Annotated in this window: 105 protein-coding genes (2 of these 105 cut by a window edge); 57 read left to right on the top strand and 48 right to left on the bottom strand. The window is 68.4% G+C overall.

The features are described 5' to 3' along the window. A protein-coding gene (locus ACQPYM_RS24970) for an ABC transporter ATP-binding protein (RefSeq protein WP_433004412.1) crosses the window boundary here: on the top strand, nt 1-730 show its end. The gene continues 998 nt to the left of window position 1, outside the view; the window shows 730 of its 1,728 coding nt (coding positions 999-1,728); its start codon lies off the left edge, out of view; it ends in the stop codon at nt 728-730. Here the strand turns inward: ACQPYM_RS24970 and ACQPYM_RS24965 are convergent. Next, the gene (locus ACQPYM_RS24965) at nt 687-2,051 is read right to left on the bottom strand and encodes an ABC transporter ATP-binding protein (RefSeq protein WP_433004409.1); all 1,365 of its coding nucleotides are present in this window, start codon (nt 2,049-2,051) and stop codon (nt 687-689) included. The genes ACQPYM_RS24970 and ACQPYM_RS24965 overlap by 44 nt on opposite strands. Nucleotides 2,052-2,247: 196 nt before the next feature. Here ACQPYM_RS24965 and ACQPYM_RS24960 point away from each other — a divergent pair, with 196 nt between their 5' ends. Next, nucleotides 2,248-2,670, top strand: coding sequence for a hypothetical protein (locus ACQPYM_RS24960; RefSeq protein WP_433004406.1), 423 nt, complete (start codon nt 2,248-2,250; stop codon nt 2,668-2,670). A 167-nt stretch (nt 2,671-2,837) separates the two neighbouring features. Further along, a complete protein-coding gene (locus ACQPYM_RS24955; protein ID WP_433004404.1) occupies nt 2,838-4,907 on the top strand; it encodes a HelD family protein in 2,070 nt (689 codons plus the stop codon). Here the strand turns inward: ACQPYM_RS24955 and ACQPYM_RS24950 are convergent, their stop codons facing one another. Further along, nucleotides 4,908-5,960, bottom strand: a complete 1,053-nt coding sequence (locus ACQPYM_RS24950) for a hypothetical protein (RefSeq protein WP_433004401.1) — start codon at nt 5,958-5,960, stop codon at nt 4,908-4,910. 63 nt (nt 5,961-6,023) lie between these two features. Between ACQPYM_RS24950 and ACQPYM_RS24945 the strand changes: the two genes are divergently transcribed. Continuing rightward, complete coding sequence (locus ACQPYM_RS24945) at nt 6,024-6,596, top strand: GNAT family N-acetyltransferase (protein ID WP_433004398.1); 573 nt, start codon at nt 6,024-6,026, stop codon at nt 6,594-6,596. 69 nt (nt 6,597-6,665) lie between these two features. Here the strand turns inward: ACQPYM_RS24945 and ACQPYM_RS24940 are convergent, their stop codons facing one another. Then, entirely contained in the window at nt 6,666-8,885 is a 2,220-nt protein-coding gene (locus ACQPYM_RS24940) for an NADP-dependent isocitrate dehydrogenase (RefSeq protein ID WP_433004395.1), read from the bottom strand. 664 nt (nt 8,886-9,549) lie between these two features. Here ACQPYM_RS24940 and ACQPYM_RS24935 point away from each other — a divergent pair. Genes ACQPYM_RS24935 through ACQPYM_RS24915 form a run of 5 tightly spaced genes read left to right on the top strand, consistent with a single transcriptional unit; the run spans nt 9,550 to nt 17,269 of the window. Beyond that, entirely contained in the window at nt 9,550-11,814 is a 2,265-nt protein-coding gene (locus ACQPYM_RS24935) for a chitobiase/beta-hexosaminidase C-terminal domain-containing protein (RefSeq protein ID WP_433023377.1), read from the top strand. 45 nt (nt 11,815-11,859) lie between these two features. Then, on the top strand, nt 11,860-12,828 hold the full coding sequence (locus ACQPYM_RS24930; RefSeq protein WP_433004392.1) for a TIGR03885 family FMN-dependent LLM class oxidoreductase: 969 nt from the start codon (nt 11,860-11,862) through the stop codon (nt 12,826-12,828). Next, nucleotides 12,825-14,498, top strand: a complete 1,674-nt coding sequence (locus tag ACQPYM_RS24925; RefSeq protein WP_433004389.1) for an alpha-amylase family protein — start codon at nt 12,825-12,827, stop codon at nt 14,496-14,498. The genes ACQPYM_RS24930 and ACQPYM_RS24925 overlap by 4 nt, the downstream gene beginning before the upstream one ends. A 60-nt stretch (nt 14,499-14,558) precedes the next feature. Further along, nucleotides 14,559-14,882 (top strand): plasmid stabilization protein, encoded by a 324-nt coding sequence (locus ACQPYM_RS24920; protein ID WP_433004386.1) that lies wholly within the window; start codon nt 14,559-14,561, stop codon nt 14,880-14,882. Further along, the gene (locus tag ACQPYM_RS24915) at nt 14,882-17,269 is read left to right on the top strand and encodes a phosphoketolase family protein (protein ID WP_433004383.1); all 2,388 of its coding nucleotides are present in this window, start codon (nt 14,882-14,884) and stop codon (nt 17,267-17,269) included. The genes ACQPYM_RS24920 and ACQPYM_RS24915 overlap by 1 nt, the downstream gene beginning before the upstream one ends. Here ACQPYM_RS24915 and ACQPYM_RS24910 read toward each other — a convergent pair. Next, nucleotides 17,266-18,246 (bottom strand): iron-containing redox enzyme family protein, encoded by a 981-nt coding sequence (locus ACQPYM_RS24910; protein ID WP_433004380.1) that lies wholly within the window; start codon nt 18,244-18,246, stop codon nt 17,266-17,268. The genes ACQPYM_RS24915 and ACQPYM_RS24910 overlap by 4 nt on opposite strands. A gap of 89 nt (nt 18,247-18,335) precedes the next feature. Here ACQPYM_RS24910 and ACQPYM_RS24905 point away from each other — a divergent pair, with 89 nt between their 5' ends. Both ACQPYM_RS24905 and ACQPYM_RS24900 read left to right on the top strand, forming a co-directional pair. After that, complete coding sequence (locus tag ACQPYM_RS24905; RefSeq protein ID WP_433004377.1) at nt 18,336-18,560, top strand: CDGSH iron-sulfur domain-containing protein; 225 nt, start codon at nt 18,336-18,338, stop codon at nt 18,558-18,560. Next, on the top strand, nt 18,557-19,171 hold the full coding sequence (locus ACQPYM_RS24900) for a UdgX family uracil-DNA binding protein (protein WP_433004374.1): 615 nt from the start codon (nt 18,557-18,559) through the stop codon (nt 19,169-19,171). The genes ACQPYM_RS24905 and ACQPYM_RS24900 overlap by 4 nt, the downstream gene beginning before the upstream one ends. Here ACQPYM_RS24900 and ACQPYM_RS24895 read toward each other — a convergent pair. Together ACQPYM_RS24895 and ACQPYM_RS24890 are read right to left on the bottom strand one after the other, a co-directional pair. Beyond that, nucleotides 19,160-20,125 (bottom strand): TIGR03557 family F420-dependent LLM class oxidoreductase, encoded by a 966-nt coding sequence (locus tag ACQPYM_RS24895; RefSeq protein WP_433004371.1) that lies wholly within the window; start codon nt 20,123-20,125, stop codon nt 19,160-19,162. The genes ACQPYM_RS24900 and ACQPYM_RS24895 overlap by 12 nt on opposite strands. A gap of 64 nt (nt 20,126-20,189) precedes the next feature. Then, nucleotides 20,190-21,311 carry a MalY/PatB family protein gene (locus tag ACQPYM_RS24890; protein ID WP_433004368.1) on the bottom strand — a complete coding sequence of 374 codons (1,122 nt, stop codon included), beginning with the start codon at nt 21,309-21,311 and terminating at the stop codon, nt 20,190-20,192. Nucleotides 21,312-21,428: 117 nt separating this feature from the next. Between ACQPYM_RS24890 and ACQPYM_RS24885 the strand changes: the two genes are divergently transcribed. Beyond that, the gene (locus ACQPYM_RS24885) at nt 21,429-21,614 is read left to right on the top strand and encodes a hypothetical protein (protein ID WP_433004365.1); all 186 of its coding nucleotides are present in this window, start codon (nt 21,429-21,431) and stop codon (nt 21,612-21,614) included. Between the two features lie 17 nt (nt 21,615-21,631). Continuing rightward, complete coding sequence (locus ACQPYM_RS24880; protein WP_433004362.1) at nt 21,632-22,588, top strand: TIGR03557 family F420-dependent LLM class oxidoreductase; 957 nt, start codon at nt 21,632-21,634, stop codon at nt 22,586-22,588. A 2-nt stretch (nt 22,589-22,590) separates the two neighbouring features. Here ACQPYM_RS24880 and ACQPYM_RS24875 read toward each other — a convergent pair whose 3' ends face one another. Next, nucleotides 22,591-23,340 carry a GAF and ANTAR domain-containing protein gene (locus ACQPYM_RS24875; protein ID WP_433004359.1) on the bottom strand — a complete coding sequence of 250 codons (750 nt, stop codon included), beginning with the start codon at nt 23,338-23,340 and terminating at the stop codon, nt 22,591-22,593. A 97-nt stretch (nt 23,341-23,437) separates the two neighbouring features. Here ACQPYM_RS24875 and ACQPYM_RS24870 point away from each other — a divergent pair, with 97 nt between their 5' ends. After that, on the top strand, nt 23,438-24,133 hold the full coding sequence (locus ACQPYM_RS24870) for an ANTAR domain-containing protein (protein ID WP_433004356.1): 696 nt from the start codon (nt 23,438-23,440) through the stop codon (nt 24,131-24,133). Further along, entirely contained in the window at nt 24,133-24,861 is a 729-nt protein-coding gene (locus ACQPYM_RS24865) for an ANTAR domain-containing protein (RefSeq protein WP_433004353.1), read from the top strand. Before ACQPYM_RS24870 ends, ACQPYM_RS24865 begins: the two co-directional genes overlap by 1 nt. A gap of 5 nt (nt 24,862-24,866) precedes the next feature. Here the strand turns inward: ACQPYM_RS24865 and ACQPYM_RS24860 are convergent, their stop codons facing one another. Continuing rightward, nucleotides 24,867-25,427: a CGNR zinc finger domain-containing protein gene (locus ACQPYM_RS24860; protein WP_433004350.1), complete on the bottom strand. Its 561-nt coding sequence runs from the start codon at nt 25,425-25,427 to the stop codon at nt 24,867-24,869. A gap of 66 nt (nt 25,428-25,493) precedes the next feature. Here ACQPYM_RS24860 and ACQPYM_RS24855 point away from each other — a divergent pair, with 66 nt between their 5' ends. The 7 genes from ACQPYM_RS24855 (at nt 25,494) to ACQPYM_RS24825 (ending at nt 29,888) form a co-directional block, all read left to right on the top strand. Further along, nucleotides 25,494-26,951, top strand: a complete 1,458-nt coding sequence (locus ACQPYM_RS24855; RefSeq protein ID WP_433004347.1) for an MFS transporter — start codon at nt 25,494-25,496, stop codon at nt 26,949-26,951. Next, a complete protein-coding gene (locus ACQPYM_RS24850; protein WP_433004344.1) occupies nt 26,905-27,102 on the top strand; it encodes a hypothetical protein in 198 nt (65 codons plus the stop codon). The genes ACQPYM_RS24855 and ACQPYM_RS24850 overlap by 47 nt, the downstream gene beginning before the upstream one ends. A gap of 5 nt (nt 27,103-27,107) precedes the next feature. Then, nucleotides 27,108-27,506: an ester cyclase gene (locus ACQPYM_RS24845; protein WP_433004341.1), complete on the top strand. Its 399-nt coding sequence runs from the start codon at nt 27,108-27,110 to the stop codon at nt 27,504-27,506. A 14-nt stretch (nt 27,507-27,520) separates the two neighbouring features. Continuing rightward, on the top strand, nt 27,521-27,901 hold the full coding sequence (locus ACQPYM_RS24840; RefSeq protein WP_433004339.1) for a VOC family protein: 381 nt from the start codon (nt 27,521-27,523) through the stop codon (nt 27,899-27,901). A 102-nt stretch (nt 27,902-28,003) separates the two neighbouring features. After that, nucleotides 28,004-28,471, top strand: coding sequence for an SRPBCC family protein (locus ACQPYM_RS24835; RefSeq protein WP_433004336.1), 468 nt, complete (start codon nt 28,004-28,006; stop codon nt 28,469-28,471). Continuing rightward, the gene (locus ACQPYM_RS24830) at nt 28,468-29,310 is read left to right on the top strand and encodes an SDR family NAD(P)-dependent oxidoreductase (protein ID WP_433004333.1); all 843 of its coding nucleotides are present in this window, start codon (nt 28,468-28,470) and stop codon (nt 29,308-29,310) included. Before ACQPYM_RS24835 ends, ACQPYM_RS24830 begins: the two co-directional genes overlap by 4 nt. Before the next feature lie 113 nt (nt 29,311-29,423). Beyond that, nucleotides 29,424-29,888: a hypothetical protein gene (locus tag ACQPYM_RS24825; RefSeq protein WP_433004330.1), complete on the top strand. Its 465-nt coding sequence runs from the start codon at nt 29,424-29,426 to the stop codon at nt 29,886-29,888. 29 nt (nt 29,889-29,917) lie between these two features. Here ACQPYM_RS24825 and ACQPYM_RS24820 read toward each other — a convergent pair whose 3' ends face one another. The 4 genes from ACQPYM_RS24820 to ACQPYM_RS24805 are packed head-to-tail and all read right to left on the bottom strand — an operon-like array spanning nt 29,918 to nt 31,991. Beyond that, complete coding sequence (locus tag ACQPYM_RS24820; RefSeq protein ID WP_433004327.1) at nt 29,918-30,784, bottom strand: alpha/beta fold hydrolase; 867 nt, start codon at nt 30,782-30,784, stop codon at nt 29,918-29,920. Nucleotides 30,785-30,794: 10 nt separating this feature from the next. Then, the gene (locus ACQPYM_RS24815; RefSeq protein WP_433004325.1) at nt 30,795-31,148 is read right to left on the bottom strand and encodes a hypothetical protein; all 354 of its coding nucleotides are present in this window, start codon (nt 31,146-31,148) and stop codon (nt 30,795-30,797) included. 28 nt (nt 31,149-31,176) lie between these two features. Then, a complete protein-coding gene (locus tag ACQPYM_RS24810; protein ID WP_433004322.1) occupies nt 31,177-31,428 on the bottom strand; it encodes a hypothetical protein in 252 nt (83 codons plus the stop codon). A 5-nt stretch (nt 31,429-31,433) separates the two neighbouring features. Further along, on the bottom strand, nt 31,434-31,991 hold the full coding sequence (locus ACQPYM_RS24805) for a hemerythrin domain-containing protein (protein ID WP_433004319.1): 558 nt from the start codon (nt 31,989-31,991) through the stop codon (nt 31,434-31,436). Between the two features lie 295 nt (nt 31,992-32,286). Here ACQPYM_RS24805 and ACQPYM_RS24800 point away from each other — a divergent pair, with 295 nt between their 5' ends. From ACQPYM_RS24800 to ACQPYM_RS24790, 3 genes are all read left to right on the top strand, one after another. Beyond that, nucleotides 32,287-33,168, top strand: a complete 882-nt coding sequence (locus ACQPYM_RS24800; RefSeq protein ID WP_433004316.1) for a serine/threonine-protein kinase — start codon at nt 32,287-32,289, stop codon at nt 33,166-33,168. A gap of 108 nt (nt 33,169-33,276) precedes the next feature. Then, complete coding sequence (locus ACQPYM_RS24795) at nt 33,277-33,762, top strand: SRPBCC family protein (protein WP_433004313.1); 486 nt, start codon at nt 33,277-33,279, stop codon at nt 33,760-33,762. Between the two features lie 119 nt (nt 33,763-33,881). Beyond that, on the top strand, nt 33,882-34,565 hold the full coding sequence (locus ACQPYM_RS24790) for a GAF and ANTAR domain-containing protein (protein ID WP_433004310.1): 684 nt from the start codon (nt 33,882-33,884) through the stop codon (nt 34,563-34,565). 7 nt (nt 34,566-34,572) lie between these two features. On the opposite strand, the gene ACQPYM_RS24785 is transcribed toward ACQPYM_RS24790, so the two are convergent. The 4 genes from ACQPYM_RS24785 to ACQPYM_RS24770 form a co-directional block, all read right to left on the bottom strand. Beyond that, on the bottom strand, nt 34,573-36,579 hold the full coding sequence (locus ACQPYM_RS24785; RefSeq protein ID WP_433004307.1) for a beta-galactosidase: 2,007 nt from the start codon (nt 36,577-36,579) through the stop codon (nt 34,573-34,575). A 98-nt stretch (nt 36,580-36,677) separates the two neighbouring features. Beyond that, entirely contained in the window at nt 36,678-37,829 is a 1,152-nt protein-coding gene (xylA, locus tag ACQPYM_RS24780; RefSeq protein WP_433004304.1) for a xylose isomerase, read from the bottom strand. After that, on the bottom strand, nt 37,826-40,693 hold the full coding sequence (locus ACQPYM_RS24775; RefSeq protein ID WP_433004301.1) for a glycoside hydrolase family 3 C-terminal domain-containing protein: 2,868 nt from the start codon (nt 40,691-40,693) through the stop codon (nt 37,826-37,828). Before ACQPYM_RS24775 ends, xylA begins: the two co-directional genes overlap by 4 nt. 200 nt (nt 40,694-40,893) lie before the next feature. After that, nucleotides 40,894-42,093, bottom strand: a complete 1,200-nt coding sequence (locus ACQPYM_RS24770) for an ROK family protein (protein WP_433004298.1) — start codon at nt 42,091-42,093, stop codon at nt 40,894-40,896. A gap of 154 nt (nt 42,094-42,247) precedes the next feature. Here ACQPYM_RS24770 and ACQPYM_RS24765 point away from each other — a divergent pair, with 154 nt between their 5' ends. Genes ACQPYM_RS24765 through ACQPYM_RS24750 form a run of 4 tightly spaced genes read left to right on the top strand, consistent with a single transcriptional unit; the run spans nt 42,248 to nt 48,091 of the window. Beyond that, complete coding sequence (locus ACQPYM_RS24765) at nt 42,248-43,915, top strand: extracellular solute-binding protein (protein WP_433004295.1); 1,668 nt, start codon at nt 42,248-42,250, stop codon at nt 43,913-43,915. Continuing rightward, complete coding sequence (locus ACQPYM_RS24760) at nt 43,899-44,873, top strand: ABC transporter permease (protein ID WP_433004292.1); 975 nt, start codon at nt 43,899-43,901, stop codon at nt 44,871-44,873. The genes ACQPYM_RS24765 and ACQPYM_RS24760 overlap by 17 nt, the downstream gene beginning before the upstream one ends. Further along, complete coding sequence (locus ACQPYM_RS24755; protein ID WP_433004289.1) at nt 44,870-45,859, top strand: carbohydrate ABC transporter permease; 990 nt, start codon at nt 44,870-44,872, stop codon at nt 45,857-45,859. The genes ACQPYM_RS24760 and ACQPYM_RS24755 overlap by 4 nt, the downstream gene beginning before the upstream one ends. 24 nt (nt 45,860-45,883) lie before the next feature. After that, the gene (locus tag ACQPYM_RS24750; protein WP_433004286.1) at nt 45,884-48,091 is read left to right on the top strand and encodes a WD40/YVTN/BNR-like repeat-containing protein; all 2,208 of its coding nucleotides are present in this window, start codon (nt 45,884-45,886) and stop codon (nt 48,089-48,091) included. On the opposite strand, the gene ACQPYM_RS24745 is transcribed toward ACQPYM_RS24750, so the two are convergent. Then, a complete protein-coding gene (locus tag ACQPYM_RS24745) occupies nt 48,073-49,113 on the bottom strand; it encodes a LacI family DNA-binding transcriptional regulator (protein ID WP_433004285.1) in 1,041 nt (346 codons plus the stop codon). The two genes, ACQPYM_RS24750 and ACQPYM_RS24745, sit on opposite strands and share 19 nt — an antisense overlap. Nucleotides 49,114-49,451: 338 nt before the next feature. On the opposite strand from ACQPYM_RS24745, the gene ACQPYM_RS24740 reads away from it, so the two are divergent. The 5 genes from ACQPYM_RS24740 to ACQPYM_RS24720 are packed head-to-tail and all read left to right on the top strand — an operon-like array spanning nt 49,452 to nt 54,937. Continuing rightward, nucleotides 49,452-51,197: an ABC transporter substrate-binding protein gene (locus ACQPYM_RS24740; protein WP_433004283.1), complete on the top strand. Its 1,746-nt coding sequence runs from the start codon at nt 49,452-49,454 to the stop codon at nt 51,195-51,197. A gap of 13 nt (nt 51,198-51,210) precedes the next feature. Then, on the top strand, nt 51,211-52,200 hold the full coding sequence (locus ACQPYM_RS24735; protein WP_433004280.1) for an ABC transporter permease: 990 nt from the start codon (nt 51,211-51,213) through the stop codon (nt 52,198-52,200). Nucleotides 52,201-52,215: 15 nt separating this feature from the next. Further along, nucleotides 52,216-53,160, top strand: coding sequence for an ABC transporter permease (locus ACQPYM_RS24730; protein WP_433004277.1), 945 nt, complete (start codon nt 52,216-52,218; stop codon nt 53,158-53,160). Further along, nucleotides 53,157-54,131 carry an ABC transporter ATP-binding protein gene (locus ACQPYM_RS24725; protein WP_433004270.1) on the top strand — a complete coding sequence of 325 codons (975 nt, stop codon included), beginning with the start codon at nt 53,157-53,159 and terminating at the stop codon, nt 54,129-54,131. Before ACQPYM_RS24730 ends, ACQPYM_RS24725 begins: the two co-directional genes overlap by 4 nt. Continuing rightward, a complete protein-coding gene (locus ACQPYM_RS24720; RefSeq protein WP_433004267.1) occupies nt 54,128-54,937 on the top strand; it encodes an ABC transporter ATP-binding protein in 810 nt (269 codons plus the stop codon). The genes ACQPYM_RS24725 and ACQPYM_RS24720 overlap by 4 nt, the downstream gene beginning before the upstream one ends. Here ACQPYM_RS24720 and ACQPYM_RS24715 read toward each other — a convergent pair. The 14 genes from ACQPYM_RS24715 to ACQPYM_RS24650 form a co-directional block, all read right to left on the bottom strand. Further along, a complete protein-coding gene (locus tag ACQPYM_RS24715; RefSeq protein WP_433004265.1) occupies nt 54,924-55,937 on the bottom strand; it encodes a LacI family DNA-binding transcriptional regulator in 1,014 nt (337 codons plus the stop codon). The genes ACQPYM_RS24720 and ACQPYM_RS24715 overlap by 14 nt on opposite strands. 258 nt (nt 55,938-56,195) lie before the next feature. Further along, the gene (locus ACQPYM_RS24710) at nt 56,196-56,888 is read right to left on the bottom strand and encodes a glycoside hydrolase family 12 protein (RefSeq protein ID WP_433004262.1); all 693 of its coding nucleotides are present in this window, start codon (nt 56,886-56,888) and stop codon (nt 56,196-56,198) included. A 156-nt stretch (nt 56,889-57,044) separates the two neighbouring features. Beyond that, complete coding sequence (locus ACQPYM_RS24705) at nt 57,045-58,985, bottom strand: beta-galactosidase (protein ID WP_433004259.1); 1,941 nt, start codon at nt 58,983-58,985, stop codon at nt 57,045-57,047. Next, nucleotides 58,978-61,209 (bottom strand): alpha-xylosidase, encoded by a 2,232-nt coding sequence (gene yicI, locus ACQPYM_RS24700; RefSeq protein WP_433004256.1) that lies wholly within the window; start codon nt 61,207-61,209, stop codon nt 58,978-58,980. Before yicI ends, ACQPYM_RS24705 begins: the two co-directional genes overlap by 8 nt. Nucleotides 61,210-61,220: 11 nt before the next feature. Next, nucleotides 61,221-62,099: a carbohydrate ABC transporter permease gene (locus tag ACQPYM_RS24695; protein ID WP_433004253.1), complete on the bottom strand. Its 879-nt coding sequence runs from the start codon at nt 62,097-62,099 to the stop codon at nt 61,221-61,223. After that, nucleotides 62,096-62,971: a carbohydrate ABC transporter permease gene (locus ACQPYM_RS24690; protein ID WP_433004250.1), complete on the bottom strand. Its 876-nt coding sequence runs from the start codon at nt 62,969-62,971 to the stop codon at nt 62,096-62,098. Before ACQPYM_RS24690 ends, ACQPYM_RS24695 begins: the two co-directional genes overlap by 4 nt. Then, nucleotides 62,968-64,290 (bottom strand): ABC transporter substrate-binding protein, encoded by a 1,323-nt coding sequence (locus ACQPYM_RS24685; protein WP_433004247.1) that lies wholly within the window; start codon nt 64,288-64,290, stop codon nt 62,968-62,970. Before ACQPYM_RS24685 ends, ACQPYM_RS24690 begins: the two co-directional genes overlap by 4 nt. A 90-nt stretch (nt 64,291-64,380) precedes the next feature. After that, the gene (locus ACQPYM_RS24680) at nt 64,381-65,391 is read right to left on the bottom strand and encodes a LacI family DNA-binding transcriptional regulator (RefSeq protein ID WP_433023375.1); all 1,011 of its coding nucleotides are present in this window, start codon (nt 65,389-65,391) and stop codon (nt 64,381-64,383) included. 255 nt (nt 65,392-65,646) lie between these two features. Continuing rightward, a complete protein-coding gene (locus tag ACQPYM_RS24675; RefSeq protein ID WP_433004244.1) occupies nt 65,647-66,456 on the bottom strand; it encodes an HAD-IIB family hydrolase in 810 nt (269 codons plus the stop codon). After that, nucleotides 66,453-67,301, bottom strand: a complete 849-nt coding sequence (locus ACQPYM_RS24670) for an inositol monophosphatase family protein (protein ID WP_433004241.1) — start codon at nt 67,299-67,301, stop codon at nt 66,453-66,455. Before ACQPYM_RS24670 ends, ACQPYM_RS24675 begins: the two co-directional genes overlap by 4 nt. Nucleotides 67,302-67,323: 22 nt before the next feature. Continuing rightward, the gene (locus ACQPYM_RS24665) at nt 67,324-68,085 is read right to left on the bottom strand and encodes an HAD family hydrolase (RefSeq protein ID WP_433004238.1); all 762 of its coding nucleotides are present in this window, start codon (nt 68,083-68,085) and stop codon (nt 67,324-67,326) included. After that, nucleotides 68,073-69,218: an ABC transporter ATP-binding protein gene (locus ACQPYM_RS24660; RefSeq protein ID WP_433004235.1), complete on the bottom strand. Its 1,146-nt coding sequence runs from the start codon at nt 69,216-69,218 to the stop codon at nt 68,073-68,075. Before ACQPYM_RS24660 ends, ACQPYM_RS24665 begins: the two co-directional genes overlap by 13 nt. 3 nt (nt 69,219-69,221) lie before the next feature. Continuing rightward, nucleotides 69,222-71,069 (bottom strand): ABC transporter permease, encoded by a 1,848-nt coding sequence (locus ACQPYM_RS24655; protein WP_433004232.1) that lies wholly within the window; start codon nt 71,067-71,069, stop codon nt 69,222-69,224. 42 nt (nt 71,070-71,111) lie between these two features. Then, on the bottom strand, nt 71,112-72,299 hold the full coding sequence (locus ACQPYM_RS24650; RefSeq protein WP_433004229.1) for an ABC transporter substrate-binding protein: 1,188 nt from the start codon (nt 72,297-72,299) through the stop codon (nt 71,112-71,114). A gap of 163 nt (nt 72,300-72,462) precedes the next feature. Here ACQPYM_RS24650 and ACQPYM_RS24645 point away from each other — a divergent pair, with 163 nt between their 5' ends. The 3 genes from ACQPYM_RS24645 to ACQPYM_RS24635 all read left to right on the top strand — a co-directional run bounded on the left by ACQPYM_RS24645 (nt 72,463) and on the right by ACQPYM_RS24635 (nt 75,500). Further along, entirely contained in the window at nt 72,463-73,776 is a 1,314-nt protein-coding gene (locus tag ACQPYM_RS24645; RefSeq protein WP_433004226.1) for a phytase, read from the top strand. 141 nt (nt 73,777-73,917) lie between these two features. Next, nucleotides 73,918-74,868 (top strand): anion permease, encoded by a 951-nt coding sequence (locus tag ACQPYM_RS24640; protein ID WP_433004223.1) that lies wholly within the window; start codon nt 73,918-73,920, stop codon nt 74,866-74,868. Then, entirely contained in the window at nt 74,865-75,500 is a 636-nt protein-coding gene (locus ACQPYM_RS24635; protein WP_433004220.1) for a DUF47 domain-containing protein, read from the top strand. Before ACQPYM_RS24640 ends, ACQPYM_RS24635 begins: the two co-directional genes overlap by 4 nt. 5 nt (nt 75,501-75,505) lie before the next feature. On the opposite strand, the gene ACQPYM_RS24630 is transcribed toward ACQPYM_RS24635, so the two are convergent. Further along, nucleotides 75,506-76,246 carry a GntR family transcriptional regulator gene (locus ACQPYM_RS24630; protein WP_433004217.1) on the bottom strand — a complete coding sequence of 247 codons (741 nt, stop codon included), beginning with the start codon at nt 76,244-76,246 and terminating at the stop codon, nt 75,506-75,508. Between the two features lie 179 nt (nt 76,247-76,425). Between ACQPYM_RS24630 and ACQPYM_RS24625 the strand changes: the two genes are divergently transcribed. From ACQPYM_RS24625 to ACQPYM_RS24615, 3 genes are read left to right on the top strand one after another with little or no spacing between them, the layout of a single operon-like run. Next, nucleotides 76,426-76,908, top strand: a complete 483-nt coding sequence (locus tag ACQPYM_RS24625) for a CinA family protein (RefSeq protein ID WP_433004214.1) — start codon at nt 76,426-76,428, stop codon at nt 76,906-76,908. Nucleotides 76,909-76,936: 28 nt separating this feature from the next. Then, a complete protein-coding gene (locus ACQPYM_RS24620) occupies nt 76,937-78,202 on the top strand; it encodes a cytochrome P450 (RefSeq protein WP_433004211.1) in 1,266 nt (421 codons plus the stop codon). After that, nucleotides 78,199-79,476 carry a neutral zinc metallopeptidase gene (locus tag ACQPYM_RS24615; protein ID WP_433004208.1) on the top strand — a complete coding sequence of 426 codons (1,278 nt, stop codon included), beginning with the start codon at nt 78,199-78,201 and terminating at the stop codon, nt 79,474-79,476. The genes ACQPYM_RS24620 and ACQPYM_RS24615 overlap by 4 nt, the downstream gene beginning before the upstream one ends. A 57-nt stretch (nt 79,477-79,533) precedes the next feature. Here ACQPYM_RS24615 and ACQPYM_RS24610 read toward each other — a convergent pair whose 3' ends face one another. Next, entirely contained in the window at nt 79,534-79,734 is a 201-nt protein-coding gene (locus ACQPYM_RS24610) for a hypothetical protein (protein ID WP_433004205.1), read from the bottom strand. A 157-nt stretch (nt 79,735-79,891) separates the two neighbouring features. Between ACQPYM_RS24610 and ACQPYM_RS24605 the strand changes: the two genes are divergently transcribed. Next, entirely contained in the window at nt 79,892-80,275 is a 384-nt protein-coding gene (locus tag ACQPYM_RS24605) for a DUF6766 family protein (protein ID WP_433004202.1), read from the top strand. A gap of 27 nt (nt 80,276-80,302) precedes the next feature. Further along, nucleotides 80,303-81,037 (top strand): endonuclease/exonuclease/phosphatase family protein, encoded by a 735-nt coding sequence (locus ACQPYM_RS24600; protein ID WP_433004199.1) that lies wholly within the window; start codon nt 80,303-80,305, stop codon nt 81,035-81,037. A 53-nt stretch (nt 81,038-81,090) separates the two neighbouring features. Here ACQPYM_RS24600 and ACQPYM_RS24595 read toward each other — a convergent pair whose 3' ends face one another. Then, a complete protein-coding gene (locus ACQPYM_RS24595) occupies nt 81,091-81,321 on the bottom strand; it encodes a hypothetical protein (RefSeq protein WP_433004196.1) in 231 nt (76 codons plus the stop codon). A 79-nt stretch (nt 81,322-81,400) separates the two neighbouring features. Between ACQPYM_RS24595 and pta the strand changes: the two genes are divergently transcribed. Both pta and ACQPYM_RS24585 read left to right on the top strand, forming a co-directional pair. Continuing rightward, complete coding sequence (pta, locus tag ACQPYM_RS24590) at nt 81,401-83,482, top strand: phosphate acetyltransferase (protein WP_433004193.1); 2,082 nt, start codon at nt 81,401-81,403, stop codon at nt 83,480-83,482. Then, nucleotides 83,479-84,669, top strand: a complete 1,191-nt coding sequence (locus tag ACQPYM_RS24585; RefSeq protein WP_433004190.1) for an acetate/propionate family kinase — start codon at nt 83,479-83,481, stop codon at nt 84,667-84,669. Before pta ends, ACQPYM_RS24585 begins: the two co-directional genes overlap by 4 nt. A 13-nt stretch (nt 84,670-84,682) precedes the next feature. On the opposite strand, the gene ACQPYM_RS24580 is transcribed toward ACQPYM_RS24585, so the two are convergent. Then, nucleotides 84,683-85,918 carry an RNA polymerase sigma factor gene (locus ACQPYM_RS24580; protein ID WP_433004187.1) on the bottom strand — a complete coding sequence of 412 codons (1,236 nt, stop codon included), beginning with the start codon at nt 85,916-85,918 and terminating at the stop codon, nt 84,683-84,685. 182 nt (nt 85,919-86,100) lie between these two features. On the opposite strand from ACQPYM_RS24580, the gene ACQPYM_RS24575 reads away from it, so the two are divergent. Together ACQPYM_RS24575 and ACQPYM_RS24570 are read left to right on the top strand one after the other, a co-directional pair. Further along, nucleotides 86,101-86,346 (top strand): hypothetical protein, encoded by a 246-nt coding sequence (locus ACQPYM_RS24575; protein ID WP_433004184.1) that lies wholly within the window; start codon nt 86,101-86,103, stop codon nt 86,344-86,346. 115 nt (nt 86,347-86,461) lie between these two features. Beyond that, nucleotides 86,462-87,046: a metalloregulator ArsR/SmtB family transcription factor gene (locus ACQPYM_RS24570; RefSeq protein WP_433004181.1), complete on the top strand. Its 585-nt coding sequence runs from the start codon at nt 86,462-86,464 to the stop codon at nt 87,044-87,046. Between the two features lie 76 nt (nt 87,047-87,122). On the opposite strand, the gene ACQPYM_RS24565 is transcribed toward ACQPYM_RS24570, so the two are convergent. Beyond that, nucleotides 87,123-87,989 (bottom strand): alpha/beta fold hydrolase, encoded by an 867-nt coding sequence (locus tag ACQPYM_RS24565; protein ID WP_433004178.1) that lies wholly within the window; start codon nt 87,987-87,989, stop codon nt 87,123-87,125. 19 nt (nt 87,990-88,008) lie between these two features. Continuing rightward, nucleotides 88,009-89,328 carry an MDR family MFS transporter gene (locus ACQPYM_RS24560; RefSeq protein WP_433004175.1) on the bottom strand — a complete coding sequence of 440 codons (1,320 nt, stop codon included), beginning with the start codon at nt 89,326-89,328 and terminating at the stop codon, nt 88,009-88,011. An 83-nt stretch (nt 89,329-89,411) separates the two neighbouring features. Here ACQPYM_RS24560 and ACQPYM_RS24555 point away from each other — a divergent pair, with 83 nt between their 5' ends. Continuing rightward, nucleotides 89,412-90,314, top strand: coding sequence for a LysR family transcriptional regulator (locus ACQPYM_RS24555; RefSeq protein WP_433004172.1), 903 nt, complete (start codon nt 89,412-89,414; stop codon nt 90,312-90,314). A 9-nt stretch (nt 90,315-90,323) separates the two neighbouring features. Here the strand turns inward: ACQPYM_RS24555 and ACQPYM_RS24550 are convergent, their stop codons facing one another. The 3 genes from ACQPYM_RS24550 to ACQPYM_RS24540 form a co-directional block, all read right to left on the bottom strand. Then, on the bottom strand, nt 90,324-91,295 hold the full coding sequence (locus ACQPYM_RS24550; protein WP_433004169.1) for a threonine ammonia-lyase: 972 nt from the start codon (nt 91,293-91,295) through the stop codon (nt 90,324-90,326). Between the two features lie 50 nt (nt 91,296-91,345). Further along, nucleotides 91,346-92,077, bottom strand: coding sequence for a lipoate--protein ligase family protein (locus tag ACQPYM_RS24545; RefSeq protein WP_433004166.1), 732 nt, complete (start codon nt 92,075-92,077; stop codon nt 91,346-91,348). Nucleotides 92,078-92,200: 123 nt separating this feature from the next. Then, a complete protein-coding gene (locus ACQPYM_RS24540) occupies nt 92,201-93,235 on the bottom strand; it encodes a hypothetical protein (RefSeq protein WP_433004163.1) in 1,035 nt (344 codons plus the stop codon). A gap of 135 nt (nt 93,236-93,370) precedes the next feature. On the opposite strand from ACQPYM_RS24540, the gene ACQPYM_RS24535 reads away from it, so the two are divergent. Both ACQPYM_RS24535 and ACQPYM_RS24530 read left to right on the top strand, forming a co-directional pair. Further along, nucleotides 93,371-93,940: a hypothetical protein gene (locus ACQPYM_RS24535; protein WP_433004161.1), complete on the top strand. Its 570-nt coding sequence runs from the start codon at nt 93,371-93,373 to the stop codon at nt 93,938-93,940. Nucleotides 93,941-93,960: 20 nt separating this feature from the next. After that, a complete protein-coding gene (locus ACQPYM_RS24530; protein ID WP_433004158.1) occupies nt 93,961-94,326 on the top strand; it encodes a hypothetical protein in 366 nt (121 codons plus the stop codon). Here ACQPYM_RS24530 and ACQPYM_RS24525 read toward each other — a convergent pair. From ACQPYM_RS24525 to ACQPYM_RS24515, 3 genes are all read right to left on the bottom strand, one after another. Next, nucleotides 94,298-94,945 (bottom strand): HemK2/MTQ2 family protein methyltransferase, encoded by a 648-nt coding sequence (locus tag ACQPYM_RS24525; RefSeq protein ID WP_433004155.1) that lies wholly within the window; start codon nt 94,943-94,945, stop codon nt 94,298-94,300. The genes ACQPYM_RS24530 and ACQPYM_RS24525 overlap by 29 nt on opposite strands. Next, the gene (locus ACQPYM_RS24520; RefSeq protein WP_433004152.1) at nt 94,942-96,108 is read right to left on the bottom strand and encodes a carboxylate-amine ligase; all 1,167 of its coding nucleotides are present in this window, start codon (nt 96,106-96,108) and stop codon (nt 94,942-94,944) included. Before ACQPYM_RS24520 ends, ACQPYM_RS24525 begins: the two co-directional genes overlap by 4 nt. 75 nt (nt 96,109-96,183) lie before the next feature. After that, nucleotides 96,184-97,383, bottom strand: a complete 1,200-nt coding sequence (locus ACQPYM_RS24515) for a hypothetical protein (protein ID WP_433004150.1) — start codon at nt 97,381-97,383, stop codon at nt 96,184-96,186. 60 nt (nt 97,384-97,443) lie between these two features. On the opposite strand from ACQPYM_RS24515, the gene ACQPYM_RS24510 reads away from it, so the two are divergent. From ACQPYM_RS24510 to ACQPYM_RS24495, 4 genes are all read left to right on the top strand, one after another. After that, nucleotides 97,444-98,391, top strand: coding sequence for an ArsR/SmtB family transcription factor (locus ACQPYM_RS24510; protein ID WP_433004148.1), 948 nt, complete (start codon nt 97,444-97,446; stop codon nt 98,389-98,391). Nucleotides 98,392-98,532: 141 nt separating this feature from the next. Beyond that, a complete protein-coding gene (locus tag ACQPYM_RS24505) occupies nt 98,533-100,101 on the top strand; it encodes an ABC transporter transmembrane domain-containing protein (RefSeq protein WP_433004145.1) in 1,569 nt (522 codons plus the stop codon). Then, a complete protein-coding gene (locus tag ACQPYM_RS24500) occupies nt 100,101-101,840 on the top strand; it encodes an ABC transporter ATP-binding protein (RefSeq protein WP_433004141.1) in 1,740 nt (579 codons plus the stop codon). Before ACQPYM_RS24505 ends, ACQPYM_RS24500 begins: the two co-directional genes overlap by 1 nt. Nucleotides 101,841-101,883: 43 nt before the next feature. After that, nucleotides 101,884-102,369, top strand: a complete 486-nt coding sequence (locus tag ACQPYM_RS24495) for a DinB family protein (RefSeq protein ID WP_433004138.1) — start codon at nt 101,884-101,886, stop codon at nt 102,367-102,369. 2 nt (nt 102,370-102,371) lie between these two features. Here the strand turns inward: ACQPYM_RS24495 and ACQPYM_RS24490 are convergent, their stop codons facing one another. The 4 genes from ACQPYM_RS24490 to ACQPYM_RS24475 all read right to left on the bottom strand — a co-directional run bounded on the left by ACQPYM_RS24490 (nt 102,372) and on the right by ACQPYM_RS24475 (nt 106,396). Next, complete coding sequence (locus ACQPYM_RS24490) at nt 102,372-103,583, bottom strand: RNA polymerase sigma factor (protein ID WP_433004135.1); 1,212 nt, start codon at nt 103,581-103,583, stop codon at nt 102,372-102,374. Continuing rightward, a complete protein-coding gene (locus tag ACQPYM_RS24485; RefSeq protein ID WP_433004132.1) occupies nt 103,580-103,921 on the bottom strand; it encodes a YciI family protein in 342 nt (113 codons plus the stop codon). The genes ACQPYM_RS24490 and ACQPYM_RS24485 overlap by 4 nt, the downstream gene beginning before the upstream one ends. A 106-nt stretch (nt 103,922-104,027) precedes the next feature. Beyond that, complete coding sequence (locus ACQPYM_RS24480; RefSeq protein WP_433004129.1) at nt 104,028-105,008, bottom strand: serine hydrolase domain-containing protein; 981 nt, start codon at nt 105,006-105,008, stop codon at nt 104,028-104,030. Nucleotides 105,009-105,061: 53 nt separating this feature from the next. After that, nucleotides 105,062-106,396 carry a hypothetical protein gene (locus tag ACQPYM_RS24475; RefSeq protein WP_433004126.1) on the bottom strand — a complete coding sequence of 445 codons (1,335 nt, stop codon included), beginning with the start codon at nt 106,394-106,396 and terminating at the stop codon, nt 105,062-105,064. 266 nt (nt 106,397-106,662) lie between these two features. Here ACQPYM_RS24475 and ACQPYM_RS24470 point away from each other — a divergent pair, with 266 nt between their 5' ends. Continuing rightward, nucleotides 106,663-106,890 carry a hypothetical protein gene (locus ACQPYM_RS24470; RefSeq protein WP_360281145.1) on the top strand — a complete coding sequence of 76 codons (228 nt, stop codon included), beginning with the start codon at nt 106,663-106,665 and terminating at the stop codon, nt 106,888-106,890. Nucleotides 106,891-107,003: 113 nt separating this feature from the next. Here ACQPYM_RS24470 and ACQPYM_RS24465 read toward each other — a convergent pair whose 3' ends face one another. After that, a complete protein-coding gene (locus ACQPYM_RS24465; RefSeq protein WP_433004123.1) occupies nt 107,004-108,128 on the bottom strand; it encodes an FAD-dependent monooxygenase in 1,125 nt (374 codons plus the stop codon). Nucleotides 108,129-108,223: 95 nt separating this feature from the next. On the opposite strand from ACQPYM_RS24465, the gene ACQPYM_RS24460 reads away from it, so the two are divergent. From ACQPYM_RS24460 to ACQPYM_RS24450, 3 genes are all read left to right on the top strand, one after another. Beyond that, nucleotides 108,224-109,462 (top strand): MFS transporter, encoded by a 1,239-nt coding sequence (locus tag ACQPYM_RS24460; protein ID WP_433004120.1) that lies wholly within the window; start codon nt 108,224-108,226, stop codon nt 109,460-109,462. A 146-nt stretch (nt 109,463-109,608) separates the two neighbouring features. Beyond that, the gene (locus ACQPYM_RS24455) at nt 109,609-110,916 is read left to right on the top strand and encodes a diguanylate cyclase (protein WP_433004117.1); all 1,308 of its coding nucleotides are present in this window, start codon (nt 109,609-109,611) and stop codon (nt 110,914-110,916) included. A 111-nt stretch (nt 110,917-111,027) separates the two neighbouring features. Next, a protein-coding gene (locus ACQPYM_RS24450; RefSeq protein ID WP_433004114.1) for a protein kinase domain-containing protein crosses the window boundary here: on the top strand, nt 111,028-112,366 show its 5' portion. The gene runs 134 nt beyond the window's last position; only the first 1,339 of its 1,473 coding nucleotides appear in the window; it begins with the start codon at nt 111,028-111,030; its stop codon lies beyond the right edge, outside the window.

Genomic DNA, 112,366 nt, shown 5'->3' with positions numbered 1-112,366 from the left:
CAGGTTCCGGCATGGCGACCGCGTTGTGATCGACGGCCTGACGTTGTCCGTACCGGCCGGCCAGCGGCTGGCGGTGGTCGGGCCGTCAGGTGCGGGTAAGAGCACGTTGCTGCAGCTGCTCGCGCGGTTCTACGACGTGGACGCCGGCGCAGTACGGGTCGGTGGGGTGGATGTGCGGTCGATCAGCACCGAGGCGTTGATGGCGCGGTTCGCCATTGTCTTCCAGGATGTCTATCTCTTTGACGGGACGCTTGAAGAGAACGTGCGCCTTGGTCGTGTCGATGCCACCGATGCCGAAGTACGGGAAGCGGCTGCGGCTGCTCAGCTGGATGAGGTGATCGCCCGGCTTCCCGAGGGGTGGGCAACGCCGGTAGGGGAGGGCGGCACGAGGCTGTCCGGCGGCGAGCGTCAGCGCGTCTCGATCGCCCGCGCATTGTTGAAGGATGCGCCGATCGTGCTGCTCGACGAGGTGACGTCGGCGCTGGACCCGGTGAACGAGGCGGCTGTCCACGAAGGGATCGAACGGCTGATGGCAGGCCGCACGGTCGTGATGGTCGCGCACCGGCTGCGCACCGTTCACCGCGCCGATCAGGTCGTCTTTCTCGACCGGGGCCGGATCGTGGAGCAGGGCACGCATGACACGCTCGTCGCCCAGGGCGGCCGCTATGCGACGTACTGGCAGCTGTCTACCGTCGGGTCCCGCTCCGCTCGGCCGGCTGTGAGCGGGTGACACGGTCTACCCGGTGGCCGGACTCGTCGAAGATGTGCAGCCGGGACGGGTCGACCGCGAGGTGAACCTTGCCGCCTGGCTCGAGGCCGGTGCCGGCGCCGATCTCGAGCACCAGGTCGGCTCGGCGGTGCGTCGGGGTCGAAGGCGCCTCGGCGTCGGGTGGCAAGCCGGCCAAGCCGAGGCGGGCCTTGGCCTTCGTGCTGATCGACGAAAGACGAGTGGTCAGGCCGGACGCGTGCGGTGCCGCGTGGCGGGTGCGGGTGGTGCCGTCGAGAGAGATGCGGCGGCGCGCCGTCTGCGACACCGTCTGCAGGCCGACCAGGTCGGGGTTGACCATCTCGATACCGCACTCGACGAAGGCGACCCACTGGTGACCGTGGAACTCGATCGCCCGCAGCCGGCCGGACAACTGGCCCGGGCCGCCGCTGTCGGCGGCCAGGGCGAACGCGTCGGACCGCGCGCCGACGATCACCTTCGCCCCGTCGTGGCTGCTGAGGATCAGCGACCGGCGGTCGATCGGCGGCAACTGGATGGCCTGCGCGCCGAAGTCCAGACTGACCCGGTGGTGGGCGGTCACCCGGACGGTCGCCGACATCAGGTTGATCCGCGGCGTCCCGAGGAAGCCGGCGGCGAAGGCGGTGGCCGGGTCGTTGAAGACCTGGTCCGGCGTCCCGACGTCCTCGATCCGGCCGTCGCGCATCACGGTGATCCGGTCGGCGAGGGTGAGCGCCTCGACCTGGTCGTGGGTCACGTAGACCGTGGTCACCTTGAGATCGCGGGCCATCGCGCCGATCTCCTGGCGCAGCTCGGTCCGCATCGTCGCGTCGAGGTTCGACAGTGGCTCGTCCATCAGGAAGATCTTCGGCCGGCGGACGATCGCGCGGCCGATCGCGACGCGCTGACGCTGTCCGCCCGAAAGAGTTCTCGGCAACCGGTCCAGGGCCGCGTCGATCCTGAGGATCCGGGCCAGCCCGGCGGCCTTCTCACTCGCCGCGGCCGGGTCCTCGCCCGCCATCCGCAACGGGAACATGATGTTCTCCCGCGCGGTCCGGTTCGGGTAGAGCGCGCCGTTCTGGAAGACCAGCGCGACCCCGCGATCCTTGGGTGCCAGGCCGGTGGCCAGCGTGCGGCCGAACCACAGCTCGCCCCCGGTGACCTCCTCCAGGCCGGCGATCATCCGCAGCAGCGTGGTCTTCCCGCAGCCGGAAGGTCCCAGCAGCACCATGAACTCGCCGTCGGCGACGTCCAGTGATACGCCGTCGACGGCAAGGTATTTCCCGTCGTACACCTTCGAGACAGCATCCAGCCGAATCCCCGCCATCACCACCTCCTAAAGGCCGCAAGACCCTGAGTACACAGGTCATCGCCCACCTTGTCCAGGCATGGTCCATTTCCAGAATTACCGGTATTTGTCCGGACGTTGCGGAGCGGACCAGTGCGACCGCAGTGCGTGATTGTTGGACGGAGCAATGACCGCCAGCCCTTCTGGAATTGCAGAGTCGTTCTAGAGTTGGCGAGTGGACAGCGCAGCGAGTTGGCGGGAGCAGCGGCGGGAAGCGGCGGCAGCGCAGGGCGCCGCGCTGGAGCGGCGCAAGGCGGAAGAGACCGCCAAGGCGCGGGTATTACTGGACGCGTTCATCCAGGAAATGCGCGCCCGGGGGATCGCACCGCAACAGTTGCGGGCTCCGGTGGTGGGCTCCGGGACGACGTATCGCACTTCAATTACCGGCTGGTATTTGCGCCGTAATCGATCCCTCGGGGTTGATGCCGAGGGCAACTTCTATGTGCTGGGCACGCCGGCGAGTCTGAAGGCGCGGCTGTTCGGAGTACAGGTGCTGCCGTCCGATCCGCCGTTGGTGGTCGGGCTGGGGGCGCGGGACGGGGAATCGCTGCCGCTGGAGCAACTGCTGCGGATGCGGCTGGAGGAAGCCGACGGGTGAAAATCCGGTTGCGGGCCGGCCGCGGGCGCTGCTAGCGTCCCCGGTCTGTCTTTTCGGGTGGCTTCGCAGCACTGCGTGAAGGATCGAATCGAACCGGGCTCCGGGGCGGGATCTTTGAGATCGCCGCCGGTCCACCGTTCGTTCACTCTCCACGAGTCGAGGCTCAGATGGTCGAATCCGTACTGCTCCCTGCCGGTTCTGGTTCCGGTTCCGATTCCGGTGAGCTCGAGGCCGAGCAGGCCTTTCTCACCGAGGCCCGCGCCGCGCTGGCCCGGATGCATCTGGAGGTGGAGGAGCGCGACGTCCCGCTGATCGGCGGCGAGGACAACGACGAGCGCTTCACCAACGAGGCGAACGAACGCGCCAAGCGGCAGCGGACCCTGGCGCTGCGGGACCTGCCCGACGTGCCGCTGTTCTTCGGGCGGCTCGACTACGAGGCCGGCACCATCGAGGAGATCGACCGGATCTACATCGGCCGCCGGCACGTGCACGACGGCAGCGGCTCACCACTCGTCATCGACTGGCGGGCGCCGGTGTCCGTGCCGTTCTACCGGGCCACCCGCAGCGATCGGCAGCGCGTGCTGCTGCGCCGCCGCTACGGATTCTCCGATGTCGCCGAGCTGACGGGTTTCGAGGACGAGCCGCTGATCGGCGCGGGGGAGACCGACCAGGCCGACGCGTTCCTGCGCGCCGAGATCGAGCGGCCGCGCACCGGACCGATGCGCGACATCGTGGCCACCATCCAGCCGGAGCAGGACGACCTGGTCCGCGCGCCGCTGCATCCGAGCGTCTGCGTGCAGGGCGCGCCCGGTACCGGTAAGACGGCCGTCGGGCTGCACCGCGTGGCGTACCTGCTGTACACCGAACGGGAGCGGCTGAGTCGCGGCGGCGTCGTGATCGTCGGACCGAACCGTTCCTTCCTGTCCTACATCCGCAAGGTCCTGCCGGCGCTCGGCGAGGTCGACGTACGGCAGATCACCATCGAGGAACTGATCAGCCAGCCCGCGACGGCAGTGGATGAGCCGACGGCCGCGCGGCTCAAGAGTGACGCCCGGATGGCAGCTGTACTGCGACGCGCGCTGTGGTCGCACGTCGTCGCGCCGACTGAGGGAATCCTTTACAGCAAGGGCTCCCAGCGATTCCGGGTGCACGACTACCAGGTCGCGGACATCGTCGCGGCTCTGCGTGAGTCGACCCGGTACGCCCCCGGCCGCGACGCGCTCGCGCAGCGGATCGCCCACGCAGTACTGGTGCTGATGGAGCAGCGTGGGGAGTCGCCGGACGATCGGGTGCAGAACGCGGTCGCTCGGTCGAAGCCGGTGAAGGCGCTGCTCGATGCGGTGTGGCCACGGGTGACGCCTGAGCAGGTGCTGCACCGGTTGCTGTCCGATGCGGAGTTCCTGGCCCAGGCTGCGGGTGACTTTAGCGAGGAGGAACGCGCCGCGCTGCTGTGGCGTAAACCGGCCCGTTCCTGGAAGTCGGCGAAGTGGTCGGCCGCGGACATCCTGCTGCTCGACGAACTCACCGATCTGATCGAACGCAGCTCCGGTTCGCTCGGCCATCTCGTCCTGGACGAGGCGCAGGATCTCTCGGCCATGCAGTTGCGCGCGCTGGGTCGTCGCTGCCGGACCGGCTCGGTGACGGTGCTCGGCGACCTCGCCCAGGCGACCAGCCCGTGGGCGGCCGGTCCCTGGGAGCGGGTGCTGGGTCACCTCGACAAGACCGACGCGCTGGTGGTCGAGCTCGACCGGGGCTTCCGGGTCCCCGACCAGATCATCAACTTCGCGGCGAGACTGCTGCCCCGGATCGCGCCCACGCTCGGCGTACCGCGAGGCGTCCGGACCGTCGCGGACGCGCTGAGCATCGTCGAGACTTCTGAGGCGAGCTTCACGGACGCGTTGGTCAGCGCCTGCCAGAGCGCCCTCACCGGTCAGGGCTCGGTCGCACTCATTGCCGCCGACAACCAAATCACCCAGCTGTACGACGCCCTCACCGCCGCCGGTCTGCAACCGGCTCTGCTCGGGACGACCGAGGACGAGATGGACACGACCCGGCTGGTCTGCGTCCCGGCCACCCTGGCCAAGGGACTCGAGTTCGACTCGGTCATCGTGGCCGAGCCGACGCAGATCGCCACCGCCGAACCCCAAGGCCTGCAACGCCTGTACGTCGTACTGACCCGGGCCGTCAGCTCACTGCAGGTCATCCACGCTGAGCCGCTGCCGGCGCTCTTGAGTTAGCTACTTGCGCGGTTTCGGTCCGCTCGATCGGAGACTCCCGAGTCGGGACAAGGCGTCGAACCAGAAGCGCGCCCCGGGGACCGTGGCCAGCACCATCATCGCCCAGCCGGCCAGGACGAGCAGGAGGGTCTGGATGTCCTGGCCCGCTCCGTCGTCCGGGTCGGCGAGGCCGCGCTGCTCGAGCCAACTGCAGTTCGCATCGGGCAGTGAGCAGGCCGAGACTGCGCCCCAGCCGATGGGAAGGCCGGACGCGCGAACCTTCTGGATCTCCTCCCGCAGATCGGACAGGCAGTCGCCCGCGTCCTTGTCGGAGCAGTTGGCCGAGCTCGCGGCCTGGCTGACGACCGTTTCCCGGAGGGCCTCGTCGGTGTAGAGCGAGCGGGTGATGCCGATCGCGTTGACGTTGAAAAGGACCACCAGGACGGCGGCGACCCCGAGCGAGATCCAGCGGACATGGCGCTTGTACCAGCCGGACACGCGGTCCATCTGGTCGTCGTACCACTCCTCCACACCCTGCCGGAACTTCGCGAGGTCACCCTCGGCTTCAGCCAGCAGACCGAGGAGCGGCTTCTTCAACGGGTTGCTGTCCGGCCAGCCGACGATCGCCGCCTTGACCTGATCGAAGGTGGTGTCGCCGGAGCTCGTGGGCACGAGAAGGTCGAGCAGTGCGCGGGCGAAGGACCGGCTAGGCAGGTAGGAGGGCAGCTGCCTCCGGGCCGGTCCGCTCAGCTTGGCGTTACCCGCATGCGCAGGCAGTGTTCCCTTGTCAGCCATCCGAGCGACGATCGGCTGCGCCATCAACTGGCTGACGATCGGATCGGCCGTCTCGCCAGGTTGGGGCGAAGGGCCCAGCGACGTACGGCGTACCAGGTCACGCAGCCCCAGCCGGAACTCGCCACCACCATCGACCAGCGACCGGATCCCGCGCAGCAGGTACTCACCCCGCAACCCCATGAACCGCGCGGCGGTCTCCGTGCACACCGACACCACAGCAGAAAGCGCCGCGAACACCAGCACCAGCCCGACAACCGTCTGAATTACCAAGCTGTCCATGGGGTCCATCGTCGTCGACCGAGGGCTCTTCGGCCTAACACCTCGGTGTGGCATCGTGGGGTGGTGAGTATTGAGGTTCGGCCGGCGGCGGTTTTCGAGGATGTGCGGGCTGTGTTGGGGCCGAAGTCGCCTGACGCCAACGTCTGCTGGTGTCTGAGCTACCGGATTCCGTCGAAGCTGAACAACGCGCTGCGCGGGCCGGAGCGCGCGGAGTACGTCGCTGGGCTGTGTGGTCAGGAGCCCGCGCCGGGGGTGCTCGCCTATGACGGTGATGAGCCGGTGGGGTGGGCGGCGGTGGCGCCGCGGGCGGAGACTACGTTCGCGCGGAACCGGAAGATCCCGCACGTCGACGAGTTGCCGGTGTGGTCGCTGTGGTGCGTTCGGGTCCGGCCCGGGCACCGGAAGTCCGGTCTGTCGCATGTGTTGATCGAAGGTGCGGTGGAGTTTGCCCGCTCCCACGGGGCGCCGGTGGTGGAGGCCTATCCGCTCGACAACGGCGACGCCAAGGTGGATCTGACGATGGCGTACGCGGGGATCAGGAAGAACTTCGAGCGCGCGGGGTTCGTCAAGGTCGCCGACACCAGTTCGGTGCTGGCCGGCCATCCCCGGGTCCTGATGCGCCTCGACCTGCGCTGAACCACGACCTGCTGCTGAAACCACAAACGGCGCCCGGTCTCCCGGGCGCCGTTCAGGGAAGGTGCTGCGTCAGCTCAGGGTCGCCAGGGCGTCGTTCCAGGTCTTGGAGGGACGCATGACGGCCGCGGCCTTGGCGGAGTCCGGGTGGTAGTAGCCGCCGAGATCGACCGGGCTGCCCTGGACGGCCAGCAGCTCGGAGACGATGGTCTGCTCGTTCGTGGCCAGCGTCTCGGCCAGTTCGGTGAAGGCCTTGGCCAGCTCGGCGTCGTCGGTCTGCTTGGCCAGCTCCTGCGCCCAGTACAGGGACAGGTAGAAGTGGCTGCCGCGGTTGTCGATGCCGCCGACGCGACGGGTCGGCGACTTGTCCTCGTTGAGGAACGTCGCGGTCGCACGGTCCAGGGTGTCCGCGAGCACCTGAGCGCGCGCGTTGCCGGTGGTCTGCGCCAGGTGCTCGAAGCTCGCGGCCAGGGCGAAGAACTCGCCGAGGCTGTCCCAGCGCAGGTAGTTCTCCTTCACCAGCTGCTGGACGTGCTTCGGCGCCGAACCGCCCGCGCCGGTCTCGAACAGACCGCCACCGGCCATCAGCGGGACGACCGACAGCATCTTCGCGCTGGTGCCCAGCTCGAGGATCGGGAACAGGTCGGTCAGGTAGTCACGCAGCACGTTGCCGGTGACCGAGATGGTGTTCTCACCGCGGCGGATCCGGTCCAGCGAGTACTTGATCGCCTCCACCGGCGCCAGGATCTTCAGGTCCAGGCCCTCGGTGTCGTGCTCGGTCAGGTACTGCGTGACCTTCGCGATCAGCTTCGCGTCGTGCGCCCGCGTCTCGTCCAGCCAGAACACCGCCGGGTCACCGGTGGCCCGGGCCCGGGTGACGGCCAGCTTGACCCAGTCGCGGATCGGCGCGTCCTTGGTCTGGCAGGCCCGGAAGATGTCGCCGGCGGCAACTTCCTGCTCCAGTACGACGTTGCCGTCGGCATCGACCAGCCGGACCGTGCCGGCCGCGGGCAGCTCGAACGTCTTGTCGTGGCTGCCGTACTCCTCGGCCTTCTGCGCCATCAAGCCGACGTTCGGGACCGAGCCCATCGTGGCCGGGTCGAAGGCGCCGTTCGCGCGGCAGTCGTCGAGGACGACCTGGTAGATCCCGGCGTAGCTGCTGTCCGGCAGCACCGCCAGCGTGTCCTTCTCGGCGCCGTCCGGGCCCCACATGTGGCCCGAGGTACGGATCATCGCCGGCATCGAAGCGTCCACGATCACGTCGGACGGCACGTGCAGGTTGCTGATGCCCTTGTCGGAGTCCACCATCGCCAGCGCCGGACCGTCGGCCAGCTCGGTGTCGAAGGAGGCCTTGATCGCGTCACCGTCCGGCAACGCGGCCAGCCCGGCGAAGATCCCGCCGAGACCGTCGTTCGGGCTGAGACCGGCCTCGGCCAGCGTCTCGCCGTACTGGGCGAAGGTCTTCGGGAAGAACGCGCGCACCACGTGCCCGAACACGATCGGGTCGGACACCTTCATCATGGTGGCCTTCAGGTGCACCGAGAACAGCACGTCCTCGGCCTTCGCCCGGGCCAGCTGGGCGGTCAGGAACTCGCGCAGCGCGGCGACGTGCATGACGGAGGAGTCGACCACCTCACCGGCCAGCACGGGAATCGACTCCCGCAGTACGGTCGTCTCGCCGTCGGCTGAGGTGAACTCGATCCGCAGCGTGTTGTCGGCGTCCAGCACGACCGACTTCTCGGTCGAGCGGAAGTCGTCGTGGCCCATCGTCGCGACGTTGGTCTTCGAGTCGGCGGACCAGGCGCCCATCCGGTGCGGGTGCGTCCTGGCGTAGTTCTTCACCGAGGCGGGCGCGCGGCGGTCGGAGTTGCCCTCGCGCAGTACCGGGTTCACCGCCGAACCCTTGGTGCTGTCGTAGCGGGCGCGGATGTCGCGCTCCTCGTCGGTCTTCGGCTCGTCCGGGTACTCCGGCAGCGCGTAACCCTGGCTCTGCAGCTCCGCGATCGCGGCCTTGAGCTGCGGGATCGAGGCGGACACGTTCGGCAGCTTGATGATGTTCGCCGCCGGCGTCTTGGCCAGCTCACCGAGCTCGGCGAGATCGTCGGAGATCCGCTGGTCCTCGGTCAGGTGGTCGCCGAAGACGGCGATGATCCGCCCGGCCAGCGAGATGTCCCGGGTCTCGACGCCCACCCCGGCCTGCGCGGCGTACGCCTGGATCACCGGCAGCAACGAGTACGTCGCCAGCGCCGGGGCCTCGTCCGTGTGGGTGTAGATGATGGTCGACTCAGTCACTCGCGTCTGTCCTCTGCTCCGTCGTTGTCTCTCCCGGGCCACCCCATGGAGGCAACCCCACCTTAGTAGGCCACCCGCCCCCACCCCGCGCAGAGTGGCAATGCTCACGACTCGTGACGCTGAGCGTAACCTCGCCGCGTAGGTACGTACTGCGGGTTGGCTGGCACCTTCAGTTGCTGCGGCTTCGCTTCGCGGGAGGGGTGGACGAATTCGGCTGGCGCCTGGGGAGCGACCGGCGAATCCGACGACCGATTGCCCGGAGACCACCCGACAGCAGGGTGCAGGGTGCAGGGTGCGAAATGGAGCGCGATCGAGGCGGCGGTTGTGCCGAGTGACAGGAGGTAGTTGCCGTAGATCAGTGCACCTGAGCGTGTGGGGCGGCATCGTGTACGGCGTCCCGCGGTGCACTACCTGTCGTTCGGGACAAACACGGCTTGCGGGTGGAAGCGGTGGGCGGCAGGAGGCCGGGTCGTGCCGGCTGCGGCTTGTGACGCTTCGGGTCAGCTTGCGGAGAGATGGGGGTGAGCTCTTCCGTGGGTGGGGGATTCGGTCTATGTTCACGGGACGTGAGAGCGCTCTCACTCATTCCTCTACCGCCCCGGAGGTTCCTGTGTTCGCTAGTTTGCAAAGACGGCGTTGGCGTGTGGTTGGTGCTGCGGTGGTGATGGCTCTGGTCTCGACGCTCCTGGTGGGTGGCGTGGCCAAGGCGGCTGATGACTACAGCCAGGGGGTTGTGTCGGTGAATGCGACGCAGGCTCAGATTTCGTTTACGCCGGTTACTGCGGCGGTTTACGTGGATGTGCATTACATCGTTGCTGGGCAAGGGCAGCAGAACTTCAGGATGGAGCTGAGCGCCGGCACCTGGCGTAAGACGGTCGGTGGGCTGGTTCAAGGCAGCGTTGTCGACTACTGGTTCACGTACGAGAAGGGTGGGCCGCAGTACGACACTCCGCATTTCAGTTACACGCATGGCGACACCACCGCGCCGGCTGTTGCAACACCGGCCTTCTCACCTCAAGGCGGCAGTTACCCGACCGCGCAGACCGTGACGATCTCGACCGCTACCGCTGGGGCGACGATTCGGTACACCGTTGACGGGTCTACGCCGACCAGCGCCTCGAACCTCTACAGCGGCCCGATCAGCGTGGCTTCGAGCCGGACGGTCAAGGCGGTCGAGTTCAAGGCTGGGCTGGCGGATTCCGTGCTGGCGAGTGCGGCGTACACGATCGGTGGTACGCCGACCAGTTGCCCGACGCAGCCCGATGTGCCGAACTTCGGGCCGAACACGCGGATCTTCGACCCGAGTATGCCGGCCGCGACCATTCAGGCGCGGCTCGATGCCGACTTCAACGCGCAGAAGGACACCATCGCGCACCAGATGGGGACCGGGCGGATCGCGCACCTGTTCAAGCCGGGCAGTTACAGCGTGCACGACGACGTCGGCTACTACACCTCCGTCGCCGGGCTCGGCCAGAACCCCGGTGACGTGGTCATCAACGGCGCCATCACGGTCGACGCGTTCAACGAGTCCGACAAGGGCGTGGCACTGCAGAACTTCTGGCGGTCCGCCGAGAACATGGCCGTGAACCCGATCGGCGGCTCCAACCGCTGGGCGGTCGCGCAGGCGGCGCCGTTCCGCCGGATGGACATTCGCGGCAACCTGCAGCTCTACCCGGCCAGCTACGGCTTCGCCAGCGGTGGCTACATCGCCGACTCGAAGGTGTCCGGCCAGACCGCCTCCATCTCGCAGCAGCAGTGGTACACCCGGGACAGCAACCTCGGCAGCTGGGCCGGTGGCGTCTGGAACATGGTCTTCTCCGGTACGCCGGGCGCTCCGCCGACCACGTTCCCGAATCCGCCCGAGACCACCCTCGCCACCACCCCGGTCTCCCGGGACGTGCCCTACCTGTACCTCGACAGCGCCGGCAAGTACCGGGTCTTCACCCCGTCGCTGCGCACCAACGCGTCCGGCGCGAGCTGGGCAAATGGCTCGACCCCGGGGACCTCGATCCCGATGAGCCAGTTCTACGTGGTGAAGGCGGGCGACACCGCGTCGACCATCAACACCGCACTCGCGTCGGGCTGCCACCTGTTCTTCACCCCCGGCATCTACCACCTCAACCAGACGCTCAGCGTGACCAAGCCCAACACCGTCGTCCTCGGCATCGGCTACCCGACGCTGATCCCGGACAACGGCGTCAACGCGATGCAGATCGCCGATGTGGACGGCGTCCGCGTCAAGGGCCTGCTGTTCGACGCCGGTACGACGAAGTCCGCGGCGCTGCTGACCGTGGGCCCGTCGGGTTCAACCGCGAACCACGCGGCGAACCCGATCACGTTGCAGGACGTCTTCTTCCGGATCGGTGGCTCGATCGCCGGTCACGCCACGACGAGTCTCGTGGTCAACAGCCACCACACGATCATCGACCACATCTGGGCCTGGCGCGCCGACCACGGCAACGCCGGCACCTGGGGCTGGACGCAGGCCACCGGCGACACCGGGGTGATCGTCAACGGGAACGACGTGCTGGCCACCGGTCTGTTCGTCGAGCACTACCAGAAGACCCAGGTGATCTGGAACGGTCAGCGCGGCAAGACGATCTTCTTCCAGAACGAGATGCCGTACGACGTACCGAACCAGGCGAGCTGGAACCGCCCGAGCGGCCGCAACGGGTACGCCGCGTACAAGGTGGCTGATCAGGTCACCTCGCACGAGGCGTGGGGCCTGGGCAGCTACAACTTCTTCAACGTCAACCCGTCCGTGAACGCCTACAACGCATTCGAGGCGCCGAACAACCCAAACGTGCGGTTCCACAGCCTCTGCACGGTCTCACTCAACTACCAGGGCACGATCACCCACGTCATCAACGACACAGGTGCCGTCACCCCGCCCGGGACGGTCCCGGTGAACGTGGTGAGCTACCCATGACCTGAAGCACCGCATAGTCGAGCGGTCGGTGGGCACGGTGGGGAGATGACTGTTTACGGTTTTCACGCCTCACATGAGCAGGTGCCGCCCACCGACCTGCTCGCCGCCGTGGTCCGGGCCGAGCAGGCCGGGTTCACGGCGGCGATGTGCTCGGACCACTTCAGCCCCTGGAGCGAACGGCAGGGCGAGTCCGCCTTCGCCTGGTCCTGGCTCGGCGCCGCCCTGCAGGCGACCGGCCTGTCCTTCGGGGTGGTGAACGCGCCGGGCCAGCGGTACCACCCGGCCGTCATCGCGCAGGCGATCGGCACCCTGGGTTCGATGTACCCCGGCCGGTTCTGGGCGGCGCTCGGCTCGGGTGAGGCGAGCAACGAGCACATCACCGGTGCCGTCTGGCCGCGCAAGGAGCTCCGTCAGCAGCGGCTGGAGGAATGCGCCGACGTGATCCGGAGACTCCTCCGTGGCGAGGAGGTGAGCCACGACGGTCTGGTGACCGTCGACCGGGCCCGGCTCTGGACGCTCCCGAACGAGCCGCCCGCTCTGATCGGCGCCGCGGTCTCGACAGCGACCGCCGAGCGGTGTGCCCACTGGGCGGACGGCCTGATCACGGTGGCCGCCGCTCCCGAGCACCTGCGCGAGATGATCTCGACGTACAAGGACAACGGCGGCAAGGGCAAGGTCTGCCTGCAGGTCCACCTGAGCTACCACCCGGACGAGGACGAAGCCCTCCGGATCGCGCACGAGCAGTGGCGGACCAACGTGTTCTCCCCGCCGCTGAGCTGGGACGTCGACTCGGCCGAGGTGCTCGACCTGGCCGCCGAGCACGTCCGTCCCGAGGCGATGCACGACGCCGTCCGGATCTCGTCCGACCCCGCCCGGCACGCCGAGTGGCTCAACGCGTACGCCGAACTCGGCTTCGACGCGATCTACCTGCATCACGTCGGCCGCGAGCAGTCCGAGTTCATCGATGTGTTCGGAGAGAAAGTCCTGCCCCAGCTGGAGGTGACCCGCCCGTGAGACTGACCGAGACCGCGGACGTCTGGTGGAAGAACGCCGTCGTCTACTGCCTGGACATCGAGACCTTCTTCGACACCGACGGCGACGGCCGCGGAGACATCCGCGGCCTGTCCCAGCGGATCGACCACCTGGCCGAGCTGGGCGTGACGTGTATCTGGCTGATGCCGTTCTATCCGACGCCCGATCGCGACGACGGGTACGACATCACCGACTTCTACGGGGTCGACAAGCGACTCGGCACCCACGGCGACCTGGTCGAGCTGATCACGCTCGCGAAGGACCGCGGCATGCGGGTGATCGCGGACCTGGTGGTGAACCACACCTCCGACCAGCACCCGTGGTTCCAGAGCGCGCGGGCGTCGCGCAGTTCGAAGTACCGGGACTGGTACGTCTGGCGGGACGAGCCGCCGGCGGACGCCAGTGAGGGCATCGTCTTCCCGGACCAGGAGGACAGCCTGTGGCAGTACGACGAGCAGGCCGGCCAGTACTACCTGCACCAGTTCTACAAGCACCAGCCCGACCTGGACATCGCCAACCCGGAGGTGCGCGACGAGATCATCCGGATCATCGGGTTCTGGTTGCAGCTCGGGCTGTCCGGTTTCCGGGTGGACGCGGTGCCGTTCCTGCTGGAGACGAAGGGTTCGCAGAAGGCGCAGAACCTGCCCATGCCGCACGACTATCTGCGCGACCTGCGGGCGTTCCTCAGCCGGCGCAGCGGCCAGGCGGTGCTGCTGGGCGAGGTCAACCTGCCGTACGAGCAGACTCGCGAGTTCTTCGGTGACGAGGACGGCGACGAGCTGACGATGTGCTTCGACTTCATCGGGATGCAGAAGCTGTACCTGTCGCTGGCCCGATCGGACCCGGCGGAGCTGGTCAAGGCGCTGCGGGAGCGGCCCGTGCCGCCGGAGGAGGGCCAGTGGGGCCTGCTCGTCCGCAACCACGACGAGCTGACCCTCGACAAGCTGACCGAGGACGAGAAGCAGGAGGTCTTCGCCGCCTTCGGGCCCGACAAGGACATGCAGCTCTACGGCCGCGGTCTGCGCCGCCGGCTGCCGACGATGCTCGGTGGCGACATGGCGCGGATCAAGATGGTCTACAGCCTGCTGTTCTCCCTGCCCGGTACGCCGGTCCTGTTCTACGGCGAGGAGATCGGGATGGGGGAGAACCTCAAGGCGGAGGGGCGGAACGCGGTCCGCAGCCCGATGCAGTGGACCAGCGACGTCAACGGCGGCTTCTCGACCGCCGACCCCGATCAGCTGGCCGGTCTGGTGGTCGAAGGCGACCTGTCGCCCGAGCACGTCAACGTCGCGGCCCAGCGACGTGACCCGGACTCGCTGCTGAACTGGATCACCCTCCTGATCCGGCGCTACCGGGAGTCTCCGGAGCTGTCGTGGGGCGAGTGCACCGTCCTGCAGGTCGACGCCCCGTCGGTCTTCGCGCATCGGTCGGAGTGCGAGGGCGGCGCCGTGATCGCCGTGCACAACTTCGCCGACACGCCGGTCAAGCTCACCCTTCCCATCGCTGGTGCCGGGCCCGGCGTCCGCGTCGCTGACCTGCTCAGCGGGGAGATCAGCGACATCGAAGCCGACGGCAGCCTGCAGCACTCACTGGCCGGCTACGGCTCCTGCTGGCTGCGCGTACTGCGCCCGTACGACCGCTACATCATCTGACCAGTCCTGATTGACGCTCATCCAGAGGGGTACCGGCCGCTAGAGCGAAAGGAGACAGCCATGCCCGCTGGATCGAACAAGAAGCGCGAACGGCAGTACGAGCACATCAAGGACGGCCTGAAGAAGCGCGGCCGCAGCGAGGACAAAGCCGAGGAGATCGCGGCACGCACCGTGAACAAGGAGCGGGCACGGGCCGGCGAGTCGAAGCAGAAGAGCAAGTCCTCCACCAACGACATGTCGTCGAGCCGCCGCGGCGGCCTGCGCTCGCACCAGGGTTCGCAGGGCCGGACCAAGGACCAGCTCTACAACGAGGCCAAGCAGAAGAACATCAAGGGCCGGTCGAAGATGAGCAAGGCGGAGCTCGAGAAGGCAGTCGGTCGCTAGTGTCGGAGCCGAGCTGGCAAGTCATCGACACGAGCCCGCTGAGCGAAGAGGAAGTCCACGGCCTCGACGCGTACTGGCGGGCAGCCAACTACCTCTCCGTCGGGCAGATCTATCTGCTGGCCAACCCGTTGCTCGAGGAGCCGCTGCGGCCTGAGCACATCAAGCCGCGGCTGCTCGGGCACTGGGGTACGACGCCCGGGCTGAACCTGGTCTACACGCACCTCAACCGGGTGATCCGGCAGCGCCAGCGCGAGTTCATGTATGTGATCGGGCCGGGCCACGGTGGTCCGGCCATCGTCGCGAACACCTGGCTCGAGGGCAGCTGGACGGCGACGTACCCGAACACCGGGCAGGACGTCGCGGGCCTGACCAGACTGTTCAAGCAGTTCTCCTTTCCCGGTGGCATTCCCAGCCACGTGGCGCCCGAAGTACCGGGGTCGATCAACGAGGGCGGTGAGCTCGGCTATTCGCTCAGCCACGCTTACGGCGCCGCGTTCGACAACCCGCGGCTCGTGGTCGCCTGCGTGGTCGGCGACGGTGAGGCGGAAACGGGGCCGCTGGCAACGTCGTGGCACTCCAACAAGTTCATCGACCCGCGGCGCGACGGTGCGGTGCTGCCGATTCTGCATCTGAACGGCTACAAGATCGCCAACCCGTCCTTGCTCGCCCGAATCGGCGACGAGGAGCTCACGGCCCTGCTGCGCGGCTACGGACACGAGCCCTACCTGGTCGAAGGCTCGGATCCGGCCGTCGTCCACCAGGCCCTGGCCGCCACGATGGACCGATGCCTGGACCGCATCGACGAAATCCAACTGGAGGCCCGTACTACGGCCGAAGGCACCCCGCGAGCCGCTTGGCCGATGATCGTCCTCCGGACGCCCAAGGGCTGGACCGGGCCGAAACTGGTCGACGGCGAACCCGTCGAGGACACCTGGCGGTCGCATCAGGTCCCGCTGTCCGGCGTACGGACGAACGAGGAACACCTTCGCCAGCTCGAGGAGTGGATGCGGAGCTACCGGCCGGAAGAACTGTTCGAGCCGTCCGGCCGGCCGGTCACCGGCGTACTGGAGCTGGCTCCGCCTGCGGAGTTGCGGATGGGGTCGAGCCCGCACGCCAACGGTGGCCTGCTCACTCGCGATCTGGAGCTGCCGCCGGTCGCGGAGTACGCAGTACCGGTGAAGGCGCCCGGGGCTGAGGACGGCGAGCCGACCAAGGTGCTGGGGAGCTATCTGCGTGATGTCTTCACGGCCAACGAGACACACCGGAACTTCCGGATGGTCGGGCCGGACGAGACCGAGTCGAACCGGTTGTCGGCGGTCTACGACGTGACGGCCAAGGCCTGGAACGCCGGCCGGTTGCCGACCGACGTTCATCTGGCGCAGGACGGGCGCGTGCTGGAGATGCTCAGCGAGCACACCTGTCAGGGCTGGTTGGAGGGGTACCTGCTCACCGGGCGGCACGGCCTGTTCTCGTCGTACGAGGCCTTCGTGCACATCGTCGACTCGATGGTGAACCAGCACGCCAAGTGGCTGAAGACGGTGAACCGGCTGGACTGGCGGCGGCCGGTCCCGTCGCTGAACTACCTGCTGACCTCGCACGTCTGGCGGCAGGACCACAACGGGTTCTCGCACCAGGATCCCGGTTTCATCGACCACGTGGTGAACAAGAAGGCCGAGGTCGTCCGGGTCTATCTGCCGCCGGACGCGAACACCTTGCTGTCCACGATGGACCACTGCCTGCGGACCCGGAACTACGTCAATGTCGTTGTCGCCGGCAAGCAACCGCAGCCGAACTGGCTGGACTGGGACGAGGCGGCCCTGCACTGCGCCCGCGGGATCGGCGTCTGGGACTTCGCCAGCAACGACAACGGCGAACCGGACGTCGTGATGGCCTGCGCCGGCGACGTCCCGACGCTGGAGACGATGGGCGCCGTCGACCTGTTGCGCGAACACCTGCCCCAGTTGAAGATCCGCGTCGTCAACGTGGTCGACCTGATGCGGCTGCAGGACGCCACCGAGCACCCGCACGGCCTGAGCGATCCGGACTACGACGCGCTCTTCCCACCCGGTACGCCGGTGATGTTCGCGTACCACGGTTACCCGTGGCTGATCCATCGGCTCACCTACCGGCGCAACAACCATGCCGATCTGCATGTGCGCGGCTACATCGAGGAAGGCACGACGACCACACCGTTCGACATGGTCGTGCTGAACAACCTCGATCGGTTCCACCTGGCGATGGACGTGATCGACCGGGTGCCGTCGTTGCGCAGCCGGGCGAGCTCGCAACGGCAGTGGTTCGCCGATCAGCGGACCCGCCATCGCGCCCACGTCACCACCTACGGGGAGGACCTGCCCGAGGTCCGCGACTGGCGCTGGAGCCGCTAACCGGCCTCACTCCGAGGCCGGGAGCCCGCCTCCCAGCTGTCCAGCAGTTGCTGGGCGAACAGGTTGTCCAGGCCCAGACAGCAGGCAGCTCCGAACAGGATGTCGGCGGTGGCCTCGGGGTGCTCCTGGGCATAGGAGTCGCACAGGTCGTGAGCCGCGATCTGCTCGTGAACCGCGTCCGCCTCGACATGCTCGGTGAAGTAGCGCGCCGCGGCCGGGTCGGCGCCGAGACGGGTCGCGCCGGCGGCGTACCGGCGGTTGGGCAGGGTTGAGGTCATCTCCAGGGCAGCCAGGTGGCCGAGCAGGGAGCCGGTCCAGCGTCGGTGCATGGCGAAGAGGGACATGACGTTGGAGATCGCCAGCGTGACGGCCGGTACTTCGGCGACGTACCGGCCGTAGGTGTCGTCGAGGCCCAGCCAGCGCATCGTCGTACGGAAGAGCTCGGCATGCATCCGCTCCGGCCGGCCGCCGCCGTACTCGTCGGCCTGGATCTCCACCAGCGCAGCCTTGGTCGCGCCGTCCAGCCGGGGGATGCCGAAGCTGTGCGGGTCGGCCTCCTTGAGCTGGTAGACCGAGCGGTTCAGCACGAACTCGCGGAACTTCTCCAGATCGGCATGACGATGCAGGTACGCCGCCAGGGGCGGCCCGTCGTCGGCCTCGATCAGCTCCCGCAACAACCGCGAGGGCCTGCCGCTGACGACAGCCGGGCGATAGGTGGCGGTCAGCCACTCGGTCCAGGGACGCTCGAGTTCAGCGCGGAAGGCCAGGACGTCGAGGTCCCACTCCGCCGACTCGTCGACATCGTCGAATCCGCGGTAGTGCAGCTCGTAACAGCACCACAGGGCGAGTTGCAGGTCCTCGTCGGCCCACGGCGGGGTGTCCTGGGTCTCGACCGCGGGCGGCGGAACGGTCCGGCCGCCCCGCAGGTGGTTCGTCAACCAGTGGGTGAGCGGCCCGCGGGATGGGGGTAGGTGCATGTGGTTCCTCCTTCGACCAGCCGCAGGTACCCGCCAAATCGATGCCACAAGCACTTTTCGCACAAGATCGGCAGGGGTACCGGTCCGGCATGAGTGATTCGCCTGGAGAAGACGTCGCCGTCATCCGTGCCTATGAGGACGGGCCGCTGCTGGTCCGGGGCTCGTTCGAGCTGCGCGACGAGACCGGCGCGGTGATCGACCCCGGCCGGGCGACGATCGCGTTGTGTCGCTGTGGCAAGTCCGGATTGAAGCCGCTGTGTGACGGCAGCCACGCGCTCACGAAGAAGCGGCCGCCCCGGGAGGGAGCGGCATGAAGTTCGTCGGAGCGCAGGAATGGGTGCCGTCCAGGGGCGGACTGCCCAGCCTCGAGACCGCCCTGCCCGCCTGCCGCGGCTGCGATCTGTGGGAGGAAGCCGAGCAGGTCGTACCGGGGGACGGGCCGGCGAAAGCGCGGATGATGCTGGTCGGGGAGCAGCCGGGTGATGTCGAGGACAAGGAAGGCCGGGTGTTCGTGGGGCCGGCCGGACGGCTGCTCGACAAGGCGCTGGCCGAGGCCGGCATCGCGCGTGACGATGTCTATGTCACCAACGCGGTGAAGCACTTCCGGTTCGAGCGGCGAGGGAAGCGACGGATCCACAAGACCCCGGCGGTCAGTCACATCATTGCCTGCGGCCCCTGGTTGACCCGCGAGCTGCAGATTGTGAAGCCCAGCCTGGTGGTCGTGCTCGGCTCGGTCGCCGCGCGGTCCTTGCTGGGCACCACATTCCGGGTGACCCAGCATCGCGGCGAGCCCGTTGAGCTGCCGGACGGGACTGCCGCCGTGGCGACAGTCCATCCGTCGTCGGTCGTGCGCTCCGAGGAGTACCGCCGCGACTTCGGCCTCTTCGTCGACGACCTCCGCGCCGCCGCCGCGCTACTTGAGTGACCGGCGCAGTTCGGGCAGTACCTCGTCGCGGTAGAGCGACATCATGTCCACCGAGTGCGGGCCCATGTTCGCCACGTAGATCTCGTCGAAGCCGGCCTCGACGTACGGCTTGAACGCCTCCAGATGGTCGTCGGCCTTCGGTCCCGCGGCCACCGACTTGGCGGTCTGCTCCTTGGTGACCAACTGGCTCGCCTGCTCGAAGTGCCGGGGTGACGGCAGCACCTGGGCGAGCTCACCCGGCAGCCCGGAGTTGCCCCAGATCCGGTGCGCCTGCTCGACGCCCTCCTCCACGGTCGGCGCGTAGCTCACCTTGAAGCCCACCTGGGCCGGCTTGTCCCCGCCACCGTGCTCACGGAACCGCTGCAGCAGCTCCTCGTCCGGCGAGGTCGTGATGTAACCGTCGGCGATCCGGGCCGCGACATCGGTCGCCTCCGGGCCGAATCCGGACATGTAGATGGGCAACGGCGAGTCGGGCCGGGTGTAGATCCGGGCGGTGTCGACCGTGTAGTGCTTGCCGCGATGGTTCACGAAACCGTCCTCGGTCCACAACCGGCGCATGATCTCCACGGCCTCCTCGAGCATCTCCAGCCGGACGTCGACCGTCGGCCAGACGTCGCCGAGAACATGCTCGTTGAGCGCCTCACCGGTGCCGATCCCCAGCGTGAAGCGGCCGTTCAGCAGTACTGCGCTGGTCGCCGCCGCCTGGGCGATGACGGCCGGGTGGATCCGCACCGTCGGGCACGTCACCGCCGTCGTCACCGGCAGCTCGCAGACCTGCGCGATCGCCCCGATGGTCGACCACACGAACGCGCTCTGTCCCTGCTCGTCGTTCCAGGGGTGGAAGTGGTCGCTGATCCACAGACTGTCGAAGCCGGACTCCTCGGCCAGCCGGGCCTGCTCGATCAGCTGTGCCGGGGTGTACTCCTCGCTGGACAGGAAGTAGCCGATCTTCACTGTGCCTCCAAGTCTCGTCGGTATCGCCCCGGTGCCCAACCCCCGAGGCGATACACGCGCTGTCTCAGCTGACGGCGGAGGCCATCCGGTGCAGCATTTCGGTGAGGAGCTCCTCGCTGGTACCGAAGTTCAGCCGGGTGAAGGTGTTTGCCGCCGGGTCGTAGTTGCGGCCTGGACTGAGGGCGACGCGAGCTCGCTCCAGGAAGAACTCCGCCGGGTCCTGGCCGAGGCTCGCTCCGGCGCAGTCGAGCCAGGCGACGTACGTGGCCTGCGGGGGAGTCCACGTGATGCCCTCGGGGAGATTCGCGGCGATGACGGCGCGGTTCCGGTCGAGTTGGCGCAGTACGTCGTCCAGCCACTCGTCACCGGCCGAGAAGGCGGCCTCGGAGGCGACGAGTCCGAGCAGGCCGACCTGGTCGTTGGTGATCGGGAGCCGCCGGAGGACGTCCTGGGCGCGGTCGGACGCGGTCACCAGCAGCGCGGCCTTGAGCCCGGCCAGGTTGAAGGCCTTTGATGCCGAGGTCAACGAAATCCCGCACGACCGGGCCGCATCGGACACTTCGAGCCAGGGCACGTGTTTCGCACCCGGCAGCACGAGGGGCGCATGGATCTCGTCGGCCAGCACCCACGCGCCGTACTGCGCACAGAGGTCCGCGATCCGCGTCAGTTCGTCGTACGGGAGGGTGCGGCCGGTCGGGTTGTGCGGGTTGGCCAGGATCAGGATGTCGAGTCCGTCCCGCAGGTGTGCGGTGAGGCGGTCGAGGTCGAAGGAACCGTCGGTGAGCAGTGGCATGGGGACCAGCGAGAAGCCCGCCGCCGGCAGTTGCTCGAAGAACGGGGGATAGCCGGCGGTCGCGAAACCGATCGACCCGCCAGGCGCGATCACCCGGCACAGCTCGATCAGGCCGACCATCACGTCCGGCACGAGCGTCACTCGGTCGGGATCGACCTTCCAGTCCAGCCTGCGCTGGGCGAAACCGGCGAACGCAGTACCGAGGGAGGACGGCAGGGAGGAGACGTAACCGAGGTCGCTGCGAGACACCGCGTCGTGCAGGGCCGCCGCGATCGGCTCGGCCAGCTCGAAGTCCATCTCCGCCACGGTCGCGGCGATCACGCCCTCGCCGTGGCCGTACCACTTCTCGCTCCGTCGTCGCTGCAGCTCGTCCAGGGCCGGCACCGTTGGCATGTCGCTCCTCTCGGGGATCAGGCACCGGGCCATTACCCAGAAAGCGGCCAGTTGATTGCCGCAGCGCCCATCGGGTACCGGATCGCTGTCCAGAATCATCCGTCAGGAGGTACTGCGATGAGCACCAGCCCGATCAACCCTGTGCCGCCGGAAGGCGGCGGGGACCCCGACAATCCGGACCCCGACAGCAGGCACCCTGACATCGGCATCCGGCCGGACGACGACAGCCCGCTGACCGAACCGGTCCCCGACGACCCCGACACCCCCGACGAGGACCCGAACGACCAGCTGCCGCGCTGGTGACGACGGAAAGGTTCTGAATGCGGCTCGGCTACAAGTTGATCGCGGAGGCGTACTCGCCGACCGAGATCGTCGACCAGGCCGTCCGGGCCGAACAAGCCGGCTTCGACTTCGTCGAGGTCAGCGACCACTTCCACCCCTGGGTGCCGGAGCACGAGCACTCCGGGTTCGCCTTCTCGATGCTCGCCGCGGCGGCCGCCCGGACGTCGCGGATCGAGCTCGCGACCGGGGTGACGTGCCCGTTCATCCGTTACCACCCGGCGATCGTCGCCCAGGCTGCCGCCACCACGGCGCTCCTGGCCGGCGGTCGGTTCATGCTCGGCCTCGGGGCCGGTGAACGGCTCAACGAACACGTCGTCGGCCAGGGTTGGCCGGCCGTTGCCCAGCGCCACGAAATGCTGCGCGAGGCGATCGAGATCATCCGGTTGCTGTGGAGTGGCGGCTACCAGTCGTACGAGGGCAAGCACCTGCGGCTGGAGGATGCCCGCGTCTTCGACCTGCCGGACCCGTTGCCACGCATCGCCGTCGCGGCCGGTGGACCGGCGGCCGCGCGCCTGGCCGGAGAGGTCGGTGACGCACTCTTCACCACCGAACCACGCGCCGACCTCGTCACGGAGTACCGGAAAGCAGGCGGTCAAGGTCCCCGGTACGCCGAAGTGCCACTGGCGTGGGCACCCTCGGCCGAAGAAGCCGCGGAGTCCGCGCGGCGGCTGTTCCGGTTCGGCGTCACCGGATGGAAGGTGCAGGCCGAGCTGCCCAACCCGGTGAACTTCGACGCTGCCACCAAGCTCGTAACGGCCGACCACCTGGCCGAGCAGTTCGGTTGTGGACCGGACGTCGAGCGCCATGTCGAGGTGGCCAAGCAGTTCGTGGACGCTGACTACGACAACCTGGCGCTGATCAACGCTGGGCCGGACCCCGACGGCTTCTTCGACTTCTTCGAGAAGGAACTCGGACCGGCGCTGCGCCAAATCTGACCCTACCCAGACGGCAGGCGGCGGGTGTCGATCAGTTGCTGGGCGACGTCGCGCAACTTGGTGTTCGTGTCCTGGGAGTAGCGTTTCAGGATCGCGAACGCGCGATCGCCGTCGATGGCGAACCGCTCCATCAGGATGCCCATCGCCTGCCCGACCAGCTTCCGGGCGTCGACCGCCTGCGCCATCGACGCTTCGTGCCGGGCGGTGGCCACCGCGACCGAGGCGTGCCGGGCGAGGATGTACGCGATCGCCTCGTCGTCGGCGCCGAACGCGTCCGGATTCGGGCTGTAGAGCCCGAGCACGCCGACCGTCCGGGTCCGCTGACTGCCCGCCACCAGCGGTACGTCGAGGACGCTGCGAACGCCCAGTGCCGCGACCTTGGCCGCCCACTCAGGCCATCGCTCCTCGGTAGAGGTGTCGCGGATCTGCACCGAGGCCCGGTCGCGCAGCGCGGTGACGAGTGGTCCGGTCTCACTGGCCAGCTGCATCTCGAAGACCTCGGCGACCACCGGGTCGGTCACGGCGGCGATCTCGGGCCGCGCGCCACGGGAGTTGAGGGCGATCCCGGCGTACGAGCAGTTCAGGGCCTGCAGGGCGAACTGCGCGACCGCCTCCACGGTCTCGACGACGCCGTCGGCGTCGTGCAGTTCGACTGCCAGCCGCGCGAACGCGTCAGCCGTCTCCTGGGTGTTGGCCGGCTCGGGCCGTCCCAAGGGTGCGTCCGGGGCGCCCGCGTGGTCGGAGTGATCCATGGTGGACATCATGCCAATACCGGCCGAAGTTAATCCGGGCGCGTACTGTGAGAGTCGTAATGGCGAGGCGGTTGCCCGCCACGAGGCGGAGAAGGTCATGACAGACCATGCGGTGATCCTGGCCCGGCTGGCGCGGCTGGCCGCGGCGAACGCGCGGGACCGTCATCTGGCCGAGCGGCTGTGCGAGGCCTGCCGGCTCATCCTGAGCGTCGACGCCGCCTCGATCACGGTCAGCAACGACACCTCGAGCCGGATCACGCTGGCCGCGACGAACGAGATCGCGGCCCGGCTGGAGGATCTGCAGGACGTGCTCGGCGAAGGGCCGTGTCACGACGCGTTCCGGACCGGCCAGGCGGTGGCCACCAGACTGGACGAGGAGGCCGTCCGGCGCTGGCCCGAGTTCACCCGCGCGGCCCGCGCCTCGGTCGAGTCGCTCCAGATCCGCTGCTTCGCGATGCGGCCCGGCGAGGAGGTGTTCGGCACCCTGAGCCTGTACCTCGCGGGCAGTTCGCGGGTCGCCGAGTCGGAGGAGACGGCCCAGTTCCTGGCCGACGCGATCGGCGCCGCGTTGCTGCGCGATCCGTCGATCGAGGCAGGCCTGACCGAGAGCGGGGCCTGGTCCTCGCGGGCGGCGATCCACCAGGCGACCGGGATGGTCATCGCGCAGTTGCGGCTCGGCCCGGAGGACGCGCTGGCGATCCTGCGGGCGCACGCCTACGCGCACGACACCACGCTGGCCGAGATCGCCGACCTGGTAGTCACTCGTCGGCTCGACTTCTCGCAGGGAGACTGATGTCCACACACGACGACTCCGCCGCCCGCCGTACGGCCGGCGCGCTGCACGAACTGGCGCTGGCCAGCGCGGGCCTGCTCGGTACGGGGGACGTCATCGGCATGACCACCTCGCTGCTGGCCGGTTGCGCCCGCGCGACCGGAGCATCGGCGGCCGGTCTGGTGGTCGTCAGGCCGGACGACGGGCGACTCGAGCTGCTTGCTTCGACCAGCCACCGCGCCCACGAACTGGAGCTCTACCAGCTCCAGGTCGACGAAGGTCCGTGTGTCGACGCCGTGCGGACGGGTGCGGCGGTGACCGCCGCCGGCAGCGACGAGATCGCGGACCGCTGGCCGTCGGTGACCGAGGCGATGCGGCAGGCCGGTTTCGACGCCGTGCACGCGGCGCCGATGCTGTGGCGAGGTGAGGCGCTCGGCGCGCTGAACCTCTTCTTCCCCGACCAGGAGTCCTCCGGCGAGATCGGGGAGATCGCCCAGACCTTCGCCGACATGGTGACGATCGCCATCGTCCACTCCGGCCGGCTGACGGCCCTGGATCTGGCGGAGCGGTTCCGCGCGGCCCTGGACCAGCGGATCGTGATCGAACGCGCCAAGGGTGTGCTCGCGTACGTCGAGGACGTGCCGCTCGACGAAGCCTTCGAGCTGCTGCTCGCGCTGGCCGGTGACAGCGGCGAACCCCTCGGCGAGGTCGCCGCCCGCGTCATCGACAACGCCGTCGCCACGGACTGACCGCTCTAGTGGGCGCCGCCGCTGTGGTGCCGGGCCACGCGGGCCCGGTTGCCGCAGGGCGGGCCGCACCATGCCTGGTTCGTCCGGCGCCGGAAGAAGAGCCCACCACAGCCAGGCGCGTCACAGAGGGCGAGGTCCGTCCGTTGAGCGGCCAGTACGTCGCGTACTTCGCCGGCCAGTTTCGCCAGCAGCAGCGTGAAGGGTGCCGGTGAACCGACAGGCCGGGCGACGGGTGAGCCGGTCGCCTCGTCCAGCACCACTACCTCCGGGCAACTGAGCAGTGCCTCGTTGAGAGTCCGTACATCGCCGGCTTGCCGCTTGCCATGACCCGCGGCGGCTCGCAACAGCCGGAGGGACGCGTCGCGAAGGTGCAGGAACGCCTGGACGTCGTCGTCGGTGACAGTCGACGGGCGAGGGGCCGGAAGCGCCGCCGCGTCCAGCCAGGAGTTCAGAGCGTCGGGCGATGTCACCAGTTCGTGCTCGGTCCAGCCGCGCCGCAGGACGGTGTTCGCGAAGTCGAGCGCGGGGTTGCCGTCCAGCCACTCCCAGGTCAGCTCGATGCCCATACTCGCCAGCTTAAGGCAACACGCTAACGGTTTGAAGGTGTGAAAGCATTACTTTAGCGTCGGAGGATGGACAACTCTCGTGGCCGGCTGGTGGCTCTGTGCACAGTTCAGTTCGTCGACGTGATGGGCGTGACGGTGGTCGTGTCCGCCCTGCCGCGGATGCTGGCCGAGCTGGACGGGTCCGCGGCTCAGGCGGGTCTGCTGGTGCCCGTCTACGCGGTCGGCTTCAGCAGTCTGCTGCTCCTGGCCGCCCGGCTCGGTGATCGCTACGGACATCGCCGCCTGCTGATTGTGGGGCTGGTGGTCTTCGCTGCCGGGTCCGTAGTCGCTGCTGTCGCTCCGACGATGGCAGTACTGGTGGCTGGGCGGGCGATCCAGGGCGCAGCCGCGGCGATGTCGGTACCGAACGCGCTGGTATTGCTGACAAGAGCTACCGAGACCCAGACCGCCCGCGATCGTGCTCTCGGCGCTTGGAATGCCTGCGGCGGTCTGGCCGGTGCGGCCGGGTTGCTGGTCGGTGGCCTGACCACCTCGGCTGTGAGTTGGCGGGCGATCTTCTGGGGGAATCTGGTGGTCACCGCAGGCCTCATCGCAGTGCTGCTGCGAGTGATCGAGCGGGACCGGTCGCCGCGGCAGCCGTCGCCTGGCTTCGACCCGCGCTCGGTGCTGCTGCAGGTGGTAGCGGTCGCGGCGGTTGTTGCCGCTGCCAATGCCGCCGCGAAGCCCTGGCCTGTCCCGTTCGCGCTCGGGCTGGCCGGCGTACTGGCGGTGATCCTGCTAGTGGTTCGCGAGCGCAGTACGACGTCACCGCTGGTGCCGCCGAGTCTGTGGCGGCGGACCTTCGTGGCTGGGCTGGCGGGGTCGTTCGGCATCACGGCCACGACCAGCGCGCTCGTGGTCGTCGGCACCCTCTACCTGCAGGAGACCAAGGGCTTCAGCCCAGCAGCGGCCGGCTTGATGATCCTGCCGTTCAGCGTGGCCGTTGTCCTCGCGGCAGCGCTGGCAGGACGGCTGCTGCCTCGTGTGGGTGCCCGGCTCATGCTGACTGTCGGGCTGCTGCTGATCCTCGCGGGCGCGGCTGCCATGGTGTTCTGGTCCGCCACCACGACACTGCTGATCGGGCTCGCTCTGGCCGGGTTGGGCAACGGGATGGGAGCCGTAGCGGCGTACGGGCTCGGTACTGCGGTGCCGGCCGACCAGCAAGGCAGCGCGGCGGGACTGCTCAACACAGCGGCCCAGCTCGGTACCGCGACGATGGTCGCGATCACCATCGCGGTGGCCGGCCGGGAGTACGGGCTGGACTACACGGCCGGCTGGCTGACTGTCGCCGGTACTGCGCTGATCGTGATGGCCGGCGTCGGCTGGGGGACCCGGCCCCGGCTTCGACAGGCCCGACTTCCGAAGGCGGCTTTTCGAATCCGCGCGGGCGGGAACCGGGGGAACGAGGACACGATGAGGAGATGTGAGATCGATGGTCATGGCCCAGTCCATCCGCAACGCGAGCGAACCGTGGACGGAGGATGACCTCGCCGAACTCGCGGAGCTGGCGGTCGGCAACATCCCGCCGTGCGTGATCGGCCTGCGACTCGGACGACCTGAGGCAGCTGTCCGCGCGAAGGCGGCCGAGGCCGGCATCACGCTGCAGCCCGACTACCGGCCGCCGTACGGGACCTGAGCCGGATGTCCGAGCGCGCCGAGCGGATCGACTTCTACCGCCGGTACATCGACTGCTGCAACCAGCATCGGTTCGAGGAACTCGGAGAGTTCGTCGCGGAGGACGTCCGGGGTGGCGATGGCAAGGAAGGGCTGGAAAGCTACATCGCGGGCTGCCAGGCGGTGGTCGACGCGTTTCCGGACTACCACTGGGATCTGCAGCAGGTGCTGGTCGACGGCGACTGGCTCGCCGCTCGCCTGGTCGACACCGGCACCCACTCCGGGACCTTCCGCGGTGTGCCCGCGACCGGAAGGGTGATCACGGTCCAGGAGCTGGCGATCTACCGGCTGGAGAATGGACGCATCGCCGAGGGCTGGGGAGACCTCGGCTCCGCAGTACGAGACCTCCTCACCAACGGCGAGTAGACAGGTTTTGGGGAATGCACAGGAGCCGGGTCAGTACGTTCTTGATCGATGTGCCGAAGGATCGCGCCGGGGAGTCCGAGGCGTTCTGGGCGGAGGCGCTGGGGGTGAGCACCGAGCCGGAGCCGGGGGAGCCGCAGTACGTCGTACTGAAGGACGCACTGCCCGGGTTCGTGACGGCGATCCAGGCGGTGGACGACGAGCCGCGGTATCACCTCGACATCGAGACCGACGACGTCCCCGCCGAGGTCGCGCGCCTGGTCGGTCTCGGCGCCGTGGAGGTGTCCAGCTGGCAAGGCTGCCACACGTTGCGCGCGCCTGGCGGCCACCTGCTCTGCGTCATCCCGCTCCACAGCAGCCGCGACGAGTTCGAGGCCGCCGCCAGGACGTGGGCCTGACACGCACAAGTTCGGGTTTCGCGGGCCGCAGGCGGGTACAGGGGTGCCGACAGTCCAGCAGCGACTCGCCTCCCCGGTCGGGAGGCGCGAGAGGAGCAAGCGATGAGCGACACCATCGAGTCGGTCGACGTCGAGGCGCCGATCACCGCCGTCTACAACCAGTGGACCCAGTTCGAGACCTTCCCGCAGTTCATGGAAGGGGTCGAGGAGGTCAGGCAGCTCGACCCGACGCACACGCACTGGAAGACCAACATCGCCGGGGTGAAGCGGGAGTTCGACGCCACCATCACCGAGCAGCACCCCGAAGAGCGAGTGGCCTGGAAGTCGGACACGGAGCCGCGGCACGCCGGTGTGGTCACCTTCCACCGGCTGGACGACACCAAGACGCGGGTGACCGCTCAGATGGACTTCGAGCCGGAGGGTCTGGCCGAGCAGGTCGGGGACAAGGCCGGTGTGGTCAGCCGCCGGGTCAAGGGCGACCTCAAGCGCTTCAAGGAGTTCATCGAAGAGCGCGGTACGTCGACCGGCGCCTGGCGTGGTGACGTCGAGCGTCCGGACGCAAGCCGATGACCGCTGTCCTGCTCACCGGCGCCGGCAGTGGCATCGGGGCCGCCACGGCCCTGCGGCTGGACCGGGCCGGGATCCGCGTGTTCGCCGCGGTCCATGACGCGGCGGACGGCGAGATCCTGGCCCGCGGCGCCTCGCCCGCTCTGTCGGTGCACACCGTGGACGTGACGGATCGCGCTTCGGTCGAGGCGCTGGCCGAGGCGGTGTCGTCGCAGCTCGGCGCGGAGCCGTTGACCGCCGTGGTCAACGTGGCGGGGGAGGGGATCGCGGGACCACTCGAGCTGCTGCCGATCGAGAGCCTCCGGCATCAGCTGGAGGTCAACGTGGTCGGGCCGGTCTCGGTCACCCAGTGTGTGTTGCCGCTGCTCCGGCGTGGCCGGGGCGGCCGGGTCGTCTTCGTCGGCTCGATGGGTGGGCTGGTCGCGGTGCAGTTCGCCGGCGCGTACCACGCCTCGAAGTACGCGATCGAGGCGATCGGTGACGCGTGGCGCCAGGAGTTGGCCCCGGACGGGATCTTTGTGTCGATCGTCGAGCCGGGTCCGGTCGCGACGCCGTTGTGGGCGAAGGCCGTCGAGACGCTGGACCGGTTGCCGGCCAGCAAGCGGTACGCCGAACGGATCGATGCCGTCCGGGAGACGCTGCGGAAGGCCTCGAAGAACAGCCCGAACGCGGACAAGACCGCGGCGGCGATCCAGCACGCGGTCGTCGCCGAGAAGCCCCGGACCCGTTATCCGGTCGGGGTGGCGGCGATGGTCGTCCCGAAGGTGCGCCGGCTGGTGCCCGACCGGCTGTTCGACAAGGCAGCGCAGCAGGCGACGACGAAGGGCGCCAAGGACGAGTGACCGCGGAACCGGGGCCCCGGCCGTCGTCCGGGTCTCAGCATCGGCGCAGCGTGGTGCAGGGTTGCCGGCACCTGGCATGGTGGAGCTCTTGGGACCGACGTCGGAGGGGGCGGGTGAACGAGATCGACAACGAGACCTCCGAACCACGGAAAGCGAGCGAAGCCGTCGAGCACCGCGACACGAGCGAGCCGACGGCTGCGCAATCGCGTGGCGGAGACGAGGCGACGACCGGGGAGCGGCCTGGCCGCAGGGTGCCTGCGTTGCCGCCGGGGGAGATTGTGCTGTCCACCGCGGGGGAGACCGTGACGGTGACCGTTGCGGGGACCATCGACGTGCGGTTGGTGGTCGCTCTGCGCAAGGTGTTGCTGGAGGCCGGCAATCTGGCGCCGGCCACCCTGCGTCTGCATCTGCTCATCTCGGTGGACGGCGCCGAACTGGTCGCGCGAATCGTCCGCGAGACCCAGGCCCGGCTACTCTCCGCCCGCCCGCGCTTCCTGGTCGCCACACCTGACCCGGCCGTGCTCAGACTCCTCCGCGGCGCCCGGATCAGCGCCGAACTCCAGCCCGCCCCGGGCTGAGAGCCGGCTGAACCGAATCAGGGACGGCTTCAGAGGAACGCGCGGAGGCTGCGGACGAGGTCGGCCGGGTTGCGCTCGGCGACGTGGTGGGTCGAGTCGATCCCGTGCCCGGTCACCGACGGCGCCCACGGATGCCAGACCTCGCACGGATCGCCGTACAGCTGCTCGATGTCGTCTTTGGTCGACCACAGCACCAGCGTCGGGCAAGTGATCTGCCGCCCCGCCGCGCGGTCCTCTTCATCGGCCCGCCGGTCCGGCCCGAGCCCGGCGCGATAGTCCTCGAGCATCGCGTGCACGGTGGCCGGGTCGCGGATCGCGGCCAGGAAGTCGGCGTGGTTCTCGGGGCCGAGCTGCTCGGGTGAGTTCTCGGTCCAGGCGCGGTACCAGGTCTCCGGATCCGCGCAGATGATCCGCTCGGCCGGGTTCTCGTCCTGGGCGAAGAAGAACCAGTGCCACCACTCGGTCGCGAACCGGGTGTCGCACCGTTCGAGGTGCTCGACGATCGGGATGCCGTCCAGGACCACGAGCTTGCTGACCCGGTCCGGGTGCTCCATCGCGGTCCGGTAGGCGACCAGCGAGCCGCGGTCGTGCCCGGCGACCGCGAACTCGTCGTGGCCGAGCGCCGTCATCAGCTGGGCGATGTCGGCCGCCATCGCGTGCTTCGAGTACGGCGTGTGCTCCTCGTCCGTCACCGGTTTGCTCGACTGGCCGTAGCCGCGGAGATCCGGGCAGACGACCGTGAACGTGTCCGCCAACGCGGGTGCCACCTGGTACCAGGTGGTGTGGGTCCGCGGATGGCCGTGCAGGAGAACCAGTGGCGGTCCCGAGCCGCCGTGCCGCACGCGCAGTACTGCGTCTCCGGCCTCGATCCGGTCGAGCTCGAAACCTTCGAACATCAGCCGGCGGTCAGGCGTGCTCGCCGTCGAGGAGCTCGTGGAGTTCCGCGACGGCCTTGGCGATGTCGTCATAGTCGTTCTGGGCGGCCCGGGACTCGGCGCTGATCACCCCGCAGCGGTGCACCTTGCGGAAGTCGCCGTACGGGAACTTGTAGTGGCCCTTGGTCTCTTCACCCATCTCGGTGTCGATGCCGAGATACCACCGGCTGTATTCCTTCCAGCCGTGCTGGTCCAGGTAGGAGTTCTCGTCGTCCGCGCTCGGTGCGTGCTCGCTCCAGTCGTCCCGGTCGTCCATCACCACCTTCTTCTTCCGCGCGAGGCTCTTCGCGTGGTCGAAAGCGGTCCGGTTCAACTTCACGGTCATCGTGCTCGAACTCCTCGCGGTCTGGGGGTCAGGGCCGCTCGTCCGGCCGGTCCTCCCGGCCGGAGCGAGCCTCGGCACCGGTCGTTCCGGTGTCCGCCTCGTCACCGGCGACCCGGCCGACGAACTCGTCGTTCGCACCGGTACCGGTGGTGGCCGGCGTGTCGCCGGCCGGGTCACCGCCTTCGGCCCTCGTCATCGCGGTGGACGTGTCCGCCGGCGCGTCCGACTCGTTCAGCCGGTGCGACATCCGCCAGCGCCGAAGGCGTTCCACAATGGACATGGCGACTACTTTCCGGCCTTCTCCTGGAGCTTCTGCTGCAGCTCGTCCTTGCTGAGCGAGGAGGTGCCGGACAGGTCGGCGTTGCGGGCCTGCTGGAGCAGCTCCTGGCGGGTGATGTCCTCGGGCTGGTCGCCGAGGTGCTGCTTGCGGCTGGCCGCGAACGCCTCGCCGAGCTGCTGCCGGCGTTCCTCGCTCAGGTTGGCGCGCATCCCCGGCAGGACCTTGGTCTCCTCCTCCTCGACGTGGTGGCTGACCGCGTCGATGAGGTTCTGCAGCACCTTCTCGAACTGCGCCGAGGTGGGGTCGGTGGCGGCGAGCTTCGCGAGCAGTTGGTCGGCCTCGACGTGTTCCTCCTGGCTGTGCGCGACCTCGTCCGCCTCGTCGGCCTCGGAAGCGGCGACCGGGTACACCTCGGACTCCTCGGCGCGGCTGTGCGCCGACAACAAGGTGGTCAGCACCGGCACCAGGCCTTCGCGCTTCTCGGGGTTGTCCTTCAGCTCGTCGAACAGCCGCTCGACCTCCCGGTGGTCCTGCATGATCAGATCGACGACATCGGCAGCCATGCCACTATCCCTTTCTCTCCGGTTCGCCCTTGTCCAGGGCGGTTTCGCGCGGCCGGTACCCGGCCCGAAACGGAGATCCGCTCACACTGGTGGCGCGGGGGAAGACCCGGCCCATGGTCCTCGCCGCACTTCGCCGACGCGCGCCACCAGGGAGCAAGCCGAACCACCTGTTCCCAGGTTTAAACCTGCTGAAACCATTGCGATTCGCCTACGTCCGGATGACAGCTTCGTCCGTGTTGTTGCCCAGCCCCCAACACGGGTACCTGAAGAACACTGAGCCGTCAGGAGGTGCGCCATGCGGGTAGCGGACCGGTACCAACTCGAGGCTGTCATCGGGCAGGGCGGGATGGGCGAAGTCTGGCGCGCCACCGACGAGGTGCTCACCCGGCGGGTCGCGGTCAAACTGCTCAAGCACGGCAGTACGGACCCCGAAGCCGCCGAACGGTTCCATCGCGAGGCGCAGGCGGCCGCGGTGGTGAACAATCCTCATGTCGTCGACGTGCACGACTTCGGGCCGCACGAGCAGAGCTTCTACCTGGTGATGGAACTGGTCGTCGGCCAGACCCTGGCGGCGACGCTCCAGCAGGACGGCCCGATGACGCCGCGGGCGGCCGCGCTGGTCATCGCGCAAGCGGCGGAAGGCCTGTCGGCGGCGCACCGCGAAGGCGTGATCCACCGCGACATCAAGCCCAGCAACCTGCTGGTGGCCGGCGACGGCACGCTCAAGATCGCCGACTTCGGCATCGCCTGCTTCGTGAGCGACCGCTCCAGCGACGACACCCCGGACGGATGTGTCCTCGGCACCAGCTTCTACGTGGCCCCCGAGGTGGCCCGGGCCGAACCGGTCGGGCCCGCATCCGACATCTACTCCCTCGGCTGCGTCCTGTACCAGTTGCTGACCGGCGACCCACCCTTCGTCGCCGACACCCCCACCGGCGTACTACGCCAGCACCTGGTCGCCGTTCCGGTCCGGCCGGCCTGCGTGGACAGCGGCTTCCGGCACTACCTCATGCGGATGCTCGCCAAGAGCCCAGCCGACCGGCCCGACGCGGAAGAGGTCGCCGCCTGGTGCCGAGACACCTACGAGACCACCCCCGAGACCCACATCGACGAGGCTCCTCACCCTCTCGATCCCACCCAACTCGCGGTGACCGAAGCCCTGGCCGGCCAGCCTTAGCGCCGACGGTCCCTACCGGACTCCTGAGCCAGGGCCGAACGCGCGGTTTCTCCGCCGCGGACCGGGGGCACCGAGAGCAGAAGAAGCCGCAGAGTCCAGGGAGTTCGCATGGCTGATCACGAAGCGTCGACGACGGTGGATGTTGCCCCGAACATCCTCTTCGACTACCTCGCGGACATCGAGCATCTCCCCGAGTACCTGCCCCGGCTGACCGACGTCCACCGGACCGGCCCGCGACCCGACGAAGCGCAAGGGATGGAAGCAAGGCAGCCCGGCGAGCCGGTGCACGAGGAGGTCGAGGTGACTGCCGTCGTACCGACCGGTGGCTCGGGAGAGCAGGAGCAGCACAGCTCGGCGACGATCGATGTCATCGAGGAGAACCGCAAGCTCCGCTGGGCAGCGCCGGGCGAATCCGAGTACCACGGCGAGCTGGACGTCGACTTCGTCTCGGACGGGACGTCGAAGCTCACCGTCCGGCTGCACACCGGCCACGATGCCGACCCGGCCGTCGACGAAGAACTGCGCCACTCCCTCGAAGGCATCAAGACCACCCTCGAGCAACGCCCCAACACCGGCGACACCCCACAGGCCTGATGGCGACAACGTTGTCGCAATTGCCGGCCAACCGATGCTCTCCGGAGCCAGGATGCGGGCGCATACTGGCTGTACCTGGTCGGACCCCGCCGGCCCCGGTGGAGGGCCGAGCAGTGGACGTGCAGGAGCTGATCGAGGTGGTCAGCGAGGTCGCGTCCGCGCTGCAACTGCCGATGGATCTCGAACCGACGCTGGAGCGAATCACCCACGCCGCCGTTGACGCGCTGCCCGGGATCGACCATGCCAGCATCTCGGTGACCACCCGGGGCGGCCGGATCGAGACGCTGGCCCCGACCGACGAGATCGCGATCCGGGCCGACGAACTGCAGTACGAGTTGCGGGAAGGACCTTGTTACCAGGCCGCGCTCAGCGAGCCGGTGGTGCAGGTCGACGACCTGTCCTGTGATCCGCGCTGGCCGGACTACGGACCGAAGGCGGCCGCCTCGTTCGGGCTGAGGTCGCAGCTGGCGTTCCAGTTCTGCGCCGAACCGCACGCCCGCGGGGCGCTGAACCTGTACGCGAACAAGCCCCACGAGATCACGCCCGACACCCGGATGCTGGGTGCGCTGTTCGCCCGGCTGGCCGCGGTCGCGCTGGGCTGGGGCCGGCAGGACGAGTCCCTCACCCACGCCCTGGTCACCCGCGAGCGGATCGGCCAGGCGGTGGGCATCGTGATGGAACGCTACAAGCTGGACCCGGACCGGGCGTTCGCGTTCCTGGTCCGGGTCTCGCAGACGGGCAACATCAAGCTGCACGACGTCGCCACCGGCCTGATTGCCGAGGCCGCCGCCAAAGCCGAGTAGCCGCCTGCTAAACCGCAGGTCCGTTCAGCCGCACGAGGCGCACGCCGCCCGCTTCTACCTTGAGCGATTCGCCCTGCTCGCCGGAGAGCAGGTCCGTGCCGCCGGCCGCCAGATCGGCCGGCTTCGTGCCGTGGTTGATCGCGATCAAATAGTCGGCGCCCGCACCGTGCCGTCGTACCAGCTCCAGATCCTCCGGCCCGTCGCCGCGCTTCAACCCCGCATCGGCATAGGCGCCGTCCAGTACTACGGACAGTTGGTCGGCATCCAGTCGCGTGGAGACGTACCAAGCCGACCCGTCACCCAACTGGTTGCGGGTGATCGCGGGTTTCCCGGCGGCAGGCCCGTCCTCGAACGCGGCCACCACCTCCGCGCCCGCGAGCGCGATGTCGTCGGTCCACACGTCCCCGACGATGCCGTCCAGCGTCAGCGCGACCTTCTCGCCGGCGCGCAGCGGCAGGAACTCCTCGACGGTCAGCCCGAGCACGTCGCGCAGCGGCGCGACGAACCCACCGGCATGGACGGCGTCGTGTTCGTCGACGATCGCCGAGAAGTAGGAGACGACGAGCGTCCCGCCGCCCTCCACGAACCGCCGCAGATTGTCGGCGGCTTTTTGCGTGAGGAGATAGGAGGCCGGGGCAACGACCAGCTTGTACGCCGACAGGTCCGCCTCGGGATGGGCGAAGTCGACCGTCAGCTGATCACGCCAGAGCCGGTCGTAGTACGCGTTGATCCGCTCCCGGTGCGACAGGTCCTCACTCGGCCGCCACTCGAGATCCTGAGCCCAGAACGACTCCCAGTCCCACAGGATCGCCACCTCGGCCCGTACTTCGGAGCCGAGAACCTCGTCGAGGCCGCGCAGCCCCTGCCCGAGCGAGCGGACCTCCGACCAGACCCGGCTGGAAGTCCCGGCGTGCGGCAGCATCGCCGAGTGGAACTTCTCCGCGCCCGACCGGGACGCCCGCCATTGGAAGAACATCACCGCATCCGCGCCCCGGCCGAGGTGGCTGAAGGAGTTGCGGGCCAGTTCACCCGATCGCTTGGCCACGTTGCGGGGCTGCCAGTTGACGCCGGAGGTCGAGTGCTCCATCAGCATCCAGGGCTTGCCCTGGGCAATGGATCGGGTCAGGTCCGCGGACAGCGCCAGGCCGACCTGGTTGCGCGGGTCCTCGGCGATCAGATAGTGGTCGTTGGCAACGATATCGACCTCGTCGACCCACTTCCACAGGTCGACCGACGGGCAGGTGCCGGCCATGAAGTTCGTGGTGATCGGGACGTTCGGGCACTCGGCCCGGATCGCGTCCCGCTCGGCGACGAAGCACTGCAGCAAGGCGTCCGAGCTGTAGCGAGCGAAGTCCAGCCGCTGTGCAGGGTTCACGACACTGGCCGAGACCGCCGGAACCGAGACGTGCTCCCACTCGTGGTAGCGCTGCCCCCAGAAGGCCGTGCCCCAGGCACTGTTCAGCTCATCAAGCGATTCATACCGCTCCCGCAGCCAGCCGCGAAACGCCGCAGCGCTGGCGGGGGAGTAGCACTCGGCCACGGGCGCGCCGTACTCGTTGTGCACATGCCAGACGGCCAGCGCCGGGTGACTGCCGTAGCGCTTCGCCAGCACCCGCGCGATCGACGTACTGGCTTCCCGGTACGCCGCTGAGCTCGGGCTGGCCATGCCGCGCGAGCCGAAGCCCAGCGTGGCGCCGTCCCGCGATACGACCCGGGCCTCGGGGTGCTCGTGGAAGAACCAGGCCGGCGGGGACGCGGTCGGCGTACCGAGGCTGATTCGGATCCCCGCGGAGTGCAGCAGCTCGAACAGGCGGTCCATCCAGCCGAAGTCGTACTCGCCCCGGCGCGGCTCGATCAGCGCCCAGGAGAAGATCCCGATACTCACCAGGTTCACCCCGGCCTGACGCATCAGCTCGATGTCCTCGGCCCAGGTCTCCTCCGGCCACTGCTCGGGGTTGTAGTCACCGCCGTAGCTGATCGCGGACACCCCGGGAAGCCACCCTGTCGAACCCACACTTGCTCCCTTGCTCTGTGCACGATCCCAACTCGTGCGGCAAGTGTAGGTCAGCCGCGAGGCTGTGAACGTGCACAACCTCGCGGGTCAGCTGACCGCTATCGGACACCCAGCAGGTGCTCCATCGCCAACTGGTCGAGCCGCTCGAACCCGAGCCCACGCTGCGCCAGAGCATCCGCGTCGTACGTCGCCTTGCGCAGCTCCTCCAGCGTTTCGCCTTCACCCAGGGTCGGCTGGGCAAGCTCGGCCACCCGGGCCTCGGCCACTGCTTCGGCGACCTCGGGGTCGGCGCGGAACGCCTGGACCTTCTCGCGAAGGATCAGGTAGTTGCGCATACAAGCCCGCGCGGTCTCCCAGACACCCTCGACGTCTTCGGTGCGCGGCGGCTTGTAGTCGAAGTGCACGTACCCGTCATAACCAGGATTGCCCTGCAGCACATCGACGGTCCAGAACGCCTCCCGAAGGTTCCCCGCGCCGAAGCGCAGGTCCTGGTCGAACCGAGGCCCGTGCTGACCGTTCAGGTCGATGTGGAACAGCTTGCCGTGCCAGATCGCCTGCGCGATCCCGTGCGCATAGTTCAGTCCTGCCATCTGCTCATGCCCGATCTCGGGGTTGATCCCGACCAGCTCGGGGTGCTCGAGATCGTTGATGAACGCGATCGCGTGCCCGATCGTCGGCAACAAGATGTCACCGCGCGGCTCGTTCGGCTTCGGCTCCAACGCGAACCGGATGTCATAGCCCTGCTCACGCACATAGTTGCAGAGCAGGTCCATCGACTCCTTGTACCGATCGAGTGCGGCGTGCACGTCCTTCGAGCCACCCGACTCAGCACCCTCGCGGCCACCCCACAACACATACGTCTTCGCGCCCAGCTCGGCGGCGAGATCGACATTGCGCAGGATCTTGGCCAGCGCGTACCGACGTACGTCGCGGTCGTTGGCCGTCAAGCCACCGTCCTTGAAGACCGGGTGGCTGAACAGGTTCGTGGTGGCCATCTCGACCACCATGTCGTGGTCGGCGAGCGCCTTGGAGAAACGGGTCAGCGTCTGCTGGCGGGTCGCGTCATCAGGCACCAGGTCATCGTCGTGGAACGACACCGCCGCCGCACCCAACTCGGCCAGCTTCTCCACCGTGTGCACCGGATCGAGCGGCGCGCGAACCGCAGTACCGAAAACGTCGACACCTTCCCACCCCACGGTCCACAGCCCGAAGGAGAACTTGTCACTCTTGGCCGGCGTATAGGACGTCATTCAGGCAACTCCAGGTCTGAGGAGATCGGATCGAAGGTGAGGGCTTCCAGGCCGAGACCGCCGGCCGAGAAGACCACGTACAAGGTGCCCGAGGCCCGCGGAGCCTTGAGCTCGGAGCGAACGTCGAGCCAGCTGTGCCGCGCTCCGGTCGGTACTACGTCGAAGCGGGTGAGCAACTCGCCGTGCAGCGGATCGTCGAGCCGCAACTCGATGGAGCCGGCCGCGGCGCCGTCGTTCGAAACCCGGGCCGTGCAGGCGAACTGCCCGGCTTCGAGCTCGACATCGTCGAAGGCAAGCCAGGCACCGGGGTCGAGAGAGCGAGCGGCTTCGCCCTGGTCGGCGGTCACCGGCATCAGGGTGATCGCGCAGTACTGGTCGAAGTTGATGGCCCGCAGGGGAGTGCTGGCGAGTTGGCGGGCGGGGATCCGTTCGCCTGTCACGTCGACGGTCGCCGTCAGGCGCGCATCGGTGCAGGAGCGGCCGATCAGGATGCTGTGCCGCGCGGTTTCGACGCACGGGCGATCCCGGGTGACGTCCCAGAAGGCCAGGTCGGCCGCGGCCAGGGTCAGCTCGACCTGCTTGCTCTCGCCCGGTTCCAGCGAGAGTCGCTGGAAGCCGCGCAGCTGCCGGAGCGGCTGCTTCACTCGCGACCGCTGCTGATGCGTGTAGAGCTGCACGATCTCCTGGCCCGCGCGGCTGCCTGTGTTGGTGACGGTGCAACTGATGTGCAGCTCACCGTCGGCCGGCATCGATGTGGCGCTCAGGCTGAGGTCGGAGTAGGTGAAGTTCGTGTAGCTGAGGCCGTGGCCAAACGGATACAGGGGAGTGCCGCGGTAGTAGAGGTAGGTCGCGTCGGTAGCGACGATGTCGTAGTCGAGGAGATCGGGCAGATCCGCAGCCGAGCGGTACCAGGTCTGCGGCAGCCGCCCGGCAGGATCGCAGTCGCCGAACAGGACGTCCGCCAGCGCGTGTCCGTACTCCTGGCCGCCGTGAGCGGACCACAGCAGTGCCGGGAGGTTCTGGTGTTCCCAGCAGACCGAGAAGGGGTAGCTGCTGCTCATCACGAGCACGGTGCGGGAGTTGGCGCCGTGGACCGCGCGAACGAGCCGCTCCTGCGCCGCCGGCAGGTCGAGCTCGGCACGGTCCTCGGTCTCCCGGCCGTTGACGAGCGGATGGTTGCCGACTACAACGATCGCGACGTCGGCGCGGGCCGCTGCCGCCGCGCTGCTGGCGGCTCCGTCGACGACGGTCTCCACGTCGAAGGGTGCTGCCTGGGCACGATCAGCCAGCATCACGGCACCGTCCACCACTTGGAGGAAGAGCCCGGTGCTGAGCTGCCGGATCAGGGTGGTTCCCTCGGGCGTCCGGATCAGCTGGAAGGTCTGCTTGACCTCCCAGCCGTTCGGACCGGGCTGGTCGGCGACGAGCGTGCCGTCGTCCATGACAGTCAGGTGACGGCCGTTGGTCACCGAACGCAGGGCCCAGGCGTCGCCGCCCCAGTCGAAGAGGTCGAACCAGGCGTCCTCGTCGGCCCCGTCCGCCGAGGCATGCAGCTGACCATCAACGCCGACGGTCAGCCGCACACCGGTTCCGGCCACCCGCACAGCGATGCGATCCACACCTTCGCAGTACTCCACCCGCTCCGCGCCGAGCCGCTCGACGATGCCGTCGAGCGCGGTCACGCGGTAGGGCAGCGTCCCGGAGTACCAGTCCTCGAACAAGGTGTTCGCGAGCGGTCCGATCACGGCGACCAGGCCGGTCGACCCGGCATCCAGCGGCAGCACCTGGCACTCGTTCTTCAGCAGTACTACGGACTGCCGGGCGGCCTCGAGGGCGAGCTCGCGATGCGCGGGGCAGTTCACCAGATCGGGAGGAAGGGAGCGGTAGGGGTCGACTTCCGCCGGATCGAGTTCGCCCAGCCGGCAGCGGATCGCGATCGCCCGCCGCGCGGCCGTGTCGATGTCGGCCTCGGTGAGCAGACCTTGCTCGAGCGCCGCTTCGAGATGACGGGTCGACGGACCGGCGTCAGCGTCGTCCTGGGTGAAGCTGTCGACCCCGGCCAGCACCGCGGCGGCGTACGAGGACGGGCCGTCCGGGTAGTAGCGCTGCGGCTCCACCAGGTTCGCCGGGGCGCCCGCGTCGCTGACCACCAGGATCTCGTCCGTCGTCCAGCCGCGCACCACCTCGTTGATGAGTGGGCTGAGGTGCGCCGGGCGGCCGTTCACCAGGTTGTACGACGGCATCATCGCGACCGCGGCACCGGCCTGGAAGGGCGCGCGGAACGCGGGCAGCTCGTACTCGTGCAGGACCCGCGGCGGCATGTTGCTCGACGTCTCGCAGCGGTCGGTCTCGTTGTTGTAGGCGAGGAAGTGCTTGAGGGTCGGCGCGGTCTTCAGATAGCCCGCCTGGTCGCCGATCAGGCCGCGGCCGTAGGCGATGGCGATCACGCCGGTCAGCCACGGGTCCTCGGAGTAACCCTCCTCGTTCCGGCCCCAGCGCGGGTCGCGGAGCGGGTTGACCACCGGCGCCCAGACGTTCAGGCCGGCGCCGGCCGGATCCTTCTGGTGGAACACCCGGACCTCGTCGCTGACCGCGTCGCCGACGGCCTGGACCAGCTCGGGATTCCACGTCGTGGCCAGACCGACTGCCTGCGGGAAGACCGTGGCGGGCCCGAGCCAAGCGAGGCCGTGCAGTGCCTCGGTGCCGGTCCGGAAGGAGGCGAGTCCGAGCCGCGGAACCGCTGCCTGGTGCTGGTGCAGGAGACCGAGCTTCTCCGGCAAGGTGAGCCGGGCCAGCAGGTCGTCGATCCGTTCGTCGAGGACGCGGGCCGGATCGCGGAACGGGGGAGTGGCGGGGGTGTTCATCGAATCGGACTCCGCTGCTGGCTCGGGGAGGAGGCTCGAAGCGCTTCGACCAAAGACCGGGAAAGGGGCCGGACGATCATCAATCGAAGCGCTTCGACGACAGGGGCAGAAAAAACCGTCTCGGCTCATGACGACCGTGTTACGACGGAGTGACTCAGAGGTTCGCATCCTCTGTGCGACTGGTCAAGACCTGACCGCGATCACCGGGCGGAGGGCAGCCGCCCGGCGTCGAGCCGATCGAGGGAGCGGGCGACCGCTCCGATCGGGGTCCCGTCGTGACCGAAGGTGGAGGCCAGGATGGCGCAACCGCCCGCATCCGGGGCCAGCGCGCGCTCGCGCAGCTCGTTCTGGGCCGAGGGGATCAGCCACTCGGCGAGCAGCGCGTACGAGCCGCCCAGCAGGACCGCGCTCGGGTTCAGCACGTTCGCCAGCACCGAGATGCCCTGCCCGAGGTGGAAGCCGACGTCGGTGAGGATCTTGATCACCTCGGTGTCGTTCGCCTGGGCACGGCGGATCACCTGCTCCAGCCGGACCTGTGGATCGGGGTCACCGGGGCCGTCCGGGTCGACCCTGGCCAGGATCGCCGGAATACCGGCCAGCGCCTCGAGACAGCCACGCCGGCCACACCCGCACAGCGGCCCGTCCGGCACGACCTGGAGATGGCCGACCTCGCCGACGTACCCGAGGTTGCCGCGGAGCAGGCGTCCGTCGCAGATGATCCCGGCGCCGATGCCGGAGTCGCCGCTGAGGTGGATGAGGTTGGAACTGCCGGCGTGCGGCCCGTAGCGATGCTCGGCCAGGACGCCGAGGTTGGCGTCGTTGTCGACCATCACGGGGAGATCAGGCCGGCCGAGCGCCTGGATCAGGTCGGCGCGCAGGGGAACGTCACGCCACCCGAGACCGGCGGCCAGCACGACCGCGCCTTCCCGGTTCACCAGACCGGGCACACCCACGGTCAGCCCGAGAGCCTGCCGGCCTGAGGATTCGACGGTCGCCAGCGCGCGCCGGGCCAACGCGGCCAGGGCGGCAACCGTCTTGGCCGGACTGGCGTCGGCGCCTGGACCCGCCCGGTGCCAGCGCAGCAGTTGACCACCGGCTGAGTCGTAGGCGAAGGCGCTCAAACCGCGGGCGCTGACCTCCAGCCCGATCGCGGCGTACGCCGAGCCGTCCAGGACCAGCAAGGTGGCCGGCCGGCCGACATGGTTCTGGGTCTGCTGCGTCTCGCGGACCAGCTGCCGATCGATCAGATCGGCGACGATGCTCGTGACAGTGGCCTTGTTCAAGCCGGTCCCGGCCGCGATCGCGGCGCGCGAGCAGGGCGCCTCGCGCCGGAGGTAGCCCAGCACGGCAGCCAGGTTGGTGGCGCGGACGTCGGTATGGTCCGCGGTCTGTGTGATCAAGGTCCGTCCTGTCGACTCGTTCGCCGTCGCGATGTGGCTGCTTCAGTTCTACACCTTGTGGAGCAATCCGGCGTGAGCTAATTTGTTTGGCTACTAGCCCAACTAATACTACCCCGGAACGGGCCTCCGTTCCCAGTGCGAGAGGGATCTCATCGTGACCGGACCAGTGGGCGGCTCCACCAGCCGCCGGACCTTCATCTCTTTGCTCGGTGCCGGCGCGGCGGTGACGGCCGGCGGCGCGACGCTCGCCGGTTGCTCCGACGGGAAGGGAAAGGCCTCGACCGGGGGTCAGGCCGAGACCGTGGACAAGCTGGCCGGCCTGCTGCCGAAGTACATCGGCTACGACTCGGTCAAGCCCGACCTGCCGGGTGAGAACGGCGCCTCGCCCGCGTTCACGAAGTACCCCGCGGAACTGAAGCGCGCCGTCCCGGACACGGCGGTGAAGAGCGGCAAAGAGGTGTCCGCGATGACTCCGCTGTGGAGCCCGCCGCCGCCCGGGCTGGGTCACAACTCGTACTTCGACGTCAACAACGAGCGGATCGGCGCGCCGGTCCGGTTCAACATCCTGAGCGGCAACGACTACGGCGACAAGCTCGGCCCGCTGCTGGCGGCCGGCAACGTGCCGGAGCTGCTCTGCGTGCCGGGCTGGAACATCAGCGGCCTGACCCGCTTCGCGCAGGCGGTGGACAAGCTGTTCGAGGACCTGACGCCGTTCCTTGCTGGTGACAAGGCCGCCGCGTACCCGATGCTCGCGAACCTGCCGACCAAGGCCTGGGCCTACGGGGTGTGGAACTCCCAGCTGAAGGCGGTTCCGTTCCCCTCCGACGGCTTCCCCTGGGCGCTGTTCTACCGCAAGGACATCTTCGACCAGGTCGGCGCCGCGGCGCCGAAGACGGCCGACGAGTTGCTGGCCCTCGGCAAGCAACTCACCGACGCGAAGGCGAACCGCTGGGCCTTCGGCGGCATCTCCGACGAGGTCATCCGGATGTTCGGGGCGCCGGCGGACTGGCGCAAGGACTCCACCGGCAAGCTGGTGAACAAGATCGAGACCCCGGAGTTCGAGGAAGCGGTCGCCTTCGTCCGCAAGGTGTTCCAGGCCGGCTACGTTCACCCGGAGGTGGTCGGCAACTCGGGCGCCGACCAGAACCCGCTCTTCGAGGGCGGCAAGATCGTGGTCCGGCAGAACGGGCTCGGCGGCTGGCAGGAGGCCCTGCAGCGCCAGGCGCAGATCAACCCCACGTTCAACCCGCAGCCGATCATGCCCTTCGCCCATGACGGCGGTACGCCGATCACCTGGGGTGGCGACCCGGCCGGCATCTTCACCTTCGTGAAGAAGGGTCTGGGTGAGGAGCGGGTGAAGGAGCTGCTCGGCGTCCTGAACTACACCGCCGCGCCGTTCGGGACCGAGGAGTACCAGCTGTACAACTACGGGGCCGAGGGCAAGCACTACACCCGCCAGCCGTCCGGTGCGCCGAAGCTCACCCCGCTGGGCCAGAAGGAGGTGTCCCAGACCTACATCTTCCTCGGTGGACGGCCGACGGCCATCACCCAGAGCGAGTACCCCGGTTATGTGGAGTCGATGAGCGCCTGGCAGAACGCGGCCGCCAAGGTCCGGGAGAAGAGCCTGTTCGAGGGCATCCGGGTCGAGCAGCCGGCCAAGATGGCGGCGCTGGCGCAGCCGTTCGACGACAAGCTGCAGGACATCTTCCGCGGCCGGCGGCCGGTCAGCGAGCTCAAGGTGGCCGTGAAGGAGTGGCAGACCAACGGCGGCAACGAGGGCCGGGACTTCTACGCCAAGGTTCTCAGTGACAACGGTCGGTAACGCGGTCCGCCCGAAGTCCGGCCGGGTGCGGAAGAAGAAGCCGGGCGGGGCGGGCTGGCGGCACCGGTGGCGGCGGGACTGGCCGCTGCTGCTGATGACGCTGCCGGTGATCGTGCTGCTCGGCCTGTTCCACTACCTGCCGACGCTGGGCAACGTGATCGCGTTCCAGGACTACTCCCCGTACGTCGGGATCCGCGGCAGCGAGTTCGTCGGCCTGGCCAACTTCCAGCGGATGTTCTCCGAGCCGGCCTTCTGGTCGGCGTTGTGGAACACGCTCGGGATCACCGCCTTCCAGCTGGTGTTCTACTTCCCGATCCCGATCTTCCTGGCCCTGCTGCTCAACAGCGTTCTCTCGGTCCGGCTGCGCACGCTGGTGCAGGGCGTCGTCTACCTGCCGCACTTCTTCTCCTGGGTGCTGGTCGTCTCGCTGTTCCAGCAGATGATCGGTGGGGCCGGCCTGCTGGCCCAGACCCTGCGGTCGCACGGTTTCGCGGCCGTCGACCTGATGACGAACCCGGACAGCTTCATCGTGCTGGTGACGGCGCAGGCGATCTGGAAGGACGCCGGCTGGGGAATGATCGTGTTCCTCGCCGCACTGAGCACGATCAATCCGGCCCTGTACGAGGCAGCGGCCGCCGACGGCGCCAACCGCTGGCGCAGGATGTGGCACATCACCCTGCCGGGGCTTCGCCCGGTGATCGTGCTGCTGCTCATCCTGCGCCTCGGTGACGCGCTGACCGTCGGGTTCGAGCAGTTCATCCTGCAACGCAGTGCGGTCGGCGGCGGTGCTGCCGAAGTACTGGACACCTACGTGTACTACCAGGGCCTGCTGGTCGGCGACTTCGGCTACGGCGCCGCCGCCGGCCTGTTCAAAGGGGTGGTGGGACTCGTGCTGGTCCTGCTGGCCAACCGATTCGCTCACCTCATCGGCGAGCAGGGGGTGTATTCGCGCTCATGACCACACAACAAGCGCCTGTCCGCCAGAAACCGCAGGCACCCGTGCCGGCCCGGCGCCGCCCCGCGCCGCGGCGGTCCGAGGAGGAGGCCGGCCGCCCGGTCTGGGAGGAGGAGCCGTCCTTCCTGGGCAGGCTGAGCAAGCCGGTCGTCCTGGGCCTGGTCGTCCTCATCGTGTCCTTCCCCCTGTACGTCGTTGTGGTGACCAGCCTGTCGAGCACCGAGGCGGTGACGAGAGCGGGTGGCCTGGTGGTCGTACCGCGCGAGCTCACGATCGCCGCCTATGTGCAGTTGCTGTCCGGTGGGGTCGTCACCCGCGCCCTGGTGATCAGCACCGTGATCACGATCGTCGGGACGTTCCTCAGTCTCGCCATCACCGTGCTCGCGGCGTACGGGCTGTCCCGGCCCGGGTCGTTGTTCCATCGGCCGCTGCTGTTCGTCGTCCTGCTGACCTTCCTCTTCGGCCCGGGCATCATCCCGAGCTACCTGCTGGTCAACTCGCTGGGGATGATCGACAGTTACAGTTCGCTGATCCTGCCCACCGCGGTCTCCGCCTTCAACCTGATCGTGATGCGCTCGTTCTTCATGGGCATCCCGAGTGAACTGATCGACAGCGCCCGGATCGACGGCGCCGGTGAGTTCTCGGTGCTGGTCCGGATCGTGATGCCGCTGTCCAAGGCGGTGGTGGCAGTGGTCGGCCTGTTCTACGCGGTCGGCTACTGGAATGCCTTCTTCAACGCCTTGCTGTACATCAACGACAACAACAAGTGGCCCCTCCAGCTGGTTCTGCGGACCTACATCGTGGAGTCCGCGCCGTTGCCGGGCGGAGCCGGCGGCATCTCCAGCGTCGGGATGGGCCTGGATCCCGCGCCGAGCCTGGCGATCAAGATGGCGATCGTCGTGATCGCGATCGTGCCGGTGCTCGTGCTCTACCCGTTCATCCAGAAGCACTTCACCAAGGGCGTCATCATCGGCGCGGTCAAGGGCTGAACCGTCCCGTTCTGAGGAGTAGCTGTGTCCCTTCCGCGTAGGCATTTCCTTGCCCTGGGCACCGGAGCGGTGGTTGCCGCCGGCACCATGACGGCTCCGGCGGCCGCCACCGGGCAGGCCGTCGACCAGTTGGCTGCCGGCCGTTATCGGTGGCGCAATGTCGAGATCGTCGGTGGCGGCTTTGTCACCGGCATCATTCATCACCCGAAGAAGCGTGGCCTGGTCTATGTCCGTACGGACATCGGCGGCGCCGCGCGGCTGGACCTCCGGACCCAGCGCTGGGTTCAGTTGCTGGAGTGGGTCGGCTGGGACGAGTGGAACTGGACGGGCGTGGAGAGCCTTGCGCTCGATCCCTGCGATCCCGCCCGGCTCTACCTCGCCGTCGGCACCTACACCAACGATTGGTCGCCGATCAACGGCGCGATCCTGCGCTCGACCGACCAGGGCCGGACGTTCCGCCGGACCGACCTGCCCTTCAAGCTCGGTGGCAACGAGCCGGGGCGGTCGATGGGGGAGCGGCTGGTCGTCGACCCACTCGACGGCCGGGTGCTGTTCTTCGGCACCCGCAACCAAGGGCTGTGGCGCAGTACCGACCGGGGCGAGAGCTGGAGCCGGGTGGACAGCTTCCCGTCGGTCGGGATGGCGGGGATCGGGATCGGGTTCGTCTTCTTCGATCCGCGTGGCGGGCGCAAGGGGCGTCCGACCCAGACCATCTATGCGGGCGTGACCGACTCGGCGAGCCCGTTGTTCCGCAGTACCGATGGTGGCCGGACCTGGGCCGCCGTGCCGGGGCAGCCGACCGGGTTGTTGCCGCACCACGGCGAACTCGGTGCCGACGGCAGCATCTACCTGACCTACGGCGACCGGCCCGGACCGTACGAGATGTACGACGGCGCCGTCCACAAGGTCGACACGGCCACCGGGGTGTGGACCGACATCACTCCTCTGCGCCCGAACACCGGCGGCGAGGCCGGTTTCGGGTACGCCGGTCTGGCCACCGATCCGCGCAAGCCCGGCACGGTGATGGTCTCCACGATGAGCCGGTGGGGACCGGTCGACGACATCTTCCGGTCTGTCGACGGTGGCCGGACCTGGCACTCGATCGCGCAACGGGCCGAGATCGACGTCTCGGGTGCGCCGTACCTCAACTTCCACACCGAGGGGCCCAAGCTGGGCTGGATGATCGGCGACATCTCGATCGATCCGTTCAACTCCGACAAGGTCATGTACGTGACCGGGGCAACGATCTTCGGCACGGACGACGCGACGGAAGCCGAAGCCGGCCGGAGTACGCACTGGTCGGTCCGGGCCCAAGGGCTGGAAGAGACGGCCGTGATGGACCTGATCAGTCCGCCGTGGGGTCCGCCGCTGATCAGCGCACTGGGTGACATCGGCGTCTACCGGCACGACCGGCTGGACGTCGTACCGCCGGACGGGCAGGCGGCCAACCCGGTCTCGGGCACGTCGCCGAGCCTGGACTACGCGGCCAAGGCCGAAGGGTTCGTCGTACGGGTCGCTTATGGCGGATCCAAGGAACGCGGTGCCTACTCGACGGATGCGGGTGTGAGTTGGCAGCCGTTCGCGGGCGAGCCGGCCGGATCGACGCAGCCGGGCAGGATCGTGGCCGGCACCGACGGGCGGACCGTCGTGTGGGTGCCAGGCGACGTACTGCCGCACTACTCACGCGATCGCGGTACTACGTGGACGCTGGTGACCGGGCTGCCCCAGCAGGTCGCAGTAGTCGGTGACAGGGTTGACCCGAAGGTCTTCTACGCGTTCGACCAGGCCACCGGGACGGCGTACACCAGCACGAACGGCGGAGCGGATTTCTTGCCTTCGGCAACAGGATTGCCGACGGGGTACGGCAAGGTGGAGACCGTGCTCGATCGGGCCGGGCACTGCTGGCTCGCGGCCGGAGCCGGCGGACTCTTCCGGTCGACCGATGGTGGCGTGAGCTACCAGCAGGTGACCACGATCGAGGAGGCGTTCACGGTCGGGTTCGGCAAGGCAGCTCGCGGCCGGACCGAGATGGCGGTCTACAGCTCGGGCAAGGTCGCCGGGGTCCGGGGCATCTACCGGTCCGTCGACAGTGGCCGGAGCTGGGTCAGGATCAACGACGCCTTGCACCAGTTCGCGTCCACCGGCGATGCGATCGCCGGTGATCCGCGGGTGTTCGGCCGGGTCTACATCTCCACCAACGGGCTCGGAATCCCCTACGGCGAGCCAGTCTGAGTCTGGGCAGCCGAGTGAGGTGGGCCGGAGCTCTCGCGGATCTGGAGCTCCGGCGTGGAGTAGAGGTGGGCCGTCGGCTCGGCGCCTTCCAGGAGGGCGAAGAGCCGCTCGGCCACCCGTTCGCCGTACCCGACGATGTCGTGGCTCATCGCCGTCAGGCGGGGCTGCGTGATCCGGCACAATGCCGAGTCGTCCCAGGCGAGCAGGGTGACGTCGTCGGGTGAGCGCAGCCCGAGGCCGTTGACGGCCGAGAGGCCGGCCACCGCCATCAGGTCGTTGTCGTACACGATGGCGGTCGGCCGGTCGCCGGCGGTGAGCACGCGTCGCGTGGCCGCGGCCCCTTCGTCGCCGGAGAAGTCGGTGTGCACGATCTCGGCGGCCAGGCCGAGTCGTTCGGTGTCCCGCAGGAAGGCCTGGTCGCGGATCCAGACATGGCCGTGCTCGGGTGGGCCGGCCACCCGCGCGATCCTGGTGTGCCCGAGTGAGGCCAGGTGGTCGACGGCGACGGACATCGCCGCCGTGCTGTTGGTCCAGACACAGGCCAGCCCGTCGGCCAGACTCGGGTCGCCGACCACGATGGCGGGCATTTCGAGGGCCCGCAGCAACGGGATCCGCGGGTCGTCCACCCGCAGGTCGACCAGGATGACGCCGTCGACGCGCTTTTCCGCGGCCCATTTGCGGTAGGTCGCCAATTCGTCGTCGACGGTGGGGACGACCTTCAGCGCCAGCGCGTACGAGCGCCGGCTCAGCACCGTCTCGAGCCCGCCGATGAATCCCATGTAGAAGGGTTCCTCGCTGAGCGTCCGGGCCGAGCGCGCCAGTACCAGGCCGAAGGTCTCCGACCGGGCGACCGACAGCATCCGGGCGGCCCGGTTGGGCACCCAGTGCAGCTCCTCCGCGACCTTCAGGACCCTGGCCCGGGTGGCCTCCGAGACGCCGGGCTGCCCGTTCAGCGCGTACGAGACGGCGCCTTTGGAGACGCCGGCCCGCTGGGCGATCTCCTTGATGGTGACTCGGCCCACGAGGGCCCCCTTCCCAACCGGTTGAATTCTGCACGGAATTCTCCGGGCGTCGTGGTCTTTACAGTACTGAACCGGTCCAGTACCGTCCACTCACACGTACTGAACCGGTCCAGTTAGTCGGTCGGAATTACCGACGTGGCAGGCGCAGCGGACGCATCTTCCGCGCTGCTCGGATTTCCGCCTTCGGCCCCCCGCCAGATGTTTGCCGATCGAAGGATTGCGAAATGTACCTGCACAATGTGCTGCGGAGATCCCGGACCCTAGTGCCCTGCGTCCGAAGTTCTTTGGCGCTTGCGGCGCCCAGGCACGCACCTCGCGGCAGCGGAGAAACGGCAACGATGGAAAAGCATCGAGGCCGCTCCTCCGCCACCGCGATGCACGCACCTGGACACCGCAATCACTCAAACAACTTCGGACGCAGGGCACTTGCCCTGCTGACCGCTGTGGTGGCCGGTGCCGGCACCCTGGCCGCCTGCGGTGACGGCGGCGGCGCGGCGAAGCCGCAGGGAGGCGCCGGCGAGAGCCGGGTGACCGTCTTCAACGGCGCGACCGGTGACGCCGCCGAGAACTTCAACCCCTTCTCGCCGACGGCGCTGCAGCCGTCCCGCGGGATCATCTACGAGACGCTCTTCTACTACAACCTGATGTCCTCGGCCGAGCCCAAGCCGATGCTCGCGACCGCCTACAAGTGGAACGCGACCGGTACCGAGCTGACCGTCACCACCCGGGAGGGGGTGAAGTGGTCGGACGGTACGCCGTTCAGCGCGGCGGATGTCGCCTTCACCTTCAACCTGATCGCGAAGACGCCGAGTATCAACACGAACGGCCTGGCCGCAACAGCCAAGGCCACCGGCCCGAACACCGTGGTCCTCACCTTCCAGCAGACGAGTTTCGTCTCCGGGCCGAACGTGCTGGGCAACACCGCGATCGTCCCCGAACACCTGTGGAAGTCCAAGGACCCGGCCACCGACATCAACCGCAACCCGGTCGGCACCGGTCCGTACACCGTCGCGAGCTTCACTCCGCAGAGCTTCGAGATGAAGCGGAACGCCACCTACTGGCAGCAGGGTAAGCCGCAGATCGAGAAGGTCCGGTTCATCACCCTCGCCTCGGCCGATGCCGCGAGTGGCGCGCTGCTGAAGGGCGACGTGGACTGGATGAGTTCCTTCCTGCCCGGGATCGACCAGCTGCTGAAGGGCAAGAAGGAGCTGTCCTGGGTGAACACCCCCGCCCTGACCACCAGCCTGTTCGCCTGCTCGAACGCCGCGCTCGGCTGCAAGGGCCCGCAGACCGACGTCGCCGTCCGGCAGGCGATCTACCACGCCCTCGACCGCGAACAGCTGAACAAGCTTGCCTTCAGCAACGTTGCGGGGGTGGCCTCGCCGACCCTGCTGGTGCCGGACCGCGACGAGAAGTGGATGTCGCCGAAGGTCGACAAGGTGGTCCCGCAGCAGCCCGACACGGCCAAGTCCGAGTCCATCCTGACCGCGGCCGGCTGGGCGAAGGGTGCCGACGGCATCTACGCCAAGAACGGCCAGCGGCTGACCATGACGATTCAGGTGGTGTCCGGCTGGAGCGACTACATCTCCGCGATCGACGCGATGACCCAGCAGCTGCGCAAGGCCGGGATGGAGATCAAGTCCACCCAGATCTCGTCCAACGAGTGGAACAACCGCGAGTCCAAGGGCACCTACCAGCTGTCGCTGAACTCGCTCGGTCTCGGCCCGTCCACCGACCCGTACTTCACCTATGAGGGCAAGTACTGGTCCAGGAACACCGCCGAGGTCGGCAAGTCCGCCAGCGCCAACCAGGCCCGGTACGCGAACCCCGCCGTCGACGCGGCCATCCTGGCCGCCTCCAAGACCAACGACGAGGCGGCCAAGAAGAAGCAGTACGAGGTGATCCAGGAGCACATCGCCCGGGACCTGCCCTACATCCCGGTCGTGCTCAACTCCACCCTCACCGAGTTCAACAACTCCCGCGTCACCGGCTGGCCGACCAAGGACAACATGTATGCGTTCCCGGCCACCTGGAAGGCGTGGGACAACGGGATCGTGCTGCAGAACCTGACGCCGGTCAAGTAGATCGGGCGAGTGGATGCAGTACTACCTCCGCAAGGCCGGCTTCTACCTGGTCGCGTTGTGGGCAGCGCTCACCCTGAACTTCGCGCTGCCCAGGATGATGCCCGGCAATCCGGTCGACCTGATGATCGCCAAACTCGCCGCGAAGGGGCCGGTCTCCGCCGAGACCCGGCGCAGCCTCGAACTGCTGCTGGGCACGAATTCCGACCAGCCCCTCGTCACGCAGTACCTCGACTATCTGCGCAACCTCTCGCACGGTGACTTCGGCATCTCCGTGACGTACTTCCCGCAGACCGTCTCGACCACGATCGGGCAGACCCTGCCGTGGACGATCGCGCTGATGGGGATCGCGACCGTCATCTCCTTCGCGGTCGGCATCCTGCTCGGTCAGTTAGCCGGCTGGAAGCGCGGTTCGTGGCTGGACAACCTGATCCCGGTGACCACCATGTTCCAGGCGGTGCCGTACTTCTGGCTCGCACTGGTGCTGCTGTACCTGTTGTCCAGCGTCACCGAGGTGTTCCCGGCCAGCGGCGGCTACGACGTCTACAACGTGACCCCGGGATTCAACCTGCCGTTCCTGCGCAGTGCCGCGTACTACGGGACGTTGCCGGCCCTCACCATCGTCATCTCGTCCATCGCCGGCTGGATGCTCGGCATGCGCAACATGATGGTCTCGACCCTGTCGGAGGACTACATCGTCACCGCCGAGGCCAAGGGGCTCAAACCCCGCCGGATCATGACCACGTACGCCGCCCGGAACGCGGTGCTCCCGTCGCTGGCCGGGTTCGCCACCACGCTCGGCTTCGTGGTGTCCGGCTCGATCATCACCGAGCAGGTGTTCTCGTACCCCGGCATCGGCATGACGCTGATGTCGGCGGTCCAGAACAACGACTACGCGCTGATGCAGGGCGTCTTCCTGGTGATCACGCTCTCGGTGCTCGGCGCCAACCTGCTCGTCGACCTGCTGTACGCCCTCATCGACCCGCGCACCCGTGCGCGGGCCTGACCGGAAGGAGTCCGGATGACCACACTCACGGATCCCGTGGTGGCGGTCCGGCCCGCGACCACCCGCCGCCGACGACGCCGGCCGGGCCCCAAGCTGCTGGTGGGCCTGATCCTGTGCGGAAGCATCGCGTTGTTCGGGATCATCGGCCCGTTCCTGGTCGGTGATCCGCACCGGGTCGACAACGTCGGTCTGCAGCCGCCCGGCAACGGGCACCTGCTCGGCACCACCCAGACCGGCCAGGACGTCTTCGCCCAACTGGCCCACGCGACCCGCGGTTCGCTGGTGATCGGGCTGGTGGTCGGACTGCTGGCCGTGGCCCTGGCGGCCGGCTTCGGCATCCTGGGCGCCTACATCGGTGGCTGGGTGGACGAAGGGTTCTCGCTGTTCAGCAACGTGATGCTCGTCCTGCCTGGTCTGCCACTGATGATCGTCATCTCCAGCTACGTCGAGAACAAGGGGATCTGGCTGGTGGCGGGAGTACTGGCGCTGACGAGCTGGGCCGGCGGCGCGCGCGTACTGCGGGCGGTGACCCTCAGCCTGCGCAGCCGGGACTACATCTCGGCCTCGCGGGTCGCGGGGGAGAAGACCTGGCGGATCCTGCTCGTCGAGTTGCTGCCGAACCTGATCCCGTTGCTGGCGGCAATGTTCATCTTCGCGGTCATCGGCGCGATCCTGGGCGAAGCCGGGCTGGCCTTCATCGGGCTGGGCGCCGGTGGCTCCTGGACCTGGGGAACGATGCTGTTCTGGGCCGGCAACGGCTTGGCGCTCCGGCTGGGCGCCCTGTGGTGGTTCGTTCCGCCGGGCCTGATGATCACCCTGTTCGGGGCGGGATTGGCGATGATCAACTTCGCGATCGACGAGCTGGTCAATCCGAAACTGCGCGACCAGACCCGGGCGGTCCGGCGGCGCTGGGCGGCGTCGAAGGACCAGATCGCGACCACCGAGGAGGCGGCCCGATGAGCGCCGGCGCCGTTGCCGAAGGCCCCGTCGCGGAGAACCCGGTGGCCAACGGGCCGGGTGCCAAGGGCCCTGTCTCTGTGGGCACCGTGCTGACGCTGGAGGACTTCAGCGTCGACTACCTCGGCGAGACGGTCGTGCACGCCGTCCGGCACGTCGACCTCACCCTCGGCCGGGGAGAGATCCTCGGCCTGGCGGGGGAGAGCGGCTGCGGCAAGAGCACGCTCGCCTACGGCATCACCCGGCTGCTCAAGCCGCCGGCCGTCATCACCTCGGGCCGTGCCCTGTTCCACTCTCGGGAGGGGTACGACGTCGACCTGCGCGCCCTGCACGGCGAGGACCTGCGAGCCTTCCGCTGGGACAAGATCTCGATGGTGTTCCAGGGCGCGATGAACTCGCTGAACCCGGTCATCTCGATCCGGGCACAACTGGAGGACATCTTCACCACCCATCGGCCGGAGCTGAGCCGGGCCGAGCGGCGGCAGCGCTGCGGGGACCTGCTGGAACGGGTCGGCGTCGACCGCGACCGGCTGCGGTCCTATCCGCACGAGCTGTCCGGTGGCATGCGGCAGCGGGTGATGATCGCGATGGCGATGGCGCTCGAACCGCAGGTGATGATCATGGACGAGCCGACCACCGCGCTCGACGTGGTGGTCCAGCGCGAGATCCTGCTGGAACTCACCCGGTTGCGGGACGAGCTCGGCTTCGCAGTCGTCTTCATCACCCACGACCTGCCGCTGCTGTTGGAGATCAGCGACCGGATCGCGGTGATGCGGGCCGGCGAGATCGTGGAGCTCGGGCCGGCCGCGCAGGTCTACAGCAATCCCCAGCACTCCTACACCGAACAGCTGCTCGCGTCCTTCCCGAGCCTGACCGGGCAGCGCGGCGACTTCATCCGGGCCGGGCTGGACGAGCGGTTGCTGGACCTGGACGCCGTCCAGGTCACCGATGTCGACGGGGGAGCGAGCCGATGAGCACACTCGAGGTCAAGGGATTGGTCAAGAACTACCGGTTGCGAGACGGCTGGCGCGGCCGGCAACTCACGGCTGTGAACGAGGTCAGCTTCTCGCTGGAGCCCAGCCGGACGGTCGCGCTCGTCGGTCAGAGCGGTAGCGGCAAGTCCACGGTGGCTAAGTTGCTGCTGCAACTGGAACGACCGAGCGCCGGACAGATCCTGCTCGACGGCGAGCCGATCGAGCGTCGCGGCCGCGGCCTGGCGCAGTACCGGCGGACTGTGCAGATGGTCTTCCAGGATCCGTTCGCGTCGCTCAACCCGCATCACACGATCGCCCACCACCTGGCCCGACCGTTGCGGTTGCACGGGCACGGCAAGACCGCGGCCGAGCTCGAGGAGGGCGTCCACCGGTTGCTCGAGCGGGTCCGGCTCACGCCGGCCGACGTGGTCGCGCAGCGGCGGCCGCACGAGCTGTCTGGTGGCCAACGGCAACGAGTGGCGATCGCCCGGGCGCTGGCCCCCGGCCCCGGCATCCTGATCGCCGACGAGCCGGTGTCGATGCTGGACGTCTCGATCCGGCTCGGTGTGCTGAACCTGCTGGCCGAGTTGCAGCGCGAGGAGAACCTCGGGGTTCTGTACATCACCCACGACCTGGCCACCGCCCGGCATTTCTCCGACGAGATCCTGGTGATGTACCGCGGCGAGATCGTCGAGCGCGGCCCGTCGGACCAGGTCATCCTCGACCCCCAGCACGACTACACCAAGCTGCTGCTGGCGGCGGCGCCCAACCCGGAGCTCAGACTGGCGAAACTCAGCTCTGGTTAGGCGCCTGGCAGGTGCTCGCGCGGGGCGTCAGCTCCGGTGGCAGCAACGTGATCGCCGGCACCTGCCCGCCTTCGAGCTTGGTGATCAGCGACTCCACCGCCTGATGGCCGATCTCCTCGGCCGGGATCGCGACCGACGAGAGCTGGGGCACGTGGCGTTCGGCGACGTCGTCGGCGCAGATGGCCATCAGCGACATGTCCTCCGGCACCCGGCGGCCGAGCCGGCGCAGTACGTCGAGGAGCGGGCCGATGATCGGCTCGTTCTGGACCACCAGGCCGGTGATGCCGGGATGCTCCCGGAGCAGTTCCTCGACGGTTTCGAGGACGGCGTCGAAGCTGTGCTCGCAGGGGGTCTCGACGCCGACGATGCCGCGGCGTTCGGCGGCGGCGGAGAAGCCGGCCAGGGTGCGTTGGGCGAAGGAGGTCTGCCGCTCGTAGACGGCCGACGGCGTACCGAGCAGAGCGATGCAGCGGTGGCCGAGGTCGGCGAGGTGGTCCACGCAGCGCTCGCCGGCCCCGACGAAGTCCAGGTCGATACAGGTCAGTTCGTCGGTATCGGCCGGCACGCCGATCAGGATCGAGGGCATCGAGAGTTCGCGCAGGACCGGGACGCGTTCGTCGTGCAGCTCGACGTCCATCACCACCAGCGCGTCGACCAGCGAGCTCTGCGCGACCCGTTCGAGCCCGTCGCGGCCCTCGTCGGCGGTGAGCAGCAGGACGTCGTGGTCGAACCGCCGGGCGGTGGTGACGACGGCCGTCGCGAACTGCATGATCACCGGGACGTGCATCCCGGTGCGCAACGGGATCACCAGGGCGAGCACGTTCGATCGCTGGCTGGCCAGGGCTCGCGCGCTGGCATTGGGCCGGTAGCCGAGAACGCGTACGCTTTCCTGCACCCGGTCCCGCGTGTCCGGGGAGATGGACCGCTTGCCGCTGAGGACGTAGGACACCGTGCTGGCCGCCACGCCCGCATGGCGGGCCACATCGGCGATGGTCACCATCGGTGTCTCCTCACTGGGTCGAAGCGCTTCGACCGGTAGGTCAGAGAACAGCGTCGAGTGAGCGGCCCCGCCTGTCAAGGGCCCACACCCAGCGGGTGTGGCCGCGGCGGGGCGGGCCGGCCGCCCCGCCGCGGTTCGCAGGGGTCGAATTCCCCGATCCGCGGTGAATTGAGGGGTAATTCATCCGGTGCCGAAGAATGCTTTCCCTGGTGCGGCTGTGGGGTTCACCAGGATCCACAGCCGCACGTGGGGGAGGAGTCAGGAAGAGGTGACCGAATAGCTGTTGCTGGTGAAGTTCATCCCGCCGTTCGAGGAGGTGATCTCGAAGCCGAACTGGACCTCGTTCATGGTGGCGTCACCGATCCAGCCGCGGGACCGGATCCAGTTCATCACGGCCTTGATGTCGACCGTGCCGGAGTTGGTGTTCGAGGTCCGGAGGAACGAGAACACCTGGTTGGAGCCGTTGCTGCCCTTGTAGACGTTCCAGCTGTGCCCGCCGACGGTAGCGCTGGCCTGCCAGGAGCCGATCGGTCCGACCGCGCCCTGCTTGTTCATCCACAGCATGATCTCGTAGGCGTGGCCGTCGGCCCAGATGTCGTAGGCGGTGGCGTACGAGCCACTGCCGGGCCGGTTGACGTTGAAGCTGCTCCTCAGCGTCCCGAGGGCACTGATCCGCTTGCCGATGTACTTGGCCGAGTGCGGGTAGGACTTCACGCCACCGGTGTTCGGGTGGTTGGCCCAGACTCCCCAGTTGCTGTAGGAGTTGGCCCAGACGGTCTGCGGGCCGGCTCCGCCGCCCCAGATGTTGTTCCGGACGGTGTAGCCACCGTTGGACCAGGTTCCCCACTTGTCCGACGACGACCAGGTGGCGGCGTTCGCCGGTAGCACCAGCGCGACGCTGCTCACCAGCGCGGTCATCACGGCGGTGACCAGTTTCCAGGATCTCGACATGCTTCTTTCTCCCTTTGAGGCGGTACCACGGGGCGGCGGCGGGCGGTTGCCCGCCGGTGGCAGGGGAAATCTGCGGAGCTTTTGTCGAAGCGCTTCGAAAACTCTTGGGAGAACTATTACAGGCGCTTTAATATTGAGTCAACGGTTGACTGTCCGTTACCGGACGCTTTCCCGCAGGACCACCCAGCCGCCCGGCGCGACGCTGACCTTGTCAGCGGTCTCGCCGCGGACCAGGTCCAGCCCGCCGTACGGAAGGCTCACCTCGTCGGTCGTGTGGTTCAGGACGAACCGGTACTGCGAATCGCCCGCCGTCCGGGTGATCACCTCGACACCGCGCGGCAGTCCGGAGGGTTCGACCCCCGCGGCCCGGACGACCTGTTCGACCAGCGACTCGTACGCCGGGTCGCGGAGCCAGGTGGACAGGTACCAGGCGTTCCGGTAGCGGGTGATCGCCGGTAGCCCGTCGAGAGTCCCACCCTGGTACCGCGCGACGGCCTCGGCCCCATCGAGCCGGACCCGTTCGCTCCATCCCTCGCCGACCGCGCCGTTGTTCAACTCGATCGTTCCGCCCACCGGGAGAAACTCCTCCACCCGGATCCCGAGCAGCTCGCGGAACGCGCCCGGATAGCCGCCCAGCCGGATCTGCGCGTTCGCATCGGCGATCCCGCTCAGCGAGGTGACGAGCAACTGGCCGCCACCCTCGGCGTACCGGTTGACGGCCTCGGCCGCCTCGTCGCTGACCAGGTACAGGGACGGGACGATCACGACCTTGTACGCCGACAGGTCGGAGGTCGGATGCGCGAAGTCGGTGCCGACGCCGAGGTTCCACAGCTGCCGGTGGGCGGCCCGAACCGCTGCCAGGTAGTCGATCTCGGACGACGGCAGGCCGGGTCCGTCGGTGGCCCACCAGGACTCGGCGTCCCACAGGATCGCCACCTCGGCGTCGACCTTGGCCGCATCCGCCTCGGCCAGCTTCGGCAGCAGCTCGCCGAACTCGACGATCTCCTCGAACGCCCTGCTGTCCGCACCGGCGTGCGGAACCATTCCGCTGTGGAAGCGCTCGGCGCCACCGCGGGAGGCCCGCCACTGGAAGAACAGCGCGCCACTGGATCCGCGGGCCACGTGAGAAAGGCTGTTGCGGGTCATCCGCCCAGGTTCCTTGGCCTGGACCCGCCCGTGGTCGTGGAGCCCACTCGCCGCCTGCTCCATCAGCAGCCACCGGCCCTTGCCCCAGGCTCGTGCCAGGTCCGCACCGAAGGCAGTCTGCTGTTCTGCCTCGATCCCGGCGCTGTCCGGATAGTGGTCGATGGCAACCAAGTCGACCTCATCCGACCAGCGCCAGTGATCGACCGGAACCCAGCCCCCGAAGACGAAGTTCGTCGTGATCGGGATGCCCGGGCTCAGCTCCCGCAGTACGTCGCGTTGCTCCCGGAACGCGTCGAGCAGCTCGTCCGAGAGGAAGCGCCGGAAGTCCAGCGTTTGCGAGGGATTCGGCAGGTACTGCGTCCGGCGCGGCGGGAACACCTGCTCCCACGCGGAGTACCCCTGACTCCAGAAGGCGGTCAGCCAGGCCGTGTTCAGTGCGGCCAGATCGCCGTACTTGCGCTGCAGCCAGGTCCGGAAGGAACCAGCGACATGGTCGCAGTAGCAGGTCGACCCGTACTCGTTGTGCACATGCCACATCGCCAGCGCCGGGTGGTCGCCGTAGCGCTCACCCAGCGTCCTCGCGATCCCGAGAGCCGCCTCCCGGTACGCTGGTGCGCACACGCAGTACGTGTCCCGACTCCCATGCAGCAGCCGTACGCCGTCCGCCGTGACGGGCAGTGCGTCGGGGTGAGCCAGACTGAACCACGGTGGTGGCGAAGCCGTCGGCGTCGCCAGGTTGACCCGGATCCCGTTGCCGTGCAGGAGATCCAGTACCTGGTCGAGCCAATCGAACTCGTACCGACCGGGCTCGGGCTCGAGGCTCGACCAGGAGAACACTCCGACCGTCGCCAGGTTGACCCCGGCGCGCCGCATCAAGGCCATGTCCTCGGCCCAGACCTCGGGTGACCACTGCTCCGGGTTGTAGTCGCCGCCGTAGTACAGCTCAGGCATCGGGCACCACCGAGACCGTGTACTGACCGCAAGTGCCTTCCACCACACGTGATTCGGCCTGGCCGCCGGAGTAGGTCAGCTCGATGACGGCGGCCGTCTCCCCGTTCGGCCCGGGGAGACGGACGCGGGCCGTTGCACCCTCGGCCGGCGCGTACCAGCGCAGGTCGACACCGTCGGTCCAGTCGTACTCCGGCCGGTCGTTCACCGCGCCGAACGGGATGACCGCGCCCTGCCGGGCCAGCAAGGGCAGCCCGTCGAAACCGTAGCTGCGGGTGATCCAGCGACTGCCGGCGACCTGCTCGCCGGTGAGCACGTGCGTCCAGGTCCCTTCGGGCAGGTAGTACCGGACCTCGCCGTCCTTGCTCATCACCGGCGCGACCAGCAGGTCCGGGCCGAGCATGTACTGACGGTCCAGGTACGCGACGCCCGGATCGTTCGGGAACTCCAGGATCATCGGCCGCATCATCGGCGTACCGTCGGTGTGCGCTTCCTCGGCCACGACAGCCAGGTAGGGCATCAACGACATCTTGAGCTGGGTGAAGCTGCGCAGTACGTCGACAGCCTCCTCGTCGAAGGCCCACGGCACCCGGTAGGAGCCCGATCCGTGCAGCCTGGAGTGCGACGACAGCAGGCCGAACGGGACCCAGCGCTTGAAGACCGCGGCGTCAGGAGTTCCCTCGAAGCCGCCGATGTCGTGGCTCCAGTAACCGAAGCCGGACGACGCCAGCGACAGCCCGCCCCGCAGCGACTCGGCCATCGCCTCGAAGGTCGACTCGCAGTCGCCACCCCAGTGCACGGGGAACTGCTGGCCGCCGACCGTCGCGGACCGCGCGAACAGTACTGCGTCGCCGTCGCCGCGGTTCTCCCGCAGCAGGTCGAAGACGGCCTTGTTGTAGAGGTGCGGGTAGTAGTTGTGCATGCGTTGCGGGTCGGACCCGTCGAACCAGACCACGTCCTCGGTCGGGATCCGCTCGCCGAAGTCGGTCTTGAAGCAGTCCACGCCCAGGTCGAGCAGCGCCTGCAGCTTGGCCCGGAACCAGGCCGTCGCGTCGGGGTTGGTGAAGTCGACGATCGCCATCCCGGCCTGCCACAGGTCCCATTGCCAGACCGAGCCGTCGGTCCGCTTCAGCAGGTAGCCGAGTTCGCGGCCCTCCTCGAACAGCGCGGACCGCTGGGCGATGTAGGGGTTGATCCACAGACTGATCCGCAGGCCGCGCTCCTTCAGCCGGCTCAGCATCCCGGCCGGGTCCGGGAACGCCTCCGGGTCCCAGAGGAAGTCGCACCAGTGGAACTGCCGCATCCAGAAGCAGTCGAAGTGGAAGACGCTGAGCGGCAGGTTGCGGCTGGCCATCCCGTCGACGAAGCCGGTCACGGTCGGTTCGTTGTAGTCGGTGGTGAACGACGTGGACAGCCACAGCCCCATCGACCAGGCCGGCACCCGGGCGGGCCGGCCGGTGAGGGCGGTGTACCGGCGCAGCACGTCCTTCGGCGTCGGGCCGCTGATGACGTAGTACGAGAGCTCCTGTCCCTCCACGCTGAACTGGTTGCGGGAGACAACTTCGGAGCCGACCTCGAACGAGACCTTCGACGGGGTGTCCACCAGTACGCCGTAGCCGGCGCTGGTCAGGTAGAACGGGACGTTCTTGTAGGCCTGCTCGCTGGAGGTGCCGCCGTCGGCGTTCCAGATGTCGACCACCTGGCCGTTCTTCACCAGCGGACCGAACCGCTCACCGAGACCGTAGACGGTCTCACCGACGCCGAGGGCGAGCTGTTCGTGCACGTACTGCCGGCCGTCGGTGTCGGTGATCAGGCCGATACTGCGGGCGGAGGAGTCGGTCAGCACCCGCCCGTCCCGCTCGAAGCGCAGATCCCACGGCCCGTCGAGCTTGACCACCGCGGTGAGGTCGCCACTGGTCAGCCGGGCCGTCTCGTCGTCGATCTCGACCTTCACCGGATGGTCGTCCTCGCCGGTCAGCGCGAACGCCGGCCGCGGTGGCACCCCACCGCTGTGGTGCTGGATCCGGACGCCGATCACGCCCGCCGCCGGTGAGGTCAACGTGACCGTGAACAGCGGTTGGTTGAGGGTGTCGCCGCGACCGACGATCAGCTTGGCCGGCGCGAACACGACCAGCGAGCGCTCGGTGCTCTCGACGCTCTCGACCGCGGCCGGGCGCAACCGGGTCAGGCCCGGACGCAACTGCCAGTAGCCGTCTGTGAACTTCATCGACTGCCTCTCTACTTGACCGCGCCGACGGTGACGCCGCGAGTCAAGGTGCGCTGGAAGATCAGGAAGAACACGACCGTCGGGAGCAGGCTGATCAGCGCCCCGGCGTTCGTGGTGGTGGCGTCCATCAGCCGGTCGCCCTGCAACGAGGCGAGGGCGAGCGGCACGGTCTGGGTGCTGTTGTCGATCAGCATCACCAGCGGGATGAAGAACTCGTTCCAGGTCCAGATGAAGAAGAAGATCAGCAGCACCGACAGGGTCGGCCGGACCGTCGGTACGACCACCCGCCACAGCGTCGTCCAGCGGCTCGCGCCGTCCAGCGCCGCCGCCTCGAGCAGCGCCTTCGGGAAGGTGCCGAGCACGGAGGCGAGCAGGTACGTCCCGAACGCGCTCTGGATGACGGTGAAGATGATGATCACGCTGAGCCTGCTGTTGTAGAGGCCGAGCTCCTTCGCCATCGAGTACAGCGGGTAGACCAGGGCTTCCTGCGGGATCATGTTGGCCATCAGGAACAGCGCGACGAGCCACATCCGGCCGCGGACCCGGCCGATGCCGAGCGCGTACGCGTTCAGCAGCGACAGGACGACGCCGAGCACCGCGACGGACCCGGAGATGATGATCGAGTTGAGCAGCTTGCCCTCGAAGCGGACCTGCTGCCAGTAGGTCTTCAGCCCGTCCAGCTGGAACGACTCGGGCCACGCCAGCGGCCCGTTGCTCGAGTAGTCGGTGGGGGACTTGAACGCGTTCATCAGCATGATCGCGAACGGCACCAGGACCAGCAGCGCGGTCACGCCGACGAGTAGCAGGACGATCCAGCGCGCCGCGCCTTGCTTGTAGCGGTCTGGATCCCTGCGGGTCACCCGGCTCCGCGTGAGGGTCAGTGTGGTCATGATTCCGACCTGCCTTGCACCTTGAGGAAGCCGATGCTGACGACAACGATGACGAGCGTCAGCGCGGTCGCCACGGCCGCGCCGTACCCGACCTGGAGCTTGTTGAAGAACGCGTTGTAGGCGAAGTACGACGGCACGGTGGTGGCGTTGTTCGGGCCGCCGCGGGTGAGGGCCCAGATCGGCCCGAACACCTTCAGCGCGGCGATCGTGCAGGTCAGCGTGACCACGAACGTCTCCGGCCGGATCTGCGGCAGGGTGATCGCCTGGAACCGGCGGAACCAGCCGGCGCCGTCGATCTCCGCGGCCTCGTACAGGTCGGGATCGACCCGCTGCAGGGCGGCCATGAAGATGACGACCGGGTAGCCGATCTGGACCCAGATCATCACCAGCATCACCATCGGCAGCGCGGTCGACGGATCACCGAGCCAGTCGTGCTCGCCGAACCCGATCGCCGTGCCGATCGCGTTGACCGCGCCGTCCGGCCGCAACAGCCAGCCCCACAGGATGCCGGCCACGACGACCGGCAGCACCTGCGGCAGGTAGAAGGTGGCCCGCAGGAAGGAGGCGGTCTTCGGCCCGAACCGGCGGCCGATGACGTCGAACAACGTTGCCGACAGCACCAGCCCGATCAGGGTCGGCACCACCACCATCGCGATCACCATCGCCGCCGTGTTGCGGAACGACGTCCAGAAGACGTCGTCCTGCAGCAGCCGGGTGTAGTTGTCCAGGCCGATCCAGCGCGGTTCCCCGATGCCCGACCACTTGGTCAGCGACAGGTAGAGGTTGGTGCCGAACGGGATCGCGATGACGGCGGTGAAGGCGACGGCTCCGGGCAGCAGGTACCACCAGTAGCCTGCCTTGCCCCGGGTCATCCGTTCTTGATTTCTTGGACACCCTGGTCGTAGGCCTTGCCGAGGTCGGCGAGCACCTGGTCAGGGCTCTTCGAGCCGTTGATCAGCGACTGACCGCCGGCCACCAGGACGTCGTAGTACCCGGGCACCGGCCAGTCGGGGTAGAAGGCCAGGCCGTCGTCCTTGGTGATCGCGTCGAAGTTGGCGATCAGTTCCTTGTTCTTCGGGTCCGTCACCTTGGTCAGATCGGCCTTGACCGGGACGCCGCCGTTGTTGGCCATGATGGTCTGGATCTCGGGCCGCATGGTGATGTCGATGAAGTCGTAGGCGAGCTTCTTGTTCTTCGACTGCTCCGGAACGACCCACAGGTTGCCGGACGAGCCCGCATTCAGCTTGTTGCCGGGGAACAGGAAGGTGCCCCACTCGAACTTCTTGATCTCGGTGGCGAACCGGCCGTACCACCACGAGCCGCTGACGATCATCGGCGTCTTGCCGGCGATGAACGCGGTGCCCATGTCCTCGGCCTTCAGGCTGGCCGACTGCTTGGAGATGTAGCCCTTGTCGACCCACTGGCGGAAGGTGTCCGCGCCGTACTTGAGCGGGTCCGCCTTGAAGTCGACGGCGCCCTTGTAGAGCTGGTAGTTGTCGACGAAGGTCCGGTCGGCCTTCGACAGCGCGAGCTGGTAGTAGAGCTGACCGGCCGGGTACTCCGCGCCGGCCATGCCCAGCGGGGTGACCTTCTTGGCCACGAAGGTGTCCATCGCGGCGGTCATCTCGTCCAGCGTCTTCGGCACGGCCACGCCGTACTGCTTGAAGAGGGCCTTGTTGTAGTAGACCGTCACGTACTCGCCGTAGTTCGGGATCCCGAACCACTTACCGGAGCCCATCACGCCCTTCTCGTCGTACCGGGCGGTGGTCTGCAGGCTCGGGCTGAGGGCCTTGTCCCAGCCGCGGCTTGCGGCCTCGTCGCTCAGGTCGGTGAGCAGGCCCTTGGAGCTGAGCAGGCCGGCGGTGGCGTTGCCCTTGTTGTACTCCATCAGGTCCGGCGCCTGGTCGGAGGCGAGGATCATCGACGCGTTCTGCTGGATCTGCTCGAACGCCTTGCGCTCGAACTGCACGGTGACGCCGGGGTGCTCGGTCTTGAACACCTCGATGGCCTTGTCCCAGGCCTTGCCCATCGCCCCGTTGGCGCTTTCGTAGTGCCACAGCTTCAGCGTGCCGGTCCCGGTGTCGCCACCGGCCTCAGTATCGCTGCCCTCGCCGCCGCTGCAGCCGGCCAGCACGAGGGCGAGCGATGCGATCGCCGCCCCCGCTGAGATCATGGTGCGGGGAATCCGCATGGGTGTGCTCCTTCGAACGGGTGGATGTCCAGTGGGTTCTCGTCCGCCGCCGCGCTGCAACGCGGCGGCGGACCCTGTTTTCGGGCGGGTTTACTTCGTGCGGGCTCTGGCGCTGGTGCCGCGGACTTCCAGCAGGCAGGGCAACAACTCCTGGTACGTCGTACTGACGCTCTCGCCGAGCCGGCCGAGCAGGACCCGGGTGGCGGCGGCACCGAGGGCGGCACCCGGCGAGGTCATCGCGGTGAGCGGGGGACTGGCCAGGTCGGCGACGATCTCCGACGTCACCATCGACACCACCGAGACGTCCCGGGGGACGTCGCGACCGGTCTCGCGCAGCTCGGTGAGGATGCCCAGCGCCGCGTTCTCGTTCATCACCAGGACGCCGGTCAGCTCCGGGCACAGCTCCTGCGCCTGCCGGATCGCCAGCCGGCCTCCGCTGGCCGTGTCCTCGCTGGGCACCATTACGCCGGTGATCCCGTGCCGCTCGAGTGCGCTGGCGAAGGCCTCGGCGGTGCGTTGCGCCGGGCCGTAACCGCTGGCCAGGCTGGCTTCGGAGTGGTTGACGTAGGCGATCGCCCGGTGGCCGAGCCCGACCAGATGGGCGACCGCGCCGTCGACCGTCTGCTCGAAGTCGATGTCCACACAGGCCAGTCCGGTGGTGTCCTCGGTCCGGCCGATCAGGACGAACGGCGACTCCAGCCGGCGGAGCAGCTCGACCCGGCGATCGGTCAGTTTGACCTCCATCACCAGGAAGCCGTCCAGGAGGCGCTGGGTCGCGAGGGTCTGTAGTTCGTCGGCGTCGCCGGTGCCGACCGGGCACAGCATCAGGTGGTAGCCGGCTTCTCTGGCGGCTTCGGTCGCGCCGGTGACGAAAGCGGTCTCGGTGGCGCCCAGTCCGCGGCCGCTGAGCGGGAGCAGCAGGCCGACGATGTTGCTCCGCCGGCTGGCCAGCCCGCGCGCCATCGCGTTCGGCTGGTAGTCGAGCTCGGCCATCGCCGCGAGCACCCGGTCCCGGGTCGCCTCGGAGATGGGCCGGGCCCCGGTGAGCACGTACGAGACGGTGCTGACCGACACCCCGGCGCGCCGGGCGACGTCCGTCATGGTCGCCACGCCCACCTCCTGTCGAAACGCTTCGACGAAGCGTTTCGACAAAAGCTAGGGCACCGGACGAAGACCGTCAAGAGTCGAAATTCCCGGACCGCCACGCACACACCACCCACCTCCTCCGTCACCATTTCGGCGGTCAACCCCCGGGCTTGTGGGTTGCCACCCGGTAACCAGGGGTGGCAACCCACCATTTCGGCGGTGGACCGCCGAAATGGCTGGGACTTGGGGCGCTCGGGCGCGGGGTGCGGGTCAGCGGTGGGGGAGGAGGAGGTGGTGGTTGATGAGGTCGGCTACGGCGGCGTCGGTGCAGTTGGCGACCACCAGGTCGGCGATGCGGAGGAGGTCGGGGTGGGCGTCGGCGACCGCGGCGCCGAGGCCGGCGGTCTGGATCAGTTCTAGGTCGTTCGGGTTGTCGCCGATCGAGGCGACCTGGTCGAGGTGGACGCCTTCGAGGCCGGCGAGAGTCCGCAGCGCGCTGCCCTTGTCGGCGTTCGCCGGCAGGACCTCGAGATAGGTCTTCTCCGACCTGACCAGCCGGACGTCACCGGTGACGGCGGTGATCAGGTCGGCGACTTCCACGAGATCACCGGGGGAGTCGGCGATCAGCATCAGCTTGGTCGGTGAGCCGGCTGGGCTCGACGTCTTCAACTCGATCTGGTCGCGGCCGGCGTACTCGGTCAGGGCCGGTGCCGGCTTGACGACGTACGCGTCGAGGTCCTGGAAGGCGACGGCACCCACGGTCGCCGGGAGCAGCGGCAAACTGCGGTCGCGGATCACCGGCCAGGCGTCGCCCAGGGTCAGGTCGAGCAGTCGGTTGCCGGTGGCAAGGTTCGTGATGCGCGCGCCGTTGTAGAGGATGAGCGGAGTGTCGAGGCCGAGTTGCGCGTGGTACCGCGCGGCGGAGTGCTCGTTCCGCCCGGTGGCGATGACCACCGTTCCGCCGGCCGCCCGGTAGCGTTCGATCGCCTCGACATTGCGCACCGGGATCTCGAGATCGCGATCCACCAAGGTGCCGTCGAGATCGGTGACCAGCCACGAATACGTCAGTCGCGTGCTCACCCGTCCGCCTGACCGGCTCGATAGGTGGTGACGAACTGCCGGAGCACCGTGGGATCGAGATCGGCAGTGTGCGCGGCGTACCGGGGCTGGTCCCACCCGGTGCCGCCGAACCCGACATACTCTCCACCGGCCCGCGTGACGATGAGTTGCGCCGCGCAGATGTCCCAGGCGCTCACCGAGGTGCCCATGGCCGCATCGGCCCAGCCCGCGGCGACATGGCAAAGACTGAGAGCGGCACTGCCGGTACGGCGGACTGTTCCGTACCCGGCGACGAGTTCGCCGTACAACCCGAGCCCTTCGGTGCCGTCCTCGGCAACCGCCCGGGCGTTGGGATAGCTGGTGATGAGCAATGCCCGGGCCTCGGCGGAGACACCGCGGGAGTTCAGCGGCTCACCGTTGAGCCAGGCGCCGGTGAGGTCGGCAGTGAAGAGGTGTCCGGCGATCGGGTCGAGGATCGCGCCGGCCACGATCTCGTCGTCGACGACCACCCCGATCGAGATACAGAAGAAGGCCAGGCCGTGCGCGAAGTTCGCCGTACCGTCGATCGGGTCGACGTACCAGGTGACCCCGCCGCTGCCGGTCCGGACACCGTCCTCCTCGCCGACGACACTGCTGCCGGGGACCTCGCCGGTGAGGAACTCCGCGATCGTCTTCTCCGCCTGCCGGTCGTACTCCGTCACCGGGTCGTGCTGGTCGCGTTTGTAGTCGATGTCCATCAAGCCGCGGAAGGCTCGGGCGAGGCCGGGCGCGACGAGCTGGACGGCCTCGGTGGCGACCGACCGGAGCCGTTGGGAGGCTGCGCGATCCGGTCCGGGACGTGCGGCAGTGCCTGGTGTGGCGGTCATGAGTCTCCCTTGTGGGGTTCGGTCAGAGGGTGGCGAGCAGCAGGGACCGGAGTTCGCCGGCACCCGGCACGACCGCGTCGGGGACGGCGCGGACGACGTACGGGCGGTCGTAGGTCCCCGGCGCCTCCATCAGGATCACGCTGCCGGCGCCGGCGCGGCGGCCGCAGACGACGTCCCGGTCGAAGTTGTCGCCGACGTACCAGGTCTGTTCGACCGGTACGCCGAGAGCGCGGGTGGCGAGCAGGATCAGCTCCGGGTTCGGCTTCCGCAGGCCGACCTCGTCGCTGTAGACCTGCAGAGCGAGGTGCTTCACCAGCCCGGTGCGATCGAGGTAGTCGCGGTGGACGGCACCACTCAGTGCGTTGCTCACCACCGCGACCGGAATACCGGCATCCGCGGCGGTGTCGAGCAGTTCGGGGATGCCGTCACGATGGGCGCGGTCCTGGCGTACTTCGCCCAGTCGCTTGCACAGTGCGGTCGCGTGCGCGATCACCCAGGCCCGCGGTGCGGCCGGCCAGTCGGCGGCGACGAAGTCGGCCCAGTATTCGCGATGGGTCAGCTCGCGCGGAGCGGCCGGCCGAGACATCGCGTTCTTCCACGCCGAGTCCGCAGCCGCACCCGCCTCGAGGTCGCTGCGGATCTCGTCGACGCTCAGCTCGTAGGTCCGCAGCTGTTCGTGCAGCTCGGCGGCGAGCTCGCTCGACCAGTCCGCTCGTCTGGTGGTCGAGACCAGCACGCCACCGAAGTCGAGCAGCAGGGCCGCGGGTCGGGTCAGCTGATCCATTGAGCGGCCTCGTTCCGTACCGATTCCCGGTCCGTGCCCAGTTCGAGACGGTTGCCCTCGGCATCGAACAGGTGGATCGCCGTCCGCTTCACCGCACAGCGCAGTACGTCGCCGGTGGTGGCGGCCACCTCGTCGGTGGAGACCAGGTAGAGGTCGGTCGAGCCGACGGTGACCGAGACGGTCCAGGCGGCTCCGGTCGGGAGGACCGCGCGGACTCGCGCCTCGAACACCCACTCCTTCTCGCTGCCGAGGTGACCGGGCTCGACCACCCGGACAGCCTCGGGGCGAACGCCGATCGTGGTGACGGCGTCGAGCGCGCGGGTCTGGGTCAGCATCAGATACCGGCGGGCCAGGCCGCCCAGTGAGCCGTCGTCGGCGTCGCACGGCGCGAGGTTCATCGGCGGGCTGCCGACGAAGGCGGCGACGAAGGTGTTCGCGGGCCGGTGATAGACGTCCATCGGTGGGGCGAGCTGCTGGAGTACGCCGTCCTTCATCACCGCGACCTGGGTCGCCATCGTCATCGCCTCGAGCTGGTCGTGGGTGACGAAGACGATCGTGTGCCCGGTCTCCTCGTGCAGTTTCTTGAGCTCGGCCCGCATCTCCAGCCTGAGGGTGGCGTCGAGGTTCGACAACGGCTCGTCGAGCAGCAGCACCGACGGATTGACCGCGAGCATCCGGGCCAGCGAGACCCGCTGCTGCTGACCGCCGGACAGCTGGGAGGGGTAGCGTTCGGCGGCCTGGCTGATCTGCATCATCTCGAGCGCGGCGTCGACCCTGGTTCTGCGCTCGGCGGCCGGCACCTTCTGGACCCGGAGCCCGAACTCGACGTTGCGGCGGATGGTCAGGTGCGGCCAGAGCGCGTAGTTCTGGAACACCAGTCCCATCCCGCGCCGCTCGGTCGGTACGAAGGTGCCCTGGGCAACCGAATCCAGGACCCGGTCGCCGACCGTGATGGAGCCCTCGGTCGGGTGCTCCAGCCCGGCGATCATCCGCAGTGTGGTGGTCTTGCCGCAGCCCGACGGGCCGAGCAGGCAGGTGAAGGAGCCGTCCGGAATGGTGAGGTCGAGGTTGTCGACGGCCAGCGGCCCGACGCCGTACGACTTGCTCACTGCTTGCAGGGTGATGGTGGGCACGGGCTAGCCTCCGAGTCCGGACGCGAGACTCGTCCGCGTCAGTCGTTGGGTGAGATAGGTGGCCAGGAAGGCGACCAGCGCGATCACCAGCACGACCGCGTTGGCCATCTGGTCGTAGGCGAAGTCGATCAGGTTGATGGACAGCGTGGTGAGCAGCTGGGTCCCGGTGGTGGTCAGCATGATCACGATGCTCAGCTCCTTGATGCCGGAGATGAACGGCAGCACGATGCCGGTGACGAGCGAGCCGCGCTGGATCGGGACGACCACGGTCCGGACCCGGGTGAGCCAGCCGGCGCCGGTGATCTGCGCGGCCTCCTCGGGTTCCCGGCCGAGCTGGGTCATCGCGCTGATCCCGGACCTGGACGCGTAGGGCAGATGGGTCACGGCCATCACGATCACCAGGAGCGTGACCGATCCGTACAGGGCCGGGATCGGACCCCGTTGGACGGCGAACAGCGACAGGTAGGCGGCAGCGAACGCGATGCCCGGCACCAGGTAGGGGAGGAAGCTCACCTGCCGCAGCATGGACGCGATCCGCGAGCCGTCGGAGCGGACCACGACGTACCCGATCAGCAGCCCGACCAGGCCGCAGATCAGCGAGGCCAGGCCGACGATGCGCAAGCTGTTCCAGGCCGCGTCGAGTAGTTCCGTGCCGCGCAGCAGACCGTGCGGGAAGCCGGGCGCGTCCGGCAGATCCTCGGCCAGCCAGTACTTCAGCGTGAAGTTGTCGGCCTTGAAGACGCCGGGCGTCACCGTCACCGTGGACAGTGCCAGGGTGAGGACCGGAACCACGACGCTGAAGAAGAAGATGCTCAGGGCAACAGTGAAGGCCGCCCAGCGCCAGCGTCCCAGCTCGATGAGCCGGTCCATCGCACCCTTGCCGCCGACGGTGACGAAGCGGCGCTGTTCGCGGAGCAGCCGCGCGTCGGCCACGACGACGGCAACACCGATCACGACGATGACGGTCGCGATGACCGCGGTGATGCCCGGCTCGTGGTTGCGCACCGAGGCGAACAGCGAGGTCGAGAGCAGGGTGAAGTCGACCGGCAGGCCGAGGATGTACGGCGTACCGAAGGTGCCGAGGATGCGCCCGAACACCAGCAGGGTGGACGACGACAGTGAGGGCAACATCAAGGGGAGGGTGATGCGGCCGAGCACGGTTCGGCGGCCGGCGCCGAGGATGCGCGCCGAGTCCTCCAGTTGCGAGTCGAGCCGCCGCAACGCGTTGCCGAACAGGAGGAGGACGAACGGGAAGTAGTGCAGGCCCAGACAGATGATGATCGGTACGGCACCGTACGCCAGCCAGTCCGGCGTACTGATCCCGCGGGCTTCCAGGATGCCGACCTGGCCGCCGGAGCGCTCGTTCTTGAACAAGGCGAGCCACGCCAGCGCGAAGGTCCAGGACGGCAGCATGTAAGGGACGACCAGGGCGGTCGCCAGCCACTTGCGGCCGGCGATGTTCGTCCGGGTGAGGAGGAAGGCGCTGATTCCACCCAGCAGCAGCGCCAGCACGGTCACGCCGACCGCGACGATCAGCGTGTTCACCAGGGGATGCCAGAACACGATCGAGCTGACCTGCGACCGGAACACCCGCCACAGGTAGTAGCCGCTGAGCTCGCCCGCGCTCTGACCCGTTTTGGGTTCGTCGCCGAACTGGACCCGGAACGCATCGGACAGTACTGCGACCAGCGGGGCGATCACCAGGTAGAGCAGGATGAGCGTGAGCACGATGCCGATCAGCAAGGTCGGCTCGTGCAGCGCGACGCTCAGGCGGTAGCGCCAGCGCCGGTTGCGGCGGGGAGCGGGTTCAGGTGGTGGAGCGGTCGGGGGCCGGGTTTCGGTGATGGCCATGCGCGAAGTCCTCCGGGATCAGGCAGCAGCGGGCTGGGCGGTTCAGCGGTGGTTGAGACGCCAGTGGTCCTGCATCGACTGCGCTTCGCGGAAGTCCGAGAGCAGCTTGCTGGAGTCGAACTTCATCAACTGCTTGCTCCAGTCGGTCAGCCCGGGCGGGTTGTTGCTGCTCGGCGGAACCGCGGTGTTGCCGGAGATCCCGCCCGAACCCATCTCGGGGGTGATGCCCTCGGCCGTGAGGACGAAGTGCATGAGGAGCTTCGCCGCGTTGGGGTGCTTGCTGCCGGTCGCGATCGCGCCGAACTTCGGGTACTGGTAACCGACGTACGGCTTCAGGGTGTCGCAGACCTTCATCTTGTAGCCCTTGCCGGCCACGTCGCGGAACTTCGCGATCGACACCAGACCGATCCGGGGCTCGGTCTGGTTGGGCGCGGCGACCGCTGCCGAGACGTCGTCGTCGGCCGAGGTCAGGATCGGCTTGTTCTTCGCGAGCTGCTTGACCCACTCCCGGGCCGCCGAGGACTCCGTCGTGGTCAGGTCCTGCCCACTGTTCGCCTGGTATGCCGCCCGCAGGTCCGCGTCGTAGGTCGAACCCATCTGGTTGAACCACTCGACGATGTTGGGTTTGCCGAGCGGGTCCTGCAGGGTGACCTTGCCCTTCCACTCCGCCGAGGTCAGGTCCCACAGGTTGTCGACCGGGCAGCCCTTCGGGAACACGGTCGGGTTGTAGATCCAGACGTTCGCCTTGGACAGCACCAGCAGCGGATTGCGGTTCTCCGCGGGGATCTGGTCGGCCAGGTCGGCCGGGATCCACGTGTACACGGTCTTCTGCGGCAGCAGCTGGCCGACCAGCGTCGGGCCGTTCTCGTACAGGGTGAGGTCGATCGTCACGTTCTTGGCCTGCGCCTCCCGCGTCATCTTCTCCAGCGTGTCGCTGACGTCCGACTTCACCCCGGTGGTCTTGATCCCGTACTTCGCCTGGAAGGCCTCGGCCACCTTCTTGATGTCACCCGTGCTGTCGTAGACGGTGACGGTGCCTTCGGCCTTCGCCGCCGCGGTCAGGGCGGCCAGGTTGAAGTCCTTGTCGATCACGGGCTCGCCGGCCGCGTTCTCGGTACTGGTGCCGCCCGGTCCGTTCGCGCCGGTGGTGGACGTCGACGGAGCGCAACCGACGGCTGCCAGGGTGGCGAGAACCCCGGTCGCGAGCAGGCAGTGGGTACGGCTGGTCATGAGCTACCTCCTGGATCTGACCGGGCGGAAGGCCACGGCGTGCTGAAAGGCTCACGCGATTATGTCAATATGTCAAGACATAAGGATCAACCATTGTAAGTAAGGACATAGTGGTATACGTTCCAGCACCATTCAGCTGTACCGCCCGACTCTGGAGGTAACGGTGCTCATCCCCCGACGCTCTCTCCGACTACCGGTGGCGCTCGGCGCCGGTCTGGCCCTGCTCGCCACCCCGGCGATCGGACTCCCGGCCGGTGCCACGACGACGATCGCCTCGATCGAAGCCGTCACCGAGACACCGGCGCAGTTCGACGACGACGCCGGTGGCAACGCCGACGCCGACGACCCGGCGATCTGGCGGAACAACGCCAACCCGGCCAAGAGCCTGGTCATCACGACCGCCAAGGAAGGTGGCCTGAAGGTCTACAGCCTGTCCGGCGCCCAGGTCCAGGCGCTGCCGGTGCCTGACGCGCCCGCGCCCGGCTTGGAGACCGGCCGTTTCAACAACGTCGACGTGCTCACCGGTGTGCGGTTCGCCGATGGCAAGGCCGATGTCGCGGTGGTCTCCGACCGCGGCCGGGACCGGATCCGGACCTACCGGATCAACCCGAACAACCCGACCGCACCGTTGACCGACATCACGGCGACCACGGTACCCCGCCTCTTCTCGGCCACCGAGGAAGAGGTGGAGGACCAGAACACGGCGTACGGGCTGGCGGCCTACACCGATCGCGCGACCGGTAAGCACTACGCGATCGCCAGCCGGCGCAACAACAGCACGATCAAGCTCGTCGAGCTGAAGGTGGTCGGTGCCTCGATCAACTACACGGCAGTGCGCAGCTACACCCTGCCCACCAGCTTCACCCTGCCCAACGGCACCAAGTGGTCACCCTGCGACGAGCCCGGTACGACACCGCAGATCGAGGGCATGGTCGTCGACACCAGCACCGGCAAGCTGTACGCCGGGCAGGAGGATGTCGGCATCTGGAAGCTGAACGCCAACCTGATCGGCTCACCCACGCTGGTCGACAAGGTGCGCGAGTTCGGCATCCCCGGGACCTATGACGCCGAGGAGGACGAGTGCACGGCCGGCGCGGACCCGGGGTACGGCGGGAAGCACGTGTCCGCCGACGTCGAAGGGCTGACCATCTTCGACGACGGTGACGGGGAGGGCTACCTGCTCGCTTCGAGCCAGGGCGACAACACCTTCGTCGCCTACGACCGTGAGGGATCGAACCCGTACCTGACCAACTTCCGGATCGCGGCCGGCAGTTCGGTCGACGGCTCCGAGGAGTGCGACGGGGCGATGGTCTCGAGCGCGTCGTTCGGGAGCAACTATCCGGACGGGTTGCTGGTCGTGCAGGACGGCTTCAACGCGCCGGACGTGATCGGTGACGACGGCGAACCGCGGGCGAACACCAACTTCAAGTTCGTCAGCTGGGACGACGTGGCCGACGAAACAGGTCTCGACGACTGACCCCCTGACGTGGCGTGGTGTGTGCCCGAACCCACACGCCACGCCACCCCACCCCCCACTTTGTGCACCGGCGGAGCGCCTGGCTCCCCTCCGGGCGCTCAGGTCGTGCACAAAGTCGCTGGAAGAGAGGGAGAGGGCGTCGTGTCGGCCGTGGTTGTTGGGGTTGCTGTGGTGTTTGTGTTCGTTTGTGGGGCGAACGATGGGGGAGCCCTGCTGTCGTTGGGAATCCGGCATCGCGGCGCGTCCGGCGTACTGGTGCTGGTGGTGCTGGCTCTCGCCGTTGCGGTTGGTCCGGCAGTCTTCGGGTTGGGGGTTGCCGAGACGTTCACCAGCAAGCTCGTCGAGGGCCAGCTGAGTTTTCTGGTCGGAACCGTGGTGGCGATCGGTCTGGTGCTCGCGTTCACCTGGCGTGGGATACCGACCAGCATCACGTTGGCCCTGCTCGGCGCGATCGCCGGCGCCGCGGTCGGATTGGGCTCGTCACCTGACTGGGCCCGGCTCGGATTCGTACTCGCCCTCGGTGCGGCCGCTCCCTTCGTGGGCATGGCGCTGGCGTTCTTGTTCGGCCAGGTCGTACGGCGCATGCCGATCAACCGCGTGGCTCGGTGGACGAGCGCAACGCAGCTGCTCGCGTTTGCAGGTCAGAGTCTCGCCTACGCGGCCAACGATGGTCAGAAGATGTTTGCCGTGGTGGCGACCACCGCCGCTGTTGCGGGGCATCCGGTGGCGCTCGGTGGTGAGGTCCTGCTCGTGCTTGCGATCGCTGGGGTCTTCACGCTCGGGGCGGCCGTCAGTTTGCGGCGAGTCGGTCAGGGCGCGACGGCGACCTTGTTGCGGATGCGACCTGGCCATGTCATCTCTGCGGAAGTAGCTGCATCGGTCGCGGTGTTCGGTACCGCGGGTCTCGGCGTACCGGTCAGCATGACTCAGGCAACCACGGGTGGCCTGGTGGGTGCGGCGCTGAACGACGGGCCGCGCTCGATCCGCTGGCAGTACACCGCTCCGCTGGCGATCGCCTGGGCGGTGACGCTCCCGGCCGGCTTGGTCGGCGGCCTCTTGATCGGACTTGTTGTCAACGGAGTGACGCCATGAGGATTCGCAGACTGTACGACGATCTGACCGGCCGCACACATCATCGGGCTTTGGATGCGCTGCACAGCCAGCTCGGGATGGCGATCGACGGGGTGAGCCTGACCGCGCGGATGACCAGGGGAGAGCTGAGTCCCGCGGACGCGCGGGCGGAGATGGTCGACGTCGAGCACGCAGGCGACTCCCTGCGGGCCGTGCTGGTGGGGGAGTTGTCGACGGCGCTGACCACCCCGATCGATCGGGAGGATCTCTATCGGTTGTCGCGGTCGGTGGACGACGTACTGGACAACCTGCGCGATCTCGTGCGGGAGACCGACCTTTATCGCGCTGACCCGGAAGTTGAGGATCTGGAGATTCTCGCGGCGGTGGCCGAAGGGTTGGCGTTGCTGCAGACGGCGGTCGCGAGTCTTCCGCGCCGGCCGGCTGAGGTGACCGTGACGACCCTTGCCGTGCGCAAGTGTGCTGGGCGGGTGCGTCAGCTTTATCAGTCGGCGGTGGCGAGCCTGTTCGAGCAGGACGTGTCGACCGACCTGCTGAAGCGGCGGGAGTTGTTGCGCCGGCTCGATGTCGTCGGGCTGCGGCTCGGGGAGTGCGCCGATGCGTTGTCCGACGCGATGCTGAAACGCAGCCACTAAGACCGTCAGTCGAAACCGAAAGAGATGTCGATCGAGTAGAGCGATGCGCGGTACAGGTCGCGGCCGAACTCGATCGGCCGGGCGTTGGCGTCGTACGCGACCCGATGCACCTTGAGCAGCGTCGCTCCGCGCGGCTCGTTGAGCAGACCAGCCTCCGCGGCGGTCGCCTTCCGTGCGCTGACCGACTGCTCGGCCGACTTCACCTCGTGGCCGTTGGCGCGGAGCAGTTGGTAGAGCCCGCGATCGGCCAGCCCTTCGGCGGTCACGCCGAGGTCGGGGAGCACGTGGTTGCGCAGGATGGCGAGTGGTTCGTCATCGGCGAAGCGGAGACGCTCGAGGGCGAGCACTTCAGCTCCGACCGGGAGTCCCAAACCGGTGGCGACGTTCTCCGGGGCCTCGACGAGCTGGCAGGACAGTACTTCGGTGCGTGGGCGGCGACAGGCCCGGAGAAGATCCTCGAACAGGCTCGTCCGCTCGACCTTGCGGCGTACCCGGTTGTTGACCACCGACGTACCGACGCCCCGCTTGCGGCTCAGCAGGCCCTTCTCGACCAGGTACTGCAGGGCCTGGCGGACCGTGGGCCGGGACAGCCCGAGCTGCTCGGCGACCACGATCTCGTTGTCCAATTTGGTCCCCGAGGGGATCTCACCGGACTCGATCAGCTCCTGCAGCCGCTGCGCCACCTGGAAGTACAGCGGCACCGGACTCGACCTGTCGATCTCGACCAGCCCGTCCAGACTTCCCATCCGTTCCTCCACGCCGAGCACTCCTCACCGCCTCGATCCAGCGCAACCGTCCTCGCTTTGTCATTATGTCAGCATCTACAGACCAATCGTCGGCCTGCTCCCCGCGCCGCGTCGAATGACCGGCTGGTGACCGGGTACCGGGCGGTCTCTTCACCGGATGGAAAGGCACAGGCAGATCGATGGGTGGACCGACGCAGGACGCGGCAGAGCTCGCCGAGGCCGTCGCCCGGCTCCTTCGGGAGAACAAGCAGACGGTCGCGGTGGCCGAGTCGCTGACCAGTGGCAAGTTGGCCAGCAGGCTTGGCGCCGCACCTGAGGCCAGCAGCTGGTTCGCCGGGGGAGTCGTGGCGTACGCCGCGCACGTCAAGTTCGAAGTACTGGGGGTCGAGCCCGGGCCCGTGGTCACCGAGCAGTGTGCCCGGCAGATGGCTCGTGGGGTCATCCGCCTGATGCGCTCGGACTTCGGGCTCGCGGTGACCGGGGTGGGTGGTCCGGATCCCGATGAGGGCAAGCCGGCCGGGACGGTGTTCATCTCGGTGGCGACGGCTCGTGGGGAGGACGTCGCGGAGTACCACTTCGATGGTGATCCCGCCTCGGTGCTGGAGCAGTCCACCGCGGCCGCGCTCTCGATGCTGTTGGCAACGATCGAGCTGCGGCCATAGCTTTCGGCCGCGTGGGTACCTGAGGGCGGTGAAGACACCTCACCTGCTCCGTTTGGACGACACCGCGCGGCTGCTCGCGGAGGGTTACCGCTGGTTGCCGGGCCGCCTGCGCCGCAGTACGGGAGGTCTCGCGCGGGCACGGATCATGGGTCAGCCGGCGGTCGGGTTGCGGGGACCGGAGGCGGTGCGATTCTTCTACGACGAACGGCACGTCCGTCGTGGCGGGGCGCTGCCCGAGCCGGTGCGCGGGACGTTGTTCGGCAAGGGCGGCGTACATGGTCTGGACGGCGAGATGCATCGGGTCCGCAAGTCCCTGTTCGTGACCCTGCTGACCGACGAGAAGGCCGTTGCCGCGTTGGTCGAACAGGTCGCCGAAGCCTGGGACGAGGCCGTTCCGCACTGGACGGGCGACACGGTGCTCTTCGACGAGACGAGCCGGATTCTGACCCGCGGAGTCTGCCGGTGGGCAGGGGTTCCGGTGACTGACGACATGGTGGCTCCGCTGGCCTCGGACCTGGTTTCGCTGGTGGACGGGTTCGGCTCGCTCGGACGACGCCACTGGCAGGCTCGGCGGGCCCGGGGACGGTGTGAGGACTGGCTGGTCGGACTCGTCGAGCAGGTGCGCGCCGGGGAACACCTGCCCGCAGCGGGTTCGCCGATCGAGGTAGTGGCATCGCATCGGGACGCGGGCGGCGAATTGCTGTCGCCGCACGTCGCGGCCGTCGAGCTGCTGAACATCATCAGGCCGACGGTGGCCATCGCGTGGTTCACGGCCTACGCGGCTCACGCGCTGCACAGTTGGCCCGAGCATCGCGACCGGCTGGCGGGGGAGGACTCGCAGTACCTGGCGGCCTTTGTCCACGAAGTACGCCGGTACTACCCGTTCGCGCCGTTCGTCGGCGGCGTCGCGGTTACCGACCTGACCTGGCGCGGCGAAGCGATCCGCGCGGACTCACTGGTCCTCCTCGACCTGTACGGCCAGAACCACGACCCCGCACTGTGGGGCGATCCCGACACCTTCCGGCCGGAACGCTTCCTCGAGCATCCAGTGGAACGCGACGAACTGGTCCCGCAAGGCGGCGGCGATCCGAGCACAGGCCACCGGTGCCCCGGCGAGATGATCACCATCACCCTGCTCGAAGCCCTCTGCCACCGCCTGGCCCGCCTCGACTACGAAGTACCGGAGCAGGACCTCTCGATCTCCCTCCGCCGCTTCCCCGCCCGCCTCGCCAGCGGCTTCGTCTTCAACCCCACACGACTACAGCGCGAATCGTGGGGTACCGACGCTGCATGATCGCCCGTGGGCCGCGCCGGAAGACGGAACGCGGCGCCCTGCGCTTCGGGCTGCTGATCGTCGTCGCGGCACTCGTCGTCGCCATCGCCTTCGCCTCCAGGCAACGCCAGGCGGACGACTCCGGTGACATGTCGCTCGGACGCACGTCCGGTCCGGCGCAGGGGGTCAGTGATGCGGCGCAACGCAGCTTGGTCGACTACTGGGAGGGCGAGCTGCCGAAGGTCTATGACCGTCAATTCGTGCCGCCCGCGGGTGGCTTCCAGCCGAAGACGCCGGAGAGTCCGCCGTTCTCCTGCGGTGGCGAGCGGTTGACCTACCAGGACCTCCAAGGCAACGCGGTGTACTGCGGCGCCCCGGAGGACGACTACATCGCGTGGGATGCGGCCGGGCTGTTTCCGCGGCTGGTCGAGCGGTTCGGCAGCGTCGCGCCGGCGATCGTGCTCGCTCACGAGACCGGGCACGCGGTTCAGGCCCGGGCCGGTGTGGACGCGCCTTCCGTTGTGCGGGAACTGCAGGCCGACTGCTTCGCCGGATCGTGGACCCGATGGTCCGAGGGCTCCGCGACCGACGCGGTCAGCTTCACCGACGGCGCGTTGGACAGCGCGGTCGCCACGATCCTGACCCTGCGAGACCAGCCCGGTACGCCGGCCGGTGCTCAACAGGCCCATGGACTCGGGTTCGATCGGGTGAACGCCTTCCAGACCGGCTATGAGCAAGGTGCCGAGGCGTGTGCCGGCTTCCCGGAGCGTGGGGTGGTGACCACCGAGTTGCCGTTCCGCACGGTGGCTGAGAGCCAGACCGGTGGCAACTTGCCGTATCCCGAAGCTGTCGCAGTACTGACTGACAGCCTGAACGACTTCTGGACCTCCGCCCTTCCGCAACTCAAGCCGGGGACCACCTTCGACCCGCCTGCCGTGCGACCTGGTGAGGGCGACCGGTTGCAGGGCGTGCACGAGCAGATCGGTGACCTCGCGACCGGAGCGATTCTGAGCGAGGCGTGGGCGGAGGCGGCACAGACGGCAGCGGAGCTGCCGACGGCTGGTCGGCAAGCCGGGATGCAGCGGGACTGCTTCACCGGTGCCTGGCTCGCGTACCTCGCCGGGGACGACCTGGCGAGCTCCCAGTTGTCACCCGGCGATCTCGACGAGGCGCTCACCCAGATCGTGCTGAGCAGCTTCGCGGACGACGGGCACCGGATCGACCGCGGTGGCGCCTTCGAGCGGACCCGGGCGCTGCGCACCGGCCTCTTCGGCAACCTGCCAAGCTGCCGATGACTCAGCTCGGCCAGGGTCAGACGGCCAGGGGCATGGGCCTGGGTCACGTGGCCTGGGTCAGGAGTCGGCCTCGGCCGGCTCGGGTTCGGAGTCTTCGCGGTCCTGGTCGGTCGCTTTGTGGTTGCCGCGGGTTTCGGACTGGGGCTTGGTCGGGAGAGGACAGGCCGGGCCCTTGCGGACCGGGCCGCCGCCGAGTCGCCGGCTGCGCCACTGTCTCTCGTTGTAGTCGTAGTAGGTGTCGACGCCACCGAAGGTCATCTGCCGACCTCGCCTTTCACCGCGAGCTGCCCTTCGCCTGCTGCAAGACGAAGGCACGCCACCGGTACCCCGGGCTGAAACACCCTCTGTGACCGGCAGCAGTGATTGCGGGCATTTTGTTGTTGATTGCGGCAACGCAAATGGGTACCGGTTCGGCATGAACCCAAATGACCAGTTGGAGCCGGATCCCCGGCCGAACAAAAAACCTGAAAGCCATGTCCGCCGCTGGGGCGCCGTCTACGTGCTGGCTGTCTTGTTCCTCGGCTCCTGGCTCGGGCAGTTCTTCACCCAGCTCAGCGAGTACCGCAGCGACCAGGAAGAGCACCAGCAGGCCTTCGAGTGGGCCGGCTACCTGACCAACTTCTTCGCCAGCACGTTCGAGAACTGGCAGAGCGAGTGGCTGCAGCTGGTCTTCCAGGCGATCCTGCTGCTCGGCGCCAAGCACCTGATCTTCCGGGTCGACGCCGAGGACATGGAGCGGCTGGAGGCCAAGGTGGACAAGCTGAACCAGCAGCTCGAACGGCAGCAAGCCAGAGATTGATCGGCGCGTCGTGGGTACAGGATTCTCATGCGATTCATGACGTGGAACGTCTGGGGACGGTTCGGCGGAAACTGGCAGTGGCGGCAACGGAGGATCGCCAGGACCATCCGGGCGAACCGCCCGGACCTCGTCGCGCTGCAGGAGAGCTGGGTCGCGGGTGGTTTGCGCCAGTCCGAGGTGCTCGGTGCCGAGCTGGGCATGTCGTCGATCTTCGCGCCGTCCCGGATGCCGCAGGATCCCGACCCCTCGGTCCAGCTCGGTCTGGCGATCCTCAGCCGGTATCCGTTCGTGGCGTACGAGCGGCATCACCTGACCGACGAGACGATCGCGTTGCGGGCGGAGATCCGGCTCGGTGAGCGCGGCCTGCACTTCCTGAACACGTGCCTGGACTGGGAGGAAGACCGAGAGCGTGAACGCCTGAACGAGGCGGAAGCGTTGGTCGAGCTCGTGGCCGAGCTGTCTGCATCAGGCGACCCGGTGGTCCTGGCGGGTGACCTGAACGCTCCGCCGGACCGGCCGGAGATCAAGAGACTGCTCTCGGTGCTGCACGACTGCCGGCCCGATCCCGGCATCACCTACAGCTCGAAAAACCCGTACCTGGGCAAGGGCGAATGGATCGAGGACGAACGCATCGACTACGTCCTGGCCACCCTCGACGCCGGCCGCCAACCGCGCTGCCGCGCCAGAATCGTCGGCACCGAACCCGACCCCCCACCCTCCGACCACTACGCGGTCGTGACCGACATTCCCGTACTCAACTAACCAGCCCCGCCGGTACGCCGATACGAGTGCTAACCCGGCGTACGGCGTACCGGTCAGTCCGGGGGTTCTATCGGTTTGCCCTCGGCGCCGGTGGTGACGTCCTGCTCGCGGGGTGGGCGGCGGCCCTCGTTCGGGACGGGGCCGGGGGAGCGTTGGCCGTCGTCGTGCTCGATCCGGTCGGCGTCGAGCAGGGCTTCGTCGACCTGGTCGTTCTCGAGCGCTTCGTTCAGCTCGGTGTCAGTGACGGTCTTGTGCGTGTCCGGGTCGGGCCGTTCGAAGCTCATCGCACACCACCTCCAGATTGCCGGCCCGGTGCCCAGCCGGTAAACCTGCCCGCACTGCCCGCCGACTAGGGTTCATCGCATGGGAAGCAGCGTGTACATCGCGTCGGTGGAGGGTTTCACCGGCAAGTCCACCGTGGCGCTGGGAGTGCTCCAGCAGCTGTCCAGGCGGGTCGAGCGGGTCTCGGTGTTCCGCCCGATCGTGCGCCCCGACGCCGCGCTGCACGGTGGGCGTGACTACGTCCTCGACCTCCTCACCTCGCACGACGCCGTGACGCTCTCGTACGACGACTGCGTCGGCGTCACCTACGACGAGGTGCACAAGGACCCCGACGCGGCGCTCGACCGGATCGTGCAGCGGTACCGCGACATCGCCGAGCGGGGAGACCCGGTCCTGATCCTCGGCAGCGACTACACCGACGTGGGCACCCCGACCGAGTTCTCCTACAACGCCCGGATCGCGGCGAACCTGGGTGCGCCCGTCCTGCTCGTCCTCAACGGCTCCGGCCAGGACCCGGTCAACCTGCGCACGCTGGCCGACCTGGCCGGCACCGAGCTGGCCGCCAATCACGGCTCGCTGTTCGCCGTCATCGCCAACCGGGTCCAGAAGGACCAGCTCGCCCAGACGGTCACCGCGCTCGCCGGGGTCGGCGTACCGGCGTACGCGATCCCGGAGGAGCCGTTGCTCAGTGCGCCGTCAGTGGCGGACCTGATGACGGCCGTCGACGGGCAGTTGCTGAGTGGCGACCCCGGGTTGCTGGCTCGCGAGGTCAGCGGGCTCGTGATCGCCGGTATGACGATGCCCAACGTGCTGGACCGGCTGTTCGAGGGTGCCCTCGTCGTCACCGCGGCCGATCGCCCGGAGGTGGTCGTCGGCGTCCTGATGGCGCACGCGTCGCAGAACTTCCCGCAGATCTCGGCGATCGTCCTCAACGGCGGGTTCGCGCTGCCGGACCAGATCCTGCGGCTGATCGAGGGGATCGGCAGCACCACACCGATCATCGAGACCGGTCTCGGCACGTACGCCGCATCAACCGCGCTGACGGCCGTCCGCGGCCGGCTGACCAAGAACACTCCCCGCAAGGTCGACACCGCGCTGGCGCTCTTCGACCAGTACGTCGACGGGCCGGCGCTGCTGGACCGGCTGGCCGTCGCCCGCAGTACGGCGGTGACACCGCTGATGTTCGAGCACCAGCTGATCGACGAGGCGGTTGCCCATCGCAAGCACATCGTGCTGCCCGAGGGTGACGAGGAGCGGATCCTGCGGGCGGCCGACGTGCTGCTCCGGCGGGGCGTGGCGCAACTGACGCTGCTCGGCGATCCGGTCACGATCAGCGCGAAGGCGGCCAGCCTCGGCGTGGACATCTCGGCCGCGCGGGTGCTCAGTACCGACGACGAGGAGTTGGGTGAGCGCTTCGCGGCGGAGTACCACCGGCTGCGCAGCCACCGCGGCGTCGACCTCGAGCGGGCCCGCGAGATGGTCAAGGACGTCTCGTACTTCGGAACGATGATGGTGCAGCTCGGCCTGGCCGACGGGATGGTGTCCGGCGCGGTCCACACCACCGCGCACACGATCCGGCCGGCGCTCGAAGTGGTCAAGACGCTGCCCGGCGTATCGGTCGTCTCCTCGGTGTTCTTCATGTGCCTGGAGAACCAGGTGCTCGTGTACGGCGATTGCGCGGTGAACCCCGATCCGACCGCCGAGCAGCTCGCGGACATCGCGATCTCCTCGGCGGCGACCGCGGCGGCGTTCGGCGTCGAGCCGCGGGTCGCGATGCTGTCGTACTCGACCGGGACCTCAGGCACCGGCTCGGACGTGGAAAAGGTGTCGAAGGCAACGACGATCGTCCGCGAGCGCGCGCCCGAGCTGCTGGTGGAGGGACCGATCCAGTACGACGCCGCGATCGACGCGGCCGTGGCCAAGACGAAGTTGCCCGACTCGCCGGTGGCCGGCCGGGCGACCGTGTTCATCTTCCCGGACCTCAACACGGGTAACAACACCTACAAGGCGGTGCAGCGCTCGGCGAACGCCGTTGCCGTCGGCCCCGTTCTGCAGGGACTGAAGAAGCCGGTCAACGACCTGTCCCGCGGCGCGACCGTGCGAGACATCGTCAACACCGTCGCGATCACCGCCATCCAGGCCCAGCAGGGGAGGGGCCGATGAACGATCATGTCCTGGTCATCAACGCGGGATCGTCCTCACTGAAGTACAGCCTGATCGACGCGTCCTCCGGCGAGGCGGCCGCGTCCGGCGTGGTCGAGCGGATCGGCGAACAGGAAAGTGTCCACCGCCATCACGGACCGGAAGGCGAAGCCCGTACGACGCAGCCGATCGCCTCGCACGAGGACGCGTTGCGCGCGGCGATCGATGCCTTCGGCAAGCACGGCCCGTCGCTCGACGACCTCGAGATCGCGGCCGTCGGCCATCGGGTCGTGCACGGCGGCGCGCGGTTCTCCGATCCCGTCCTGATCGACGACGACCTGATCGCCGCGGTCACCGAGCTCGTACCGCTGGCTCCGTTGCACAACCCGGCCAATGTCGAGGGCATGCAGGTGGCTCGCCGGCTGTTCCCGGAGCTGCCGCAGGTGGCGGTTTTCGACACGGCGTTCCACCAGACCTTGCCTGAAGAGGCTTATACGTATGCGGTTCCGCGGGAATGGCTGGATGAGTACGGGGTCCGCCGGTACGGGTTCCACGGCACCTCGCACGCCTTCGTGTCGGCTGAGGCCGCGCGGCTGCTCGGTCGGGGGCCGGCCGAGGTGAACCTCATCGTGTTGCATCTGGGCAACGGCTGCTCCGCGACCGCCGTACGGGGTGGTCAGTCGGTGGACACCTCGATGGGGCTGACCCCACTCGAAGGCCTAGTGATGGGCACGCGATCGGGCGACCTCGATCCGGCCGTCCACGCGTACCTGGCTCGCGAGGCCGGCCGGTCCTTGGACGAGATCGACCATCAGCTGAACTTCGAGTCGGGGCTGAAGGGTCTGGCCGGGCAGAATGACTTCCGCGAACTCACCCGTCGGCAGGAGGCCGGCGACGAGCGCGCGCAACTCGCCTTCGACGTCTACTGCTACCGGATCAAGAAGTACGTCGGCGCCTATTACGCCGTACTGGGCACTGTGGACGCGATCGTCTTCACCGCAGGGGTTGGCCAGCATTCGCCGGCTGTTCGGACGGCCTCGCTGACTGGACTGGATGCGCTCGGCATCAGAATCGATGCCGAGCGCAACAACGCTTCCTCCGACCAGGCCCGCGCCGTGTCAGCCGACGGCAGCCCGGTCGCAGTACTGGTGATCCCCACCAACGAAGAATGGGAGATTGCCCGGCAGGCGATCGCCCTCACCGCTTGATGGGTCGGCGCAGTTAGTTGGCCAGTTGGTCGCGGCGGTGGGTCAGGTAGGCGGTTTCGGCGGTGTTGCCGGCCAGTTCGATGGCTTGGTCGTATGCCGCGCGTGACTCCTGGCTGCGGCCCAGCCTTCTGAGGAAGTCGGCGCGGGTCGCGTGGTAGGCGTGGTAGCCGTCGAGCTTGTCCTTCAGCTGGTCGACAGCCGCCAGCGCCACGTCGGGGCCGTCGAGCTCGGCTACCGCGATCGCGCGGTTGAGGGCAACGATCGCCGACGGGTCCAGGCGGACGAGTTGGTCGTACAGGGCAACGATCTGCGACCAGTCGGTGTCGCGAACGTCGCGGACAGAGGTGTGGACGGCGTTGATCGCCGCGAGGATCTGGTAGCGCCCCGGACGCATCCCGGTTGCCAGCCGCTCGCGGACCAGCTGATGGCCCTCGGCAATCAACGCGGTGTCCCAGGCGCCGCGGTCCTGCTCGCCGAGGGGGACCAGTTCGCCGCCGGCCGAGATGCGCGCCGTACGGCGGGCCTCGGTGAGCAGCATCAGCGCCAGGAGCCCGGCGACCTCACCGTCCTGCGGCATCAGCCCGCGGATCAGGCGAGTGAGCCGGATCGCCTCGGCCGTCAGTTCGTGACGGACGGGATCGGAGTCCGGACCGGTGGCCAGGTAGCCCTCGTTGAAGACGAGGAAGAGCACGGCGAGGACGCCGGAGACGCGGGCCGGGAGATCCTCTGTCGACGGAACTCGATAGGGAATGCGAGCCGCCTTGATCTTCGCCTTTGCGCGGGTGATCCGCTGGCCCATCGCCGTCTCCTGCACCAGGAAGGCGCGGGCGATCTCGGGCACGGTCAGGCCACCGACCATCCGCAGGGTCAGCGCGACGCGGGTCTCCAGCGCCAGCGCCGGGTGGCAGCAGGTGAAGACCAGCCGGAGCCGATCGTCGTCGATGGCACCGAGCGGCTCGGGCGGATCGTCGTCGTACACCATCTGAGCCTCCCTGTGCTTGTCGTCGCGTTTGCTCTCGCGCCGGATCCGGTCGATGGCCTTGTGGTTGGCGGTAGTGGTCAGCCAGGCGCCGGGATTGGGCGGTACACCGTCGGCCGGCCACCGCTCGACGGCCGTCGCGAACGCCTCGGCGGCGGCCTCCTCGGCGATGTCGAGGTCGCCGAAACGCCTGGTCAGGGAAGCGACCACGCGGGCCCACTCCTCGTGGTGGACCCGGACGAGCGTCTGCTCCGCGTCGATACGAATCAACTCCTGTGCTCCGGTTGCTCACTCCTGCTACGAACACCGCTGCCCCGATCCGACACCACCGCGGCGACTTCTTTCAACTCTTTCGGGACGATTAGCTCTGGTAGCAGAGGGTACTGGGCGAACCACAAGGCGTAACAAGGTTGCGCAGGGCAAAGTTGAGAGTGAAAGGGCGGAATCACCTCATGAAACCCATTACGCGAACGGTTGCGGCACTGGCCATGGTGGCAGCGGTGGTCGCCGGCGGTGCGACGACGGCGAACGCGCAAACCACCACCGGCACGGGCACCCAGGCAGAAGGCCAGGTCTCGTGCGGCTACGACTTCGACAAGTGCCACCTGCAATGGTACGAGTACGGCTTCGTCAAGAACTACATCGTCAGCAAGATCTACTACCGAGGCGGCGGCTACCACTTCTACTGGTGGAACTAACCATTCCACTGGCGGAACCCCCCGCCGAACCACCCCCCGGCCGCTGCCGCGATCCGCCCAAGCGCAGCGGCCGGCCCGCTCGACGAGTGCGTGAGATGCGTGCATACTTGCACAGATGAGCAAGGATGATGATTCGGCCGCGGAGCTGGACGGCGTCCTGTCCCACCAGCTGTTCCGGGCGTTGGGGGATCCATCGCGGGTTCGGCTGCTGGGGCTGATCGCGGAGCGAGGTAGGCCGTGTTCGGTGTCCGAGCTCTCCGACCGTCTCGACGTCGACCCGTCGGTTGTCTCGCGGCATCTTGCGTTGTTGCGGGCGGCTGGGGTGCTGCGGGCGACCAAGAGTGGCCGCAACGTGTTCTACGAGATTCAGTTCGCCGGGCTGGCGGAGACGCTGCGGGGGATTGCCGATGCGCTCGATGGCGCCGCGGAGGTGAGTGCGAAGCGGCTCGAGCAGGAGATCGGCGAGGATCTCGAACTCGTGGTGCAGGCGGCTGAGTTGGTGATCTCGCGGCAGTTCGCCTCGACGGCGATGGTGCAGCGCAAGTTGGAGGTCGGATCAGCCAAGGCTGGGCGGCTGTTGGACATCCTTGAGAGTCGCGGTGTGGTCGGCCCTCGCGTGGATTCGAAGGCCCGCGAGGTCCTGGTCGGGCCGGACAAGCTGAAGCAAACTCTGACCAATCTGCGTCGGGACGCCAAGTAGGCAAGCATCGCCGGGCTCTGAGGAGACAGGGCCGGCCAGGTACGGCGTACCCGGCGATGCTCGTCGATGGGCTGGGTCAGGGGGTCGTGTGGCTGAGAAGCGCCGGGATGGTGGTGGGCCAGGTGTGGTGGGGGAAGAGTTCGTGGCCGGTTTGGGGGAGGGGGATGAAGTGGGTGTTGGGGATTTCGGCGGCCAGGGCTTGGCCGTGGCCGATGGGGAACATGGGGTCTTCGGTGCCGTGCATCACCAGGGTTGGAACGGTGATGGTGCTGAGGCGGTCGCGCCAGGGGGTGCCTGCGTCGATCAGGAAGGGGTTGGTCAGTTGCGCGGCGATGTTCGCGGCGTGGTCGACGATGCGAGCGGCCGTTGCGCGCATGCCGTCGAGGTCGAACGGGCGGGAGTGCGCGGCGAAGGGGCGCTCGACCTCGACGAGATAGTCGACGACGGCGTCGCGATCTGACCAGTCCGGCTGCGAAGGCTCGTTGCCGAAGAACTCCTGGAGCTCGAGCGACATCGCGGGCAGATCGGAGTACTGATGGCCGGGACCGCCGGGCGTTCCCGACACGAGGGTCAGCGACGCGACGCGGTCGGGGTGATTCAGTGCCAGGAGTTGGCCGATCGCCGCGCCTTGCGACATGCCCACGACGTGTGCGGTGGCGATGCCGAGTTCGTCGAGCAACGCGGCTGCGTCGGCGACGAGGTCGTCGAGTCCGTGCGCCGGTGATCCAGCTGGCGAAGAAGTCGACTGCCCTGCATCTCTGCTGTCATAGCGGATTACGTGCCGGCCGCCGTCGGCCAGGCGGCGTACGAACTCCTCGTCCCACGCTTGCAGGGAGTGCCCGGCTCCGTGGATCAGCAGGATGGCTGGGTCGCTCGGGTCGCCGAACGACTCGATGCACAGCCCGACGCCGTTGGCCTTGATGATCTGCTCAGTGGTTGACATCGCATTCCTCCAGTTGGTTTCAGCGTGTGGCGGTTAGCTCTGCGGTACGACGGCGCAGCGCCGGCGCGACAGCGAGTTGCGCGGCGAACAGTCCGACCCCGATCGCCAAGCAGGCCGCCCAGAGCGCGGTCCGGCCGGCGTGGTCGAGCAGCGCAGTACCGAGCAGTGGGCCCAGTACTGCGCCCAGACTCCAGGTGGTGGACGCGATGCCCATGTACCGGCCACGCAGGTCGGCCGGCGCGATCCCGGCGAAGGTGGCGCCGAACATCACCGAGACGCCGATCTGGCCAAGCGTCCACACAAGTACGGAAACGACATAGCCGACGTTGCTGTGGACAACAGCACCGAATCCACCGCCGACCCCGGCCAGCAACATGGAAACCGCCAGGATGCGCGCGGTGTCGCGGCCGTCGAGCAGCCGTACGGCGACCGGCTGGAAGAGGACGATCACGATCCCGTTCAGGGCGAGCACCGCACCGAAGGTTCCGGGACCGTGCCCGTCGCCGGTCATAATCAGCGGAAGCGTCGAGAACGCCTGCAGGAACATCGTGAAGTAGACGATGTGAATCGCCGCCATCACGAGCATCACGGGATCACGCAGGAGGGCCGGCAGCAACGCCCGTCGGGTCGCCTTCTGCATCGGCGAACGGGTCTCGGGGACACGCCGCCACACGATCAGCGCCGCGAGGAGTGCGGCCCCGGCGTTGAACCAGAACAAGATGCCGTACCCCTGCCGGACCAGAACTCCAGCAGCCACCGTCGAGATCGTGAAGCCGAGATTGGCCGCCCAGAACATCAAACCGAAGGCTCGGAGCCGCTCCTTCTCCGGCAGATCCGCCACGGCGGCCGACCCCACCGGGCGGAACAGTTCGGCCATCAGTCCGACGCCGACAGCCGCGGCCGAGATCGCCACCAGCGACTCCGCCGAGCCGAGCGCGATCAGCGCGACGGCCGTGCCCAGGAACCCGAGCAGCATCGTGTTGCGCCGGCCGATCCGGTCGCCGAGCCAGCCGCCCAGCAGTTGCGAGCCGATGTCCCCGACGCCCACCGCCGCGATCACCGCACCGGCCGTGCTCGCCGAGAGGCCACGTTCCTGGGTCAGGTAGAGCACGAGGAATGCCCGCGCCACCCCGCCGGCCCGGCTCACGAAGTGCGTGGCGGTGAGGGCCCAGACGAGGCTCGAATGCCGCGACCGCGTCCGCCGGTGTACCTGCGGGCCTTGACCGCCTTGACGCTTCGATCGCGTCGCCGACTGGGCGGCGATCGGCGGGCGGGAGTCGATTGCGGGCCGGGACTCGGTCGCCGGCCGGACAGGTGCCTCGGTGCCGTGGGTTGTCATGTCTAAGACGTTATGGGCGTGCACGCATCGTGAAAAGCGATTGTTTCCGATGAAAGCGATCGGCAGCGGCTATGCTTACCTGCATGGGCGAGGTTGAGCTACGGCATCTGGCGACGATGGAGGCCATCGTCGAAGAGGGCACCTTCGGGCGAGCGGCCGGACGGCTCGGCTACACCCAATCGACGATCAGCCAGCAGGTCGCGGCGTTGGAGAAGGCGGTCGGCGGTCCGGTGTTCGAGCGCCCGGGCGGTCCCCGGCCGGTGCGGATCACCCCGCTCGGCGCCGTAGTACTGGAACACGGACGCGAGCTGCTGGAGAAGGCCCAGGCGCTGGTCGAGGCCGTCGACCGGTTCAAGGCCGGTGACGGCAGGATCGACATCGGCACCTTCCAGAGCGTCTCCAACGTGATCCTGCCGTCGCTCGTCAGCCGGCTCCGCGACGAGCACCCCGGGTGCGAGATCCGGCTGTGCGAAACGCCTCCTGATCCGGAGATCGGCAAGCTGGACCTGCTGTTCCACGACCGGCCACTCGAGGGCGAGGTCGAGCACCTCAAGCTGGTCGACGACCCCTACCTGCTGGTGACCCGGCCGCGCGACCTTCCGGACGGCCCGGTGGCACTGGAGCTGCTCGACGGCAAGCCGATGGTGGGCTGCCATGAGAGCTGCGACAAGCCGTGGATGGATCGGGCACTCGCCGACGGCGGGGCACGACCGCGCATCGTCTTCCGCTCGCCGGGCAACGAGGCGATCCTGGCGATGGTCCGAGCCGGGCTCGGCTGGGCGGTGCTGCCGTGGCTCGCCCTGCACGGCTCGGAGGTCAGCTCCGACGGCCGGCTCGCGATCCACGAACTCCGTCCCGCCCCCGCCCGCGGGATCTACCTGCACTGGCCGGCCAGAACCACCCGTTCTCCGCTGGCCGACCGAGCGATCGAGATCGCCACCGAGATCGCGGCCGAAATCTCAGCCGCCCAACCCCGCCAGGCCTAACCCTGCAGGTCAGGTTGACGGTGGGGTGCCGTGGATCCAGTGGGCGAAGTCCGTTGGCGTCACGTTGCTGCCGCAGAGGATGGTTGCGACGGTCTTGCCGCTGAAGCGGCCGTTGCTCTCCAGGATCGAAGCCACGCCCAGCGCCGCAGCCGGTTCGACGACCAGACCGGCGTGCCGGTAGAGCAGCCGCATCGCCTCGACGATCCCGGCTTCGGTGACCAGCACAGCGTCGTCCGCGACTGCTGAAAGATCGTCGAGTACTTCGGGAATGACGTACCGTCCCGCGACCCCGTCGGCGATGGTGTCGGGCGCCCCGACCTCGACCGGCCGACCTGCGCGCAGCGCCAGCGTCATCGCCGGAGCCTGCTCAGGCTGAACGCAGATGATCTCGGTGCCCTCGCGCAAACTCTTCACCGCAAAGCCGACGCCGGACGCCATCGCGCCGGCACCAAGCGAAACCAGTACTGCGTCAAGCGCACCAGGCAACTCCGTGAGCTCGACCCCGATCGTTGCCGCGCCCTCGCAGGTACCGATGTCCTTGCTGTCCTCAACCAAGAACGCGCCGGTCTCGTCAGCGATCCGCGCCGCCGTTTCCAAGGCAGCCTCGATCTCACCCTCAACCAGCACCACGTCGGCCCCGAACGCCTTCATCCGCTCGATCTTCAGCGGATTGGCCGCCGCCGAGGCAACCACCGTCACCCCGATCCCACGCGCCCGCCCGCCGAACGCCAGCGCCTGCCCAAGATTCCCCGCACTAGCGCACACAACAGCATTCGCAGTACCGCGCTCCTGCAACCGAGCAAGAACAGTGTCGGTACCGCGCCCTTTGAACGAGCGAACAGGATTGAGCGTCTCCACCTTCAACACGACCCGGCACCCGAGCACTTCCCCCAACGCCTCACACTCGTACTGCGGCGTCTCCACAAACTCCCGACTGATCTGCCCCCGAGCCCCCAACACCCTCGCCAGCTCCAGCCGCATCCCAACCCACCCTCACCTCGCGAAGCCCAAGCATCGAAGTGTACGTGGGGTCAGACTCGGTGGTCGGGGGCGAAGGATGCGGCGAGGGCGAGGGTTGGTTGGTCGAGGGCGGAGGCTGGGACTCCGGGGGCGTATGCGGTGTGGAAGTGTTCTTCGACTGCGGAGGCGGTCAGGGTGGGGCGTTCGGTTGAGAGGGAGCCGACTGTGGTTGGGGCGAAGGGGAGTTCTAGGTGGGCGTAGACCTGGGTCAGGAGTGAACTGATCCGCGCGTCGTCGCCGATTACCGTTAGGGAGCTGAACAGCCAGGCGTCGCGGACTACCCGCTGGCCGGTGCCGACCAGTTTGACCGCGCCGCGGGCGTTGATGCTTTGCGCGCCGGGACAGTACTCACCCGGTACTTCGCCGACTCTGGCGTCGATGCCGAGTGAATGGAGTTCGTCGGCGATCATCTGCCCGAACGCCTTGAACCGCCGCTCCTGCTCCTCCGCCGCACGCGGGTCATGCCGAACGTGGTCGATGACGAGCGCCTCCGACGTGTAGGCGACCGGCCGCCCACCCACCGCCCGGACGAGTGGCACGAACCCGGCCTCACGACCAGCCCGTACTGCGGCCTCGAAGCCTCGGTGACGCGTGTCGCGCCGACCGAAGACGAGCACCGGCTCGGCCGGCCGGTAGATCCGCACCGCCTCGGTCAACTCACCGGCGGAAGCGCGTCGTACCAGCGCGTTCGCCACCGCCAACTCCATCGCGGGCTCACCCACCGGCCCCGAGAACACCTGCACACCACCTATCGTCCCACCCGCCGCCGAAGCACCTCGACCCGGCAGCGCGAGAGCGCAGGCCAGCCTCGGACGGCAGCAGCCGCACCCGTGCGTCGCGGTGCGGCTGCCGGAGGTCGGGGTCAGTCAGTCGGTGCAGGCGTAGACGACTGGTTCAGGCATGCCCGAGTCGGCGATGTGGTAGCCGGCGGCGGTCAGTTTGTTGGTGCGCTCGAAGATGTGCGAGAGCAGCGTGCCGTCCGGGAACTGAATCCTCGCTCCGTCGCTGCGGATCACCAACGAGGTATAGGTGTTCGGCACACCCAGGATCCCCGCAGTCACGGCATCGCGGGAACTGTTCAGGTCGACGACGCCCTGCTCGATCTGGACGATCCGCGGACTCCGCGTGCTCCAGATCAGCCCAGTCGCATTCTCCCCGCCGTTTTCCTGGCCGGCGATCCACTGGCCCTCGATGTCGCGGGCCCACACCGTCTTCGTGTGAACGCCGCGCAGCCGGACCGGCTGCGCGCCGTAGGACTTCCACAGGTAGCTCGTCGTGCCACCGTCGGGCAGCGTGAACCTCCCGACGATCAGCCCCTCGTCGGAGATGTCATCGAGATACACGACCTCGCCACCAGCCGGTACTGCGAGCAGGCGCGGCTGCCCGCCTGCGGGCCAGACGAAGGGCACCTGGCGTCCGAGCTCTTCGTCCCAGGCCAGTCCGGCGATGTCCTGACGCTTGTTCATCCCGGTGAGATGGGAGATCTGAATGCCCGGCGGCGGCGCGAGCAGTCGATACGAGTCGGTCGGCGCGGAGTAGATCCAGTGGACCGTGCCATCCAGACCGTAGGTGCTGCCGACGACGAGCCCACCTTCGATCACGGAGGACGCGAACGACTCGCCGCCTTCCGTCCCCGGCGACAGCCAGCGCGGGACACCGTCCACCCACAGCACGGCCTGGCTGTGCTGATGCCCCTCCCGGTTCGCCTCGCCGAGCAGGTAGCGGCCGGACGGATCCGCAGTACGGGCCGCGCTCGAGCCGGGCAGGGAGTCGGCCGGAAGGTCGAGAACCGACCTGGTGCAGGTCGAATTGCCCGCCGTGCTCACTGCTTGGGCAGCCGCCGGGACAGTGCTGACAAGAAGAGTCGTGCCGGCCGCGAGCGCAGCCAATTTCCGCATCATGCGATTTCCCCCAGACAAATGACAACGAACCCAGAAAGGGTTGCAGCTTGCGGCGGGTGGCGACAGCTCTTCGAATCAAGGCGAAAGGCTTGACTTCACCAACTATCGTGGGGAAGTAGGCGAACAGGGGCCGCGATGAATGTGAAGACCGCAGTGGTCGTCGCGATCGTGCTGCTTTCCACCGGCTGCACCGACGGCCCCACGGATGATCTCAACCCGCCGACCGTGCGCCCAAGTCCGGCGCCAACCGCCACGGCTACCACCACTTCCACCACCACTTCCACCGCCACTGCTACCGCCACCTTCTCGCCCGTACCGACCACCCCGCGGCCGCGCCCGACCTCGGCCGCGTTGACCGCCAAGCAGGCCGCCAAGGTGTTCGTCACCGCGGTCCGGCCGCGCAACGTGGCGCTGGCCAAGTTCGACGCGGATCTGAAGGCCTCGGCGTCGGTCGACGTACTGCGTCAGGATGCGATCGAGCTCCTCGCGGCCGAACGGCGGTTCCTGGCAGTCCTGGACCGGACTGCCTGGCCGGCGTCGATCCTGGAGAATGTGGAGAGTCTGGCGAACTGCATCGCCACCAGCATTCTCTGGTACGAAGTGAGCACGCGCATCAAGCAACCCAGCGACGTCCGCCTGCCCCCGACCTGCGGCGCCAGCGACGCCCAGCTCATCAGACTCCGCCTCGAACTCCCCAGCTACTGAACGGGTTGTACTGTGCGTCCGTGGCTCGTGCGCGTGTGCGGAAGTTGACCGTCGACGACATCGACTACCAGTGGGTGGTCCGTCCTCTCGATCCCGGCCACGTGGTGGTGCGGGTCTGGCGGCGAGGTCCGGTGCGCCATCGGCAGCTGGAAGTCCGGGTCGCCTTCGACGATCCCTGGCTCAACTACGGACCCATCATCACCACCCCGCAGGACCGTCGAGCCGAGGTGTTCGACCTGACTCCCGTCACCTCGGCACTGGTCGCGCGCCTGGTTCGGCTCGGCCTGGCCGCCGGGTGGGAATCGGAGAGCCGGGGTCAGTCGCTGCGCTTCGACCTCGACGGAACGCGCGAACGACTCACACCCGTGGAGCACACGCCCGGATGATGACCACGTCCTCCTCGTCGATGTCGGAAGGGATCATCCCGGCCGCTTGTTGAGCTCGCATCAGCGGGCCCAGCGGTCCCCGTACAGACGTTCGTACTTCGACGTCGACCAGGCCGGCGCGACGCAACCGGTCCAGGGTGGCGTCCGTGCCGATGAGGGACGAGTGGACGAGCAGGATCGCGCCACCAGGACGGAGATGGGCGGGAGCCTCATCGCAGAGTGAGTCGAGGATGAGTCGGCCGTCGTGGCCGGCTTCCCATGCCCGGCTGGGTCCACGGCGAGGGAGATCCGGCCTCGGCGACGGCACGTACGGCGGATTGCTCACGATCAGGTCGAACCGCTCACCGGCCACGGGTTCAAACGTCCGCCCCCGGCGGGTCCGGACCCGGACACCGTGCCGGGCCGCGTTGAGCCGCACGGTGAGCAAGGCCCGTCGCGAGACGTCGATCGCCGTACTGGCCGCGCCGCAGGTTGCCGCGGTGATCGCGAGCAGCCCGCTGCCGGTGCAGACGTCGAGAGCGCGCGAACCCGGGCCGAGGTTCTCCTCGCGGATCGCGTCGGCGAGCATCCAGGAGTCGGAGATGGGCGCGAAGACGCCCGGCAGGGTGAGCAGTTTCATGCGGTGAACACCTCCGCGAGCCAGGGGACAACAGAGTCAAGGCCGAGCGCTCGAAGGTGCTCCACCGGCGGGTGATCGACCAACGCCCGTACGTCGTCGAGGCTGCCGTCCGCGTAGGGCTCGGCGGCGTCGATCAGGTCGTGGAGACAGCGACGGGCCGGTCGCGCTTCGCCGGTACGGAGGTCCAGAAGTTCACCCCGTACTCCGTCGCGCAGCGCGACCCACCGGTTCTCGGCGATTCTCCATGTCGGGGCGGGTGGTTGAAGCCGGCCGAGGTGATGGTGCTCGGCGAGTCTGGCGGCGAGTGCGTACACGAAGCGGGCGATCGCGCTGGTGCGCTCCGTGGTCGCCTGGACGTCGAGGACGCGTAGTTCCAGCGTGCCGTAGCGGAGGTGTGGCCGGAGCTCCCACCACCATTCCGAAGCATCGGCGCCGCCTCGGGCCAGCCAGGCGAGATCGTCGGCGAACTGCTCCCACGAGTCGATGATGGGAGGCACGCCTTGGCGGGGGAGTCCGGAGGCGACCACCGGCCGAACCGAGCAGAGGCCGGTGTCTCGACCGCCGATGTAGGGAGAGGCCCCGGCGAGCGCGGCCAACTCTGGGAGCAGGTCACGCAGCGCGTGGTAGACGCTCAGCGTGCAGCCGGCGTCGCCGAAGGCCAGGTGGAGTTGTAGCGACGAGACGAGCTGCCGATGGATCACCTCGCCGTAGCGAGTCGCGAGCGCTTCGGTCCGCTCGCTCGGCGAGAGGGGGACGGGCCCGTCGAGGAGAGGATGGACGGGCGCGGCGATGGCGGCCAGGTCCGGGCCGCAGGCGGCGGCTATGAGTGCCCGGCATGCCCGCAGCTCCCCGACGGCGGCCGCCACGTCCTTGTGGACGGAGGTCGCGATCTCAAGCTGACAAGCCGGCAGCTCCCGCTTCACCCGCGAATCGTCGAGATCAGCCACCAAGGCCCCGGCATCCGCGGGCAACCAAGTCGCCCGCTCCACCAACAGCAGCTCTTCCTCAAACCCGACGGTCCCCGCCCCAGCCCCCGAAAACAACTCCCGAAGCCGCTCAGCATCAAGAGCCGGCGGCCCACCCCGTACGCCGGAGGCGGGCTCGCGCGAGCGGAGTAGCGGCGGGCGGTCCGGTGGGAGCTCGGTGGGTTTGGTGTCAGTCAAAGGGAGCCTCTCGTTCTTGCCTGGCGCTTCGCTATGGCGCCGAATCGAGGCTCCCTGCTGAACCTTGGTCCCCCGTTACCCTCCCGGCTGCGAAACCAATCGCTGTCCGGCTCCTGCTGCGACGCGCCTCAGTGGGCGGGTGAGGGTCAGCGAGACCAGCAGTGACAGTGCGGCGAAGACGGTGATGATGGCGGCAGACCCCGCCAGATCAGCGGCAGCACCAGCCAGTACTGCGCACACTCCGAACGTGGTCATCCGGAGTGCCGATTCCAGCCCCAGCACCTGTCCGCGCAACTCGAAGGGCGTGGCCTCGACGAGGAGCTCCTGCTGCGACAGCGAAGCGGAGTACCCGATGCTGCCGAGGGCAACCAGCGCGGCCAGCACGCCGATCGGGAGGTCGATGGCGAAGGCAAGGAACGGGACGGCGAGCAGGATCCTGAGGTAGATGCTGACCTTCAGCCGCTGGACCGGGGTGAGGAAGCGGCCGATCACCAGGTCGCCCGACATCATCCCGGCCGCGCCGGCCGCCAGCAGGAGTCCGGCGGCCGAACCGGCGTACGGCACGAAGAGTGCTTCGCAGCCGACGATCAGGCCGTTCGGGATACACAGGGCGAGCAGGAGCGGCCGGGTGGTCGGCTGGGCAAGCAGGATCCGGTTGCCACGCCAGGTCTCGCGCGGGCTCGTCGCGGTCAGTCTGCGTGGTGCGCGATCGGCGAGACCGAAGCGCAGTACGGGGATGGTCAGGGCGGAGCAGGCGGCCGCCAGCCAGAAGACCTCGGCCGGCTCGAACGTCTGCAGCAACAGCCCGGCCGCACCGAAACCCGCGATCTGCATCGCGCCGACCGACAGGTTCATCGCCGAGCGGCCCAGCACGAACTGGTCGCGATCCACCACCTCGTTCAGCAGTCCCCACCTGACGCCGGAGGCGATCGAGAGGCCGTACGCGACGCCCAAGGTGAGCAGCAGCCGGGCCGCCGAGCGGAGGTCGAAGGCTGCCTGGGCGACCACGGCAGCGGTGGAGACGGTGGCCAGCACGATCAGGATCCGCCGCGGCCGGGCGGTGTCGGCGGCCGACATCAGGGTGGACGCGCCGAGCACATGGGCCAGCGACGGGCCGAACATGATCAGCGCCGACAGCAGGGCCGAACCGGTCTCGGCGTTCACCACGATGGCCAGCGTGAGGCTCGTCATCGTGGCCGAAGCGTTGCCCAGGGCACTGCTGATCCACAGGCCGCGGAACTCGCGGCCGCGGAAGATCTCGCGATAGGTACTCATGGCACAACAGGCTCGCCCGCGCCGGGCCGGACGCCTACAGTTTCGGATGGAGGCGAAACATTGTCCGAGTTCATCGTCGATGCCGACGTCCTGGCGAACGCCCGGTTCGGCACGTCCCAGCTGACCGAGACGGTCTCGGCGCTGAAGATGCTGCGCGAGCCGTCGAAGCCGTGGTACCGGGCCTGGCGGGACACCCACCGGCCGGCGTACGAGGCGCAACTGGCCGCGCACCCGGTCTGGCACGCGCTGGTGGAAGGGGCCTTCGGCAAGCGATGGACCGCCGACTTCCTGACCGTCCCGCCGCTGGCGCCGAATCTCCAGCTGGAAGACGAGTTGCGCCCGTTCAGTGAGCTGCCGGACGAGCAGATCCGCGCGGATCTGGCCGTTGTCCGGTCACCGCTTCCCGCAGTACTTGCCGAAGGCACCGGACTTGCCCGGCAGGCCGCGGAGTTGCTGCGCTGGATTTGGTCGGAGACGGTCGAGGCGGACTGGCCGCGACGGCACCGGGTGCTCCAGGCGGACATCGTCTCCCGGACCTCACGGCTCAGCGAACAAGGCTGGTCCGGCGTACTCCGAGGGCTCGGGCCGGACGTGCGCTGGCTCGGTGACGGCCGGCTTCAGGTGAACCGCTCCGACTTCCCGCCGACCGACATCCGCGGCCGGGACCTGATGTTCATCGCGACCCACAGCCGTGGTGTCAACGTCAGCTGGCGCCTGCCGGACCGCTTTGCGCTCAGCTATCCGGTCGCGGGCGTCTTCGCCGCCGTGAAGCCGTTGGCTGAACCACTGGTCCGGCTGCTCGGACGGAACCGCGCGCGCATCCTGGTCGAGGCCGCAGCGCCGATCAGTACGACGGCGCTGGTGGCCGCCACGGGGTTGTCCCTGGCAACGGTCGCCGATCATCTCCGGGTGCTGTCCGACGCCGGCCTGCTCCAGCGCCGTCGCTCCGGCCGCCAGGTCCTCTACTGGCAAACCCCGACCGGACAGGCAGTCGCTACGGGCAGCTAGGGCGGCCTGCGGTGCAGGAGGAGGCCTCCGGGTAGGTTTTGGCGTGTGCCGCTGACGATTCCGCACCAGACCGTCGGAGTTCCCGATACGCGAAGTCCTGTGCGGTATTTGCTTTGGCTGGTCAAGTGTCAACCAGGGCGGGTGTCGCTGGGCGCACTGCTCGGGACGGCCTGGACGGTCGGGCTGATCCTGCCGCCGTACCTGATCTCGCGGGCCATCGACGACGGCCTGCGGCGCAACGATTTCGGTGCGCTGACCGTCTGGGCGCTGGCGATCGCCGCGGCGGGCGCGCTCAACGCGACGCTGGCGATTCTGCGCCATCGCACCATGACGTTCATCCGCGCGGACGCTTCCTTCCGCACGGTGGAGGTGCTCAGCCGGCACGTCGCCCGCCTGGGTGCGACCTTGGCCCGGAAGTTCGCCTCCGGTGAGGTGGTCAGCGCCGGGACCACCGACATCGGGCAGGTCGCGATGGTGCTCACCATCACCGGACCGGGGGTCGGCGCGGTCATCGCGTACGTCGTGGTGGCGGTTCTGTTGTGGACGACCTCGCCCTTGCTGGCGGCGGTCGTTCTGCTCGGCGTACCGGCCATCACCTTGTTGATCGGGCCTCTGCTGACGCGCCTGGAGCGGGCCGAGTCGTCCTATCGCACGCAGCAGGGGATGCTCACCACCCGCTCGAACGACATCGCGGCGGGATTGCGCATCCTGGCCGGTGTCGGCGGCCGGGAGATCTTCGCCCGGCGCTATCAGGAGCGCTCCCGCGCTTTGGTGACCGAGGGCTATCGGGTGGGGGCCGTGACGAGCCGGATCCAGGCCCTGGCGGTCGGTCTGCCGGCCGTGTTCCTGGCCGTGGTGATCTGGTTGTCGGCCCGGATGGCGGCGTCCGGCGACATCACGGTCGGCGAGATGGTCGCGGTCTACGGGTACGTCGCGATGCTCGTCGTACCGGTGTCGTTCTTCGTGGAAGGTGCCTACGACCTGACCCGCGGCCGGGTCGCCGCCCGCCGGATCATCGACGTGCTCAACCTGAGCCCGGAAGATCCGAGTCCGCAGGGTCCGGCCGCGACTGCCGATCTGACCGATGAAGTCTCCGGGCTGCGGGCACCCGGTGGTCGCCTGCTCGGCCTTGCCGCAGCCGATCCCTCCGATGCCATCGCCATCACCGAGAGGTTGGCCGGCTCTCAGCGACTCCTGTTGTCCACGAACGACTCGTACTTGTTCGCCGGCACGGTCCGCGAGGTCCTGCAGGCCGGGAGGCCGCGGACGGACGCCAAGCTCTGGTCGGCGCTGGAGGTCGCTTCGGCGGACGACGTGGTGATGAGCCTCGGTGAGGGAGAGCTGGACGCGGTCGTGGATGCCCAGGGCCGCAACCTGTCCGGAGGCCAGCGCCAACGACTACGGCTGGCTCGTGCGATCGCGGTCGACCCGGACATCCTGATCCTGGTCGAGCCGACCTCCGCGGTCGACGCCGACACCGAAACCCGGATCGTACGCCGGGTGGCGCGGCAGCGAGCCGGCCGGACCACCGTCATCGCCAGCACCTCGCCGATCGTGCTGCACCACGTGGACACCGTCGCCTTCGTCGCCGCCGGCAAAGTAGTTGCCTTCGGCACCCACCATGATCTGCTGACCACCCACCCCGACTACCGCGCGATGGTCTCCCGCTCCCTCGCGGACGAAGACGAACTCGACCGGGTGGAGAGCTGATGAGCAATGTTGGCAAGCTGCCGATCGCGTCATCGGCACAAGTCCGCCGGGTGACGCTCGGCCTGTTGCGTCAGGACAAGCGGGCGCTGGTCCTCGTCGTTGCGCTCTACCTGCTGGCCACCCTCGCAGGCCTGGCTGGGCCCTATCTGATGGGTCGCATCGTCGACGGCGTCCGCACCGGCATCTCGGTCTCGACCATCGACAAGTACGCGCTGATCATCGGCGGCTTCGTGCTGCTGCAGATGCTGCTGACCACCCTGGCCCGGTACGCCGGGCACCGTTTCGGTGAACGTGTTCTGGCCAGGTTGCGGGAGGACTTCGTCGAGTCCACCTTGCGCCTTCCGGTCTCCTTGGTCGAGCGGGCGGGTACCGGCGAGCTGATGACCCGCAGTGCGGTGGATGTCCCCAACATCGGCGCCGCCGCTCGCGACGCAGTACCCGAGATCTTTATCTCCGGCTTGCAGGTCCTGGTGATTCTCGGCGCCATCTTCTTCCTCGATCCGATTCTCGGCGCGTGCGGCCTGGTCGGCGTACCGATTCTCGTCGGGGTCACCCGTTGGTACCTGCGGCGGGCGCGGTCGGCGTACCTGGCCGAGGGCGAGGCGATGTCGGTGATGACACAGGAGCTGGCCTCCACCACGCAGGGGGCGCGGACTGTCGAGGCGCTGAACCTGGCCGAGCAGCGCGTCGCGGCGGCGGACGCCAGCGTCGGCACGGCTTTTGCGCGGCGACGCGCTTCCTTGCGGCTGCGCACCGTCTTCTTCCCTGTGGTCGACTTCTCGCACACCCTTCCGGTCGTCTTGGTGTTGCTGGTCGGCGGTCTGCTCCTGGGCAAGGGATGGATCACCCTGGGCACGGTCATCGCGGCGACGCTCTACCTGTGGCAGATGGTCGATCCGCTGGACAGGGTGCTGCAGTGGGCCGAGCAGCTGCAGAGCGGTTGGGCGTCCCTGGCCCGGCTGACCGGTGTCGCGGAGGTCCGGCCCGCGTCCGAGATCACCAGCCAAACCCCGCAAGGGGAGACGATTCGCGTGGAGCGCGTCCGGTACGCGTACCGGGATCGGGATGTCCTGCACGACATCGATCTGACCGTCCGACCGGGGGAGCGGCTGGCCCTGGTCGGTCCGTCCGGCGCGGGCAAGTCGACGTTGGGCCGGCTCATCGCGGGGATCGATCCGCCGCGCTCCGGGCGGGTGACTGTCGGCGGCGTACCGGTGAGCGAGCTGGAACCGATCGAGCGGCACAAGCGGGTGGCTCTGGTGACCCAGGAACACCACGTGTTCGTGGGCACTCTCCGGGAGAACCTCATCATCGCCGCACCGAACGCGACCGACGCCGAGGTGCTGTCCGCCTTGCAGACCGTGGATGCCGGGTGGCTGGACACGTTGGCCGACGGCCTGGACACCGAGCTGGGTGACGGCGCGCTGGAGCTCGATCCGGGCCAAGCGCAACAACTCGCGCTCGCCCGGATCGTGCTGGCCGATCCGCAGGTGCTCATCCTCGACGAGGCGACCGCGATGCTCGACCCCACCACTGCACGGCATGCCGAGCGCGCGCTGGCGTCGGTACTGAGCGGACGCACGGTCATCGCGATCGCTCACCGGCTGAACACGGCCCACGATGCCGACCGCGTCGCGGTCCTCGAGGACGGCCGGATCGTCGAACTCGGCTCCCACGACGAACTGGTCGCGGCCGGTGGCACGTACGCCGACCTCTGGCGCACCTGGCACGACGGCTGAGCCTGACCCCGAATTGTCCGACGGACTCCGTACCGTTGGCGGCATGACAGCGAGAACCAAGAAGGACGTGAAACCTCCGCAGACCGGAGCGGACGAGAAGGCCACGCTGGTGGGGTTTCTCGACTACTTGCGGGACTCGATCGCGGCCAAGGCAGAGGGCGCACCCGAGCCACAGGTCCGTACCGCGGGGGTTCCGTCGGGGACCAGTGTGCTGGGGCTGATCAAGCACCTGACGTGCGTGGAGGGCTTCTACTTTCTGGGGGAGCCGGTCAAGAACTGGGCGGCCACCATGCGCCCCGGCCCGGAGGAGACCGTCGAAGACCTGGTCGCTGCCTACCGCGAGACTGTCAGCCGCGCGAACCAGGTCATCGAGTCGTACAGCGACCTGACCCTCCCCGCGCCGGCTCCACCCGGAAAGCAGCCATCGTCGATGCGCTGGCTGCTCGTCCACATGATCGAGGAAACCGGCCGCCACGCAGGCCACGCCGACATCCTCCGCGAACAGATCGACGGCGCCACGGGTCGCTGACGTTACTTCGGATCGGCACCGGCCAGTCGCTCTTTCAGTACTTCGGCTTGTGCGGGGTTGGTGGTGAGTTCGAGAGCACGTTGGTCAGCCGTGATGGCCTCTTCAGGGTCGCCAACCGCTCGGAGGAGTTCCGCTCGGGTTGCGTGGTAGAGCGGGTAGCTGTCGAGCTCCTGGTGCAGGTCTTGGAGTTCGGCGAAAGCTGCTTGGGCGCTGACGACGTACCGGACGGCCACAGTGCGGTGCAGACGTGTGACGGGGCTGGGTTGTAGTTGGAGCAGCAGGTCGTAGAGGACGAGGATCTGTTCCCAGTCAGTGTCTTCCCAGCTGGCTGCTTCGCTGTGGCAGGCGGCGATGGCGGCCTGGAGTTGGTACGGGCCGGGGGAGCGGTGGCGGTGCGCGGTACGGGTGAGCAGCTCGGTCGCGGCGGCGATCGCGGTGTGGTCCCAGGTGCTGCGGTCTTGGTCCTGGAGGAGGACCAGTCGGCCGTCGGAGTCGAATCTTGCGGCGGTGCGGGCGCGATGGAGCCGGATCAGCACGAGGAGGCCGGTGACTTCGGGTTCGGCGGGGAGGAGGCCGGCCAGCAGCGCGGTCAGCCATTCGGCGTCGTCCACCAGGTCACGGGAGTGGGCTCGGTCGCCGCTGCTCGACAGGTAGCCCTCGTTGAAGAGCAGGTAGATGACGGTCAGCACTTCGGTCAGGCGGTCGGGGAGTTCGTCGTCGCGGGGGACCTGGTAGGGGATACCTGCTTGGGCGATCTTGCGTTTGGCGCGGGTGATGCGTTGGGCGAGGGTGGTTTCGGGGATGAGGAACGCGGCGGCGATCTGGGCGGTGGTCAGGCCGCAGACCACTCGGAGGGTGAGTGCGACCTGCGCCTCGCGGGCCAAGGCCGGGTGGCAGCAGGTGAAGAGCAGGCGCAGCCGGTCGTCGGGTGCGGGCTGGACGGGCCACTGCACCTGGGCGAGTTTGGAGCGGTAGTTCTGCTGGCGCCGCAACACGTCGAGGCCGCGCCGCCGGGCGACGGTGAACAGCCAGGCGTCGGGCCGGTCGGGAATGCCTTCGACGGGCCAGCGTCGCAGGGCGATCTCGACGGCGTCCTGGACGAGGTCTTCGGCGGTGGAGAAATCGCCGAGCAGCGACACGAGCGATGCCGCGAGCCGGCCCGCGTGGTCCCGGACCACCCGAGCCAGCTCATCGGCGGCCGGAGTCGAGGTCATGACTGCACAGGACGGATCTCCACCACCGGGCAGCCCGGCCAGCTCCTGGTCATCCGCAGGGCCTCGTCGAGGTCGGCGACGTCGATCTCGGTGTAGCCGCTGATCACCTCTTTGCCTTCGATGAACGGCCCGTCGGTGGTGACCGGCGCCGGCCCGTCGAGGCGCACGGTGGTGGCGGTATGCGGTTCCTGGAGCTTATGACCGCCCCGGATCTTGTCCGCGTGGTCGTCGAACCACTGATAGACCCGCTGATAGGCCCGCTCGCGCTCATCGGCACTCATCGCCGCGAACTCCTTGGCGAACTGCTCGGTCTCGACGAACATCAGCACGTACTTCATGAACGTGACCTCCTGAATGTCAGTGTGCCGGACCGTGGGCGGCCGGCGGTCTCACCAAGAAGACGATCAGCGCGGCAGCGGACACGACAACCAGTGGCTGTCCTCCTCAACGAGTGAGGGCTCGGGCGACGGGCCAGGCGCCGGGGGAGGTGTTGGAGAGGACGGTGCGGGTGGTGCCGGTGCGCGGGTCGTGGGTGGACTTGAACGACGCGCCGGCGTCGTACCCGATCAGGATCGCGGTGTCTGAGGTCTCGTGCAGCCAGAAGCCGAGGCCGTAACGCATGGATTCCTCCGGTACGTCGCGGCGCGGCCGGAGGACCTCGTCGACGGAATCGACGATGTCGCCGGCGAACAGCGCGCGCCAGAAGGTGGAGATGTCGGCGGCCGTCGTGTGGATGCCGCCGTCGCCGGTGGCCAGGACCGGCAGGTGGAAGACGTTCGAGCGGTCCACTCCGTCCAGAGGCAGGTAGCCCACGGCCACGTCGGCGGGGAGCTCGTCGGAGCGGAAGAAGTCGGTTCGGGTCATGCCGGCCGGGCGTAGTACGCGCTCTCGGACGAGATCGTGATAGCCGACACCGCTAGCCCGCTCCGCCAGCAAGGCGAGAACCACGAAACCGCCGTTGCAGTAGGCGAAACGCTCACCGGCCGGGAACTTCGTCGGGTGTCCGTCCAGCAGCGGCAGGAAAGCCTCGGTGGTGGTCAACTCGTGGGCCGCGCCGACGAAGTAGTCGGTGATCTCGGTGTCGGCGTCCTCGTCGAGATAGTCACCGATGCCGGAGGTGTGGGTGAGGAGATGTTCGACCGTCACGTCGTCCGCGATCAGCGGGAGGTCCTTGCCGAGCAGGGATCGCGCGGTGGTGCCCAGCTCCAGTACGCCGTCGCGCACCAGCGAGATCACCGACAGCGCGGTGAACCCCTTGCTGCCACTGGCGATCCCGAACCGCGTGTCCACGGAGTTGGGTACGCCGTAGGTGCGGTTGGCCGCCCCGTAGGCCCTCGCGAACTCGACCTCGCCGGCGTGGTCGATCCAGACCACGCCGGAGAACCCGGTCTCCTCAGCAACCTTGTCGATCTCCCCCTGTGCCATTTCCGCAGGGTAGCGCGCGCGAGGCCGAGCCCGAACCCATTTACCGTCGGCCGTCAGGAGTCCCAGATCGGGCCGAGAGCGGGGATGCCGAGGCGTTCCAGGCCGTGCACCACCGACCACGTCACCTTCTTGTTCGACACGCAGATCACGGCCTCCGCCCGGGAGGACTCGTACGCCGAATAGGCCAGCCTCACCATGTCCGGCTTGCCGTGCGCATCCGTGTCCCAGATCAGGGTGTCAGGTTGCGCGGTCAGGATTTCGTCGACGAGCTCCTGCCCGTAGGTCTTCACCGGATCGCGGGTCACCCAGACCAGCTTGTGCGGCACCCGGCCCGCCAGCACGTGGGCGAGCACCGGCCCGATCCCGCTTCCGGTGACCACATAGACCACCCGGCGAAAGACCGTGCCGTAGTTCGCCATGCCGGCGGTCGCCACACCTCGCACCCAGATGTGGGTCGGCGGATTGTCGATGAACTCCCCGGTCCAGTCACCGGCCCGCGACACGGCCATCCGGAACCCCGGTACGCCGGGCGTCGGGATCACCGCGAAGCTGTGCCACTGGCGCAACGGATGCCGCGCGATGGACCGCGTCGAGCCGGCCATCGGAGTACCACGCGCTGCTCGTACCAGCGCGACATGCGATGAGGGCCTGCTGACCTCGATGGGGATCCGGCGCAACAACATCCACGGCACCAAGGAGCTCACCGTCGTCACGACGAGTATCCAGACGGTCGGCGTACCGGCGATTGCTGCTGGCAACGAATCTGCTCCGCGGCGTTCGTCCACCAGGAGCACTGCTCCGATCCAGAACAGGGTCGACAGGCCCCATCCGCCGAAGCGGTGCACCCGCTCGAACAGGTCATGCCGTGTGGCTCGCACCTTTGGCCGAGCTGTCATGACGATCGCGAGCAGGAGCAGCGCCTGGACGTAGTACACGAGCAGAAGTCCTCCGCTCACCTGCCCGGTGGCGACGACGGTCAGGCCGAAGAACCAGAGCGTCCCGCAGATCGCGCCGCCCACATGCAGTCCGCCGAGATGGTAGCCCTTGGCAAGCGCCCACCGCAGTCGCAGTGGCAACGACTTGGGCACCTTCATCACCGAGCGGGAAAGCACATTCACGAAGAACTGCTGGCGAACCAGGATCCCCAGTGCGAAGTTGACCTGAGCCACCAACGCAACCGTCTCGACTTCGCTCCACCAATGCCGCGGCAGTCCCCATCCGAACACCGCCACATTGGCCAGCAATACCAGCACTACCAGCCGATTGCTCTGCATCAGCCGCGGATGCTTCAACCCCCGCCGCCACCAAGGCAGAACCCCCGGCAACACCACCTCCGGCAGCACATCGACCCCGCCGGGCACACCTGTGGACACCCGCAACAGACCCATGAAAATTCCCCCAGAATTTCCAGTGTTCCCCGAGCCCCCATCAACCCGGTGATGCCTGCTGAGACGCCCCCACCACCCCCAGAAGTTGATCCCCACCCACGCCTTGCAACACAACCTTCACAAATTGCCGGGTGGGTTGCTGGGCGCTGCGGCGTACCGGCGAGTATCCGCTCAGCGGACGCGCGGCGGGCGGTTTACGCCTGAAGTCGAGGGTTCCGCAGGGGGTGGGGTGCGCTGGGGCGGAGTTGGGCGCATACTTGGGTGTGATGGAGCCTTCCCGCGCGACGACGCGTCGTCACCTGTCCACGAGTCCCTTCAAGCCCCGGGTGCCCAACCCGATCAAGACGTTCGAAGAGGGCGACCGCGTGTCCCACGACAAAGAGGGCATGGGTCGTATCCACGCCGTCGAGGGCCCGCACGCCGTGGTGGTCGACCTGGGCGGCGGCAAGCTGCTGCGGGTCCTGTCACCGTTCGACAAGCTGCACACACTCTGATCCACTGATCAGCCCGCCGAACGACTTGGCCGAGCCCGCCCCCAGCGCCCCGGCCAAGCCTTCGGCGACACCCGCACACATCGCGCCCCGGAGATGCTGGTTGCTGTCGGCATCTACTCCGCAGAGCGTGGTTGCCACGTTAGTAGTGGGGCGGTTGTGCGGCGGAAGAGGCGTTGGGGGAGTAGGCGGGTGGTGAGGTTGCGGAGGGGCACCGCCAGGGGGCCGGAGGCTTGGGCGTAGGTGCCGAAGGTGGCTGATCGGCGGGCGATGGATTGGGTTCGGCCGCGACGGCGGCGGTCGTAGGTCCGGAGGCCACCGGCGATGTCGCCGTTGAGGGCGTCGGCCAGTTCTACGGCGTCTTCCAGGGCGGTCGCGCCGCCTTGGCCGAGGTCGGGGGTCATCGCGTGGGCGGCGTCTCCGATCAGGACTGCCCGGCCGTTGACGTAGCTGCGCAGTGCGGGGAGCCGGTAGATGTCGTGGCGCAGGATCTCGGTGCCGTCGAGGCTGTCGAGCAGTTGCGGGATCGGGTCGTGCCACTGGCCGAAGCGACGCTGGAGTTCGGCGCGCTCGTCGGCGTACCGGGTGTTTTGCGGGGCGTTGGCGATGAGATACGCGTAGATGGCGCCGTCGGCGAGGCGGAACAGGCCGACACGTTCGCCGCGGCCCCAGCTCTCGCTCACGTCCGAGTCGAGGTCGAGCGGTGGCGCGATCAGCCGCCAGGTGGTGTAGCCGGCGTACACGGGTGGCCTAGCGTGCGGCCACAACGACGCCCGGACGGTACTGCGCAGTCCGTCGGCGCCGACCAGCAGTTCGACAGGCCGCCGTACTCCGTCGTACGCGATCGTCAACTGGTCGCCTGAGCGCTCGACATCGGTCACTGCCGTGTTGAGAGTGATCGCCTCGGCAGGCAGCGCGGATCGCAGGATGTCGAGCAGTATCGACCGGCGGAGCATTAACGTTCCGCCGTACCGGGTTCGCAGGTCTGACCGGAACAGCCAGCGTCCGCGCTGATCGCGAAAACCACCCGCCCCGTCAACCGTGCTGAACTCACGAACCTGGTCGCCGACGCCGAGAAGGTCGAGAGCGCGGATCGCGTTCGGCCACAGCGAGATACCCGCGCCCACCTCCCGCACAGCCTCCGCCCGCTCGAGCACGGTGACCTCCCACCCCCGCCGCCGCAACCCGATCGCGGCCGCCAGCCCACCGATCCCCGCTCCGACGATCACGGCATGGCGCATAGCCCCCCAGTCTGCCAGCGGCCGCCGGCAGCGATGCGGTAACGGCGCACCGAGCCAGTGGGCGGGCGGGCGGCGTACCTCGGTAGCTTGAGGGGATGGCCCGCCCCGTTGACCCTGCGTCGACCGATCCTGCCGACCGGTCAGCCACGTACGGCGAGGTCTTCGCGGTGCCCGAGTTCCGGTGGCTGTGGTCGGCGCAGCTCACCTCGGTGATCGGCGACCAGCTCGCCAGGGTCGCCCTCGCCGTACTGGTGTTCGATCGCACCGGGTCGGCCGGCCTGGCCGCGCTGACGTATGCCCTGACGTTCCTGCCCGACGTCGTCGGTGGCCCGCTGCTGTCCGGGTTGGCCGACCGCTTCCCGCGGCGGCGGATCATGGTCATCTGCGACATCGGCCGCGCGATCCTGGTCGCGTTGATGGCGATTCCCGGGGCTCCGTTCTGGATCCTGTGCGTCCTGCTCATCGCTGTGCAGCTGCTCGCTTCGCCCTTCCAGGCTGCCCGGGCGGCTCTGCTTCCGGCCATCCTGACCGGCGACAAGTACGTCCTCGCCAGCTCCGTATCGAACATCACCGCACAGGCCGCGCAACTGGCCGGGTTCGTCGCCGGCGGCACTCTGGTGGCGGCCTTCGGCACCGGCAACGCGCTACTGGCCGACGCGGCCACCTTCGCGTTGTCCGCGGTCTTCCTCAAGTACGGCGTACGCGAACGGCCGTTGCCCGAGACTATCGATGCTCGCCCGGGCTGGTGGGACTCGCTGTCAGCGGGCGCCGGGCTGGTCTGGAGCGACCGGCAACTGCGTTACCTGATCGCGCTGGCCTGCGTCGCCGGCTTCTACGTGAGCATCGAGGGACTGGCCGCCCCGTACGCCGCGTCCGTCGGTGGCGGACCGGCCGCGGTGGGGATCCTGCTGGCGGCCAATCCGGCCGGCCAGATGATCGGGATGCTGCTCCTCACCCGGGTCGCGCCGGCCCGGCGGCTCAGGCTGATGGGCCCGCTGGCGATCGGATCGTGCGCGCCGTTGATCGGCTGCGCGCTCCAGCCCGGGCTGTGGGTGACGGTCGCGTTGTGGATGCTGTCGGGACTCTGTGCGTCGTACCAGCTGGCGGCCAGTGCCGCGTTCGTGCTGAGCGTTCCTGACGCGCAGCGCGGTCAAGCGTTCGGCCTGGCCCGCACTGCGCTGATCGTTTCGCAGGGAATCGGGGTGCTGGCCGCCGGGGCGGCGGCGGACCGTTGGTCGCCGGCCCTGGTGGTGTCGGCGGCGGGCATCCTGGGCGTGGTCGTCGCAACAGGGGCGGCCTCCGGGTACGCCGGGGCCACCCGACGACACGCCTGAGCGACTACCAGTCGTTGTTGGCCATGGCAGTGGCCTCCTCTCGCGGATCTTGCGCCCGGACGATCTGAGCGCGGCGAGGCAATGACATTGCGTGAACCCAACGGCTACTCTGTGACAGAGACCGACTGTGAGGCGGGGGTCTTAGCATGAGTATCCGGCATCGGCTGACGCAACGTCGCCTTCGACGGCGTGACGACGCGGCGTGGAGACCGGCCCGGTGGACCTTGTGGACCCTGCCGAAGAGCGTTCTCGGGTATGTCCTGATCGTTGACGTCCTCACCGTGGCAGTGGTCGCGACCACGTTCGACCTGATGGCAGTCGGGTCGGACGACTGGATCAGGCTGCTGGTGCTGGCCGCCGGGTCGGCGATCCACCTCGAGGCCGCCCGCGACATCGAGCGGCTGCGCAAGGTCGGCTCCGACGGCATTCCGTACGTCAATCTCAAGGGGATGTGGACCTTCGCGGCCGTTCTCATCCTGCCGCCACCCCTGGCGGTGCTGCTGATCGTGACCACGTACGTCCACTCGTGGCTCCGGGTACGGCGCGTCCCGCCGTACCGGTCGATCTTCACGGCTTCGACCCTCGTGCTGGCCGGGGCCGCGGGAGTTGTCGTGCTGGCGGCGATCCGGCCGGGTGTCTATCCCGGTTATCCGGCGGGTCCGCTAGGGCTGGTGGCGATCGTCGGGGCCGGCCTCGCGTACTGGTTCGTCAACTACGCCCTCGTCGCGGGCGCGATCGTGCTGTCCAGCCCCGAGTCTCCGGGCCGGAACGCCCTCGGGCGGCTGTCGGACCAGTTGATCGTGGCCGGCTCTCTCGGACTGGGTGTTGCCACCGCGGCTCTGCTGCTCAGTCAGCCGTGGGCGGTCGCGGTGCTGCTGCTGACGATCCTCGGCCTGCATCGGGCCCTCCTGGTCGACCAGTTCCAGACCGAGTCGCGGACCGATCCCAAGACCGGCCTGGTGAACGGCGCGTTCTGGCACGAGATCGCCCGCCGCGAGTTCGCCGCCGCCGAGCGCACCGGCTCACCGCTCGGCGTGCTCTACCTCGATCTCGACCACTTCAAGTCGGTCAACGACACCTACGGCCATCTCGCCGGTGACCAGGCCCTCCAGGCGATCGCCGACGAGTTGCGCCACGAGATCCGCGGCGACGACCTGGTCGGACGGCTCGGCGGGGAGGAGTTCGCGGTTCTGCTGCCGCAGACGTCCGCGGCCGACACCGTGCTGGCCGCCGAACGGATCAGGCGGCGGGTCGCGGCCCTGGCTGTCACCGTCACGACCGCCGACGGTCCGGTGCTGTGCGACACGATCACCTGCTCGATCGGGGTCGCGACCTACCCGGAGTCCGGTTCCACGCTGGACCAGTTGCAGATGTCCGCCGACCTGGCCATGTACAAGGCCAAGGACGCCGGGCGGAACCGGGTGATGACGGCGTCGAGCGACCCGACCCTCTGATCCACGACCTGCGGGTACTGCGGGTTGGTTGGAGCCGGGTCGGTGGGGTACCCATGTCTGGTGCTGGTTGCGAATCGCTACAGGCTGGGTCCGTCCATCGCGCGAGGCGGTATGGGGGAGGTGTTCCGTGCCACCGACGAGCAGTTGGGCCGGGAGGTCGCGGTCAAACTGCTGTTGCCGTCGGCCGACGAGCACGCCAACGAGCGGTTTCACCGGGAAGCGCAGGCCGCCGCGAGGCTGAGCGATCCGCATGTGGTGTCCGTGTACGACTTCGGCCCGCACGGCGACGGCTTCTTCCTGGTGATGGAGCTGGTCGAGGGCGGGACGGTCGCCACGGAGCTCGCGCGGTACGGGGCGTTGCCGAAGGATCGGGCGATCCGCATCGTCGAGCAAGCCGCCGCCGGGCTGGCCGCGGCGCATCGAGAAGACGTCGTCCACCGTGATGTGAAGCCGGGCAATCTGCTGCTGGCGACGGACGGGACGGTCAAGGTCGCGGACTTCGGCATTGCTCATCTGCCGGCGGACGGGGCGAACACGCTGACGGCGACCGGCCAGATCATCGGCAGCGCGCTCTACCTCGCACCTGAACGAGCCAGCGGCGGACCGGCCGGTATGCCCTCGGACGTGTACTCGCTGGGATGTGTGCTGTACCAGTTGGTGACCGGCCAGCCGCCTTTCACGGGGGAGCACCCGGCGGCGATTCTCTACCAGCACGTGGACGCACCCGCGGTCCTTCCGAGTCTCGAGCGACCCGAACTTGCCGGGCCCTTCGAGAGCGTGCTGATGCGGATGCTCGCCAAGGACCCGGCCGACCGGCCGTCCGCCGCCGAGATCGCGGCCGGCTCGCTGCGCGCCGAGTCGCCCGGCGCCGTACCGGTCGTCCCTCCGGGCGTCGCTTCTGCCGTCGGTCCTGCTGGCGGTCGTGCTGGCGCTGCGGCCGGCGCTGCTGCGGTGCCGGTCGGTGGGGAGGACACCAGCGCGCTGGAGCCCGCCGACGCTGCGCCGGTCAGCCGGGCGGAGGCCAGCCGGGCGGAAGCCGACCGCGCACGGAACAAGGCGCTCGCTGCCGGTGTGGTTGCGATGATCGCGACGGCAGCAGCCGTGCTCGCCGTCGTCCTGCTCAACGGCAGGGAGCCAACCCTGCCCCCGACAACCGAAATAGACCCTCCGACAGGCGTCACGTCCAGCCCGCCGAACCGCGGCGCGACGACTTCTGCACCCAGCACCGACCCAACTCAGCCGACTGAGGGTCGGTCTGACCCAACCACCTCGGCTCCACCGTCACAGACCGCCTCATCGCAGCCGACCACGGCGAGCACCTCTCCCAGCCCCAGCTCGCCTAGCGCCACATCTCCCAGCTCTACGCCGACGACACCTTCGAGCCGCCCCACACAAAGCAGCAGTACACCTAGCGGCCCGACGTCGGCACCGTCCTCGACGGCAAGCCCGC

This window comes from Kribbella sp. CA-294648 (genome assembly GCF_050943845.1).
In the GTDB taxonomy this organism is placed as follows: domain Bacteria; phylum Actinomycetota; class Actinomycetes; order Propionibacteriales; family Kribbellaceae; genus Kribbella.
This window is presented reverse-complemented; position numbering and strand designations above follow the sequence as displayed.

Bases quoted from the DNA above. Each gene is read 5' to 3' on its own strand.
- ACQPYM_RS24965 (WP_433004409.1), bottom strand. From the start codon at position 2,051: ATGGCGGGGATTCGGCTGGATGCTGTCTCGAAGGTGTACGACGGGAAA.
- ACQPYM_RS24955 (WP_433004404.1), top strand. From the start codon at position 2,838: ATGGTCGAATCCGTACTGCTCCCTGCCGGTTCTGGTTCCGGTTCCGAT.
- ACQPYM_RS24950 (WP_433004401.1), bottom strand. From the start codon at position 5,960: ATGGACAGCTTGGTAATTCAGACGGTTGTCGGGCTGGTGCTGGTGTTC.
- ACQPYM_RS24935 (WP_433023377.1), top strand. From the start codon at position 9,550: ATGGCTCTGGTCTCGACGCTCCTGGTGGGTGGCGTGGCCAAGGCGGCT.
- ACQPYM_RS24930 (WP_433004392.1), top strand. From the start codon at position 11,860: ATGACTGTTTACGGTTTTCACGCCTCACATGAGCAGGTGCCGCCCACC.
- ACQPYM_RS24920 (WP_433004386.1), top strand. From the start codon at position 14,559: ATGCCCGCTGGATCGAACAAGAAGCGCGAACGGCAGTACGAGCACATC.
- ACQPYM_RS24910 (WP_433004380.1), bottom strand. From the start codon at position 18,246: ATGCACCTACCCCCATCCCGCGGGCCGCTCACCCACTGGTTGACGAAC.
- ACQPYM_RS24905 (WP_433004377.1), top strand. From the start codon at position 18,336: ATGAGTGATTCGCCTGGAGAAGACGTCGCCGTCATCCGTGCCTATGAG.
- ACQPYM_RS24900 (WP_433004374.1), top strand. From the start codon at position 18,557: ATGAAGTTCGTCGGAGCGCAGGAATGGGTGCCGTCCAGGGGCGGACTG.
- ACQPYM_RS24890 (WP_433004368.1), bottom strand. From the start codon at position 21,311: ATGCCAACGGTGCCGGCCCTGGACGAGCTGCAGCGACGACGGAGCGAG.
- ACQPYM_RS24885 (WP_433004365.1), top strand. From the start codon at position 21,429: ATGAGCACCAGCCCGATCAACCCTGTGCCGCCGGAAGGCGGCGGGGAC.
- ACQPYM_RS24880 (WP_433004362.1), top strand. From the start codon at position 21,632: ATGCGGCTCGGCTACAAGTTGATCGCGGAGGCGTACTCGCCGACCGAG.
- ACQPYM_RS24875 (WP_433004359.1), bottom strand. From the start codon at position 23,340: ATGGATCACTCCGACCACGCGGGCGCCCCGGACGCACCCTTGGGACGG.
- ACQPYM_RS24870 (WP_433004356.1), top strand. From the start codon at position 23,438: ATGACAGACCATGCGGTGATCCTGGCCCGGCTGGCGCGGCTGGCCGCG.
- ACQPYM_RS24865 (WP_433004353.1), top strand. From the start codon at position 24,133: ATGTCCACACACGACGACTCCGCCGCCCGCCGTACGGCCGGCGCGCTG.
- ACQPYM_RS24860 (WP_433004350.1), bottom strand. From the start codon at position 25,427: ATGGGCATCGAGCTGACCTGGGAGTGGCTGGACGGCAACCCCGCGCTC.
- ACQPYM_RS24855 (WP_433004347.1), top strand. From the start codon at position 25,494: ATGGACAACTCTCGTGGCCGGCTGGTGGCTCTGTGCACAGTTCAGTTC.
- ACQPYM_RS24850 (WP_433004344.1), top strand. From the start codon at position 26,905: ATGGCCCAGTCCATCCGCAACGCGAGCGAACCGTGGACGGAGGATGAC.
- ACQPYM_RS24845 (WP_433004341.1), top strand. From the start codon at position 27,108: ATGTCCGAGCGCGCCGAGCGGATCGACTTCTACCGCCGGTACATCGAC.
- ACQPYM_RS24840 (WP_433004339.1), top strand. From the start codon at position 27,521: ATGCACAGGAGCCGGGTCAGTACGTTCTTGATCGATGTGCCGAAGGAT.
- ACQPYM_RS24835 (WP_433004336.1), top strand. From the start codon at position 28,004: ATGAGCGACACCATCGAGTCGGTCGACGTCGAGGCGCCGATCACCGCC.
- ACQPYM_RS24830 (WP_433004333.1), top strand. From the start codon at position 28,468: ATGACCGCTGTCCTGCTCACCGGCGCCGGCAGTGGCATCGGGGCCGCC.
- ACQPYM_RS24820 (WP_433004327.1), bottom strand. From the start codon at position 30,784: ATGTTCGAAGGTTTCGAGCTCGACCGGATCGAGGCCGGAGACGCAGTA.
- ACQPYM_RS24815 (WP_433004325.1), bottom strand. From the start codon at position 31,148: ATGACCGTGAAGTTGAACCGGACCGCTTTCGACCACGCGAAGAGCCTC.
- ACQPYM_RS24810 (WP_433004322.1), bottom strand. From the start codon at position 31,428: ATGTCCATTGTGGAACGCCTTCGGCGCTGGCGGATGTCGCACCGGCTG.
- ACQPYM_RS24805 (WP_433004319.1), bottom strand. From the start codon at position 31,991: ATGGCTGCCGATGTCGTCGATCTGATCATGCAGGACCACCGGGAGGTC.
- ACQPYM_RS24800 (WP_433004316.1), top strand. From the start codon at position 32,287: ATGCGGGTAGCGGACCGGTACCAACTCGAGGCTGTCATCGGGCAGGGC.
- ACQPYM_RS24795 (WP_433004313.1), top strand. From the start codon at position 33,277: ATGGCTGATCACGAAGCGTCGACGACGGTGGATGTTGCCCCGAACATC.
- xylA (WP_433004304.1), bottom strand. From the start codon at position 37,829: ATGACGTCCTATACGCCGGCCAAGAGTGACAAGTTCTCCTTCGGGCTG.
- ACQPYM_RS24775 (WP_433004301.1), bottom strand. From the start codon at position 40,693: ATGAACACCCCCGCCACTCCCCCGTTCCGCGATCCGGCCCGCGTCCTC.
- ACQPYM_RS24755 (WP_433004289.1), top strand. From the start codon at position 44,870: ATGACCACACAACAAGCGCCTGTCCGCCAGAAACCGCAGGCACCCGTG.
- ACQPYM_RS24740 (WP_433004283.1), top strand. From the start codon at position 49,452: ATGGAAAAGCATCGAGGCCGCTCCTCCGCCACCGCGATGCACGCACCT.
- ACQPYM_RS24735 (WP_433004280.1), top strand. From the start codon at position 51,211: ATGCAGTACTACCTCCGCAAGGCCGGCTTCTACCTGGTCGCGTTGTGG.
- ACQPYM_RS24730 (WP_433004277.1), top strand. From the start codon at position 52,216: ATGACCACACTCACGGATCCCGTGGTGGCGGTCCGGCCCGCGACCACC.
- ACQPYM_RS24725 (WP_433004270.1), top strand. From the start codon at position 53,157: ATGAGCGCCGGCGCCGTTGCCGAAGGCCCCGTCGCGGAGAACCCGGTG.
- ACQPYM_RS24720 (WP_433004267.1), top strand. From the start codon at position 54,128: ATGAGCACACTCGAGGTCAAGGGATTGGTCAAGAACTACCGGTTGCGA.
- ACQPYM_RS24715 (WP_433004265.1), bottom strand. From the start codon at position 55,937: ATGGTGACCATCGCCGATGTGGCCCGCCATGCGGGCGTGGCGGCCAGC.
- ACQPYM_RS24710 (WP_433004262.1), bottom strand. From the start codon at position 56,888: ATGTCGAGATCCTGGAAACTGGTCACCGCCGTGATGACCGCGCTGGTG.
- ACQPYM_RS24705 (WP_433004259.1), bottom strand. From the start codon at position 58,985: ATGCCTGAGCTGTACTACGGCGGCGACTACAACCCGGAGCAGTGGTCA.
- yicI (WP_433004256.1), bottom strand. From the start codon at position 61,209: ATGAAGTTCACAGACGGCTACTGGCAGTTGCGTCCGGGCCTGACCCGG.
- ACQPYM_RS24695 (WP_433004253.1), bottom strand. From the start codon at position 62,099: ATGACCACACTGACCCTCACGCGGAGCCGGGTGACCCGCAGGGATCCA.
- ACQPYM_RS24690 (WP_433004250.1), bottom strand. From the start codon at position 62,971: ATGACCCGGGGCAAGGCAGGCTACTGGTGGTACCTGCTGCCCGGAGCC.
- ACQPYM_RS24685 (WP_433004247.1), bottom strand. From the start codon at position 64,290: ATGCGGATTCCCCGCACCATGATCTCAGCGGGGGCGGCGATCGCATCG.
- ACQPYM_RS24680 (WP_433023375.1), bottom strand. From the start codon at position 65,391: ATGACGGACGTCGCCCGGCGCGCCGGGGTGTCGGTCAGCACCGTCTCG.
- ACQPYM_RS24670 (WP_433004241.1), bottom strand. From the start codon at position 67,301: ATGACCGCCACACCAGGCACTGCCGCACGTCCCGGACCGGATCGCGCA.
- ACQPYM_RS24665 (WP_433004238.1), bottom strand. From the start codon at position 68,085: ATGGATCAGCTGACCCGACCCGCGGCCCTGCTGCTCGACTTCGGTGGC.
- ACQPYM_RS24655 (WP_433004232.1), bottom strand. From the start codon at position 71,069: ATGGCCATCACCGAAACCCGGCCCCCGACCGCTCCACCACCTGAACCC.
- ACQPYM_RS24650 (WP_433004229.1), bottom strand. From the start codon at position 72,299: ATGACCAGCCGTACCCACTGCCTGCTCGCGACCGGGGTTCTCGCCACC.
- ACQPYM_RS24635 (WP_433004220.1), top strand. From the start codon at position 74,865: ATGAGGATTCGCAGACTGTACGACGATCTGACCGGCCGCACACATCAT.
- ACQPYM_RS24630 (WP_433004217.1), bottom strand. From the start codon at position 76,246: ATGGGAAGTCTGGACGGGCTGGTCGAGATCGACAGGTCGAGTCCGGTG.
- ACQPYM_RS24625 (WP_433004214.1), top strand. From the start codon at position 76,426: ATGGGTGGACCGACGCAGGACGCGGCAGAGCTCGCCGAGGCCGTCGCC.
- ACQPYM_RS24615 (WP_433004208.1), top strand. From the start codon at position 78,199: ATGATCGCCCGTGGGCCGCGCCGGAAGACGGAACGCGGCGCCCTGCGC.
- ACQPYM_RS24610 (WP_433004205.1), bottom strand. From the start codon at position 79,734: ATGACCTTCGGTGGCGTCGACACCTACTACGACTACAACGAGAGACAG.
- ACQPYM_RS24605 (WP_433004202.1), top strand. From the start codon at position 79,892: ATGAACCCAAATGACCAGTTGGAGCCGGATCCCCGGCCGAACAAAAAA.
- ACQPYM_RS24600 (WP_433004199.1), top strand. From the start codon at position 80,303: ATGCGATTCATGACGTGGAACGTCTGGGGACGGTTCGGCGGAAACTGG.
- ACQPYM_RS24595 (WP_433004196.1), bottom strand. From the start codon at position 81,321: ATGAGCTTCGAACGGCCCGACCCGGACACGCACAAGACCGTCACTGAC.
- pta (WP_433004193.1), top strand. From the start codon at position 81,401: ATGGGAAGCAGCGTGTACATCGCGTCGGTGGAGGGTTTCACCGGCAAG.
- ACQPYM_RS24585 (WP_433004190.1), top strand. From the start codon at position 83,479: ATGAACGATCATGTCCTGGTCATCAACGCGGGATCGTCCTCACTGAAG.
- ACQPYM_RS24575 (WP_433004184.1), top strand. From the start codon at position 86,101: ATGAAACCCATTACGCGAACGGTTGCGGCACTGGCCATGGTGGCAGCG.
- ACQPYM_RS24570 (WP_433004181.1), top strand. From the start codon at position 86,462: ATGAGCAAGGATGATGATTCGGCCGCGGAGCTGGACGGCGTCCTGTCC.
- ACQPYM_RS24565 (WP_433004178.1), bottom strand. From the start codon at position 87,989: ATGTCAACCACTGAGCAGATCATCAAGGCCAACGGCGTCGGGCTGTGC.
- ACQPYM_RS24560 (WP_433004175.1), bottom strand. From the start codon at position 89,328: ATGACAACCCACGGCACCGAGGCACCTGTCCGGCCGGCGACCGAGTCC.
- ACQPYM_RS24555 (WP_433004172.1), top strand. From the start codon at position 89,412: ATGGGCGAGGTTGAGCTACGGCATCTGGCGACGATGGAGGCCATCGTC.
- ACQPYM_RS24550 (WP_433004169.1), bottom strand. From the start codon at position 91,295: ATGCGGCTGGAGCTGGCGAGGGTGTTGGGGGCTCGGGGGCAGATCAGT.
- ACQPYM_RS24540 (WP_433004163.1), bottom strand. From the start codon at position 93,235: ATGATGCGGAAATTGGCTGCGCTCGCGGCCGGCACGACTCTTCTTGTC.
- ACQPYM_RS24535 (WP_433004161.1), top strand. From the start codon at position 93,371: ATGAATGTGAAGACCGCAGTGGTCGTCGCGATCGTGCTGCTTTCCACC.
- ACQPYM_RS24525 (WP_433004155.1), bottom strand. From the start codon at position 94,945: ATGAAACTGCTCACCCTGCCGGGCGTCTTCGCGCCCATCTCCGACTCC.
- ACQPYM_RS24515 (WP_433004150.1), bottom strand. From the start codon at position 97,383: ATGAGTACCTATCGCGAGATCTTCCGCGGCCGCGAGTTCCGCGGCCTG.
- ACQPYM_RS24500 (WP_433004141.1), top strand. From the start codon at position 100,101: ATGAGCAATGTTGGCAAGCTGCCGATCGCGTCATCGGCACAAGTCCGC.
- ACQPYM_RS24495 (WP_433004138.1), top strand. From the start codon at position 101,884: ATGACAGCGAGAACCAAGAAGGACGTGAAACCTCCGCAGACCGGAGCG.
- ACQPYM_RS24490 (WP_433004135.1), bottom strand. From the start codon at position 103,583: ATGACCTCGACTCCGGCCGCCGATGAGCTGGCTCGGGTGGTCCGGGAC.
- ACQPYM_RS24485 (WP_433004132.1), bottom strand. From the start codon at position 103,921: ATGAAGTACGTGCTGATGTTCGTCGAGACCGAGCAGTTCGCCAAGGAG.
- ACQPYM_RS24480 (WP_433004129.1), bottom strand. From the start codon at position 105,008: ATGGCACAGGGGGAGATCGACAAGGTTGCTGAGGAGACCGGGTTCTCC.
- ACQPYM_RS24475 (WP_433004126.1), bottom strand. From the start codon at position 106,396: ATGGGTCTGTTGCGGGTGTCCACAGGTGTGCCCGGCGGGGTCGATGTG.
- ACQPYM_RS24470 (WP_360281145.1), top strand. From the start codon at position 106,663: ATGGAGCCTTCCCGCGCGACGACGCGTCGTCACCTGTCCACGAGTCCC.
- ACQPYM_RS24465 (WP_433004123.1), bottom strand. From the start codon at position 108,128: ATGCGCCATGCCGTGATCGTCGGAGCGGGGATCGGTGGGCTGGCGGCC.
- ACQPYM_RS24460 (WP_433004120.1), top strand. From the start codon at position 108,224: ATGGCCCGCCCCGTTGACCCTGCGTCGACCGATCCTGCCGACCGGTCA.
- ACQPYM_RS24455 (WP_433004117.1), top strand. From the start codon at position 109,609: ATGAGTATCCGGCATCGGCTGACGCAACGTCGCCTTCGACGGCGTGAC.